The organism is Mesorhizobium sp. M0848 (genome assembly GCF_040319805.1).
GTDB lineage: Bacteria > Pseudomonadota > Alphaproteobacteria > Rhizobiales > Rhizobiaceae > Mesorhizobium.
Genome location: NZ_JAMYOM010000022.1, coordinates 55353 through 140172, shown reverse-complemented (window position 1 = coordinate 140172; position 84820 = coordinate 55353). Strand labels below are relative to the sequence as shown.

Annotated in this window: 73 protein-coding genes and 1 tRNA gene (1 of these 74 running past the window's edge); 45 read left to right on the top strand and 29 right to left on the bottom strand. The window is 63.0% G+C overall.

Annotation, left to right across the window (positions count from 1 at the left end):
* Nucleotides 1–163: 163 nt before the first annotated feature.
* The 4 genes from NKH95_RS24045 to aztA form a co-directional block, all read right to left on the bottom strand.
* Nucleotides 164–502, bottom strand: coding sequence for a protein tyrosine phosphatase family protein (locus NKH95_RS24045; protein ID WP_023810166.1), 339 nt, complete (start codon nt 500–502; stop codon nt 164–166).
* Nucleotides 503–652: 150 nt separating this feature from the next.
* Complete coding sequence (aztC, locus tag NKH95_RS24040; RefSeq protein ID WP_023810167.1) at nt 653–1594, bottom strand: zinc ABC transporter substrate-binding protein AztC; 942 nt, start codon at nt 1592–1594, stop codon at nt 653–655.
* A gap of 27 nt (nt 1595–1621) precedes the next feature.
* The gene (aztB, locus tag NKH95_RS24035; protein ID WP_031212890.1) at nt 1622–2497 is read right to left on the bottom strand and encodes a zinc ABC transporter permease AztB; all 876 of its coding nucleotides are present in this window, start codon (nt 2495–2497) and stop codon (nt 1622–1624) included.
* A complete protein-coding gene (gene aztA, locus NKH95_RS24030) occupies nt 2497–3306 on the bottom strand; it encodes a zinc ABC transporter ATP-binding protein AztA (protein ID WP_352893410.1) in 810 nt (269 codons plus the stop codon). Before aztA ends, aztB begins: the two co-directional genes overlap by 1 nt.
* A 227-nt stretch (nt 3307–3533) precedes the next feature.
* Between aztA and NKH95_RS24025 the strand changes: the two genes are divergently transcribed.
* Nucleotides 3534–3878, top strand: a complete 345-nt coding sequence (locus tag NKH95_RS24025) for a RidA family protein (protein WP_023810170.1) — start codon at nt 3534–3536, stop codon at nt 3876–3878.
* Between the two features lie 148 nt (nt 3879–4026).
* Here the strand turns inward: NKH95_RS24025 and hutC are convergent, their stop codons facing one another.
* Together hutC and NKH95_RS24015 are read right to left on the bottom strand one after the other, a co-directional pair.
* Nucleotides 4027–4767 carry a histidine utilization transcriptional repressor HutC gene (hutC, locus tag NKH95_RS24020; protein ID WP_023810171.1) on the bottom strand — a complete coding sequence of 247 codons (741 nt, stop codon included), beginning with the start codon at nt 4765–4767 and terminating at the stop codon, nt 4027–4029.
* Nucleotides 4764–6116, bottom strand: coding sequence for a formimidoylglutamate deiminase (locus NKH95_RS24015; RefSeq protein ID WP_023810172.1), 1353 nt, complete (start codon nt 6114–6116; stop codon nt 4764–4766). The genes hutC and NKH95_RS24015 overlap by 4 nt, the downstream gene beginning before the upstream one ends.
* Before the next feature lie 98 nt (nt 6117–6214).
* Here NKH95_RS24015 and hutI point away from each other — a divergent pair, with 98 nt between their 5' ends.
* The 10 genes from hutI (at nt 6215) to NKH95_RS23965 (ending at nt 26739) form a co-directional block, all read left to right on the top strand.
* Complete coding sequence (gene hutI / locus NKH95_RS24010; protein WP_023810173.1) at nt 6215–7450, top strand: imidazolonepropionase; 1236 nt, start codon at nt 6215–6217, stop codon at nt 7448–7450.
* A complete protein-coding gene (gene hutH, locus NKH95_RS24005; RefSeq protein ID WP_352442514.1) occupies nt 7447–8988 on the top strand; it encodes a histidine ammonia-lyase in 1542 nt (513 codons plus the stop codon). The genes hutI and hutH overlap by 4 nt, the downstream gene beginning before the upstream one ends.
* Nucleotides 8988–9806 carry an N-formylglutamate deformylase gene (hutG, locus tag NKH95_RS24000; RefSeq protein WP_352442515.1) on the top strand — a complete coding sequence of 273 codons (819 nt, stop codon included), beginning with the start codon at nt 8988–8990 and terminating at the stop codon, nt 9804–9806. Before hutH ends, hutG begins: the two co-directional genes overlap by 1 nt.
* Nucleotides 9807–9832: 26 nt before the next feature.
* A complete protein-coding gene (gene hutU, locus NKH95_RS23995) occupies nt 9833–11503 on the top strand; it encodes a urocanate hydratase (RefSeq protein ID WP_352442516.1) in 1671 nt (556 codons plus the stop codon).
* Nucleotides 11504–11515: 12 nt separating this feature from the next.
* Entirely contained in the window at nt 11516–12103 is a 588-nt protein-coding gene (locus tag NKH95_RS23990) for a HutD/Ves family protein (protein ID WP_352893401.1), read from the top strand.
* A gap of 267 nt (nt 12104–12370) precedes the next feature.
* A complete protein-coding gene (locus tag NKH95_RS23985) occupies nt 12371–20953 on the top strand; it encodes a glycoside hydrolase family 94 protein (protein WP_352893397.1) in 8583 nt (2860 codons plus the stop codon).
* A gap of 510 nt (nt 20954–21463) precedes the next feature.
* Nucleotides 21464–23245, top strand: coding sequence for a glucan ABC transporter ATP-binding protein/ permease (locus NKH95_RS23980; RefSeq protein WP_352893395.1), 1782 nt, complete (start codon nt 21464–21466; stop codon nt 23243–23245).
* A 181-nt stretch (nt 23246–23426) separates the two neighbouring features.
* Nucleotides 23427–24200 (top strand): heme ABC transporter permease, encoded by a 774-nt coding sequence (locus NKH95_RS23975; RefSeq protein ID WP_352798848.1) that lies wholly within the window; start codon nt 23427–23429, stop codon nt 24198–24200.
* A gap of 120 nt (nt 24201–24320) precedes the next feature.
* Nucleotides 24321–25070 (top strand): outer membrane protein, encoded by a 750-nt coding sequence (locus tag NKH95_RS23970; protein WP_352798849.1) that lies wholly within the window; start codon nt 24321–24323, stop codon nt 25068–25070.
* 37 nt (nt 25071–25107) lie between these two features.
* Entirely contained in the window at nt 25108–26739 is a 1632-nt protein-coding gene (locus NKH95_RS23965; RefSeq protein ID WP_352893393.1) for a tetratricopeptide repeat-containing sulfotransferase family protein, read from the top strand.
* 33 nt (nt 26740–26772) lie between these two features.
* On the opposite strand, the gene NKH95_RS23960 is transcribed toward NKH95_RS23965, so the two are convergent.
* A complete protein-coding gene (locus tag NKH95_RS23960; protein ID WP_352893418.1) occupies nt 26773–27831 on the bottom strand; it encodes a D-TA family PLP-dependent enzyme in 1059 nt (352 codons plus the stop codon).
* A 190-nt stretch (nt 27832–28021) separates the two neighbouring features.
* Here NKH95_RS23960 and NKH95_RS23955 point away from each other — a divergent pair, with 190 nt between their 5' ends.
* A complete protein-coding gene (locus NKH95_RS23955; protein ID WP_013532294.1) occupies nt 28022–28708 on the top strand; it encodes a D-lyxose/D-mannose family sugar isomerase in 687 nt (228 codons plus the stop codon).
* Between the two features lie 69 nt (nt 28709–28777).
* Here the strand turns inward: NKH95_RS23955 and NKH95_RS23950 are convergent, their stop codons facing one another.
* The gene (locus tag NKH95_RS23950; RefSeq protein ID WP_023810182.1) at nt 28778–29782 is read right to left on the bottom strand and encodes a L,D-transpeptidase family protein; all 1005 of its coding nucleotides are present in this window, start codon (nt 29780–29782) and stop codon (nt 28778–28780) included.
* Between the two features lie 269 nt (nt 29783–30051).
* Here NKH95_RS23950 and NKH95_RS23945 point away from each other — a divergent pair, with 269 nt between their 5' ends.
* Nucleotides 30052–30273, top strand: a complete 222-nt coding sequence (locus NKH95_RS23945; RefSeq protein ID WP_023810183.1) for a hypothetical protein — start codon at nt 30052–30054, stop codon at nt 30271–30273.
* A gap of 99 nt (nt 30274–30372) precedes the next feature.
* Here the strand turns inward: NKH95_RS23945 and NKH95_RS23940 are convergent, their stop codons facing one another.
* The 4 genes from NKH95_RS23940 to NKH95_RS23925 form a co-directional block, all read right to left on the bottom strand.
* Entirely contained in the window at nt 30373–32052 is a 1680-nt protein-coding gene (locus NKH95_RS23940) for a hypothetical protein (protein WP_023810184.1), read from the bottom strand.
* A gap of 70 nt (nt 32053–32122) precedes the next feature.
* On the bottom strand, nt 32123–32725 hold the full coding sequence (locus NKH95_RS23935; RefSeq protein ID WP_352893417.1) for a hypothetical protein: 603 nt from the start codon (nt 32723–32725) through the stop codon (nt 32123–32125).
* A 214-nt stretch (nt 32726–32939) separates the two neighbouring features.
* Nucleotides 32940–33013, bottom strand: a tRNA-Gln gene (locus NKH95_RS23930).
* A gap of 176 nt (nt 33014–33189) precedes the next feature.
* On the bottom strand, nt 33190–34122 hold the full coding sequence (locus tag NKH95_RS23925; RefSeq protein WP_023810186.1) for a lysylphosphatidylglycerol synthase domain-containing protein: 933 nt from the start codon (nt 34120–34122) through the stop codon (nt 33190–33192).
* Between the two features lie 392 nt (nt 34123–34514).
* On the opposite strand from NKH95_RS23925, the gene NKH95_RS23920 reads away from it, so the two are divergent.
* Both NKH95_RS23920 and NKH95_RS23915 read left to right on the top strand, forming a co-directional pair.
* Entirely contained in the window at nt 34515–35873 is a 1359-nt protein-coding gene (locus tag NKH95_RS23920) for a Ppx/GppA phosphatase family protein (protein WP_352442520.1), read from the top strand.
* A gap of 22 nt (nt 35874–35895) precedes the next feature.
* Nucleotides 35896–36693: an RlmE family RNA methyltransferase gene (locus NKH95_RS23915; RefSeq protein WP_352442521.1), complete on the top strand. Its 798-nt coding sequence runs from the start codon at nt 35896–35898 to the stop codon at nt 36691–36693.
* An 11-nt stretch (nt 36694–36704) separates the two neighbouring features.
* Here NKH95_RS23915 and NKH95_RS23910 read toward each other — a convergent pair whose 3' ends face one another.
* A complete protein-coding gene (locus NKH95_RS23910) occupies nt 36705–38126 on the bottom strand; it encodes an MFS transporter (RefSeq protein WP_352893388.1) in 1422 nt (473 codons plus the stop codon).
* 308 nt (nt 38127–38434) lie between these two features.
* Between NKH95_RS23910 and guaB the strand changes: the two genes are divergently transcribed.
* From guaB to NKH95_RS23895, 3 genes are read left to right on the top strand one after another with little or no spacing between them, the layout of a single operon-like run.
* Nucleotides 38435–39937, top strand: coding sequence for an IMP dehydrogenase (gene guaB / locus NKH95_RS23905; protein ID WP_023810190.1), 1503 nt, complete (start codon nt 38435–38437; stop codon nt 39935–39937).
* Nucleotides 39888–40511: a hypothetical protein gene (locus NKH95_RS23900; RefSeq protein ID WP_352442524.1), complete on the top strand. Its 624-nt coding sequence runs from the start codon at nt 39888–39890 to the stop codon at nt 40509–40511. The genes guaB and NKH95_RS23900 overlap by 50 nt, the downstream gene beginning before the upstream one ends.
* Nucleotides 40512–40548: 37 nt before the next feature.
* A complete protein-coding gene (locus NKH95_RS23895; RefSeq protein ID WP_127288888.1) occupies nt 40549–40968 on the top strand; it encodes an MAPEG family protein in 420 nt (139 codons plus the stop codon).
* A gap of 50 nt (nt 40969–41018) precedes the next feature.
* Here the strand turns inward: NKH95_RS23895 and rnd are convergent, their stop codons facing one another.
* The 3 genes from rnd to NKH95_RS23880 all read right to left on the bottom strand — a co-directional run bounded on the left by rnd (nt 41019) and on the right by NKH95_RS23880 (nt 44526).
* The gene (gene rnd / locus NKH95_RS23890; RefSeq protein WP_023810193.1) at nt 41019–42170 is read right to left on the bottom strand and encodes a ribonuclease D; all 1152 of its coding nucleotides are present in this window, start codon (nt 42168–42170) and stop codon (nt 41019–41021) included.
* 78 nt (nt 42171–42248) lie between these two features.
* Nucleotides 42249–43490, bottom strand: coding sequence for an MFS transporter (locus NKH95_RS23885; protein ID WP_352442525.1), 1242 nt, complete (start codon nt 43488–43490; stop codon nt 42249–42251).
* A gap of 133 nt (nt 43491–43623) precedes the next feature.
* The gene (locus tag NKH95_RS23880) at nt 43624–44526 is read right to left on the bottom strand and encodes a DMT family transporter (RefSeq protein WP_352893385.1); all 903 of its coding nucleotides are present in this window, start codon (nt 44524–44526) and stop codon (nt 43624–43626) included.
* Between the two features lie 106 nt (nt 44527–44632).
* On the opposite strand from NKH95_RS23880, the gene NKH95_RS23875 reads away from it, so the two are divergent.
* Entirely contained in the window at nt 44633–45499 is an 867-nt protein-coding gene (locus NKH95_RS23875; RefSeq protein ID WP_352893298.1) for a LysR family transcriptional regulator, read from the top strand.
* Nucleotides 45500–45638: 139 nt separating this feature from the next.
* Nucleotides 45639–47429 carry an aspartate--tRNA ligase gene (gene aspS, locus NKH95_RS23870; RefSeq protein WP_352893414.1) on the top strand — a complete coding sequence of 597 codons (1791 nt, stop codon included), beginning with the start codon at nt 45639–45641 and terminating at the stop codon, nt 47427–47429.
* A gap of 112 nt (nt 47430–47541) precedes the next feature.
* Here the strand turns inward: aspS and NKH95_RS23865 are convergent, their stop codons facing one another.
* On the bottom strand, nt 47542–48732 hold the full coding sequence (locus NKH95_RS23865; RefSeq protein WP_127267503.1) for an aq_1923 C-terminal domain: 1191 nt from the start codon (nt 48730–48732) through the stop codon (nt 47542–47544).
* A 328-nt stretch (nt 48733–49060) separates the two neighbouring features.
* On the opposite strand from NKH95_RS23865, the gene parC reads away from it, so the two are divergent.
* Together parC and NKH95_RS23855 are read left to right on the top strand one after the other, a co-directional pair.
* Complete coding sequence (gene parC / locus NKH95_RS23860) at nt 49061–51313, top strand: DNA topoisomerase IV subunit A (RefSeq protein WP_352774708.1); 2253 nt, start codon at nt 49061–49063, stop codon at nt 51311–51313.
* A gap of 319 nt (nt 51314–51632) precedes the next feature.
* Nucleotides 51633–52838, top strand: coding sequence for an AI-2E family transporter (locus tag NKH95_RS23855; RefSeq protein ID WP_352798858.1), 1206 nt, complete (start codon nt 51633–51635; stop codon nt 52836–52838).
* 492 nt (nt 52839–53330) lie between these two features.
* On the opposite strand, the gene NKH95_RS23850 is transcribed toward NKH95_RS23855, so the two are convergent.
* From NKH95_RS23850 to NKH95_RS23840, 3 genes are all read right to left on the bottom strand, one after another.
* The gene (locus tag NKH95_RS23850; RefSeq protein WP_352893381.1) at nt 53331–54227 is read right to left on the bottom strand and encodes a DMT family transporter; all 897 of its coding nucleotides are present in this window, start codon (nt 54225–54227) and stop codon (nt 53331–53333) included.
* A 129-nt stretch (nt 54228–54356) separates the two neighbouring features.
* Complete coding sequence (locus tag NKH95_RS23845; protein WP_023810205.1) at nt 54357–55121, bottom strand: arginyltransferase; 765 nt, start codon at nt 55119–55121, stop codon at nt 54357–54359.
* A 140-nt stretch (nt 55122–55261) separates the two neighbouring features.
* Nucleotides 55262–55732 carry an RDD family protein gene (locus NKH95_RS23840; RefSeq protein ID WP_352893379.1) on the bottom strand — a complete coding sequence of 157 codons (471 nt, stop codon included), beginning with the start codon at nt 55730–55732 and terminating at the stop codon, nt 55262–55264.
* A gap of 208 nt (nt 55733–55940) precedes the next feature.
* On the opposite strand from NKH95_RS23840, the gene sthA reads away from it, so the two are divergent.
* The gene (sthA, locus tag NKH95_RS23835; protein ID WP_352442531.1) at nt 55941–57329 is read left to right on the top strand and encodes a Si-specific NAD(P)(+) transhydrogenase; all 1389 of its coding nucleotides are present in this window, start codon (nt 55941–55943) and stop codon (nt 57327–57329) included.
* Between the two features lie 25 nt (nt 57330–57354).
* Here the strand turns inward: sthA and NKH95_RS23830 are convergent, their stop codons facing one another.
* Nucleotides 57355–58017: an alpha/beta hydrolase gene (locus NKH95_RS23830; RefSeq protein ID WP_352721243.1), complete on the bottom strand. Its 663-nt coding sequence runs from the start codon at nt 58015–58017 to the stop codon at nt 57355–57357.
* A gap of 202 nt (nt 58018–58219) precedes the next feature.
* On the opposite strand from NKH95_RS23830, the gene NKH95_RS23825 reads away from it, so the two are divergent.
* Complete coding sequence (locus NKH95_RS23825; RefSeq protein ID WP_352442533.1) at nt 58220–59434, top strand: OpgC family protein; 1215 nt, start codon at nt 58220–58222, stop codon at nt 59432–59434.
* 2 nt (nt 59435–59436) lie between these two features.
* On the opposite strand, the gene NKH95_RS23820 is transcribed toward NKH95_RS23825, so the two are convergent.
* Entirely contained in the window at nt 59437–60516 is a 1080-nt protein-coding gene (locus NKH95_RS23820) for a LacI family DNA-binding transcriptional regulator (RefSeq protein ID WP_128305702.1), read from the bottom strand.
* Between the two features lie 154 nt (nt 60517–60670).
* Between NKH95_RS23820 and NKH95_RS23815 the strand changes: the two genes are divergently transcribed.
* Complete coding sequence (locus NKH95_RS23815) at nt 60671–60814, top strand: hypothetical protein (RefSeq protein ID WP_352442534.1); 144 nt, start codon at nt 60671–60673, stop codon at nt 60812–60814.
* A gap of 252 nt (nt 60815–61066) precedes the next feature.
* Here NKH95_RS23815 and NKH95_RS23810 read toward each other — a convergent pair whose 3' ends face one another.
* Complete coding sequence (locus NKH95_RS23810) at nt 61067–61441, bottom strand: DUF423 domain-containing protein (protein ID WP_352442535.1); 375 nt, start codon at nt 61439–61441, stop codon at nt 61067–61069.
* 40 nt (nt 61442–61481) lie between these two features.
* The gene (locus NKH95_RS23805; RefSeq protein WP_352442536.1) at nt 61482–62741 is read right to left on the bottom strand and encodes a multidrug efflux MFS transporter; all 1260 of its coding nucleotides are present in this window, start codon (nt 62739–62741) and stop codon (nt 61482–61484) included.
* A gap of 171 nt (nt 62742–62912) precedes the next feature.
* Here NKH95_RS23805 and NKH95_RS23800 point away from each other — a divergent pair, with 171 nt between their 5' ends.
* On the top strand, nt 62913–63578 hold the full coding sequence (locus NKH95_RS23800) for a GntR family transcriptional regulator (protein WP_128305704.1): 666 nt from the start codon (nt 62913–62915) through the stop codon (nt 63576–63578).
* A gap of 113 nt (nt 63579–63691) precedes the next feature.
* Nucleotides 63692–63925 carry a DUF982 domain-containing protein gene (locus NKH95_RS23795; RefSeq protein ID WP_245462826.1) on the top strand — a complete coding sequence of 78 codons (234 nt, stop codon included), beginning with the start codon at nt 63692–63694 and terminating at the stop codon, nt 63923–63925.
* 66 nt (nt 63926–63991) lie between these two features.
* Here NKH95_RS23795 and NKH95_RS23790 read toward each other — a convergent pair whose 3' ends face one another.
* Together NKH95_RS23790 and NKH95_RS23785 are read right to left on the bottom strand one after the other, a co-directional pair.
* Complete coding sequence (locus tag NKH95_RS23790; RefSeq protein ID WP_013532262.1) at nt 63992–64144, bottom strand: hypothetical protein; 153 nt, start codon at nt 64142–64144, stop codon at nt 63992–63994.
* 176 nt (nt 64145–64320) lie between these two features.
* A complete protein-coding gene (locus NKH95_RS23785; protein ID WP_352442537.1) occupies nt 64321–65364 on the bottom strand; it encodes an aldo/keto reductase in 1044 nt (347 codons plus the stop codon).
* A gap of 277 nt (nt 65365–65641) precedes the next feature.
* Here NKH95_RS23785 and ppk2 point away from each other — a divergent pair, with 277 nt between their 5' ends.
* Nucleotides 65642–66562 carry a polyphosphate kinase 2 gene (gene ppk2 / locus NKH95_RS23780; RefSeq protein ID WP_352442538.1) on the top strand — a complete coding sequence of 307 codons (921 nt, stop codon included), beginning with the start codon at nt 65642–65644 and terminating at the stop codon, nt 66560–66562.
* Nucleotides 66563–66612: 50 nt separating this feature from the next.
* Here ppk2 and NKH95_RS23775 read toward each other — a convergent pair whose 3' ends face one another.
* From NKH95_RS23775 to NKH95_RS23765, 3 genes are all read right to left on the bottom strand, one after another.
* Nucleotides 66613–67260, bottom strand: a complete 648-nt coding sequence (locus NKH95_RS23775) for a dihydrofolate reductase family protein (protein ID WP_352893375.1) — start codon at nt 67258–67260, stop codon at nt 66613–66615.
* A gap of 217 nt (nt 67261–67477) precedes the next feature.
* On the bottom strand, nt 67478–68509 hold the full coding sequence (gene hemB / locus NKH95_RS23770; RefSeq protein WP_352442541.1) for a porphobilinogen synthase: 1032 nt from the start codon (nt 68507–68509) through the stop codon (nt 67478–67480).
* An 88-nt stretch (nt 68510–68597) separates the two neighbouring features.
* Nucleotides 68598–69374: a DUF8605 domain-containing protein gene (locus NKH95_RS23765; protein WP_352442542.1), complete on the bottom strand. Its 777-nt coding sequence runs from the start codon at nt 69372–69374 to the stop codon at nt 68598–68600.
* A 247-nt stretch (nt 69375–69621) separates the two neighbouring features.
* Between NKH95_RS23765 and NKH95_RS23760 the strand changes: the two genes are divergently transcribed.
* The 17 genes from NKH95_RS23760 to NKH95_RS23680 all read left to right on the top strand — a co-directional run.
* The gene (locus tag NKH95_RS23760) at nt 69622–70665 is read left to right on the top strand and encodes an enoyl-CoA hydratase/isomerase family protein (RefSeq protein WP_023810221.1); all 1044 of its coding nucleotides are present in this window, start codon (nt 69622–69624) and stop codon (nt 70663–70665) included.
* Entirely contained in the window at nt 70662–71084 is a 423-nt protein-coding gene (locus tag NKH95_RS23755; RefSeq protein ID WP_352798863.1) for a DUF6163 family protein, read from the top strand. Before NKH95_RS23760 ends, NKH95_RS23755 begins: the two co-directional genes overlap by 4 nt.
* A gap of 238 nt (nt 71085–71322) precedes the next feature.
* Complete coding sequence (gene ldtR, locus NKH95_RS23750; protein ID WP_008875359.1) at nt 71323–71838, top strand: transcriptional regulator LdtR; 516 nt, start codon at nt 71323–71325, stop codon at nt 71836–71838.
* A 176-nt stretch (nt 71839–72014) separates the two neighbouring features.
* Nucleotides 72015–72413 carry a hypothetical protein gene (locus NKH95_RS23745; protein WP_352893372.1) on the top strand — a complete coding sequence of 133 codons (399 nt, stop codon included), beginning with the start codon at nt 72015–72017 and terminating at the stop codon, nt 72411–72413.
* Between the two features lie 362 nt (nt 72414–72775).
* Nucleotides 72776–74029 carry a L,D-transpeptidase family protein gene (locus tag NKH95_RS23740; protein ID WP_023810224.1) on the top strand — a complete coding sequence of 418 codons (1254 nt, stop codon included), beginning with the start codon at nt 72776–72778 and terminating at the stop codon, nt 74027–74029.
* Between the two features lie 140 nt (nt 74030–74169).
* A complete protein-coding gene (locus NKH95_RS23735) occupies nt 74170–75816 on the top strand; it encodes a Na+/H+ antiporter (RefSeq protein ID WP_352798864.1) in 1647 nt (548 codons plus the stop codon).
* A 126-nt stretch (nt 75817–75942) separates the two neighbouring features.
* Nucleotides 75943–77256, top strand: coding sequence for a serine hydroxymethyltransferase (glyA, locus tag NKH95_RS23730; RefSeq protein ID WP_292700113.1), 1314 nt, complete (start codon nt 75943–75945; stop codon nt 77254–77256).
* Nucleotides 77257–77332: 76 nt separating this feature from the next.
* Nucleotides 77333–77983, top strand: coding sequence for a hypothetical protein (locus NKH95_RS23725; protein WP_352798865.1), 651 nt, complete (start codon nt 77333–77335; stop codon nt 77981–77983).
* A 174-nt stretch (nt 77984–78157) separates the two neighbouring features.
* Nucleotides 78158–78637 carry a transcriptional regulator NrdR gene (nrdR, locus tag NKH95_RS23720; RefSeq protein ID WP_023810227.1) on the top strand — a complete coding sequence of 160 codons (480 nt, stop codon included), beginning with the start codon at nt 78158–78160 and terminating at the stop codon, nt 78635–78637.
* 2 nt (nt 78638–78639) lie between these two features.
* The gene (gene ribD / locus NKH95_RS23715; protein ID WP_352798866.1) at nt 78640–79755 is read left to right on the top strand and encodes a bifunctional diaminohydroxyphosphoribosylaminopyrimidine deaminase/5-amino-6-(5-phosphoribosylamino)uracil reductase RibD; all 1116 of its coding nucleotides are present in this window, start codon (nt 78640–78642) and stop codon (nt 79753–79755) included.
* 12 nt (nt 79756–79767) lie between these two features.
* A complete protein-coding gene (locus NKH95_RS23710; protein WP_023810229.1) occupies nt 79768–80385 on the top strand; it encodes a riboflavin synthase in 618 nt (205 codons plus the stop codon).
* Entirely contained in the window at nt 80385–80588 is a 204-nt protein-coding gene (locus tag NKH95_RS23705; protein WP_023810230.1) for a type II toxin -antitoxin system TacA 1-like antitoxin, read from the top strand. The genes NKH95_RS23710 and NKH95_RS23705 overlap by 1 nt, the downstream gene beginning before the upstream one ends.
* Before the next feature lie 107 nt (nt 80589–80695).
* The gene (gene ribH, locus NKH95_RS23700) at nt 80696–81190 is read left to right on the top strand and encodes a 6,7-dimethyl-8-ribityllumazine synthase (protein WP_128305717.1); all 495 of its coding nucleotides are present in this window, start codon (nt 80696–80698) and stop codon (nt 81188–81190) included.
* The gene (nusB, locus tag NKH95_RS23695) at nt 81187–81687 is read left to right on the top strand and encodes a transcription antitermination factor NusB (RefSeq protein WP_352798867.1); all 501 of its coding nucleotides are present in this window, start codon (nt 81187–81189) and stop codon (nt 81685–81687) included. Before ribH ends, nusB begins: the two co-directional genes overlap by 4 nt.
* Nucleotides 81684–82901 (top strand): MFS transporter, encoded by a 1218-nt coding sequence (locus NKH95_RS23690; RefSeq protein ID WP_128305718.1) that lies wholly within the window; start codon nt 81684–81686, stop codon nt 82899–82901. The genes nusB and NKH95_RS23690 overlap by 4 nt, the downstream gene beginning before the upstream one ends.
* 176 nt (nt 82902–83077) lie before the next feature.
* On the top strand, nt 83078–83989 hold the full coding sequence (gene osmF, locus NKH95_RS23685) for a glycine betaine ABC transporter substrate-binding protein OsmF (RefSeq protein WP_128305719.1): 912 nt from the start codon (nt 83078–83080) through the stop codon (nt 83987–83989).
* Nucleotides 83990–84291: 302 nt separating this feature from the next.
* Nucleotides 84292–84820: the 5' end (the start) of an ABC transporter permease gene (locus NKH95_RS23680; RefSeq protein ID WP_352798869.1), read on the top strand. Its footprint extends 635 nt past the window's final position; only the first 529 of its 1164 coding nucleotides appear in the window; the start codon lies at nt 84292–84294; the stop codon falls past the right edge of the window.

Below are 84820 nucleotides of genomic sequence, written 5' to 3'. Positions count from 1 at the left end.
AATCCGGCCTCAAACCCGAGCCGCAAGGCACCCCACATTGGCCTGACCCTCCCTCCTTGCCCCTATAACTTAATAACGCAACGGGCCCGCAAGGGGGGAGATTGGCCGGCAGGCCAGAGGGGGGTGTGAAGGATCGCCAGCCTACGGAATGACGGAAGGCCGTTCAATCCTTCGACTGTTGGATCAGCCCATAGAGATTGGTGCAGCGGGCGCCGGAGCGGCAATAGGCGAAGACCGGGCCGTCGAGTTCGTCGAGCGCTTCGGCCTGATCCCCGACATTCTCGGCCGTAATCTGGCCGCTGATGACGGGGATGTAGCGGAAGGCAAGCCCTGCGGCTTCGACCGCTGCCTTGACGGTGTCGGCAGAAGGCTGGCCGGGCTGTTCGTCATCGGGCCGGTTGCAGATGACGCTCTTGAAGCCGGCTTCCTTGATGGCGGCGACGTCCTCAGGCTGGATCTGGCCCGAAACCGAATAGTCCTCGCTGATTTCGCGGTATTCCATGGCAGCATCCTCGCAAACTGGTCAGGCGGCAGTCTTGCCACTCCCCGACATGGGCGGCAATCCATACCGAAGGAATTCTCTGCCAAATAGACACTGCGTGCCGGAAAATCCAACCGGGCCGATGCGGCCCGGCTGGACAATCCTTCATACTCAGCTGCCGAGAATGGCGCCTTTGATCTGACGGATGTTGTTGTGCATCATGTCGATATAGGTCGCAGCCGGGCCGTCGGGCTGCGACAGCGCATCCGAATAGAGCGTGCCGCCGACCTTGATGCCGGTTTCGCTGGCGATCTGTTCGATCAGGCGCGGGTTGGTGATGTTCTCGACGAAGATCGCAGCCGCCTTGTCCTGCTTCACCTGATTGACCAGTTTGGCGACGTCTGCGGCGGATGGCTCGGAGTCGGTCGAGATGCCTTGCGGGGCGAGGAAGGTCAGGCCATACGCGTGTTCGAAATAGCCGAAGGCGTCATGCGAGGTGATGACGACGCGCTTGCTCTCCGGGATCGAGGCAATCGCAGTTTTCACTTCACCTTCGACCGCGTCGAGCTTCCTCGTGTAGGCGGCGGCATTGGTCTGGTAGCTGACGCAGCCGTCCGCATCCGCCGCGCAGAAAGCCTCGGCGATGTTCTTCACGTAGATCCTGGCGTTGGCGATCGACTGGAAGGCGTGCGGATCGGTGACCGTCTTGCCGCCGCCGGTGCCTGCACCTTCGGCCGCGTCGGCGTCGGCGAATTCAGGTTTGAAATCGATCGGCGTCACGCCCTTGGTCAAGGTAATGATAGACGCCTTGGTGGCGCTGGCATCGACCAGCCGCTGCAGGAAACCTTCGAAATGCAGGCCGTTGACCAGCACGATGTCGGCCTTGGCCATGGCCACAGCATCGGCCGGGCTCGGCTCGTAGACATGGGCGTCGCCATCCGGCCCGACAATGGTGGTGACGTCGATGCGGTCGCCGCCGACATTTTTGGCGAAATCGGCAATGACGGTGAAGCTGGCGACCACTTTCAGCGGTGCCGCCAAGGCCGACGATGCGCCAAAGGCGGTTAATGTTATAACGCTCATAGCCAAGGCGGCATGGATCGATTTCAGCATAGACGGGTCTCCTTCTAGGGGCGGGGATCAGGCCGTTCTGTGACGGTGATGGATGATGCGCGCGCGCAGAATGCCGCGCGTGCCAAACAGGATCGAGGCGAAATAGACGACGCCGGCCGACAGGATGATGGCCGGGCCGGACGGCAGTGACGCGTGATAGGACAAAAGCAGCCCGGCGACGCAGGACGCGAAGCCGATCAGCACCGCCAGCACGCACATCGGCTCGACGCGAACTGTCCAGAAGCGGGCGGCTGCGGCCGGCAGCATCATCAGCCCAACCGACAGAAGCGTGCCGAGTGCCTGGAAGCCGCCGACAAGGTTGAGCACGACAAGGCCGAGGAAGATGAAATGCACCGGACTGCCGAGCCGGCTGACCGAGCGCAGGAACAGCGGGTCGAGGCATTCGGCGACCAGCGCCCGCCAGAAGATGGCGAGGCTGACCAGCGTCACCGCGACGATGCCGCCGATCAGCGTCAGGGCCTCATCGTTGAGCGCCAGCACGGTGCCGAACAGCACGTGCATGAGATCGACGCTGGAACCGCGGATCGACACCATCAGCACGCCGATGGCGAGCGAAATCAGATAGAACGCCGCCATCGAGGCGTCCTCGCGCTGGATGGTGAAGCGCGAGACGGCGCCGGCGCCGAGCGCGACGATGACGCCGGCGATCAGGCCGCCGATGGTCATCGGCAGGATCTCCAGTCCATAGAACAGGAAGCCGGCGGCTGCACCGGGCAGGATGGCGTGCGCCATCGCGTCGCCCGACAGGCTCATGCGTCGCAGCATCAGGAAGACGCCGATAGGGCAGGCGCCGAGCGACAGCATCAGCGAACCGATCAAAGCCCGCTGCATGAAGCCGAAATCGGCGAAGGGCGCGATGACAAGACCGTAAAGCATGTCCATCAGGCAGCCCTCGGTCCGACGCCGTGTTGATGGTCATGGTGATCGTGGCCATGGTGATCGTGACCATGAGCGTCCTCGCCCGGCTCGCACCAGGGTGCATTTTCTTCCCAGGCTTCGTGGAAGCGGCGGGCGCGCAACAGGTTATCAGACTTCAGCGTTTCCCTGGTTTCGCCCCAGGCGATCGGCTGGCGGGCGAGAAGCAGCGTTTCGGGGAAATTCTGCCGCACCAGGTCCAGATCGTGCACGACAACCATGATGGTGCGTTCCTCGCCATGCCAGTGCTTGATCAGGGCAATGAGGTCGCCGACCGTCTTGGCGTCGACAGCATTGAAGGGTTCGTCGAGCAGGATGAGGTCGGCGTCCTGCAGCAGGACACGCGCAAACAGCGTGCGCTGCAACTGGCCGCCCGACAGCGTGTCGATCGGCCGCTTCTCGAAACCGCCGAGGCCAACCGCCATCAGCGCCTTGCTGACGTCTTCGCGATCTTCCCTGGTGTAGCGGCCAAGCAGGCCGCGCCGTGGCCACAGGCCGAGCGAAACCAGATCCACCACCCGTGCCGGAAAGGAGCGGTCGAGCTCCGATTGCTGCGGCAGATAGGCGGCACGTACACCGGGCGCGCGGATAACCTCGCCGGCCATCGGCTTCAGGACGCCGACAATGCCTTTCATCAGCGTCGATTTGCCGGAGCCATTGGCGCCGACCACAGCGGTCAGCGAGCCCTTGCGGATGGTGCCGTCGAGATGATGGATCGCCGGATGGCTGCCGTAGCCAAGCGTCAGGTCGCGGAATGTCAGGCAGGTATTTGTCATTCTGCGATCCGTAGGCGGCGAAATCCGGCTGCTGGCAGCGGCCGACTGGATATGTGATGTTATTACATTAGTCAACAAGCCAATCCGGCGGAATTGCGGCCGCAGGGTCAACTTGCCGTGTTTGCACATCCATATGCCATTGGCCCAAGGGGATTCGACCTGACGATCTTGCCCGAAGCCGGTCGCGACTCTAAAGAAGCGCAACCGCCACAGGAAGGAACCATCCAATGAGCATTCGTCGCATCGATGTTGGCCCGCGCATGAGCCAGATCGTCATCCATGGCAATACCGTCTATCTGGCTGGTCAGGTTGGCCAGCCAACCGGCAACGTCGCTTCGCAGACCAGGGACATCCTGGCGGCCATCGACGAACTGCTGGCCAAGGCCGGTTCCGACAAGACCAAGATACTGCAGGCGATCATCTGGCTGGCCGACATGAGCACCTTTGCCGAGATGAACGCGGAGTGGGACAAGTGGGTGCCGCAGGGCAACACGCCAGCCCGCGCCACCGGCGAAGCAAAGCTCGCCACCCCGGATTATCTGGTCGAGATTATTATTACCGCGGCGATTTGATCGGCGGCCTTCTACCTCCCCCTTGTGGGGAGGTCGGACCGAAGGTCCGGGTGGGGGTCGGCGCCGCTGCCCTCCGCTATGGCTCCGGGCGTTCGGCGTTCGAAAAGCCAAATCGTTGGCTTTTCGCCAGCCTGCGGCTGGACACGCCTCACCCCTGCGACGGCCTGAACCTTGCCACCAGCGTGTGGCTCTCGGCTGCGTAGGTAAAGCGTACATGGGTGACCGGATGTTCGGCGCTCCATGTCCGTCGCTCTACCACCAGGCATGGCGCGCCGGCTTCGATGTCGAGTGCGGCCGCTATATGCCTGTCGGCGGCGACAGCGCGAATCCGGTGCTCGGCTTCGCTCCACGGCACGCGGCCGATCAGCCATGGCCCTGGCGCTATGGCCAGGAATTCCTCATCGGCTGCTTCAGGCACGGCGGTGAGGTTGATCAGCCGCTGCTCATGCGCGAACGGCCGCTCGCCGGCGAAATGCCCGCATTCCAGCGCCAGAACCGGTCCGGCCAAGCCCAATTCCAGCGAGGCGCGGTCCCCGGCGCTGCTGCGCCTTTTGTGTCGCATCACGCGCTCGTAGCGATAGGGCAGACCGAGCGCTTCGACCTCGATGCGGATATCGTGGATTTCCAGCACCGCCGCTTGCGACTGCGGCCGGCGCACAAAGCTGCCTGAGCGGCGGCGGCGTTCGATCAGCCCGGCCTTGGCAAGCTGTGACAGCGCCTTGTTCACCGTCATGCGCGAGCAATTGTATTGCACGCTCAATTCGTGCTCGAACGGGATGCGATGGCCGGGCGCCCAGGCCCCGGACGTGATCTTCTCGCTAATGTCGGTCAGGATGCGCTGGTGCAGCGAGCCGCCACCTTCCGCTACCACTGTGTCGGCCATGCTCATGCCGAAAGCGCCGTCATCACGCTGCGAAACCGCCCGGCGATGGCCTCTCGCTTCACATGCCTGCCGCCGCTAACCTGTTTGAGCCCATGCACCCAGACGCAGTCGACCTTGCCGCCATTGGCGAAGATCCAGGCGTCGAGAATTGCGTCGCCGGTCTTGCCGGCCAGCGAGGGATTTTTGGGATCGAGCGAGACGAGATCGGCCGAGGCGCCGGCGGCGATCGCGGAAGCACCGGCGCCAAGCGCGACGCTGCCACCGTCGAGTGCGGCGTCGAACAGCGCGCGGCCAGTCGAGCCGCCGGCGACCGCCAGCACATTACGGGCGCGGCGGGCGAGGCGCTGCGAATATTCGAGCTGGCGCAACTCGTCCGGGAGGCCGATGAGCACGTTGGAATCGGAGCCGACCCCGAAGCGGCCGCCATGGTCTCTGAACAGTGGCGCTGCAAAAGTGCCGTCGCCGAGATTGGCCTCGGTGATCGGGCAAAGGCCGGCGATGGCGCCACTCCTGGCCATGGCAACGGTTTCAGCATCGGTCATGTGCGTGGCGTGGATCAGGCACCAGCGCTTGTCGACCTTGGCATGCCCAAGCAGAAATTCGACCGGCCGCGCGCCCGACCAGGCAAGGCAATCCTCGACCTCTTTCACCTGCTCGGCAATGTGGATGTGGATAGGCCCATCCGGTGCTATGGCAGTCACCTCAATCAGTTCTTCCGGTGTCGCGGCGCGCAAACTGTGCGGAGCGACGCCGACGACAGCCTGATTCAGTGCACGAACCGATTCGCGGCATTTCTCAACAAGCCGCGAGAACCGATTCACATCGTTGATGAATCGCCGCTGGCCTTCGTTTGGCACGGCACCGCCGAAAGACGAGTGCGCATAAAACACCGGCAACAGCGTCAGGCCGATGCCCGTCTCGCCGGCCGCGGCCGCAATGCGTTCGGCCATCTCGGCGAGGTTGGCATAGGGTTTTCCATCGCGGTCGTGATGCAGATAGTGAAATTCGCCGACGCGGGAAAAACCGGCCTCCAGCAACTCGACATAGAGCTGCGCTGCAACCGCCTCGACCTGATTGGGCGTCATCGACAGGGCGAAGCGGTACATCACCTCTCGCCAGCTCCAGAAACTGTCGGCGGAGGGGCCGCGAAGCTCGGCAAGGCCGGCCATGCCGCGCTGGAAGGCGTGGCTGTGCAAATTGGGCATGCCGGGCAACAGGATCGCGTGGCGTTCGTCGTCGGCTGTCGCAGCGGCACCAGGCTGAACGGCTGTAATGCGCCCCTCGGCCAGGGTGATCCGCACATTATCGCGCCAGCCATTGGGAAGGAGCGCCTGTTCCGCAAAGATCGCTGCCACTTTTCTCTCCGGTTCTCTGTCTCTCATGCGATGATGGCACTTGCAGTGCGTTTCGATATGTATATACATAATCGTCATCGATTGAAACGGAAAAGATGATGGCTGGACAGAGCAAAAGCCGGGCAGGGGATCTTCGTCTGTGGCGCAATGCGCGGCTCGCGACCATGGCCGCAGGGTCTGCCGGACTTGGCATCGTCGAACACGGCGCGGTCGCTTCGCGTGACGGCCGCATTGTCTATGCCGGCCCCGAGTCGGAGCTGCCCCCAACACTTGCCCAGGGCGTCGAGACGATCGATTGCGAGGGCCGCTGGATCACACCCGGCCTGATCGACTGCCACACCCATCTGGTCCATGCCGGCAACCGCGCCAACGAATTCGAGATGCGGCTGGCCGGCTCCACCTATGAAGAGGTCGCCCGGGCCGGCGGCGGCATTGTCTCCTCGGTCAAGTCGCTGCGCGCCGCCAGCGAAGACGAACTGGTCACTCAATCGCTGCCGCGCCTCGATGCGCTGATCGCCGAAGGCGTGACCACCGTCGAGATCAAGTCCGGCTATGGCCTCGACCTCGAAAACGAGAAGAAGTCGCTGCGTGCCGCCCGCCAACTGGGCGAGCAACGGCCGGTGACGATCCGCACGACCTTCCTCGGCGCTCACGCGCTGCCGCCGGAAGCCAAGGGCGACAAGGACGCTTTTATCGATCTGGTCGCCAATGAGATTCTTCCTTCGGTTGCCGCCGAGGGGCTGGCCGATGCCGTCGACGGTTTCTGCGAGGGCATCGCCTTTTCGCCGGAACAGATGGCGCGCGTCTTCGATGCGGCCAAAGCGGCCGGCCTGCCGGTCAAGCTCCATGCCGACCAGCTGTCCAACCTGCATGGCGCCGAACTCGCCGCCCGCTACGGCGCTCTGTCGGCCGACCATCTCGAATACACCGATGATGCAGGTGCAGCGGCGATGGCCAAGGCCGGAACCGTGGCGACGATCCTGCCCGGCGCCTACTATTTCATCCGCGAAACCAAGAAGCCGCCGATCAGCCTGTTTCGCCAGCACGGCGTCAAGATGGCTGTCGCCACCGACAACAACCCCGGCACCTCGCCGCTGACCTCGCTGCTTCTGACCATGAACATGGCCGCGACCCTGTTCGGCCTGACCGTCGATGAATGTCTTGCCGGCGTCACCCGCGAGGCGGCCCGCGCGCTTGGTTTGCTGGAAGAAACCGGCACGCTTGAGGTCGGAAAGTCCGCCGACCTGGCGATCTGGGACATCGAGCGCCCCGCCGAACTCGTCTACCGCATGGGCTTCAACCCGCTGCATGCCCGCATTTGGAGAGGACAATGACCGAACTGACCCTGAAGCCCGGCAATGCGACGCTGGCGGACTGGCGCGCCATCTATCGTGGCGCCGTGCCCAAGCTGGACAACGCCTGCCGGCCAAAGATCAAGGCGAGCGCCGAGGCCGTCGCCAGGATCGTCGCCAAGGGCGAACCGGTCTATGGCATCAACACCGGTTTCGGCAAACTGGCCAGCGTCCGCATCCCGGCCGAGGATCTCGAGACCTTGCAGCGCAACATCGTTCTGTCGCACGCCGCCGGCGTCGGCGAGCCGATGCCGGTTGCTGTCTGCAGGCTGATGATGGCGCTGAAGCTCGCCAGCCTGGCGCAGGGCGCGTCCGGCGTGAGGCCGCAAACCATCGAATTGCTGGAAGCAATGCTGGCCAACGACGTCATCCCGGTGGTGCCGGCGCAGGGTTCGGTCGGCGCCTCCGGGGACCTTGCCCCGCTGTCGCACATGACCGCGGTGATGATCGGCGTCGGCGAATGTTTTACCCCGCATGGCCGTTTCCCGGCCAAGGTCGCCTTCGTCTCACATGGACTGGAGCCGGTGACACTGGGCGCCAAGGAAGGCCTGGCGCTGCTCAACGGCACCCAGTTTTCGACCGCCTATGCGCTGGCCGCCTTGTTCGAGGCCGAAGTGCTCTATCAATCGGCGCTGGTCGCTGGTGCCCTATCGACCGACGCGGCAAAAGGTTCTGACGCCCCCTTCGATCCGCGCATCCATGTGCTGAGAAAGCATCCCGGCCAGATCGAGACGGCCGACGCCCTGCGCAATCTGATGGCCGGCAGCGCCATCCGTGAATCACATCGGGTTGGCGACGAACGCGTGCAGGATCCCTATTGCCTGCGCTGCCAGCCGCAGGTCATGGGCGCCGCACTCACCGTGCTGCGCCAGGCGGCCGACACGCTGGGCACCGAAGCCAATGGCGTCACCGACAATCCGCTGATCTTCGCCGAGGACGACACCGCGCTTTCCGGCGGCAATTTCCACGCCGAGCCGGTGGCCTTCGCCGCCGACATGATCGCGCTCGCGGTCTGCGAGATCGGTTCGCTGTCGGAACGCCGCATCGCCATGCTTGTCGATCCGGCACTTTCGGGCATGCCGGCCTTCTTGACGCCGAAGCCCGGTCTGAACTCCGGCTTCATGATCCCGCAGGTGACGGCGGCGGCTCTCGTCTCGGAAAACAAGCAGAAAGCCTATCCGGCCAGCGTCGATTCGATCCCCACATCGGCCAACCAGGAAGACCATGTTTCGATGGCCGCGCACGGTGCGCGCCGGCTGATCGGCATGGTCGAGAACGCCACCGCGGTGATCGGCATCGAACTGCTGGCCGCGGCCCAAGGCTGCGATTTCCATGCGCCGCTGGCCTCGAGCGACGCCCTGGAGGCAGTGCGCAGGCTGGTCCGGGCCGAAGTGCCGCATCTCGACAATGACCGGCATTTCCACCCTGACATGGAAAAGGCCATCGCCATGGTCCGCACTGGCGCAACCATCAAGGCCGCTGGCGCGATAGCGCTGCCGTCGATTTCGGGAGCGGTATGATGACCGCCACGCCCTGGCTCACCGTCACGCCCGGCACGACCCCGCTGCTGGTGTCGATACCACACACCGGCATTGACCTCGCCGGCCTTGAGAATCGGCTGGTCTCGCCCTGGCTCGGCCGCCGCGACTGCGATTGGTGGATCGATAATCTCTATGACTTTGCTGCCGGCCTCGGGGCGACGGTAGTGCACACCGCGATCTCGCGCACCGTCATCGACGTCAACCGCGATCCCTCCGGCGCCTCGCTTTACCCCGGCCAGGCGACGACCGGCCTTTGCCCGACCGAGACTTTCGATGGCGACCCGCTCTATCGCGAGGGCGAAGAACCGGGGCCGTCGGAGATCGACGAACGTCGCGAGAAATTCTTCGTGCCCTACCATGCCGCCTTGCAGGTCGAGATCGACCGGTTGCGTGGCTTGCACGAAAAGATCGTGCTCTATGACTGCCACTCGATCCGTTCAGTGCTGCCGCGCCTCTTCGAAGGCACGCTGCCGGTTTTCAATCTCGGCACCAATGACGGCAGGAGCGCCGATCCGACGCTGCAGGCGATGGTCGGCCAGATCATGGCCGAAACCGGTGAAACCTCTGTCATCAACGGCCGCTTCAAAGGCGGCTGGATCACACGCCATTTTGGCCAGCCGCAGCAAGGTGTGCATGCGCTGCAGATGGAACTCTCCAACCGCGGCTATATGCGCGAGCCCGATGGCAAGGGCACGCCGGACAACTGGCCGGTGCCTTACGATGCAGAGTTCGCAGCACCGATCCGCGCCACCCTGCGGAAAATCCTCGAGACCGCGACATCCTGGGCGCGCGTCTGACATCAGGTCCTTTATGGAGTGACGCCATGAACAATCCTCGCCACAACATCCGCGAAGTCCGCAGCCCGCGCGGCACCGAAATCAGCGCGCGCTCCTGGCTGACGGAAGCGCCGCTGCGCATGCTGATGAACAATCTCGACCCGGATGTTGCAGAAAATCCCAACGAGCTGGTCGTCTATGGCGGCATCGGCCGGGCGGCGCGCACCTGGAACGACTTTGACCGCATCGTCGCCTCCTTGAGGACGCTGGCCGATGACGAGACTTTGCTGGTCCAGTCCGGCAAGCCGGTCGGCGTGTTCCGCACCCATCCCGACGCCCCACGCGTGCTGATCGCCAACTCCAATCTGGTGCCGCACTGGGCGAATTGGGAAAAGTTCAACGAGCTCGATAAGAAGGGCCTGATGATGTACGGCCAGATGACGGCCGGCTCGTGGATCTACATCGGCACGCAAGGCATCGTGCAGGGCACCTACGAGACCTTCGTCGAGGCCGGCTGCCAGCACTATGGCGGCAATCTCCGGGGAAAATGGATCCTGACCGGCGGTCTCGGCGGCATGGGTGGCGCCCAGCCGCTCGCCGCCGTCATGGCCGGCGCCTGCTGCCTCGCGATCGAATGCAACCCGGACTCGATCGATTTTCGCCTGCGCACCCGTTACGTCGACGAGCGCGCCGACACGCTCGACGAGGCGCTGGAAAAGATCGAGCGCTGGACCAAGGCCGGGGAGGCGAAATCGGTCGGCCTGCTTGGCAATACGGCCGAGATCGTGCCGGAGATATTCAGGCGTGGCATTCGCCCCGATATGGTCACCGACCAGACCTCGGCGCATGATCCCATCAACGGCTACCTGCCGAAGGGCTGGACGATGGCCGAGTGGCGCGAGAAGCGCGTCAGCGACCCCAAGGAAGTCGAGAAGGCAGCCCGCGCCTCCATGCGCGAACATGTCGAGGCGATGGTGGCGTTCTGGAACGCCGGCGTGCCGACGCTCGACTATGGCAACAACATCCGCCAAGTGGCCAAGGAGGAGGGCTTCGACAACGCTTTTGCCTTCCCCGGCTTCGTGCCGGCCTATATCCGTCCGCTGTTCTGCCGTGGCATCGGGCCGTTCCGCTGGGCAGCTCTGTCGGGCGATCCGGAAGATATCTACAAGACCGATGCCAAGGTGCGCGAACTGACACCTGGCAACACCCACCTGCACAACTGGTTGGACATGGCGCGTGAGCGCATTGCCTTCCAGGGGCTGCCGGCGCGCATCTGCTGGGTCGGCCTTGGCGACCGCCACAGGCTCGGCCTCGCCTTCAACGAAATGGTGGCCAAGGGTGAGCTGAAGGCGCCTGTCGTCATCGGTCGCGATCACCTCGATTCCGGCTCGGTCGCCTCGCCGAACCGCGAAACGGAATCGATGAAGGACGGCTCGGACGCCGTGTCCGACTGGCCGCTGCTCAACGCGCTGCTCAACACAGCGTCGGGTGCCACCTGGGTGTCGCTGCACCATGGCGGCGGCGTCGGCATGGGTTTCTCGCAGCACGCCGGCATGGTCATCGTCGCCGACGGCACGCGCGAAGCGGCCAGGCGCCTGGAGCGGGTGTTGTGGAACGACCCGGCGACCGGTGTCATGCGCCACGCCGATGCCGGCTACGACATTGCCGTCGAGTGCGCCAAGGAGCACCAGCTCAACCTGCCCGGTATTCTCGGCTGATTGGCTGAACCGATGCGCATCCTGCGGGCAGCCGAATACCGGTCGATGCCGTGGAAGAACGGCGGCGGCGTGACGACGGAAATCGCCGTCTCGCCCACTGGTGCCGGGCTCGACGATTTCGACTGGCGCGTGTCGATGGCGCGTGTCGAATTGAGCGGTCCTTTCTCGCAATTTGCCGGGATCGATCGCACCCTTGCCGTGCTCGAAGGCGAGGGCATCGTCCTCGAGATCGCCGGCCACCCGCCGACATCCATAAACAGGACGACTGCCCTGTTTTCTTTCTCTGCCGACGTGCAGACCTCGGCCGCGCTGATCGGCGGACCGATCACCGATCTCAATGTCATGACCCGCCGAAGCCGGATGACGCATTCGGTCGAACGCCTGGTGATTTCGGCCCCCGTGGAAATCCGGACTGAAGCCGGCACAACGCTGATCCTGTGCTTGAACGGCGACGTCAGCGTGCCCGCCGCTGAACCGGTTCGCCTCGGGCCGCTCGACACGCTGCGGTCCGGTCCGGTCAGCACCGACCTGCTTGTCCAGCCCGCCCATGAGGCAACCCTGTTCGTGATCCGGATCTGCGCCGTCGCCGGCAACGATTAACGCTTGTTTCCAAACATGATCGCGGTACCGGCGAAATATAGCGTAAGCTGCTGGCGGCATCACGAAAAAGCCTGAATCCTCTCCGCCGATCTGGCTTGGCGGGAAGTAGGGTGCTTGTCTTTGAGTCTTGCTGAGAGATGACGCCCTGTCGCGGTGCGGAAACAAACTTTCGGCAAGTGGGGTTTATGCAACCAATTGCATTTGAACCGGTTTTAGGGCCATTGCCGTGGCGGTGACGCCGCTCAGTGCCCGCTTACGGAATTTTCAATGAATATTCAGACCAATCCTGCCCAAATCGAGAAGACAAGCGCAAGCTTCCCGGCCATTACCGAAGAGCCGATCCGTTCCAATTACCTGCCCGAAGAGCGCCTTCGGCTGCTTGGCGAAAGCCTGGCAAAAGGCGACCTCACGGACCTGTTCGGCCTGACGCCCTTTGATTTTCAGGCCCGTATCCGGGATAGCGCCAAGAAGATCCTGGAAGTCTACCGGTCGACCAATGCTGCGCAGGCGAGGGGCGAGACGATCACGCCGGCGGCACAATGGCTGCTCGACAACAATTACCTGGTCGAAGAGACCATTTTCCAGGTCAAGCGCGACCTGCCGCGCCGGTTCTATCGTCAGTTGCCGACGCTGAAACTGCCTGACAACGGCACTGTGCCGCGCGCGCTGGCGCTGGCCTGGACCTATGTGGCGCATTCGGACAGTTCCGTTTCGGCGACGATGTTCAAGTCCATCGTCCAGGGTTTCCAGTCGGTCGAGCCGCTGAAGATCGGCGAACTCTGGGCGCTGCCTTCGCTGTTGCGCTTCGTCCTGATCGAAAATCTCCGCCGGCTGGCCGTCAGGGTCAATCGCACCCGCCAGATGCGCCAGATCGCCAACGATGTGGCCGACAAGGTCCTGGCCACCGACGACAGCGCCGACCGGCAGTCGATCCTGTCCAACTTCAGCGCCCACGCGCAGGACACCACCTTCGCCACCCAGCTGCTCTATCGCTTGCGCGATGGATCGCAGAATGCCGGCAAGGCTCTGGAATGGCTGGAAGGCGAGCTCGAAAAGACCGGCTCCGATGCCGAGGAAATCATCATTTCCGAACATCACACGCTGTCCAGCGGCAATGTGACGACGGGCAACATCATCCGCGGCCTGCGCCTCATCAACGACGTCGACTGGACGGTGTGGTTCGAAGGCGTCAGCCGCATCGACACCGTGCTGCGCGAGCGCACCGATTTCGCCGCGCTCGACTTCTTCTCGCGCGATCAGTACCGGACCGCGATCGAGGAATTGGCGCGCCGCTCGAACCTTTCGGAATATCGCGTTGCCGAGAAGGCCATCGAGTTGGCCGGCCACGCTGCCAGCGATGGTGACGGCGACGTCGTTTTAACCGGGTCCGCCCACACCGATGTCGGCTTCTTTCTCGTCGGCCCACGCCGGCTGGAGCTGGAGAAGGCGATCGGCTATCGGCCCACCATCAGCCAGACAGTCAAGCGTGCCTTCCGCAAGACCGGCTGGCTCGGCATCGTCGTGCCCGTGTTTGCGCTGACGGCGCTGCTTCTCGTTCTGTCCGGCAACGCGCTTGCCAATCTTGGCCTGTCGGTGCCCTCGATCGTCCTCATGCTGGCGCTTTTTGCCGTGCCGGCCAGCGAGGGCGCGCTCGCCTTCTTCAACACGGTCGTATCGCTGTTCCTGAAACCGACGCGCCTCGTCGGCTACGATTACCGACACGGCGTGCCGCCCGAGGCGCGCACGTTGGTGGTGGTGCCGTCGCTGATCGGCTCGCGCGACGATGTCGAGGAAAACATCCGCAACATCGAGGTGCATCATCTCGCCAACACGGCCGATGAAATCCATTTCGCGCTGCTGTCGGACTGGCCAGACTCGAAGACCGAGATCGATGCGGCGGACACCGAAATCCTCGAATTCGCCCGTGCCGAGATCGCTCGTCTCAACGCCCGCTATCCCTCCGAAGGCGCGCCGCGTTTCTACATCCTGCACCGGCGCCGGCTCTTCAACGCGGCGCAAGGAGCCTGGATGGGCTGGGAGCGCAAGCGCGGCAAGCTGCACGAGCTCGATCTTCTGCTGCGCGGCGACAGCGACACCACGTTCCTGCCGCTCGACGTGCCGCTGCCGGAGAACGTCGTCCATGTGATGACGCTCGATGCCGACACGCGCACCACCCGTGACGCGGTCGCCACCCTCGTGGGCAAGCTCTGCCACCCGCTCAACCGGCCGCATTTCGATGCCAGCAAGCGCGTCGTCACCGCCGGCTACGCGATCCTGCAGCCGCGCATCACCGCGTCGCTGACATCAGGCGACGATGCGTCGTTCTTCCAGCGGGTGTTTTCGGCAAATCGCGGCCTCGACCCTTATGTCTTTGCCGTGTCCGATCTCTATCAGGACGTCTTCGGCGACGGGTCCTTCACCGGCAAGGGCCTCTATCATGTCGACGCCTTCGAGGCCGCGCTGCAGGGCCGCATCGAGGAAAACACCATCCTCAGCCACGATCTGCTGGAAGGCGCGCTCGCGCGCGCGGCGCTGGTCACCGACGTCGAACTGGTCGAGGACTATCCGACCCGATATTCGGTCGACGCCTCGCGCCACCATCGCTGGGCGCGCGGCGACTGGCAGCTGCTCGGCTTCATGCTCGATCCGCGCTCCGGCGTGCCGGCGCTGTCGCGCTGGAAGATGATCGACAATCTGCGCCGCTCGCTGACGCCGATCTTCTGGGTGATGGCGGCGATCGCCGGCTGGACGCTGCTGCCCTTCACGCAGGCCGCGCAATGGCAGGCCCTGCTGATCCTCAGCCTGTTCATGGCGCCGACATTCGACATCGTCAACGCCATCCTGCCCAAGAGCGGCGACCAGACGCCGCGCGGCCATTTCTCGGCCCTGGCGCGCGACGTCGCTTTCGGCACCGCCATGGTGGCGCTGAAAATCGTGCTGATGGCGCACAACGCCTGGATGATGGGCGATGCCATCGTGCGCACGCTCTACCGGCTGTTTGTCAGCCGCCAGAACCTTTTGGAATGGCGCACCGCCTCGCAGGCGCACAAGGCGGTCGACAACGATGTCGGTTCCTATTACGGCATGATGTATGGCGCCGTGATCATCGGCTTCGTCGGCCTTGCCATTCCGGTGCTGGCCGATTCGACCGGCGCCTTCGTGGCCTTCTTCTTCGCCCTGTTCTGGATTGGCTCGCCGGCCATCGCCAGCTGGATCAGCCGTTCGGCTGAAACCGAGGATCGGCTGCGCATATCGCAGGCCGACATCCACACGCTGCGCACGGTGGCGCGGCGCACGTGGCACTATTTCGAAAGCTTCGTGACGGCAGAACACCACCATCTGCCGCCCGATAATTTCCAGGAAAGCCCGGCGCCGGTGGTGGCGCCACGCACCTCGCCGACCAATATCGGCGTCTACCTGCTGTCCGTCGTCTCCGCCCGCGACTTCGGCTGGATCAGCCTGTCCGACGCCATCACCCGCATCGACGCCACCATGGCGACGATCGAGGGCATGCCGCGTGAGCGCGGTCACCTCTTCAACTGGTACGACACGACGACACTGAAGCCGCTCTATCCGCTTTACATCTCGGCTGTCGACAGCGGCAATCTCGCTGGCCATCTGGTGGCGGTGGCGGCGGCCTGCGCCGAATGGGCCGAAGCGCCCTCCGTCCATCTCCAGGGCGATTTCGAAGGCATTCTCGACACGGTCACCATCCTCAGCGAAAGCCTCGATGATTTGCCCGACGACCGCCGTCAGTTGCGCCCGCTGCGCCAGCGTCTCGCGGACCGTCTCGACGGCATGCGGCGCGCTGTCGACACCATCAAGGCGCAGCCCGAAATGGCGTCGATCCGCACCATCAACCTGGCTGTGCTGGCCGGCGAGATCCGCAAATTGGCCACCGCCATCCATACCGAGGCCGTGTCGCCCCAGAGCGACGTCATCGTCGACTGGGCGGCAAGGCTGGAAGCCACCTGCGAAGCGCACGTCCATGACGCGCACAGCGACGACAATGCCGTCGAGGCGCTGCGTGCCAAGCTGCTCACCTTGCGCGAGCGCACGCGCCGCTACGCCTTCGAGATGGATTTCTCCTTCCTGATGCGGCCGGAGCGCAAGCTGTTGTCGATCGGTTACCGGGTCGAGGAGCACCAGCTCGACGAAAGCTGCTACGACCTTCTGGCTTCCGAAGCGCGGCTGACCAGCCTGTTCGCCATCGCCAAGGGCGACCTGCCGACCGAGCACTGGTTCCGGCTTGGCCGGCCGATCGTCGAAATCGGTTTCCAGGGCGCCCTGATGTCCTGGTCCGGCTCGATGTTCGAATACCTGATGCCGCCGCTGGTGATGAAGGAGCCGCAGGGCTCGATCCTCAACCAGACCAGCAAGCTGATCATCAAGCGCCAGATCCAGTACGGCCGCCAGAAGAACGTGCCGTGGGGCATTTCGGAGGCCGCCTACAATGCGCGCGACCGCGAACTGACCTACCAATACACAAATTTCGGCGTTCCAGGTCTCGGGCTGAAGCGCGGCCTTGGCCAGAACACGGTGATCGCGCCTTACGCCACCATACTCGCGGCCCAGTTCAACCCGCGTGAAGCCGTGCTGAATCTCGCCCGATTGCGGGAGATCGGGGCGCTCGGCCGCCACGGTTACTACGATGCCGTCGACTTCACGCCGCAGCGCGTGCCGGAAGGCACGGATCACGTCGTCGTCCAGAACTACATGGCCCACCATTCGGGCATGTCGATCGCGGCGGTTGCCGACGCCATCTTCGAAGGTCGCATGCGCGACCGCTTTCACAGCGACCCGGTCATCGAATCGGCCGAACTCTTGCTGCAGGAGAGGGCGCCGCGCGACATCCCGACCGCGACCGTCAGGACCGAGGCCGACGAACGCTCCAAGGACGAGACCGAAGTCGACAGCCCCGACACCCGCATCGTGCTCAATCCGCTGCAGTCGCTGCGGTCGACCAACGTCATGTCGAACGGCCGCTATTCGGTGATGGTCACCGCGACCGGCTCGGGCTACAGCCGCTGGGGCGATCTCTCCGTCACACGCTGGCAACCGGATCCGACCGAGGACCGGCTCGGCTCCTACATCTTCCTGCGTGACGCAGGCTCAGGTGACTGGTGGTCGGCTACAGCCGAACCGAAGCGCGCCGCCGAGGAAAAGGCGCAGACCTTGTTCTCCGACGACAAGGCGAGCTTCGTCAAATCGGTGGGCACGTTGCGCTCCGAGGTCGAATGCATCGTCATCTCGGAAGGCAATGGCGAGGGCCGTCGGGTCACGCTCTACAATGACGGTCCGTCCGACCGTCACATCGAAGTGACCTCCTTTGCCGAACTGGTGCTCGGCCTGGAGGCGTCCGACAACGCGCATCCGGCCTTCTCGAAGATGTTCGTGGAAACCGAAATCTCTGCGAACAACGCGGCGATCTTCGCCACGCGGCGCAAGCGCGAGACCAGCGAGCCCGATATCGCCATGGTGCATTTCGTCACCGATCCGTCCGGATCGGCGCGCGATGCCGAGGCCGAGACCGACAGGCGCGCCTTCATCGGCCGTGGCCGTACCATCGTCGACGCAGCCGCTTTCGACCCGGGCGCCAGGCTGGGCGGCCATTCAGGCTTTACGCTCGATCCCGTCGCGTCGCTCCGCCGCCAGGTGCGCGTGCCGGCCAACAAGAAGATATCGCTGACCTTCTGGACCGTCGTCGGCGCTGGCCGCACCGAGCTGGTCGAAGCCATCGCCCGCCTCGACCATCCGGAGAGCTTTGCCCGCCAGGCCATGCTTGCCTGGACGCGCAGCCAGGTGCAGACCCGCCATATGGGCCTCAGCCTGACCGATGCCGCCAATGTGCAGAAGCTGGCGCGCTACCTGATCTATCCGGATCCGTTCCTGCGTCTTCCCGCTGAATCCATCGCCACGGGGCTGGGCAAGCAGTCGAGCCTGTGGCCGACAAGCATTTCCGGCGATTTCCCGATCTTCCTGGTCAGGATCGGCGATGTCGCCGATCTCGAAATCGTTGCCCAGGCGCTGCGTTTCCAGGAATATATGCGCACCCGCGGCATGATGATCGACTTCGTCGTCGTCAACGAGCAGGCGTCCTCCTATGTCCAGGACCTGCAACGGGCGGTCGAGACGCTGTGCGAAAACAGCCGCCTGCGCGGCAAGGAGCTCGGACCGCGCCAGCACATTTTCGCGGTGCGCCGCGACCTCATGGACGAGACCACCTACAAGACGCTGCTCGCTGTCGCCCGGGTGGTCCTGCACACGCGCAATGGCACCATCTTCGACCAGATCGAGCGCGCCGAGGCGGCGGCTCTGCAGGCGCGGGACGCTCTGGCAGCATTGCCGATTCCGCGTGAATTGCCGTCGCCGACACCCACGACGCATGCTCCTGCCTCGCAGGCGGTGGCAAATGTCAGCGCCGATGGCAGCGGGCTCAGCCAGTGGAACGGCTTTGGCGGTTTCGACGGCGACGGGCGGCACTATGTCGTGCGCCTGGCCGGCCGGCGCACGACGCCGCAGCCGTGGATCAACGTCGTCTCCAACGCCTCGTTCGGCTTCCATACCTCGGCCGAGGGCGCCGCCTTCACCTGGAGCCGAAACAGCCGCGACTACCAGTTGACGCCGTGGTCGAATGATCCGGTCTCGAACCGGCCGGGCGAGGGCTTCTATATCTACGATCAGGCGAGCGGCAAGGCATTCTCGCCGCTCGCCGCCATGGTGCGCGATCCCTCGATGACCTACGAGGCCTGGCATGGCCAGGGTTTCTCGACCTTCCGCTCGAAGCGCGGACCATTGTCGATGGATCTCACCCATGTCGTCGATCCGGTCGATCCGCTGAAGATCTCACGGCTGCGCATCCAGAATTCCGGCTCGGTGCCGGCGCGGCTGCGTGTCTATGCCTATGCCGAATGGGTGCTCGGCGGGCACCGGTCGCGCACGGCGGCAACCATCGTCCCGTCGCGGGATGCCGCCAGCGGCGCGCTGCTGGCACAAAACCCCTACGGGCTGGATTTCGGCGAGCGCGTTGCTTTCCTCGCGGCCGACGGTGGCGTCCATTCGGTGACAACAGACCGATCGGAGTTCCTGGGCCGGCATGGTTCCAGCGAGCTACCCCAGGCGGTGCTGAGTGGTGCGGCGCTGTCTGGCCGTGTCGAGGCTGGTGACGATCCGTGCGCGGCGATTGCCCGCGATGTCGAGATTCCGGCTGGCGGCGACGTGACGCTGCTCTGGCTGCTCGGCGACGCCGAGTCCGCCGAGGAGGCTAGCGCGCTGGTGCAAGAGCACCGGGTCAAGGATTTCGACCAGCGGCTGGCCGACAATGAGCGCGAATGGCGCGGCTTTCTCGACACCATCCAGGTCGAGACGCCTGACAAGGCGCTCGACGCCATGGTCAATCACTGGCTGCCCTATCAGAGCCTGGCCTGCCGCATCCGTGCCCGCTCCGCCTTCTATCAGGCCAGCGGTGCCTTCGGCTTCCGCGACCAGTTGCAGGATACGCTGGCGCTGCTGGCGCATGACCCGCAACTGGCGCGCGACCAAATCCTCAACGCGGCGCGGCGGCAGTTCCCCGAAGGCGACGTGCAGCACTGGTGGCTGCCGCGCACGGGTGCTGGCGTGCGTACGTTGATCTCCGACGACGTGGTCTGGCTTGCCCACGCCACGGCGCGCTATTTGCTGGTCACCGGCGATGCCACCATCCTGAAGGAGCAATTGGCCTTCATCGATGGACAGCCGCTGGGCGAGGGCGAGCACGATGCCTTCTTCACCCCGGAAATCTCGAAGAAGACAGCGTCGCTCTACGACCATTGCGCGCGTGCGCTCGATCTCGCCATCAAGCGCAGCAGCCCCGCGGGCCTGCCGCTGATCCTCGGCGGCGACTGGAACGACGGCATGAACCGCGTTGGCGAGCAGGGCAAGGGCGAGAGCGTCTGGCTCGGCTGGTTCCTGCTGAAGACGCTGGGCGACTTCGCCCCCGTCGCCAAGGCCGAGGGCGACGCCAAGCGAGCACAGGCCTGGGCAAAGCATGCCGATGTTCTGAAGCGGGCGCTTGAGAGCACCGCATGGGACGGCGAATGGTACCGGCGCGGCAGTTTCGACGACGGCACCCCTTTGGGGTCTCGCAACTCGCAGGAGTGCAAGATCGACTCGATCGCCCAGTCCTGGAGCGTGCTTTCGGGAGAGGGCGATCCGGCACGGTCGACGACCGCGATGGAGCAAGCAACGAAGCTGCTCGTCGACGACAAGCTGAAGATCGTCAAGCTGTTCACGCCGCCCTTCGCAAGGACGGAAAAGGACCCGGGTTACATCAAGAGCTATCCGCCCGGCGTGCGCGAGAATGGCGGCCAGTACACCCACGCCGCCACATGGTTCGTCATCGCGCTTGCCGAGATGGGACAGGTCGACGAGGCCTATCGCTGTTTCTCGATGCTGAACCCCGTCAACCATGCGACCGACGAGGCCACGGCCGAGCACTATCGTGTCGAGCCCTATGTCGTGGCGGCCGATATCTATGCCGGCGACGACAATGCAGGCAACGGCAAGGGCGGCCGTGGCGGTTGGACCTGGTACACCGGCTCTGCCGGCTGGCTCTACAGGGCTGCGGTCGAAGGCATTCTGGGCATCGAACGGCGTGGCAAGCGTGTCCAGTTCAAGCCGAAGCTGCCGAGCCACTGGGACGGTTACTCGGCAAATCTCAAAATGCTGGGAGCGGAACTCAGGGTTCGCGTCATCCGCGACAATAAGGCCAAGGCCGTGTCGCTGGAGGTGAATGGGGCAAAGACCAAGGTTTCGGCAGTCGAACTGAAGGACGGCGAAGTTGCCGAGGTGGTCATCCGGATCCCGGCTTAATGCAATGTTGCTCAAAAACTATGCGCTCGGGCCTGGGATCCGGGGCGCGACTTTTGCCGCCACGGCGGGATGAGAGGCCGTCCCGCCTGGCGTTGCCGCCTGCCGATTGAAGGACATGCCACCGAGGAGTGCATGAAATCAAAGGCTTGAGGCATCCGACAGGGGCGCCACGAGCAGTGAGAGTTTGGCCTTCCTTCACCTGGAAGGGCGCCCTGCAGCTTTGTTTCGCTCTATACTTCGCAAAAGGCGATTTCGGCCTTAGTCATCCGCCCGACATTGTTGCTGATTAAAATTGTGGCAGCACGTGCCAACTGCCATGATTTCGCCGCATGCCTGACATTTTACCTGTCTTCTCAAACCGTTAGGTGATCACGGCAGATTTCGGAACGTCGCCATCTTTTGTTCGCTCTAAGGGAACTGAAGGGGTACACGGCCATTGTTTTGCGACGTATCAACCGGTACGAATAAAATGATGCAGTGCACAATAAACAGCGTGGCGGAGTAACTGGGGTGACCCTTCTGCAAATCTACTGGCGAGCTCTCGGTTATCTGGCCGCGGACAGGAAACGCGTTGCGTTGATCTGTTCGGCCAACGTGGCTCTCGCCATCGTAGCGCTTCTCGAGCCAATTATGTTCGGTCGCGTCATCGGCGCCATCTCCGAGCGTGGCTCTGTCTTCACCACGCTGGTCATGTGGGCCGGTCTCGGCGCCTTCAACATCGTTGCTTTCGTCATGGTGGCGCGCGGCGCTGACCGCTTCGCCCATGCTCGGCGCAGCGAAGTGCTGTGCCAGTCCTTCGAGCGTGTGATCACCATGCCGCTCGCCTGGCACCATCAGCACGGCACCTCCAATGCGCTGCACACGATGCTGCGCGCCGTCGAAACCCTGTTCAGCCTTTGGCTCGAATTCATGCGCCAGCATCTGTCCACGGCTGTCGCCCTCGTGCTGCTGGTTCCGACCGCGATCAGCATGGACCTGCGCATGTCGCTGGTGCTGCTTGGCCTCGGGCTGCTTTATGTCGGCATCGGCCGGATGGTCATGCGCCGCACCAAGGCGGGCCAGGCTGCGGTCGAGCGTCACTACCACAAGGTGTTCGCGCATGTGACCGACTCGGTCAGCAACGTTGCGGTGCTGCAGAGCTACAATCGCCTCGGCCACGAGGCCGATACGCTGCGCCGCTACATCAAGAACCTGCTCGACGCGCAGAACCCCGTGCTCGACTGGTGGGCGCTGGCCAATGCCTTGCACCGTCTGTCATCGGCAATCTCGATGCTGATCGTGTTGTCGATCGGCTCCTATCTTGTGACTCGTGGTCAGTTGGGTGTCGGCGACGTCATTGCCTTCACCGGTTTTGCCACGATGTTGATCGCTCGCCTCGACCAGATGTCGGCTTTCGCCAACCAGATTTCCGAGGCCCGTGCCAAGCTCGAGGATTTCTACCATCTCGAGGACTCCGCGGCTGATGCCGCCGAGCCGGACGGCCTACGCGATCTTGCCAACGTTACCGGCCATGTCCGCTTCGAGAATGTCGGCTTCGAATTTGCCAATTCCGGCCAAGGCATCGACGACGTGTCCTTCGAGGTGCAGGCGGGCCAGACCGTCGCCATTGTGGGCCCGACGGGCGCCGGCAAGACCACGCTCATCAACCTGCTGCAGCGTGTCTTCTCGCCGTCCCATGGCCGTATCCTGATCGACGGCATCGACACCCGTACCGTGACCCGCAAGTCGGTGCGCCATTCGATCGCCACCGTGTTCCAGGATGCCGGGCTGCTCAACCGCTCGATCGAGGACAACATCCGTGTTGGCCGCGCCGATGCAAGCAATGACGAGATTCATGCCGCCGCCAATGCGGCTGCCGCACAGGACTTCATCCTGTCCAAGAGCAATGGCTACGACACGGTGGTTGGCGAACGTGGCGGCCAGCTGTCGGGCGGCGAACGTCAGCGCATCGCCATTGCCCGCGCCGTGTTGAAGGACGCACCGATCCTGGTGCTCGACGAGGCGACCAGCGCGCTGGACGTCGAGACCGAGGACCGCGTCAAGGAAGCGATCGACGAGTTGCGCCGCGACCGCACGACCTTCATCATCGCCCACCGCCTGACCACCGTTCGCGACGCCGATCTGGTCGTGTTCATGGACAAGGGCAGGGTGGTCGAGATGGGCGGCTTCACCGAGCTGTCGCTGCGCAATGGCCGCTTTGCCAGCCTGCTGCGCGCCGGCGGCCTGCTCAACGACGAGGAGGTTCGCCGCCTCAGCCGCACCGTGCTGCAACAGCAGGAAGCGGCCGCCTGAGCTTCTTTCTTCTACCTCCCCTTGTGGGAGGTCGGACCGCAGGTCCGGGTGGGTACGGGCGCCATTGCCGCTCCCCCACCCCGCTGTTCGCAGCGACCCTCCCCACAAGGGGGAGGGTAAGAAGACCTGCGACACCACCGCTCGATTGCCCCGAACGCCGCGGCGGTTTATGTAGAAACGCATGAGCGACACGACTTCACGCCTGACCGGCTGGATGGATCTCGCCAACCCGACGCGCTTCGTCGGGCTGGCGGACAAGGTCGTGCCATGGCTGGCCACGATCGCCACACTCATCCTCGCCGTCGGGCTCTATATGAGCTTCGCCGCGCCTGAGGATTTCCAGCAGGGCATAACCGTCCGCATCATGTACATCCACGTGCCTTTCGCCTGGCTGGCCATGATGTGCTACACGCTGATGGCGGTCTCGGCGCTGGGCACGCTTGTCTGGCGGCACCCGCTGGCAGATGTCGCGCTGAAATCCGCAGCCCCCATCGGCGCCGTCTTCACCGCGCTGGCGCTGATCACCGGTTCGATCTGGGGCAAGCCGATGTGGGGCACCTGGTGGGTCTGGGATGCCCGGCTGACCTCGGTCTTCGTGCTGTTCCTGATGTATCTCGGCATCATCGCGCTGACCCGCGCGCTCGACGATGCCAGCCGCGCCGCCTGGGCCGCCGCCATCATCACGCTGGTCGGCTTCATCAACATCCCGATCATCAAGTTCTCGGTCGACTGGTGGAACACGCTGCATCAGCCGGCCTCGGTGTTCCGCATGGGCGGTTCGACCATCGACTCCAGCCTGCTATGGCCGCTTCTGGTGATGGCGCTCGGCTTTACCGTGCTGTTCTTCGCGCTGCACCTGATGGCGATGCGCACCGAAATCCGCCGCCGCAGGGTGATTGTCATGCGCAGGGTTGCGGCACGGCAGGCCGACAAGCGCGATTTGACGATGCGCTGATCTTGCCTCGGCGCCGAATGATGAGCGCGGCGGTCGTGATATGCCTCTAAGTGTTATTAGCAGTTTCTGCTATGTTGCTGAATTGCAACAGGGGTTTCCAAAGGGCCGGACTTTGGCCTGTTGTCCTTGACGTTGTCCTCCCCTCAAGCCAAGGTTTCTTGGGTTTACGTGTTGCGAGGGGATTCTGTCGTGAAATTACGTCTTTTGGCCGGTGCGTCGGTGATTGCCTTGGGTCTCGGCTGGAGTTCCGCACACGCGGCCGATGCGGTCGTCGATGTTCCGAGGGCCGAGGACCTCTGGTATGTCACGCTGTTTGGCGGTGCCAGCTTTCCCAATCATGTGAAAACGGATTTCTACGGCTACGGTTATTCGGTTGATCTTAAGACCGGGTTCGTGATCGGCGGCGCTGTCGGTCGGCGGATCAATGATACGTTCCGTGTCGAAGGCGAACTGTCCTATGCGCGCTACAAGGCAAGTGGGTATAGCTACAGCGGCCCCTTTGACGCGGATTCCGGTCCCGCTTCCGGCAATTTGTCGGCCACTTATCTTCTCGCCAATGTCTGGGCCGATGTCGCGCATTTCGGCGATGCCAAGCTCTATGTCGGCGGCGGCATCGGCGCCGCCTACGTTACCGCAGACACGACTTTCAACGGTAACGACTATGGCTATGGGTCTGGCGGCTGGGGCTTCGCTGGCCAGGTGGGCGCCGGTGTTACTTACGCCGTAACGCAGAATGTCGACCTCGACTTCGGCTACCGGTTCAAGGCCGTGACAAGCGTGGATCTAGAAGATAATGATGGCGGCGGCATATACGAGAATGCCAAGCTGTATTCCCACAATCTCCAGCTGGGCGTTACGCTGAAGTTCTGATTGGTTCGTCGTAAGCGGCGAGAACGAGAGGGGACGGATGCCGCTCTTGCCGCGCCGGCAACCCTTCGGCCTTCCGGCAACAGGTCACGACTTGCTCCCGATCGCCGGCGAGCCGGCGGAACGGACATTGCAGCGCGGCATCGACTTGCAGCGGCGCAAGCGTTTTCGCGAGGCCGAGTTCTGCTACCAGACGGTGCTTCGCACGCAGCCCAAAAATGCCATGGCGCTGAATTTGATGGGCACTCTGGCCATCGAGGCCGAGCATCATGACGCCGCCATTGCCTATATGGAAAGGGCGGTCAAGCTCGAGCCGGACAATGCCATCTTCCGCAACAACCTCGGCAACGCCTACAATGTCACCGGCGACATCGAGCGCGCCCGCAAACATCTAAAGAAGGCGATCGCGCTTGACGGCCGGCTCATCGAAGCCCTGTGCAATCTCGGCCGGTCTTACCGTAGTCAGCTCGAGGGCGACGTCGCCGAAGGTTTCTATCGCCGGGCGCTGGCGGTCGACAGCCAATCGCTGACGGCCCTTGTTGGCATGGGCGATCTGCTTACCGATATCGGCCGGCAGGCCGAGGCGGTCGAATGTTTTGGCCGCGCGCTGGCCATCGACCCGAGCCATGTCGAGGCGCTGGCCGGAATGGCGCTGGCGCGCAAGGCGGTCAAGGACGATCCCGCGCTGCCTCTAATACGGGCTCGCCTGGAATTGCCCATGACAACCGATCGCGAGCGGGTGGTGCTGCACCATGCCGCTGGCAAGATGCTCAACGATCAGCGCGAGTATCGCCTGGCAATCCGCCATTTCGCGCAGGCCAAGGCAATTTCCGGCAATGACTTCGACATTGACCGGCACACCCAGCTTTACGACAGCTTCATCGACACTTTCGATGCCGACTTCTTCGCGGCGCGGCCGAAATTAGGAAATCCGTCGAGACGCCCGGTCTTCATCGTCGGTATGCCACGGTCGGGAACGACGCTGACCGAGCAGATATGCGCCAGTCATCGTGATATCCATGGCGCCGGCGAACTGTCGACCATTCGCTCGTTGGCCGGTGAACTCGGGTTCGACAAACTCGATCCGGCTGTCTTCACCAAGGCCATTGCGGCGCTCACTCCGGCCAAGGCGAAAGAGCTTGGCTCGAAATATCTTGACGATCTCAACAAGCGCAACAGCAAGGCGCGGCTGGTCGTCGACAAGATGCCGCATAATTTCGAAATGCTGGCCTTCATCAGCCTCATCTTGCCAAATGCCCGCATCATCCATTGCCGGCGCGACCCGATGGATAATTGCGCGTCCTGTTTCATGCATAATTTCTCCGAGGCGCACGGCTACAATGCCGATCTGACCAAGCTGGGGCAGTATTACCGGCAATATGACCGCTTGATGCGCCATTGGGCCAAGGTCGTCCCGCTTGATATCCACGAGATGCCCTACGAGGAAACGGTGGCCGATTTCGAAAACCGCGCGCGGGGATTGATCGGGTTCCTCGGGGTCGATTGGGACGATGCCTGCCTCCGTTTCCACGAAACCGAGCGCACGGTGCGGACGCCGAGCCGCTGGCAGGTGCGCCAGCCGATCTATTCGTCCTCGGTCGAGCGCTGGAAACTGTACGGCGACGCCCTCGATCCATTGAAAGCCGCGCTGGGTCCAGTTCTTCAACGCTGAGTGCATCTGGCGTTCAGTTCGGGCGCGTCGGTCTCACCCCATCCTTCCGCGCGCCGCCACCGGGAGCGTTTCCAGCACCTTGTCGCCGTCGACCAGATTGACCTCGTTGAACAGGTTTGTGACGACGCAGCAATGGTCGGGCACGACGCGCACGCGCTCGCCGATGCGCAGCCTGCCGTCGCCCGCAAGCGTGACGGTGCCGTGCTCCTCGCTCAGGCCCGTCACCCGCGCTCCCGACACGCCGAGCAACTCGCCAAAATCGGCGAGACCCAGCGTATCGCTGGACAGCGCCTTGCTCCCGGCATCGAGGATAGCGCGCGTCGCTGTGGGATGGCTGACCACCGTCGACAGCACCGTCAGCGCGCAGTCGTCGAGGCCGCCGACGCCTTTGGCGACCTGATAGCGGTCGAGATAGATGTAGGTGCCTGGACGATACTCCGTGACAACAGATGTATCGCTGGAGCGCCACATATCCGGCGTGCCGCCGCTGGAGATGCGTTCGCAGGCGAGGCCCGACGCGGCAAGTGCCTGCTTGGCCTCGGTGAGCCAGGCTTCGGCCTCCGCTGCCCGCCCGGCGGCCGGGTAGGTCATCAGTCCGCCGAAGGCGAGGCCGCCGGCTCTGTCGATCTGTCTTGCCAGCGCGACCGCTTCATCAGCCGACTGCACGCCGCAGCGGCCCATGCCGGTGTCGCATTCGACCAGCACCTGCAAGCGATGACCGGCATCGGTGAAGGTGGTTGCCAGCCCTTCGAGCGTCTCCATGCTGTCCGCTGTCACCGACAGGGTGACGCGCCCGTGCAGCCCCAGAAGCCGCTCCAGCTTGGCGCGCCCAAGGATGTTGTAGGGAAGAAAAATATCGGTCAGCCCGGCATCCGCCATCACCTCGGCCTCGCCAATCTTCTGGCAGGTGATGCCGACGGCGCCGGCCGCCACCTGCTTCTTCGCCCAGTAGGGCAATTTGTGCGTCTTGATATGCGGCCTGAGCTTCAGCCCGTTCTTGTCGGCATGCGCCTGGGCGCGGGCAATGTTGGCTTCCGCGCGCGTGGTGTCGATCAGGATGGATGGCGTATCGAGATCGTGAACGGTCGGCATCATCTTTCACCCCATGAGGAATCCGCGGGTTTTATGGCCCTGAAAATCCGTGATGTCACGCGGCCAGCGAAGCGGATTTGTGGTCCATGCGCCTAAGCGCAACGCCGGACAGGCGGCGAGATGGATCGACACCGCATCGACGTTCGGCTATGCGATTTGCCAGACAAATCGATACGAAGGGATCATGATCATGAAGCGCTCCGCCATCAACGACATCATCCGCGAAGCCGACGCTTTCATCCGCTCGTTCGGCTACATCATGCCGCCCTTCGCCTATTGGTCGCCGCAGGAGGCGAAGGCGCGTCAGGTCGACTCGTCGGCCGTATTCACCTCGCGGCTTGGCTGGGACATCACCGATTACGGGCAAGAGAAATTCAGGGAACTCGGCCTGTTCCTGTTCACCGTTCGCAACGGCCGCTACGAGGACATGAAGAAGGGCATGGGCATGCTCTATGCCGAAAAGATCATGATCTCGCGCAAGGACCAGCTGTCGCCGATGCACCGCCACAACATCAAGGCCGAGGACATCATCAACCGTGGCGGCGGCAAGCTGGTGCTGGAACTGTTCATGCATGACCGCGACGGCGGCATCGATCCCAAGGCCGAGGTCTCGGTGCCGGTCGACGGAACCATCCACAGGCTGCCTGCGGGTGGGCTCCTGAAGCTCGACCCGGGCCAGAGCGTCACGCTGCTGCCCGGCGTCTGGCATGCCTTCTGGGCCGAGGGCAAGGACGTGCTGATCGGCGAGGTCTCGACCGTCAATGACGATCTCACCGACAATGTGTTTCGCGAACCGATCGGCCGTTTTTCCAACATCGACGAAGACGTTGCCCCGATCCACCTGCTGGTGTCCGACTATGAGAAGTGGCTGGGGTAGGGGGCGCCGCCCCATGCCTTCGGTGACGCCAGCCCCACGATCGAAAGCGGGTTAGCCGGTAGCGCCTACCTACTGCGATCCTTGTTCGACCGATCCTGCCGCTTCGTCCTTGAAGACGACCTTTGTGCCTTTTTGCACTTCGGAGGCGAGGTCTTCGGCATCCCAGTTGGTCAGCCTGATGCAACCATGCGAGAAGGTCTTTCCGATCTTGCCTGGGTCCGGCGCCCCGTGAATGCCATAACTATCGATGGACAAATCGATCCAGACCGATCCCACCGGATTGTTTGGTCCGGCAGCGATCGTGAAGGGGCGCTTGGTCTTCACCCCCTTGAAGGCAAACTCTGGATCGTAGTGATAGGTTGGGTGGCGCACCACGCGTTTGACCTCTGCCTCGCCACTCGGCGCGGGCTTCTCCTGGCTCCCGATCGAGGCGGGGTACGTCGCAAGCACTTTGCCGGAAGGGTCGAGCACGCGAACCTGGCGAGCGCTCTTGTCGACCTCGACGTTCCCAATGTCTTGCGGCGGATCACCTCGGGCGACAGCTGGCACCAGCAGCTTTTGCCCCGCCTTTCTGAAGCCGATGCCGGGATTGAGCCGTTCAAGCAGCTGCTCGCTGATGTGGAAGCGCTCCGCCATCTTTTCCAAGGCATTGTGATAGGCGAGCCGGGGCAGGCGGGCCATCCTCTCCATGCGCGCCGGAATTCGCCTGGTGAACGGTCCACGCACATCCTTGCGCGTCAACTCGTAGGTCTCAAGCGCGGGGCGCGAGGATGTCGCGACCAGCTTGTCCCATGTCTCGCGGGTAAGCTTGCCGTCGGCAGGCAATCCGTTGGCCGCTTGAAACGCACTGACTGCCCGGGTGAAGTTCTCTGCTTGGCGGCCGTCGATCAGGCCTGGCGAGAAGCGTGCACGATCCAGGAGGATTTGCGCCTTCAGCACGGTCACACTGACGCCTTTCGCTTCGCTGCCGTCAAATTGGGCGTTGTTGACGGTGGCCGCGTCCAGTTTTGCCGCCGCCGTTGCATCGCATGCCATGACGAGCATGGCGGCCGCGGCAAGAACGAGCCTGATCATGGAGGTCACACTCCTGTATGAGCACCTGCTTCTATGACGTCGCACGGCCGATCTGGTTCCATTTCCCTGCATCTGAGTCCGGCTGCCGAGTGCCGATGCGCCGCAGCGAACCCGGACCAGGAGCACCCGGCGGTGGCGCGGGTGCATTGTTGATAAGGGTCCGCCATCATCAAGATGGATGGCGACTCTCGTCAGCGCCTGTGTTGGCAATGGGCCAAGGTCCCATTGAGCGCCTGTTTTCATAGGCTCAGTGACCGAGGAGAGCCAGGATGACATTTCCTGCCCAGAAGGACAGAAGACCGGCTCAACCAGCCGAGGATGAGCGCCAGGCACGGCTGGAGAAAACAGCCAGGCTCAAGCAGCTTCGGTCCTATGCTTCCTGGCTTTCGTCTGACCCAAACGCCCAGCTTCACGATGAGATAGACTGCTCCGTGCTGATCGACGAAGGCGTGGAACGACGCGGCATGGAGCCTTGGCTGATCGGCAGGTGACACGACCGGGCGGCGAGGTTTCCACCGCCAACGACGATCGGCCGACAATTTGTTTGGCGAGCCGATCGGCCGCAACAGTGGCGACAGGCTGACTTCGCGTCAGTGACAGCAGCCTTGCTGCGCGCTCGTCCTGCACAGGCAGGACGAGGTGATCGGCACATCCGCCTTGGCCATCGCCGCGGCAAGGCTTGTCTGCAATATCGGCAATTCATCAGTCTCGCCGCGCCGTTTCAGGCATTCTACCAGCCCGTGCAGTGCCCAGACATTGTTCGGATGTTGGGCGCAGCGCTGCACCGTGCCGCTCAGGCCCAGGTCGTCGCGATAGACCTGTTCTGCTTCTTGCGCGTTGCTCTGGTCGAGAAGCAGCGCCGCCAGCGCATGGCGCGGCGGGTGCATCCAGGCCCACGGTTCGGTGTAGGACAAATTGTCGTCAAGCTCGACCGCCTGCCGCAAATGGCCATAGGCCTCGTCATGCCGGCCCTGGTGGTACGCCAGCTCGCCGTCGAGCAGAGCGACACCGACAGCCAGCGAAGCCTGCGCCGGGTTGCTGAGGAAGCGCCGCTCGGGCGCAATACCTTTCAGATGCCGATGGAACTCTTCGCGCTCGCGCTCGGCCTCAGCAAATTGCCCAAGCGTCGCATGCGCGACGCCCTTGGCGTAGTGCTGCATGGCCGCCGTCAGCACATAGAGGCCGGGCTCCGCGGTTACAGGCTCGTCGATGATCTCCTGCCAGCGGCCGAAGCGCACTTGCACATGCGATTTCATCGCATGGTAGCCTTCCACCGTCTGCGTGAGCTTGGGCCGGCCCTGGATGGCGACCACCTCGCGCGTGACCAGGCTGCGCACTCTGTCGGCGGCCCACAGTGCAGGCCGGTACTGGCCCGACAACATGCAGGTAAACATCATCAGGTGCAGATCGTGGCAGCAGCCCAGCAAATAGTAGGTCGGCTCGTCCGCATAGGCCAGATAGAGGTCGTTGGCGCGCACCGCCTTTTCGCTGGCACGTTTGGCTTTCTCATACTCGCCGCACAGCACATAGATGTGCCCCGGCATGTGGTTCATATGTCCGGCATCGGGGCACATCTCGCCGAGCAGATCCGCCGAGCGCATGCCGCGCTCCGGCATGGTGGACATTTCCAGGAGATGAATGTGCAGGTGGACGATCGCCGGATGTTGTGCCGCGCCGGCTTCATCGGCAAGCCGGATCGACCGCTCGCAGACATCGAGCGCCTCGACGACATCGGAATTCGGAGCCGGCGCGCCGGTCTTGAGGTTCCACAGCCGCCGCACCGTGCGCATCATCAGCGCTTCGACCAGCAGTGCCATCACATCATGGTCGTCGGGAAAGTCGCTGTACACAAGCCGCATCGCGGCGGCATAGGCGTCACCCCACCGTTCGAATTCCTCGGGGCTCACCCGGTGCGGCTTCTGGAAGCGGGCGGCCAACGCCTCGATCAGCCGCTTCTCGATTTCGTTGGCGGCAACCGCATTGGCCCGCGCAAGCTGGACATGCTCGAAGCAGCGCTTGGCCGCGCTGCCGGCCTCGGCCTCGCCATGCTCCTTCCAGGTCAGATTGTAGAAAGGTCCGGCGGCATAGGCGATGCCCCAATGAACCATCGGACAGTCAGGATCCGTCTCCAGCGCCTTCTGAAAACACTTGATGCCTTCCTCATGGTTGAAGCCGTAGCACCAGTTGAGGCCGATATCGAACCAACGCTGGGTTTCTGCCGAGCGAGTGGAGATGGGGCGGCGGTAGGTGCCGAGGTCGAAGCGGTCCATGTCTTCCATTCAAGTTTGGGCTGTTGTTCTAGATATTGCCACCACTGCTAGCTGGTCCTTAAGCGGCGCTTCATTTTTGCCAGCCGGCTAGCTCTGGCAGGTCGTCGAGCCAACTTTTTTCCGTCATCAAGACATCGCCGGGCTGCGGGTCAGTGGCGTTTTGAATGAGCCAGTCCATCCACTTCCGATAGGCAGCCGGGTCCAACTGAGGCGGCAACACCTTGGCCTTGGCCAGCATGCGTTTGCGGAAACTCACCTGCCTGCGGAGTTTGGTCGTCGTGAATTTGATGGCCTTGCCCTGGTATTCGACCGTCCAGCGCTCATCGCCATGGCTGGTCAGCCTGTCGATGGCGAAACCGACGTCCACCGGCCTATCCCGCCACGGAAGCTCGATGGCATTCTTCCTCAGATCGAGTGCCCATCGCCTGTAGTCGGTTCCGGCACGCTGGGGCGGCAGCACCCCAGCCTGTTCGAGTATCTTCCTGCGGAAGGTCGGCTGCTTCTTGAGCTGGCCTGTCGTCAGCTCGACGGGATGCCCACGGAATTCGACATGCCATCGGATCCTCCCATTGCCGAAATACTTCACCAGCCTGTCGATGACGAACTCGTCATCGGAGAGCGTCAAGCAGCCCTCCTTGATGCTTTCGAAAATGTACTGGCTGTCAGTGAGCATGACGCGGCATTGTGCTGGAACCTTCATGAAGCTTAGCGAGTAGCACGCGCCGGCGGCAACGATCTTTTTCGCTCCGGGAATCTCGACCGGCTCAATTGCGGGCAACTGCGGGTAGCGCCCGTAAAAGCCCGGTACTGTGCGTAACTGACATAGCGATGCAGATGAAAACGATGCCAAATTGGCGTGCTAAATCATCGGTTTGCTTGTGGGATTTTGGCTGGGGAACCTGGATTCGAACCAGGACTAACGGAGTCAGAGTCCGTGGGTCTACCGTTAACCTATTCCCCAGCAGGCGCGGTCATGAACCGTGCGGGCCGAGCGGGCAAGCCGCTGTGAGCGCTGCCTTGTAGCCGCCAGCGGAAAATAGTCAAGCCTGCTCTGTGGTTCAATGGCAGGTTTCGTCAGGTGATTTCAGACACCACTCTTCAGATGCCGGCGCGCGGCCCCCAGTCCAATCCCGCGCCTCAAGGCTCCGTCCGGCTGAACTGCGAGCGTTCGAAGAACAGCACCACCCCCAGGCCCAGAATCAGCGGGATGATCAGGTAGAACAGCCGGAACACCAGCAGCGCCGCCAGCACGCCGACCGGATCCATGTCCGACAGGCCGGCGAGAAACACCACCTCGAACACGCCGAGCCCGCCCGGCGCATGCGAGATCTGTGCGATCGAGAAGGAGACGAGGAAGACGCCGAGAATGACGAAATAACCGGGATTGTGGGCTGCTGGCAGGGCAAAGAAGATGATCGCGGCGGCGGCCAGCAGTTCGATCGGGCCGATCAGCAACTGCCGGGCGACGATCGGCAGCGCCGGATAGTGGAGCTGAAAGCTGGCGATCTTCAGCGGGCGCAGATGCAGCCAGCTGCCGAAGACATAGGCGGCGACGAGCAGCAGCATCGCGATACCGGCCGCTTCCGACAGGCCATGATGAGCGATGCCGGAAAACCGGTCGAGTACCTCTGGCTCGAACACCAGAACGAGGCCAGAGGCGAGAATCGTCGATAGCACGAAGGTGATCCAGCAGATCGCCACCAGCACGCCGACATCCTGACCGGTCAGGCCTCTGGTGCCGTAGGCGCGATAGCGGATGACGGCGCCGGAAAACACCGAACCGCCAATGTTGTGCGACAGCGCATAGGTCGTGAAGGAGCACAGCGTGACGAACAGCCACGACACGCGCTTGCCGATATGCAGGAGCGCGATGTGGTCGTAGCCGGCAAGCGAGGCATAGGCGATGACCGAACACAGCGCGGCAAGGACCCAACCCCGGGTCGGAATGGCCGTGATACCGTCCCAGACGTCGTCGAGTGAAACGCCGCGCAGTTCGTGCCAGAGCAGCAGCAGCGAGAAGATCACGGCGGCGATGCCGACAACCGGCCAGAAATAGCGTCTCCAGTTCATTGCCTGCCAATTCATTGCCTGACTGCCATGCGTTGCGGGTCCGCTTCCTTTTCCGTGGCTGGTGGGAGGCCGGCTTGCCGGATTCTTCCGCTCATTTCAGAAATGCCTCATCGAAGCCGGCTATTCAACCGCGAACCCTTGTCGCAGCGGCGGCCGGCAAGATTTGTCCGTCGTGAGCGGCCGAAAGAGATGCCGGCAGGCGTAGCGCCGGCATCTGCGGCGTGCGGGTTCATTACGCGGCCGCACCGGAACGGCGGTTTGCGGCCTGCCGGCAAAATTCGGCACGCGGCTCTTGGTGATCGGGCGCGGCGCTGTTAGTCTGGCGGCAACTTAAAACACTGAAGCGCCTGCTGCGTCCATCATAGGTTCGCGCGGCGCCGGAAGGAACGACAGTGGAAGACCACGACACCGGCGCCGGCGCGCCGGAGGTGGGCGTGTCCAGCGCTTCCCAGGGGTCGGCTGGCCCGGGGAACGCAAGCTGGCAGCAACGCCGCCCGACGGAGCTCCGCTCCGCGGACGGGCAGGCGGGCGACGCACCCCACAAAGGCAAGCCCAAGAAGCGGCGCAAGCGAAGGCGCGGGCGCAAGGTTTTTGCGCGCGACGAAGCACGTCCCACGGAGAATCGATCGCCGGCGCCGGGCAAAACCGGTGTCCCGGCGGCGGAGTCCCACAGACCGGCGGAATCGGTGGCCTCGCCCGCCGCTGTAGTGCCACGGCCGGAACAGAGCGCCCGTCGGCCGCCGGTCCAGGAGCTTCCGGTGTTTGCGGCTCTTGACCTCGGCACCAACAATTGCCGGCTGCTGGTCGCCGTGCCGACGCGGCATGGCCAGTTCCGCGTCATCGACGCTTTTTCTCGCATCGTCCGGCTGGGCGAGGGGCTCACCGCCAATGGCCGGCTCGGCCAGCCGGCGATGGACCGCGCGGTCGAGGCGCTGAAAATCTGCGGCGACAAATTGCGCAACCGCAAAATCAGGAAAGCCCGGCTGATCGCCACCGAGGCCTGCCGCACGGCCGAAAACGGCGTCGAGTTCATCGACCGTGTCGAACGCGAGGCCGGCCTGAAGCTTGAGATCATCGACCGCCAGACCGAGGCGCGGCTGGCGGTGTCCGGCTGCGGCTCGCTGGTCGAGCGGGACACCCAAGGCGTCGTCCTGTTCGATATTGGCGGTGGTTCGTCGGAAATCGCGCTCATCGATCTCGCAGGCCGCCGTTCGCCAAGGCTGGCCAATCATATCGTGTCGTGGACGTCGCTGCCGGTCGGCGTCGTCTCGCTGGCTGAGCGCTTTGGCGGCCGCACGGTGACGCGCGAGATCTTCGCCGCCATGGTCGACGATGTTGCCGGCCGGCTGGCCAGCTTCGACGGTCGCGATCGGCTGAGCCATCTCAAGGCCAGCCCGAATTTCCATCTGCTGGGTACGTCAGGCACGGTGACGACGCTGGCCGGTGTCCACCTTGAACTCGAGCGCTATGATCGCCGCCGTGTCGACGGGCTGTGGATGGACCGCGACAGCGTCGACCGCATGGTCGAAAGACTGGTTGGCTGGGATTTCCAGCAGCGCTGCGCCAACCCTTGCATCGGTGCCGATCGCGCCGATCTGGTGCTGGCCGGCTGTGCTATCCTCGAAGCGATCCGCGCCGTGTGGCCGTCCGAGCGGCTGCGAGTCGCCGATCGTGGCCTGCGCGAAGGTATTTTGAGCGAGCTGATGGCCGATGATGGCGTCTGGCGCAACGATGGGCGTGGCAGAGCGTGAGCCCGAACCGAAGAAATAAGCAATGACCAAGAAACCGGAAAAACCAGGATCAGCCAGCATTCGCGTGCTGAAGACGCGGATCAAGAAGAAGAGCGGGCTGAAGGAATCGTCGCGCCGCTGGCTGCAGCGCCACATCAACGATCCCTATGTCCAGCGCTCCAAGGCTGACGGCTATCGCTCGCGCGCGGCCTACAAGCTGATCGAGATCGACGACAAGCACCATCTGCTGAAACCCGGTATGAAGGTCATCGACCTCGGCGCCGCCCCCGGCGGCTGGTGCCAGGTCGCGGCAGCGCGGACGAAATCGACGGCCGACAAGCCGCATGTCATCGGCATCGATTATCTCGAAATGGACGCCGTGCCCGGCGCCCCGGTGCTGTTGATGGATTTCCTCGATCCGCTGGCGCCGCAAAAGCTGGCCGAGGCGCTGGGTGGGGATCCGGACATCGTGCTGTCCGACATGGCGGCACCGACCACCGGCCACAAGCGGACCGACCATATTCGCACCATGCATCTGTGCGAGGTGGCAGCCGATTTTGCGCTGTCGGTGCTGAAGCCGGGCGGGCATTTCCTCGCCAAGACTTTCCAGGGCGGCGCCGAAAACGAGTTGCTCTCCATGCTCAAGAAGAACTTCCGCTCCGTGCATCACGTCAAGCCGCCGGCGTCGCGGGATGAATCGGTCGAGCTCTATTTGCTGGCCAAGGATTTTAAAGGGCGAGAGGCCGGTCCGCCGCCAGGCGGATCGGAACGTCCAGTGGACGTTCCGAAGGACTCGAGCGCCCGGAGCCATAGCGAAGGGCCGGAGGACGACGAGACGTAAAGCCAGCCGCATCAGTTGCCGGGCGGGCTCACCGTTTCCAGCGTCTTGGGCACGGTCAGCCGGCCATGGCCCGAGATGGCGTTTCCGGCATCGGGCGCCAGCCGCATGAACGACAGGGACGCGGCGGCGGAAATCGCCGCGACGACGAAGAACGCGGTGTGGAAATCCGCCAGTGTGAATGACCTGTCGTTCAGGCTCGTCGATACTTCCAGGATTCCGCCGGCCAGCGCCACGCCGAGCGCGACCGACAACTGCTGGAACACCGCTGTAATCGGCGTCGCCTTGCTGGTGTCTTCAGCCGAAACCTCGGCATAGGCGAGCGCATTGACGCCAGTGAAGAACATCGAGCGGATGAAGCCGCCGACGAGCAGCATGGCCAGCATCAAGAGATAGGGTGTGTCGGGTGTGAACAGGCCGTTGATGGCGATCGAGGCGGCGGCGACCAGCGAACCGACAACCAGAACGCGGCGGAAGCCGGCGACGCGGAAGATCAGCGCGGTGACGAATTTCATGCCGATGGCGCCGATTGCAGAGACGAAGGTGATCATGCCGGACTGGAACGGCGTCAGCCCAAAGCCGATCTGGAACATCAGCGGCAGCAGGAACGGCACAGCACCAATGCCGATGCGGAACAGCCCGCCGCCAAGCACCGAGGAGCGGAACACCTGGTTGTGGAACAATTCGAGCGCCAGCAGCGGGTTTTTGGCGTGGCGCGCATGCAGCAGATAGAGCGCGCCCGATACGAGGCCGACCGCTACGGTGAGGACACCGACGATTGGCGGCAGATAGGGCAAGCTGACCACCGACAGGCCGAACACCACGCCGGATGCCGCCAGCCCGCTCAGCACGAAGCCGATGAAATCAAGTGGTGGGGTCTGCGCGGGTTCGGTCTCCGGCAGGAAACGCGTCGCCAGCCAGATGCCGATCAGACCGATCGGCACATTGATCAGGAAAATCCAGTGCCAGGTGAAGTAGGTGGTGATGAAGCCGCCGACCGGCGGGCCCACCAGCGGTCCGACCAGCGCCGGAACGGTCAGCCAGGACATCGCCGCGACGAGTTCGCTTTTCGGTGTCGCGCGCACCAGCACCAGCCGCCCGACCGGCGTCATCATGGCGCCGCCGATGCCTTGCAGGAAGCGCGACACCACGAAAGCCGGCAGTGAACCGGAGAGGGCGCAGGCGATCGACCCGACGATGAAGACCGCGATCGCGGCGCGAAAGATATTCTTGGCGCCGAAACGGTCTGCCATCCAGCCGCTGATCGGAATGAAGATCGCCAGCGATACCAGATAGGCAGTCAGCGCCAGCTTGAGCGCGATCGGGCTGGTGTGGATGTCGACGGCGATCGCCGGCAGCGATGTCGCGATGACGGTCGAATCCATGTTTTCCATGAAAAGGGCGACCGCCAGTATAAGCGGAATGGTGCGGTTCAAGGAACGCGTCCAGACTTGAATGTTGCGTTGCCGGTTGCATGTCGGCCTTGAGGCGGGCGGTTACCATGCCTTCGCCGGCATGTCGCATTAATTTGCTGTCACTTTTGTGCGACCGGCAACCACAGGTCGCATCCCTTCGCCGAAAAGTCACCTTTCCGGGAGCGTGAAATCATCGGCTTTTCATCGGCGCCCGGACGTGGTACCAGCCAGCGCCAATCCTGAAAGGGAAGAAACGAGTCGGCGCTGTCCATTCCGGTCCAGCGCTTTTTTGTATTCCCCCACCGCGTTTTATATTCAAGGGACTGGCTATGGCAAAAATCATCGAAACGTCCACCGGCGCATTGGCGCTGACCTTTGACGACGTGCTGCTACAGCCCGGTCATTCCGAGGTCATGCCCGGCGAAACCGATGTCCGCACCCGCATCGCCGGCGACATCGACCTCAACGTGCCGATCCTCTCGGCGGCGATGGACACCGTCACCGAGGCGCGGCTCGCCATCGCCATGGCCCAAGCCGGCGGCATTGGCGTCATCCACCGTAATTTCTCGCCGGCCGAACAGGCCGAGCAGGTGCGGCAGGTCAAGAAATTCGAATCCGGCATGGTGGTCAATCCCGTCACCATCGGCCCCGACGCGACGCTCGCCGACGCGCTTGGCCTGATGCGCAGCTATTCGATCTCGGGCATTCCGGTGGTGGAGAACGGCGGCAGCGGCGGCCACAAGATCGGACGGCTGGTCGGTATCCTGACCAATCGCGACGTGCGCTTTGCGTCCGATCCGGCGCAGAAGGTCCATGAGCTGATGACCCGTGACAACCTGATCACAGTCAAGGAGAACGTCGACCAGGACGAGGCCAAGCGGCTTCTGCATCAGCACCGCATCGAAAAGCTGGTGGTCGTCGACAGGCAGGGCAATTGCGTCGGATTGATCACCGTCAAGGACATCGAGAAGTCGCAGCTCAACCCGCACGCCAGCAAGGACTCGCAGGGCCGCTTGCGTGCCGCCGCCGCCACCAGCGTTGGCGATGACGGTTTCGAACGCGCCGAGCGCCTCATCGATGCCGGCGTCGACCTTCTGGTGATCGACACCGCGCATGGCCACTCGCAGCGCGTGCTGGACGCGGTGACGCGCGCCAAGAAGCTCTCCAACTCGGTTCGCATCCTGGCCGGCAACGTCGCCACCGCCGCGGGCACGCAGGCGCTGATCGACGCCGGTGCCGACGCCGTCAAGGTCGGCATCGGTCCGGGTTCCATCTGCACCACCCGCATCGTTGCCGGCGTCGGCGTGCCGCAGCTTTCCGCCATCATGTCGGCTGTCGAGACGGCGCACAAATCCGGCGTCTCGGTGATCGCCGATGGCGGCATCAAATATTCCGGCGATCTTGCCAAGGCGCTGGCCGCCGGCGCCAGTGCCGCCATGATCGGCTCGCTGCTGGCTGGAACCGACGAAAGCCCTGGCGAGGTCTATCTGCACCAGGGCCGCTCCTTCAAGGCCTATCGCGGCATGGGCTCGGTCGGCGCCATGGCCCGTGGCTCGGCCGATCGCTACTTCCAGGCCGAGGTGCGCGACACGCTGAAACTGGTCCCGGAAGGCATCGAAGGGCAGGTTCCCTACAAAGGACCTGTGTCCGGCGTGCTGCACCAGCTTGCGGGCGGCTTGAAAGCCGCTATGGGTTATGTTGGTGGCCGTGATCTTGCCGATTTCCGCGAGCGCGCCACTTTTGTGCGCATATCCAATGCCGGACTTCGTGAAAGCCACGCCCATGACGTCACGATTACCCGCGAAAGCCCGAACTATCCCGGCGGAGCCTGACCAGTACGGGCTCGGGCGGAACCTGACGGCAACGATCCTGCGGCTATCGCGCCACGCAGGCGCGCTCTGTTTCCTGTCAGGGGTGGTTTTCATCGCCATGACGGCGCTGGAATTCTTCTATTTCCGCCAGTTGAGCGGCGGCTTGCCGTCACTCGACATGCGCATTTTAGGGTTTACGCCGGACGAAGGCATGGCCTGGCTGACGGCGCTCGGCCGGCGCGGCGGCGAGATCATTCTCGTCTGGCATTATCTGACCTTCGATCTGTTGTTCCCGGCGCTGTTGTCGGTCACGCTGGTCAGCCTCATCCTGGCCACCGGCCGGCGATTGAAGGCTTTCCGCGTGCTGCCGGCGCAGCTGCAGTCGATTTTCGCGTTGGTCCTGGTGCTTCCCTACACGCTTGCACATTACGTTCAGAACTTTGCGGTGGCGCGGCTTCTGTCCGATTTCCTGTCGGCCAACCCGGACTCGCTGTCTTTCGCCTCGGCGCTCACCGTCACCAAATTCGCGCTTTTCGCCATACCGGTGATCGTCATTGCGGCCTTCTGGCTTGCAGGCCAGAAACGCCAGGCCTGATGCCGCACGCGAAGCCCAACCGGGCAGGGGGCACTTGATGAACCAGACCACGATCTTCTGGCCCGTTCTCGCGCATGTGCTGCTGATCTACATCGTATACTGCGTCCTGGGTCGCCGCAGATACGGCGCAGTCAGGTCAGGCGAGGCGAAACCCGGTCAGTTCAAGGTGCGTTCGACCGAGCCGGCCTCCAGCGTCACCGTTGCCGCCAATCTCACCAACCAGTTCGAACTGCCGGTGCTGTTCTATGTGCTGTGCCTGACGCTGCACCTGACCAACGGCGTCAACTATCTGACCCTGGCGCTGATGTGGATTTTCGTCGCGTCGCGCTATTTCCATGCCTGGGTTCACCTGACCAGCAACAATCTGCTGCTGCGCAGCCGGTCATTCTTCGTCAGTGCGGTGATTCTTCTGCTGGGATGGATCTGGTTCGCGCTGCACCTGCTCGGCGCGGTCTGAGCAGAGCAGCTCTCCCTTCCCCATTTGCGGGAGAAGGAAAGAACGCTCGTCTACAGATCGAACACCGCTATCTTGCGTTTGTCGAACTTGATGCCGATCTCGCCGCGCACCAGCTTGAGCGCGGCCTCGCCGAACACCGCGCGGCGCCAACCCTGCAGGGCCGGTACGTCGGCCTCCTCGCCCTCGGCGGCGATACGGTCGATGTCGTCGCTGGAGGCCAGCACCTTCGAGGCGACGCCTTCCTTTTCGGCGACGATCCGCAGCAGCACCTTCAACAGTTCCGCCGCGGCGCTCGAGCCCTCGGGCGGCTGGAAACTCTTCGGCAATTTCGGCATCTGCTCCTTGGGCAAGGCAAGTGCGGTGTTGACCGCGCCGAGCAGCGCCGTTGCCGTCGACGAGCGCTCCCAGCCCTTCGGTGTCGTGCGCAGCTTGCCGAGGGCTGCCGTGTCGCGCGGCGCCTGCTGCGCCACCTCGTAGATCGCGTCGTCCTTGAGCACGCGGCCGCGCGGGACGTCGCGTTCGCGCGCCTCGCGCTCACGCCACGCCGCAACGCCCTGCACGATCGCCAATTCCTGCGGTTTGCGCAGCCGCATCTTCAGCCGCTTCCAGGCGTCCTCGGGATGCGGATCATAGGTTTCGCGTGAGGTCAGCACCTCCATCTCCTCGTTGAGCCAATGGGCGCGGTTTTCCCGCTCCAATTCGGCGCTGAGGTGCTGATAGACCTCGATGAGATGCGTGACGTCGGCCAGCGCGTAGTCGAGCTGCTTGTCGGAAAGCGGCCGGTGGCGCCAGTCGGTGAAGCGCGACGACTTGTCGAGCCGCGCGCCGGTAATGCGCTGCACGAGCTGATCGTAGGAAACACTGTCACCGAAGCCGCAGACCATCGCCGCCACTTGCGTGTCGAACACCGGATGCGGAACCAGATCGCCGAGGTGGACGATGATTTCGATGTCCTGCCGCGCGGCGTGGAAGACTTTGACCACCGCTTCATTGGCCATCAGCCTGAAGAACGGCTTCAGGTCGATATCGGGCGACAGGGGATCGATGAGTGCTGTCACGCCGGGTGCAGCCATCTGGATCAGGCACAGGATCGGCCAAAAGGTCGTTTCCCGAATGAATTCGGTGTCGACGGTGACGAAATCCGACTTTTCGAAAGCGGCGAGAACGGTCTCGAGTTCTTTCTGGGTGGTGATGACGTTCATCAAATCGCTTTTGACAGGAGTAAGGTCTTCCTAGATTTCAGCCGCCGGGGCTTTCGTCAAGCTTTGGCACCGCCATCATCAGGTTCCCGGACCATCGGAATCGTCGTTTCTCCTGGCCAGCCGCGCGAAAACCGTCGAAGTGCGCAGGAGCGCGGTGAAGCGGCCGCGCCTGCCTGCCGGCACACCGGACCGGGCCTGCATGCGGTAAAGGATGACGGCGATGAAGATCGCATAGACCACCGCGCTGAATACAAACAGGGCGCCCGGTCCGAAATATTGCATCGCGGTCGAGGCGGCGAACGGGCCGCCAATGGCGCCGAAGGAATAGAACAGCATCAGCGCCGCGTTGATCAGCACGAACTCGCCCGTGTCGGCGCGATCGTTGGAATGCGCCGCCGACAGCGAATAGAGCGGCATGGCGAAACAGCCGAAGATGAAGATGAGGATGAAGTTGAGCGCCGGATTGCTGCCGGCGATGAACACCAGCGCCAGCGCCGAAAACATCGCACAGCAGGTCGTCATCAGCAGCACCCGGCGCCGGTCCCAGCGGTCGGAGAGGTAACCCAGCGGATACTGGATGATGGCGCCGCCGAAAATGCCGACGCTGACGAAGGTGACGACATCGGCGACCGACATGCCGATCTGCTCGGCGTAGACCGGCGACAGGGTGCGAAAGGCGCTGTTGGTGACGCCGACGGCGACGCAGCCGAAGCAGCCCAGCGGCGAAATCCGCCAGACGCGCGCCAGGTCGAGCTTGACCTCTTCGGGTGGTGCCGGGTTGGAGCGGTCGCCGAGCGACACCGGCACCAGCGACAAGGTGATCATCATCGACATGATGGCGAATATGGCGAAACCGCCGGCGCCGAAGACCGGGATCAGGAACTGGGCTGATGTCACCGAACCGATGTCGACCATCCGGTAGATCGCCAGCACGCGTGCCCGATCGTGATTGCCGACGCCGGAATTCAGCCAGCTTTCGACGATGGTGAACAGCCCGGCGAAGCAGAAGCCGCCGGCAAGGCGCACCGCGCACCACATCACCGGATCGATGACCAGCACCAGAAGCAAGGTGCCCACCGAGGCGATCGCCGCCAGCGCCGAAAACGCCCTGATATGGCCAACCGCCTTCATGATGCGGGTGATGGCCAGGCAGCCGAGCAGGAAGCCGGCAAAGTAGAAGGTGCCCATCAGGCCGATGTCGGAAGCCGAAAACCCTTCCTGCGCGCCGCGCAGCGCGATCAGCGTGCTCTGCAGCCCATTGCCGCCGAGCAAAATGCCGGCGGCGAGAAGGAGCGGGATCATCGGGCGGATGGAGGACATGAAGAGGCGATCACGTGTCGGTGATCCCTTCTTGGACCATCACCCTGGCCAACGCCAGCAGCAATTCCCTGCGCCAACAGGGATGATCGCTATATTTGCCTGGATTCGTTTCCGCGTTTTGCTTGGTCAGCGCTCAAGGCTGCCGGCGACGTGACTGCCGATCGTCGGGCCACAGGCTGAGCCGCTCGGCTGCTCCCGTTGCGATGCCTATGCCTGCGAGGACTGCCACCAGCCCGACAATCAGGTTCGCGCTTACTTGTTCGCCCAGGAAGACAACACCAAAGATCGATGCCGTCACCGGATTAACCGCAACGGAGACGGCAACCAGTGTCGGCGACGCGCGCTCGAGCGCGAATGCCCAGAGGAAGAAAATGAAGGCGCCGCAAATTATGGCCAGATATGCGCTTGCGATCCACTGAGGTGCGCTGAGAGTGGCAAGTCGCGCGAAGCCTCCGCTCGAAACCATCAGGACCGATAGGCAGACCGCGCCTACGCCCATGCCAAACGCCACGAATGGGATTGGCGCGGTGCGGGATAGAAATGGTCTCGACCAGACGTTGTAAAGCGCCATGCAGAAAGCGGCCGCGACCATGAGAAGATCTCCGCGCCAGGCATCTGGGGGAGCAGTCGTCAGGCTCGTGCCGAGCGCTACGGCCACCCCTGCCATTGCGATCAGGACACCGACGATCTTGCGGATGGTCGGCGGCTCGATCCTCAGAACTGCCGCGGCAAGCATTGTGAGCAGAGGCAGTGTCGAAAGCGCAAGCGCACCTCGCGCGGCCGTCGTGTAGACAAGGGCTCCATTGAAGAGCACCGGAAACAGCCCGAAGAACAGAAGACCCAATGCACCAGTGCCGAGCCAGTCGCTCTTCGGCGGCCACCTGTCTCGTCGCCAGAGAGCTACGGCGGCCAAAACCAGAAAGCCGCCGCCGAACCGGACCGCACCGATAGCGAGAGGATCGAGCGTGCCCGCGAGATATCGCGTTGCGCCAACGGCGGTGCCCCCAAAAGCGCTGGAGAGAATCGCGGCGAGCACTCCTGTGATTTCCATGGTTCCCGACCTTGCTGGCTCGGAACCGGGGATATCGGAAGACGGGCCATAAGGAATCGAATATGCTCAATGAGTTTGATAACATTCCACTATGAGTATCCCGAATCTCGATCCGGACCTTCTGCGGGCCTTTGTCGTCGTTGCCGAGCGACTCTCGTTCACGCGAGCCGCCGAGCAGCTCAATAGAACGCAGGCGGCCGTCAGCTTGCAGGTGAAACGTCTTGAGGAGCGCATCGAGACCATCTTGTTCCGGCGCTCGACAGCCCGCGTTGAACTCACCGCCGCCGGGGAGGGCTTTCTGATCGATGCCCGCCGCATACTTGCTCTCAATGAGCAGGCGATTGCGCGTGTTTCCGGTCAGCAGGTGGCCGGACAGGTTCGCATCGGGGTCATGGAAGATTATGGCACCAAGATCCTGCCGCGCCTCCTTTCTGGCATCGCCGAGCGATTTCCGTTGGTGCAGGTCGAAATGGAGATTGGTCTCACCGCCCGGCTCCTGAAACGGCTTGGGTCGTCGTTCGACGCCGTCATCGCCATGCACCCGGAAGGCACGACCGAGGGGGATCTGATATGCCGCGAAAGGGCGATTTGGGCGGCGGCGGCGACGCGGGCCGTCGAGGAACTCGATCTGCTGCCCGTCGCTCTGTCGAGCCCCGATTGCCTGTTTCGTTCCTGGGCCATTGAGGCGCTCAACAAGGCAGGCCGGCCATGGCGGTTGGCCTATGTCAGCCCGAGCCTCTCAGCCACGGAGGCAATTGTCGAACAGGGCCTGGCGGTCACCGTGGTCAAAGGCAGCATGCTTGCGCCAGGCCTGCGAGATGTCCATCCCGGCCGGCATGTGCCGCCGCTGCCGGGGGCGGAGATACGCCTTCATCATGCCGCAACGTCGTCCGCCAGCGCTGCATTGGTCGTCGAACACCTTGCTCAGCGTCTTCGGCTATCGGCACTGGGCTCGTAGGTCGCCTGGGAAAGCGGAACCGAGATACCAACCCGGGCCACTTACCTTGACAAATCCAACCTCCCATGCGCTTTTCGCGCAAATTTTCAGGCTGAGCTGTGATGCTTCGGCCCCAGCACCCCGGACTTTACCAATGACAATGCACCGTTACCGCAGCCATACCTGTGCCCAGTTGAGGAAGAGCGACGTTGGCTCGACCGTTCGCCTGTCCGGCTGGGTGCATCGCGTGCGCGATCATGGCGGCCTGCTCTTCATCGACCTGCGCGACAATTATGGCCTGACCCAGATCGTCGCAGATCCCGATTCTCCGGCCTTCAAGGTAGCCGAGACGGTGCGCGGCGAGTGGGTCATCCGCGTCGACGGCGAGGTGAAGGCGCGCTTGCCCGAGACCACCAACGCCAATTTGCCGACCGGCGAGATCGAGATTTTCGCCCGCGAGATCGAGGTGCTGTCGGCGGCCAAGGAATTGCCGCTGCCGGTGTTCGGCGAGCCGGACTATCCCGAGGATATCAGGCTGAAATACCGCTTTCTCGACCTGCGCCGCGAGACGCTGCACAAGAACATCATTGCGCGAACGAAAATCATCGCCGAAATGCGCAAGCGCATGGGCGATGTCGGCTTCACCGAATTCTCGACGCCGATCCTCACCGCCTCGTCGCCGGAAGGCGCGCGCGACTTCCTGGTGCCGTCGCGCATCCACCCCGGCACCTTCTACGCGCTGCCGCAGGCGCCGCAGCAGTACAAGCAGCTGATCATGGTGTCGGGCTTCGACCGCTATTTCCAGATCGCGCCCTGCTTCCGCGACGAGGATCCGCGCGCCGATCGTCTGCCCGGCGAATTCTACCAGCTCGACCTCGAAATGAGCTTCGTCGAACAGGACGACGTGCTGTCGACCATGGAGCCGGTCATGCGCGGGGTCTTCGAGACCTTCGCCAACGGCAAGCCGGTGACGCAGAAATTCCAGCGCATCCCCTATGATGTCGCCATGCGCAAGTACGGTTCCGACAAGCCGGACCTGCGCAACCCGATCGAGATGCAGGCCGTTTCCGACCATTTTCGCGATTCCGGCTTCAAGGTGTTCGCCAACATCCTGGCCAACGATCCGAAGGCCGAAGTATGGGGCATTCCGGCCAAGACCGGCGGCAGCCGCGCCTTCTGCGACCGCATGAATTCCTGGGCGCAGGGCGAGGGCCAGCCGGGGCTGGGCTATATCTTCTGGCGCAAGGAGGGCGACAAGCTCGAAGGCGCCGGCCCGCTCGCCAAGAACATCGGCGAGGAGCGCACCGAGGCGATCCGCCTTCAACTCGGCCTTGCCGATGGCGACGCCGCCTTCTTCGTTGCAGGCGATCCGAAGAAATTCGTCTCCTTTGCGGGTGCCGCGCGCACGCGCGCCGGCGACGAACTGAACCTTGTCGATCGCGAGCGTTTCGAACTGTGCTGGATCGTCGACTTCCCGTTCTTCGAGTGGAACGAGGAAGAGAAGAAGATCGACTTCGCCCACAACCCGTTCTCGATGCCGCAAGGTGGCATCGATGCGCTGAATGGCGAGGACCTGCTCGGCATCAAGGCGTTCCAGTACGATATGGTCTGCAACGGGTTCGAGATCGCCAGCGGCGGTATCCGCAACCATCTGCCCGAAACCATGGTCAAGGCGTTCGAGACGGTCGGGCTGGATCGCGCCACGGTCGAGGAGCGCTTCGGCGGCCTCTATCGTGCCTTCCAGTATGGCGCGCCGCCGCATGGCGGCATGGCCGCCGGTGTCGACCGCGTCGTCATGCTGCTGCTCGGCGCCAAGAACCTGCGTGAGATCACCATGTTCCCGATGAACCAGCAGGCCTACGATCTGTTGATGAACGCACCGTCGGAAGCGAGCCCGCAGCAGCTTCGCGAGCTGGCGCTGCGCGTTGCCGTGCCCAAGAAGGACGCCTGATCGCGCTTCGGGCGATGCCTTAAAGAACCGCCCGAACCGATTCTTTCGATTCGCTGATCCCGACAAAAAAAGCCCGGCATGCCGGGCTTTTCGCATATTGAGATCGCTTCGATCAGTCTTCGTTGGCCTTGACGGTGACGCCGAGCGTCTTCGGCAGGTCGAGCGGGTTGGACATGGCGCCCGCCATGATCAGTGCGAACGGCACGGATGCCGGCGGCTCGGCCGAGATTTCGAGGCTCTTCGGATCGTCGAGGAATTTGCTGACCGCGGCCGTAACCTGCGCCGTCAGTTCCGGATTGTTGAGCTGCGCCATGCCGAACGGCACGATCGCCTTGGCCTGGTTGGCGATGTCCTTGCCGGACATGCCTTGCTGCTTGCCGACATAGTCCAGAACCTTGTTGGTCAGCGAATCGTCGTCGAAGCGGATCGAGGCGCTGTTGAACGAAAGCTGCTGCAACAGGCCGAGCATGGCCATGCCTTGCGCCGAATTGTCGGCGCCTTCAGGCTGTGCCGCCATCTTCTTCTGCATTTCCTGCAGCGACTTGATAAAATCCAGCGTGTAGCCGCCGAGATTGAAGGTCATGCCGAGCGTGCCGGCATTCTCGACCGAGATGTCGTATTTCGACAGTTCCATCTTGCCGTCCGTGGGCTGCCAGGTGCCGGCCATTTCGAGATTGCCCGCGATGTTCTGGTAGCCGAGCGCGTTGATGACTTCCTTGGACTTGGGATCGTCCACCAGCGTCAGGTCGGCGTTGAATTTCTCCGTGGTGGCGGTGAATTCCATTGCCTTGCCGTCCGCCGGCGGCGTGATTTCGATGGCAAGCCCGTCCATCGAGAAGGCGGTCTTGTCGGCGACCTTGACGGTCATGTTCGAGAGTTCGGCGGACTTGTACATCATCAGCGAGCCGAGCGGGCCGGTGGCGCCGTCGGCCGGAACTGTCATGTCATGGATGACGAAGGGGCTGAGGTCGAGGGTGACGCCGTCCTTGCTGTGTGTGAAGGCAGCCGTCGATACGGTGGCGATGTCATAGCCGCCATTTGCCTCGGTCACACCTTCGAGTTTGACGTCGCCGATGGGAAGCGCTTCCTTCTCCGCCGCCGGTTTGATGGCAACGCCCTGCAGCACCATGCTGGTGTTGTCGCCGGTCACGCCGGTCCAGGTGATGTCGACACCTTGTGCGACAAGCGCGGCCTTCAGCCGGTCGGCCACTGCCGTATCCTGTGCGAGGGCCGCATTCAGCGGCAGCGTGAGCAAGAAGGTCGAAAGGGCTAATTTCCTAAGAGTTGAGCGTTTGATTGTCATCGCAAGGTCCCTGAGAGTGTCCTGAAATTGTTTTTCAATTATTTGCGCCATCACCATTCCGTGACGAACTGGACCGGAAAAAGGCGTGTCCCGGCACAATGGTCAAAAATCGCGGTGAAAGGCAAACCTGATCCCGCCGTCTTTGCGCAAACCGGTGAATTTGTCATGAAGAGCCGATAGCCGGATACTCGTCACGCTTGGCCATAGAACCCGCATGTAACAGCCTGATGTTGGCCGACATCCCCCGCGGTGCGGTTTCATGTTGCAGAAGGGCCGGTATCTCTGTCGGGCTCTTGCCGCGAATCACCCGCTCGGCTAGTCCGAGCCCATGGGAAAAAGGCTTTTGCCGCCTGAAAATGGCGGTGGCGATCATATCGAGCCGGTCGATCTGAAGAAGGCGCTGGAAGAGCGCTATCTCGCCTATGCGCTGTCGACCATCATGCACCGGGCGCTGCCCGACGTGCGCGACGGACTGAAGCCGGTCCATCGCCGCATCATGCACGCCATGCGCCTGCTGCGGCTCAACCCCGACCAGGGCTTTGCCAAATGCGCCCGCATCGTCGGCGAGGTGATGGGCAAGTTCCACCCGCATGGCGACCAGTCGATCTATGACGCGCTGGTGCGGTTGGCGCAGGATTTTTCGATGCGCTATCCCCTGGTCGACGGGCAGGGCAATTTCGGCAACATCGACGGTGATAACGCCGCCGCCATGCGCTACACCGAAGCGCGCATGACCGATGTGGCGACCGAACTGTTGTCCGGCATCACCGAGGATGCCGTCGATTATCGGCCGACCTACAATGAAGAAGACGAGGAGCCGGTGGTTTTGCCCGGCGCCTTTCCGAATCTGCTGGCCAACGGCTCGTCCGGCATCGCGGTGGGCATGGCGACATCGATCCCGCCCCACAACGCCGCGGAGCTTTGCGATGCCGCACTTCACCTGATCGAAAACCGGGACGCGCCGGTGGCGAAGCTGATGGACTTTGTCCAGGGGCCGGATTTCCCGACCGGCGGTATCATCGTCGACAGCCGCGCCTCGATCCTCGAAGCCTACGAAACCGGCCGCGGTGGCTTTCGCGTGCGCTCGAAGTGGTTCCAGGAGGACCAGGGCAGGGGTACCTGGAGCATCGTCGTCACCGAAATTCCCTATGGCGTGCAGAAGGCGCGGCTGATCGAGAAGATCGCCGAGCTGCTGATGGCGCGCAAGCTGCCGCTGCTCGAGGACATCAGGGACGAAAGCGCCGAGGACATCCGCGTCGTGCTGGTGCCGAAGAGCCGTTCGGTCGACCCCGGCATCCTGATGGAATCGCTGTTCAAGCTCACCGAACTCGAAAGCCGCTTCCCGCTCAACATGAATGTGCTGTCGCGCGGTAAGGTGCCCAATGTGCTGTCGCTGAAGGGCGTGCTGCAGGAATGGCTCGAGCATCGCCGCGACGTTTTGGTCCGCCGCTCGAAACACCGCCTCGGTGAGATCGAACGGCGCCTGGAAATCCTTGCCGGTTACCTGATCGCCTACCTCAACATCGACGAGGTGATCAGGATCATCCGCGAGGAGGATGAGCCAAAGCAGGTCATGATGGCCCGTTGGTCGCTCACCGACACCCAGGCCGAAGCCATCCTCAACATGCGGCTGCGCGCTTTGCGCAAGCTGGAAGAATTCGAGATCCGCAAGGAATTCGACGGACTGAGCGCCGAGAAGAAGCAGATCGAGGCACTGCTTGCTTCGAACGAGAAGCAGTGGGCGACGATCAAATGGGAAGTCACCAACATCCGCGACAAGTTCGGTCCGGAGACCGAACTCGGCAAGCGCCGCACCCAGTTCGCCGACGCGCCCGAGCATGATCTGACCGACATCGCACATGCCATGATCGAGCGCGAGCCGGTCACCGTCGTCGTCTCGGAAAAGGGCTGGCTGCGGGCGATGAAGGGGCATCTGGCCGATCTCTCGACGCTGACCTTCAAGGAGGGCGACAGCCTCAAGCTCGCCTTCCATGCCCAGACCACCGACAAGGTGCTGGTCTTCACCACCGGCGGCAAATTCTACACCATCGGCGCCGACCGGCTGCCTGGCGGGCGAGGCCATGGCGAGCCGATCCGCATCATCGTCGACATGGACAATGACCAGGACATCGTCACCGCCTTCGTTCACGACCCAAAGCGCAAGCTGCTGCTGGCCTCGCACGACGCCAACGGTTTCATCGTGCCGGAGGAGGAAGTCGTCGCCAACACCCGCAAGGGCAAGCAGGTGATGAACGTCAAGGCGCCGGACGAAGCCAAGCGCTGCATCCCGGTCACCGGTGACCATCTCGCCATCGTCGGCGAGAACCGAAAGATGCTGGTGTTCGCGCTCGCCGAGATTCCGGAGATGGGCCGCGGCAAGGGCGTGCGCCTGCAGAAATACAAGGATGGCGGCCTTCTCGACCTCAAGCCGTTCACGCTGGAGACCGGCCTATCCTGGCAGGATTCGGCCGACCGCACTTTCATCCGGTCGCGTGAGGAACTGACTGAGTGGATCGGCGCTCGCGCCTCAGCCGGACGCATGGTGCCGAAGGGATTCCCGAGGACGGGGAAATTTGGGTAGCGGCAGTTTTCAGGTTTGAAAATCTCAGGCGCTAGCAATCCTTCACACCCCCCTCTGTCCTGCCGGACATCTCCCCCGCAAGGGGGGAGATCGGAAGCTTCGCCCTTTCTGCCCGCTTTTCCAATGTTGGCGATTTGCGAAAGCCGACATGACAGCCAATCTCCCTCCTTGCGGGGGAGATGTCCGGCAGGACAGAGGGGGATGCTGGCCCGCGGCGACGCCAATGGCGCGCGCAGCTCCATCACCATTTGGACTATCGTCACGATTGCTGCACTATATCAGTGCATAGACAGGAGGGGTGTTTGGGAGAGCCAGGCGTTTGAAGGAAGCAAGAATCCAGAAACCGGAACGGCAGCAGCGCCTGTTCGGCCTGTCGACGCCGCTCAGGTCCGCCGTCATCCCGCCGCTGTCGGCGGCGCGCTGGCTGCTGGTGCTGATCGTCGCCGCCGGCGTTTATTTCTTCCACGGCTTCCTGTTTCCGGTGCTGGCGGCGCTCGTCATCGCTTTCGCCAGCTGGCCGCTTTACCGCCGCCTGCTTGTCGCGGTCAGTGGCAACCGCACCATCGCCGCGACCTTAGCCATCCTCTTCATCCTCGCCTTCCTGGTGATCCCGATCGCGCTCGCCGGCACCTATGCGATCAACGAGGTCCGCGAATGGGTCGCCTGGGCGATCGAGACCAACCGTCATGGCGCGGTGACACCGCACTGGATCGCCACGCTGCCTGTCGTGGGCGAGTGGCTGAACCAGCAGTGGACGACCAATTTCGGCCATCCAGGCGGCATCGGTGAACTGATCCAGCTGGTCAGCGGCGCCAATATCGGCAGCATCTATCGCGGTGTGCTGGCGGCCGGCGGCAGCGCTTTCGGCCTGCTGTTGACGCTTTTGTTCATGATGATCGCGCTGTTCTTCGCCTATCGCGACGGCGAGCATTTTGCCGGCCAGGTCGACCGCCTCGGCGAGCGCATCCTGCCGGCCAGATGGGAGCGGATCTCGCGCGTCGTGCCGGCAACGATCTCTTCGACGGTGACCGGTATGACCGTCATCGCCATCGGCGAAGGCCTGGTGCTCGGCATTGCCTATTGGCTGGCCGGCGTGCCGTCGCCGGTAACCCTCGGCGCCCTGACCGGCGTCATGGCGCTGATCCCCGGCGGTGCACCGCTGTCCTTCACGCTGGTCTCGATCTACCTCGCCGCCAGCGGATCGCCGATGGCCGGGCTGGCGCTGTTCCTGTGGGGCGCGGTCGAGCTGTTCATCGTCGACAAGACATTGCGCCCGAAACTCGTCGGCGGGCCGATAAAACTGCCCTTCCTGCCGACCTTTTTCGGCCTGATCGGCGGCGTCAAGACCATGGGGTTTCTCGGCCTGTTCATCGGCCCGGTGCTGATGGCCCTGCTGGTCGCAATCTGGCGCGAATGGCTGCGCGAGGTCGAACTGGCCGATGACGTCGCTCCCGATGCCGTGGCCGAGATCGAAGGCGGGCCACCACAGATCGAGATTGTCGCCGAGAAAAAGGCCAGAGTCTGATCTTCAGGATCACAACACGGCTCACCTGGCATCGCGTTTGGGGAGTATCCTGCGCATGTTTTTGCGATTCGTTCGGCCAAGAATCATTGAGGGCACGCAGGCGCGCGAAGGTTTTTTTGCCGCTGCCTACGAATTGCGAGGCCAAACGGATGTTGATCAACACACGTTGGATCGGCTGGAAGATAGTCTTGCCTGGTTTCGACAGAACCTTCCGATACCGCACGTTTCAACCTTTCAAGATCGAAAGGTTTTTACCGGAAACAGACGACCCAGGGAATAAGCTGGTTCAAGCCAACAGCAACTGAACATTTGGCAAGGGCTTATGATCTCGCGGCGTTCCTTGCGCAGCATGGGCATCATGTCGAGGTCATGAAGAGTTCCCGTCTAGGATATGTCGTCTACGAGGACGAATACCAGATCGTTGCAGAGCCTTTTTCAGATACTGCAACGCGTTGAGTGCACTGAGGGTCTGGAACGACGGCTGTCCACCCTCTAAGTCGGGTAAGCGACGGCGAGTGCCGCCCGGCGCTTGCGCCCCTCCTGCAGTTGCCACAGCGAATGGGCGATCAGCGTCACGATCAGGATCCCGCCGCCGACCAGGCTGTTGCGCGTCGGCGTTTCGGCAAAGATCATCCACACCCAGACCGGCGCCAGCACCGTTTCGAGCAGGTAGAACATCGCCACTTCAGGCCCCGAAATGTATTTCGGTCCATTGGCGAGGCAGAAGAACGCTATCGGCATGATGACGGCGCCGTTGAGGATGATCCACCATGGCGCCTCCACCTGAAAGCCGGTCTTGGAGACCATGAACGCCGCCAGCCCTAAAGGCAGGACGACGCCGATCAGTGAGGTAAAGCCCATATCCTTGCCGCTGGCGCGCGAGATGGTGATGGCGCAGGCGATCAGGAAGGCCGAACACAATGCCATCAGGTCGCCGAACAGATGTCCGGTGCCGACGGAATCGCCGACGATGATGACGACGCCGACAATCATCATGGCCAATGCCGCAAGGGTCAGCGGCCGCGGCCGCTCCTTCAAGAACACCCATGAAAGCAGCGCGGCGAACATGGTTGTGAAGGCCAGGATGAACACCAGGTTGGCGGTCGAGGTGTTGTAGACGCCTGTGATGAACGCAATCGCGCCGAGCCCGTAGATCGCGGCAACGATCAGGCCCGACCAGCCAGGTATCAGCTGCGGCGCATTCTTGCTGAATGAGCGCCAGATGGTCCACATGATCAGTGCCGCGGCCAAGGTGCAGCCGGTGCGCAGCAGCAAGATTGTCCACGCCTCGCCATGGGCGAGCCGGATCAGCGGGATATCCACGGTCAGCGTCAGCCCGCCAAATGCGGTGAGCAGAAGTCCTTTGGTGTGAGTATCGTGAGACGACATGCAGCGACTTTCACAATGAATTTGGGAGAGGATGGCGGACCGGCGCAATCGCACGCTCTCCGCCAACCAGCGGAAAGACCAGCATCGTCTCGATTGAAAATGTTTAAGCCCGGACTTGGGAAAGACTAATCAGCGCGCGACCGCTTCGTTGGTGTAGCGCTCCCAGCCCTTCGGGCCGAGATGCTCCTGCGGCATGAAGCGCATCTTATAATTCATCTTGCGCGAGCCGTTGACCCAGTAGCCGAGATAGACATGGGGCAGGCCCATCGCCCTGGCGCGGGCGATGTGGTCGAGGATCATGAACGTGCCGAGCGACCGTTCCTCGAAATCAGGATTGAAGTACGAATAGACCATGGACAGGCCGTCGGCCATCTTGTCGGTGAGCGCCACCGCAATCAGCTCGCCCTGTCCCTTGCCGGTAATGAACGTATCGGGTCCGCGCCGCCGATACTCGATTACCTTGGTGTCGACATGGGTGTCCTCGACCATCATCGCATAGTCGAGCACCGTCATGTCGGACATGCCGCCACGGCGGTGGCGGGCGTCGAGATAGCTGCGGAACAGGGAATATTGTTCGGTCGAAGGCTCGGCATTGTGCATGTGGCCGACGAGGTCGGAATTGTGCTGCAGCACGCGCTTCATGTTGCGGCTGGCGACGAATTCCTGGGCGAGGATGCGTACCGAAACACAGGCGCGGCAGGTCTCGCAGGCCGGCCTGTAAGCGATATTCTGCGAGCGCCGGAAGCCGCCTTGCGTCAAGAGGTCGTTCATCTCCGCCGCCTTGTCGCCAACCAGGTGCGTGAACACCTTGCGCTCGAACTGGCCGTCGAGATAGGGGCACGGCGATGGCGCGGTCAGGAAGAACTGCGGCGACTGGGTCGGATGCTGCGTCATCGAGCCTTGGAAACACTCCTTCGAATCGCTCTACCTTTGGCGCGGACGGCGAAAAATTCAACAGGATTGTGTGGGCGTGGTCGACTCGACGCCTTCACATTTGTGCTCAATCAGTTGCGACTGCTCTTCAGAGGGCCGTTTCAGCGGTCGGTGCGGCTGACGACCGTGCCAAGCAAAAGATCGTGCAAGGTGCGCTTGCGGTCGGAAAACAGCGTCACCAGCAGGACGAGCGGCGACAGGATGACATTGCCGGCCCAGAACAGCACCGAATGGACGACCGCGGTGAGGCCGTCGATCGGCCTGCCGTCGAGCCGGTCAAGGCGGATGCCCATCATCTTCATGCCCGTGGTGGCCTGGTCGGTGCTGCCCAGCGTGTTCCAGATGTAGAGGATGGCGACGGCCGGTACCAGGATGCCGAACAGCATCCAGCCAAGCCCGAGGGTCAAAAGCCCGAGGAAGAACACCAGAATGGCAAACGGAATGGTAAGCAGCGCGACGATGACATAGTCGATTACGAAAGCCACAATGCGCTTCGTGCGCACACCGTCATAGGCCCTGACATCGTCGAGCCTGCTGGTGATGATTTCGCCGTCGAGAACGCGCGCGTCCATGTCATTTCCTCGTAACAAGGTCCGACATAGGGTGCGGACCGCTCAGCCATGAAATGGTGAAGGCCTGTGGCGGAATCAAGATCGGGCTTCTTGCGGTGCGCCGGCCTTCAAGGCGCCAAGCGCAATCTGAACCGGTTGAACTTGCGGCGCGGATAGCATTAGCTTGCTGCGGCGCAGCAAAAGCGCACATGGCAGGGGACGGGGCAATATGGACTACGACATGCTGGTCATCGGCAGCGGCCCTTCCGGTCGCCGGGCCGCGGTGCAGTCGGCCAAGCTCGGCAAGTCGGTGCTGGTGGTCGATCGCGGCCGGCGTCTGGGCGGTGTCTCGGTGCATACCGGCACCATCCCGTCGAAAACGCTGCGCGAAACTGTGCTCAACCTTTCGGGTTGGCGTGAGCGCGGCTTCTACGGGCGCGGCTACCGGGTCAAGCAGGATATCTCGGTCGGCGATCTGGTCGAGCGCCTGCACAAGACGCTCGACCATGAGGTCGAGGTGCTGCAGCACCAGTTCATGCGCAACACGGTCAAGAGCGCCCGGGCTGCGGTGAAATTCCTTGGCCCCGACAAGGTCAGCCTGACCACCGACACCGGCGATTACAGCGAGGTCGGTTTTGCCAATGCGCTGATCGCGGTCGGCACCAGGCCGCACCGGCCGCGCGACGTGCCTTTCGACAAGACCCGAATCTTCGACAGTGACGAGATGCTGGAGCTTGATCGCTTGCCGCGCACGCTGACCGTGATCGGCGCCGGCGTCATCGGGGTCGAATATGCCACGATCTTTTCCGCGCTTGACGTGCCGGTAACCTTGGTCGAGCCGCGCAACTCCATCCTCGATTTCGTCGACCGCGAGATCGTCGACGATTTCATTCACCAGATGCGCGATCGTGGCATGACCATCCGGCTGGGCAGCGCGGTGAAGGAAATCCGCTCCAAGCCTGATGCCGCCGAGGTGGAACTGGCCGATGGCCGCACTATCCGTTCCGAGGTCGTGCTCTACGCCGCCGGTCGCACCGGCAATGTCGGCAGCCTGGGCCTGGATGTGGTCGGTATCGACGCCGATTCCAGGGGCCGTATCAAGGTCGATCCGCATACGTTCCAGACCAGAGTGCCGAACATCTACGCCGCCGGCGACGTCATCGGCTTTCCGAGCCTGGCCTCGACGTCGATGGAGCAGGGCAGGGTGGCCGCCTGCCATGCCTTCGGCGTGCCTTTGCCGCCGCCACCAGAAACATTCCCCTATGGCATCTATGCGGTGCCGGAAATCTCGACGGTTGGCCAGTCCGAGGAACAGGTGCGTGAAAGCGGTGCGGCCTATGAGGTCGGCGTAGCGCGCTTTCGCGAAACCTCGCGCGGCCACATCATGGGCGTCAACACCGGTTTCCTGAAGCTGCTCTTTTCGATCGAAACGCGCCGTCTGCTCGGCGCGCACATCATCGGCGAGGGCGCCACCGAGCTCATCCACATCGGCCAGGCGGTGATCAATCTCGGCGGCACCGTCGACTTCTTCGTCAACAACACCTTCAACTATCCGACGCTTGCCGAAGCCTACAAGATCGCCGGACTGGATGCCTGGAACAGGATGGGACGAGGGTAGGCGGCTGGTCATGCTGGTGAGTCCGTCAACCTGCCTGCGCCGCCGATCCCGGCCGCCATTGCCTGACGATTGCGGCGTCGGCGCTGCCGAATTCATGACCTGACGGGACAATCCTGGCGTCGATCTCGGCGCCATGCCGGCTGAGCAATGTCACCAGAGCAGGGGCGAAAGGCGCATAGGTGAGGTCGGTGGCGCCGGCGATCATCAGCACCCGCACCTTTGACAGATCCGTCGCCGGCACGTCATCGAGCACCGGCATCGGCCGCAGCAGCGCGGCGCGCTCGACAAGGCCCGGATGCAGCAGCATCAGGCTCGAAACCAGATTGGCACCGTTCGAATAGCCGAGGAAAATTGTGCGCGAGAGGTCGAGATGGTGATGTGTGGCCGCGTCGGCGACGAAGCCCGCAAAGGCCTCGGTTTCGGTGCGGATGCTTGCCTGTTCGAAGCGCGTCGGCGTGATGCGCGCGAACCAGCGGAAACCATCCTCCTGGACAACGCGGCCGCGCACCGCGATGAGCGTGGCACGCGGTGCGATCTCTCGCGCCAGCGGCACCAACGTCGTCTCGTCGACACCCGACCCATGCAGCAGGAAGAGACATTCGCCGGTTGAATCCGCCGGGCTGTAAAGCCGGTAGCTGAAGGCGAGATCACGCCCCAGCGCACCATCTTGTGAGGTCTCTTCGATCATCGCGCATCCTCTTGATTATATGAGGTTTCGCTCAATTTGCCGGCTTCAAAACGCAATATTTTCAAGCTCCGCGAAAGTTGATTGAACCGGGCACATTACAGTCCGTTTCTCCGCCGATAACATTCCTTCGGGAGGAATCGAAGCGGTGCGCCGGGGGTCGCATTGCCCGGTATGAACAACCAGCTTTGAGGCCTTTTTGTCGATGACCACCCAGATTTCCCCGGACCGCGATGCGCGTGTCCCGGATCGCACTGAGCGCGACACGCGCATAGACGTGCTCCGAGCTCTCGCTTTGCTGACCATCTATGTCGACCATGTGCCAGGTACCGCCTTCGAGTATCTGACCTACAAGAATTTCGGCTTTTCCGATGCGGCGGAAGTCTTCGTACTGATCTCCGGCATCTCGGTCGCACTTGCCTATGGCAGGAAATTCCAACCTGGAAACCGGCTGCTGGCAACGTTGAAGATGTGGCGCCGCGCCGGTGTCCTCTATGCCGCCCACATCGTCACCACCATGGTGGTGATGGCCATCTTCTGCGCCGCGGCAGTGTTCGTCAGGCGGCCGGAGCTTCTGACGATGATCAACATCGAGCCGTTGATCAAGAATACGCCGCAGGTGCTGATCGGCATCGTGACGCTCGGCCACCAACTCGGCTACAACAACATACTGCCCGTCTATGCGGTGCTGCTCTTGCTGACGCCGGTGTTCCTGCTCATTGTCAGCTATCGGCCGGTCTTGGCACTGGCGGCATCCGGCGCTCTGTGGCTGGTCGCGGGGATTTATCAGATTGCTCCGCCCAACTATCCCGAGCCCGGCTTCTGGTTTCTCAACCCGCTGTCGTGGCAGTTCCTTTTCAACATCGGCCTGGCAGGCACGCTGCATGTGCGTCGCGGCGGCATCATCCCGGTCAATCGCTGGCTGGTTGGCGCTGCCTTGGCCTACACCGCAACCGCGCTGGTCTGGGTGCACAGCCCGCTTTGGGGGCATATCTCCTGGTTTGGCCTGCCTCCGGTGCTGACCGGCTTCGACAAGACGTTTCTGTCGCTGCCGAGGCTGCTGCATATATTGGCGGTGAGCTACCTGATCGTGGCATTCCCGGCGGTCTCGAACCTGTTTCGCACCGGGCGCGATCATCCGCTTGCCATATTGGGCAAACGATCGCTGCCGGTTTTCATTGCCGGCACGGTCCTTGCAATGGCGGCGCAGGTGCTGAAGCTGATCAATCCGGGCGGATTTGCCTATGACAGCCTGTTGATATCGGCCGGCATCGTCATGCAGTTCGCGCTTGCCTACTATCTGGAATGGCTTTCGGGCCTTGGCTGGCCCGGCAAAAGCAGGCCGGCTCACAACGCCGCACCGCGCGTCCATGCTGCATCCTTCGCGATGCCGACCATGGCGACAAGAATGGGCCGTTGAGCTTAGGCGGGCGAGGGGCCGGATGAAGCTCGCACCACGAGTTGGACCGGCAGCGATTGCCGGCTGAACGAGCCATCATTTTCAAGGATCGCCTTGACGGCAAGACGGCCCATCTCGGCGATCGGCTGGACGATCGTGGTCAGCGGCGGACTGGAAACCGCTCCTTCCGGAACACCGTCGAAGCCGACGATCGAAACGTCGCCGGGTACCGTGACGCCACGCTGCCGCAGCCAGTCCAATGCATGCAAGGCCATCCTGTCTGACATAGCCAGGATGGCGGTCGGGGTCTCGGCGCCGGCGAAAATATGATCGAGGCCGGCCCGCACGCTTTCCTCGTCATTGACGGTTTCGTAGATCGGCACACGCTCGACGTCGATGTCGACGCGGGAGAGTTCCGCGAAATAGCCACGCAGGCGGTCGCGCGTCCCGGAATAGAGGGCCTTCTCCATCTGCTCCCTTGTGGTGGGGCCGAAGCCGGAGTCCGCGACGGGCAGGGCAAGCACGGCAAAGCGGCGATGTCCGAGTTCGGTCAGGTGGCGGGCCGCCAGGCCAGCCCCGGCGATGTTGTCGACGCCGATCGCTGCAACGGCGTCGTCGTCGTCCGAATCGAGATCGAGCGCGACAAAGGGGAGTTTGCGTTCACGCGCCAGTTCGACCAGCCTTGAACCGCCATCGACGCAAAAGACGATGAAACCGTCGACCAGCGCACTCTGTATGTTCCAGGCAAGCTGTTCGTTGTTGGCTGCGGAGACCAGCGAAATCCCCGCACCGGTCGCGTCGCAAGCCTGCGAGATGCTGGCCATCATCACCCGGGCAAAGGGGTCGTCGAAGAAATAGGAGAGGGGTTCCGCGGTCGCGACGCCGATGGCATTGACCTTGCCGGCGCGCAGCAGCCGGCCCTTGGGATCGGGGCCGCCATATCCCATGGCCTCGGCTGCCGCCTTGACCCGCTCGCGGACCTCCTCGCGCACGATCTCCGGACGGGCGAACACGTTGGACGCGGTGCCGTGCGACACGCCGGCCGCCTTGGCAATGTCCGCCAGCCGGACCGGTCTTGTCTTTGCAGAGATAAGTGGCGCCATCTTCGTCTCCTAAATTCCTCCATCTAACACTTTCGTTGGATCGGTTCAAATTTTGACTTGATCGCAGCCTCGCCAAGGCGTATATTTGAATCGATCCAAGTGAGCGATGGTTCTCTGAATTGGATCGATTCAAGATGTTCAGGGGAGTTGTGCCATGCATCCCGTCAATTTCCTGTTCGAAGACATTTACCGCAACGACTGGAGCATCTCGTCGAACACCACGACGCAGAAGCGCCGCGGCAAAGCCAGCCCATGGGTTCGCGAGTTGCGGTTCCTTGTGGGGCGCAAGCGGAGCTGAGCGGGGCCGGTTTTCGCGCCTGTCGATTGGATCGATTCAACAATCTAAAGGAAGCACATCATGCATCCCGTCAGCTATCTGTTCGAAGACATCTACCGCAACTATTGGGGCATCGCGCCGGCTTCCAAAAGGCCGCAAGAGCGCTGGTTGGCCAAGCTGCGGCGACGCAATCGCGAATTGCTCATCAAGCCGAGCGTCGGCAGGACTAGCAGCCATGCTTTGACGTTTGATGCCGGCGGGCGCGCCGAGGCGTCAGGGACGCACGCGCACCAGCGCCGAGGCGGCGATCGCCAGCCAGCCGGCAATGAGTAGCGTGCCGCCGATCGGCGCCGACAGCGGGAACAGCCGCGACCCGATGAAATCGCGCGCCAGCAGATCGCCGCAGAACAGCAGAAGCCCAACCAGCAGGATCAGGCTGCCGATGCGCAGGGTCCGGTTCGCGCCAAGCAATCCGGCGACAAGGAAGACCGGCGCATGCATCAGCAGGAACGATGCGGCGGTGCCGACGAAGGCGCCGCCCAGATGCGCCGCCGCGGCCGACAGCGCCACGCCGGCCGCGCCACAGAGGCCTCCGGCCAGGACGAGGATACGGGTGCTGGTGCCGGAAAATTGCTCGGCCGTGCTCATGTCCGTGGCTCCGTGGTATCAGAGGGATATGCCTGACCCGTCAGGGCTTGCCGGGGTTGGCAAGCATGTCCTGCTCGCGGCGTGACTGTGCCAGCCAGTTATACACCGCGCCTCCAGCCATCAAGACGGATGTGCACAGAAACACCGAGCGCATGCCGAAATGACCGCCGGCAAAGCCGCCCAGCAAGGGGCCGGCGACTTGCCCGACATACTGGGCGGAAATCGACAACCCGAGCACATTCCCGCCGACGCCATCGGGAACATTGTGGCGGATCACGCTGGTGATGCAGGGCAACAGACCGCCCAGCGCCAAGCCCATCAGGAAGCGCAGGCCGATGAGTTGCCAGCTTTGTGTGACGAAGGCCTGCGGGATCAGCAGCAGCGCCGAGACGGCAAGTGCGCCGATGATGACGTTCCAGTGGCCGACGCGGTCGGCGAGCTTGCCGAGGCGCGAGGCCGACAGGATGGCGCCCAGCGCGGCCGCCGACATGACGACGCCTGATATCAGCGTGACGCGGCTCTGGTCTTCAATGAGCTGCTGCACATAGACCGTGATGATCGGCTCGATCGACATGGTGGCGAAGCTCAACAGCATGCCGGTTGCCAGCATGGCGACGACAGGCCGTTTGTCGGGAATTTGTGCCCAGCCGCCTTTAGGCTTCTCCTTCGAGGCGGCGCCCGCCGGTTTCGGCCGGGGATTCTCTTTGATCAGAAACGTGGTCGCCAGGAACGCCAGGAAGATGACGCCGCCGGAGAGGAGAAAGGTGGCGCGGATGCCGATCAGCGGCGGCAGTGCGCCGCCAACCAGCGGGCCGACCAGAGCCCCACCCGTGATACCGGCCGACAGCAGGCCCAACGCCCAGCCGGAACGCTCCTTCGGCGTCTGCATGGCGACGAGGATGGTCGATCCCGAGGAATAGCCGCCGGCAAAACCGATCAGCAGCCGCAGCAGCACCAGTTGCCAGACGGTCTGCACCATGCCGGTCAGCGACATGCATATGGCCATGCCGAAGCTGGCGCGAACCAGCATCACCTTGCGGCCGTAGCTGTCGCCGAGACGTCCCCAGAGCGGCGCCACCAGCGCCGCCGCGAAGAACGTCGCGCCATAGGCAATCCCCGACCATTGCACGATCGCCGCGTGGCCCTCGGCACCCAGCTGCTCGATATAGAGCGGCAGGAACGGCAAAAGCAGCGTCATGGCGACAAGCGTCGAGAACGAGCCGGCAAAGCACACGAACAGGTTGCGCCGCCAGTGGATGTTGTAGGTGCTGTCGGTTGCCGGGGGCGTGCTCTGCTGCATGTCATATGTCCTGTCCCAGCAACTCTTTTATCGATGGTTGCTGCGGATACCAATTTGGGATACCAAGATGGTGCACGTCATGGACGCAAGCTTGGCCGCTGTCAATGCAACCTCAAATGTGATCGTCGTCAAACGGTCCGAAGCCATAACGACCGGAAACCGGGAGCAAAAATGTCGCAGATGCAGAGCGTCGAAAAACAGCTTCGGCAGATGATCCTGGGCCTCGAGATCGGTCCCGGCGAGAAACTGACGGAGCGCTGGATCGAAAGCCGCTTCGGCGCGTCGCGAACCCCGGTCAGGGCAGCACTGCTGCGGCTTGAGACCGAGGGCCTGGTCGGCAGGGACGGACGTGGCTGGACGGTGTCGCCGATCAATCTGGCTGAACTCGAGCAGATCGCCGTCTACAGGGAGGCGGTCGAGGTTGCGGCGCTTCGCCTGACATGCAGCCTGGCGGACCGGAGCGCCGTCGATGTCATCGAGGCGATGCTCGAGTCCTGCGACAACGACACGCCGCGCGAGGAATGGCATCGCGTCGGCATGGATTTTCACATCGAACTGGCGCGTCTGTCGGGCAATGAATTCCTGTTTAGGGCGGTGCGCGATGCCATGACGCGCCTGTCGCGGGCGCGCTGGCTGGAGGTTCGCGACGAAGCGGCCCTTGCCCGCGCCTGGGCTGAACATCGCGCCATTCTGGCGGCCACGCGCCTTGGCGACGCCGATGAAGCCGCGCGCCTGCTCTCGGTCCACATCGTCGGCAGCCGCGACCGGCTGGTGACGTCGCTCGCCAACGATCGGCGCGGTCTTCGCGCCAGAGGCTTTGCCGTCGTTGCTGCTTGAGAGTGGATGAAGGGGCGCAAAGCGGCGTCTGGATGTATGCGCACTTTCGCCTCGCTTCGCAGACGCCGATGGCGTAAGGAGCGGCCATGGAAAACAACCGATTTGAAACACCTGTGACTGTGAAGTCAGTCGCGGCGGGAAGCACTCAGCTCTTGCGCACGGCGCGTGAGGCTTCCGACTACCTCCTCAACAACTGGCCCGGCAAGCGCAGCCCCAAGCATCGCGCGGCCCTGCAGGCCTGCCATGACGCACTGGCCGGCGACAAGCCGGCGATGAACGCCAGGCGCGCCTTCATCGCGGCAGCACGCGAAGTGGACGTGTTCGTCAGCGACAAGGCGCCGGCCTGACACAAGGCGACATCCGGGGCGGCAATCCGAATTGAGGCGCGGCCCGCATCTGCGGGCCGTTTGCCGTCACTTTGCCGTTTCGGTTTCGGCTTCAGTCTCGTCTTCGGGCTTCGAACGTTCCCTCGCTGCAACCTTGGCTGCCAGCTTCTCGGCCTTCTTGGCCGCCTTCTGGCGGTCGCGTTCCTTGCGTTCCTGATCGTAATTTGGTGGTCGCGCCATATCGGCTCCTTTTCACTGCCTCGCGGCTCTGGTCCTGCCTAGGAGCATTAGCCGTCAAACACAACAGCTGAAGCGATAGTGCGTCGATGATGGCCAGGCTTGCAAGATGCGCGTTGCAATGAAGGGGCCAGGCTCATCATTGCGGCGGCCGATACCTATCGCCGTCGATTTGCCGATCAGATGCCGCTTCGGTCAATCACCAGATCGGCGGCGCCAAACCGGTCCTTTGCCGTCAATTGCTGGTGCCAGTAGGGATAGAGCAAGGGCGGCCGGCTGACCGCGTCGAGGCGCTCGCGCTCCTCGCCGGAAAGCACCAGGCTTGCCGCCGCGATGTTGTCCCGGAACTGCGTTTCCGTCCTGCCGCCGATCACCAGCGAACTGACGGCCGCCCGGCCAAGCAGCCAGGCCAGCGCCACCTGCGCTGCCGACACGCCGCGCTGCGTGCCGATCTCGACCAGCACATCGACGATCCGCCACAGCCGGTCCTCGTCGCGGATCGGTGGTTCCGACCAGCCTGCGAGTTGGCGGGCAGTGGGGCTGTCGCGGCGGTATTTGCCGGACAGCAATCCGCCGGCAAGCGGGCTCCAGACCAGAACGCCCAACCCCTGGTCGACGGAAATCGGCAGCAGTTCGTACTCCGCCTCGCGCGCTTCCAGCGTGTAGTGGATCTGCTGCGTGACGAAGCGCGGCTGATGATGGCTGTCGCTGACGCCGAGCGCCTTCATCACCTGCCAGCCGGAATAGTTGGAGCAGCCGACATAGCGGATCTTGCCCTGGGCAACCAGCGTATCGAGCGCGGCGATGGTTTCCTCCAGCGGTGTCACGCCATCCCATTCGTGCAGGAAATAGATGTCGATGACGTCGGTCCTGAGCCGCTTCAGGCTCTTCTCGCATTCGCGGATCAGGTGATGGCGCGACAGGCCTTCATCGTTGGGACCTTTGCCGATCCGCATCCGTGCCTTGGAGGCGATCAGCACGTCGCCCTTGCGCTTGCCGCCGAGCGCTTCGCCGATGATTTCTTCCGACATGCCGTTCGAATAGACATTGGCGGTGTCGATGACATTGATGCCGGCGTCGATGCAGAGATCGATCATCCGGCGCGCCTCGTCGAGGTCGGTCTTGCCGACAGCCGAAAATGCACCGGCGCCGCCGAAAGTCATGGTGCCCATGGTCAGCGTCGATACTTTCAGGCCGGAACGGCCGAGAGTGCGGTATTCCATGTCGGTCCTCGCGATTGCATTGAGAAGGGGTTGGGAAGGGCGCCCGAATGTGGCTGCTATTTGTAGGACAATTTGCGCGGTATGTCTCCATGCCAGGGCGGCGGATCGATCATGCCTCGCAGGTTTTTCCAGTGATGGCGATCAGGTCAGGCTGCAATAAAACCGTCATTGCGGGCCTATATTGAAGTCGGCTCAGGCGTTGCCGTTCCGGGCTGTAAGCCGGGAGTTTGGGGCGCCGGACGTGGATCGACAGAGCTTGCAAGTGGAGCAGCCGATAATGACCGAGCTAAAACAGAATTCTGCGGCCAGGGATTGGCTTGAAGCCGAACTCGCCGACACGCTCGACGAAGACTATGAGCTCGAAATGTCGGAGCCGGCGCTGTCGATGGAGATCGCCAAGATCTACAAGAATTCGCATCCGCCTTCGATCGATCGCATGCAATATTTTCGCGACCTGATCAGCCTGCAGTCCGAATTGATCAAGCTGCAGTCCTGGGTCGTCTATCACAAGAAGAAGCTGGTGGTGATCTTCGAGGGACGCGACTCGGCCGGCAAGGGCGGTGTCATCAAGCGTATCACCCAGCGGCTCAACCCTCGCATCTGCCGTGTCGTGGCACTGCCGGCACCGACCGAGCGCGAAAAGTCGCAATGGTATTTCCAGCGCTATGTCCCGCATTTGCCGGCCGGCGGCGAGATCGTGCTGTTCGACCGCTCATGGTACAACCGCTCGGGCGTCGAGCGGGTGATGGGCTTTGCCCAGCCCGATCAGGTCGAAGAATTCTTTCACGACGTGCCGGAGTTCGAGCGCATGCTGGTCCGCTCGGGCATTACCGTGGTCAAATACTGGTTCTCGATCACCGACGAGGAACAGCAGATGCGCTTCCTGATGCGCATCCATGATCCGATGAAGCAGTGGAAACTGTCGCCGATGGACCTGCAGTCGCGCGTGCGCTGGGAGCAATACACCAAGGCCAAGGAAGAGACCTTCGCCCGCACCAACATCCCGGAAGCGCCCTGGTTCATCGTCGAGGGCAACGACAAGAAGCGCGCGCGGCTGAACTGCATCGACCATCTGCTCAAGCAATTGCCCTACGAGGAGGTGCCGCACGAGGAGATCACGCTGCCGGAGCGCGTCTTCAACCCCGAATACGAACGCCAAGTGCTGCCGCGCGAGCTTTACGTGCCGGAGAAGTATTGAGATAGACGAAGCTGCAATCTCCCCCTCGAGGGGGGAGATTGGCTCTCCACCTACGCCCGCTTGATGATGACGTGCGTGGCGAGCGGCGTCGCCACCTGCTCGTTGCAGACATAACCGAGCTTGAGCATGTCGAGGCCGGTAAAAAGGTTCTCGCCCGTGCCCAGCAGCACCGGCGCGATCGCCAGATGCATCTCGTCGATCAGTTTTTCCTGCAGATATTGCCGGATGGTGGCGACGCCGCCGCCGACCCGCACGTCCTTGCCGCCAGCGGCAGCCTTAGCCTGTTCAAAAGCTGAATGGATACCGTCAGTGACGAAGTGGAAAGTGGTGCCGCCCTCCATCGTGATCGGTTCCCGCTTGTGATGGGTGAGCACGAAAACCGGCACATGATAGGGCGGGTTGTCGCCCCACCAGCCCTTCCAGCTGTCGTCAGGCCACTCGCCGCGGATCGGTCCGAACATGTTTCGGCCGAGGATCCAGGCGCCGACATTTTCGAAGCTGCGCGCCGCGAACGCCTCGTTGACGTCGGTGGTGCCGCCATCTTGTCCGAGCACCATCTCTCGGAAGGTGCGGGTGTCGACAAACCACTTGTGCAAGGATTCCCCACCGACGCCGAGAGGATTTTGCAGATCCTGATCGGGACCGGCGCCATAGCCGTCGAGCGACAGGGTGAAAGCGTTGACGCGAAGTTTGGACATGCGAGCCTCCTCGATAACCAGTTGTATTTTGCAAGCAGTTGTTTTGTATCAAACTGATTGTGAATTGCAAGCGGTATTTCAAGCGCGAACGAAGCCCAGGCTAGGGGTCAAGCGACCCCCGCTATGGATTCCCCGGCCAGGAGCCGGAAATTGGTAGGGATGTAGAAGCGGATTCGCCGACATTGGTTGCCGCGACCGGTCATCGCCGGAAGAGAAATCACCCCTTCAGCAGTTCCGCCACTTCGGGCGCGAAATAGGTCAAGATGCCGTCGCAGCCGGCGCGCTTGAAGGCGAGCAGCGATTCCAGCATTGCCTTCTCGCCGTCGATCCAGCCATTGGCGCCTGCCGCCTTGATCATCGAATATTCGCCCGACACCTGGTAGGCGAAGGTCGGCATCTGGAACTCGTCTTTCAGCCGTCGGATGATGTCGAGATAGGGCAGGCCGGGCTTGACCATCAGCATGTCGGCGCCCTCGGCAATGTCCTGTTCGGCCTCGCGCACTGCTTCGTCGGAATTGGCGTGGTCGATATAGTAGGTCTTCTTGTCGCCCTTGAGCAGGCCGGCGGTGCCCACAGCCTCGCGATAGGGGCCGTAGAAGGCCGACGCGAATTTGGTCGCGTAGGACATGATCGCGACGTCCTGAAAACCGTTGGCGTCGAGCGCGTCACGGATGGCGCCGATGCGGCCGTCCATCATGTCGGACGGCGCGATGATGTCGGCGCCGGCGGCCGCCTGGATGACGGCAGCGGCGGTCACCTGTTCCACTGTCTCATCGTTGACGATGATGCCGTCGCGCAGGATGCCGTCATGGCCGTGGCTGGTGAACGGGTCGAGCGCGGCGTCGGTGATGATGCCGATCTCCGGCACCGCGTCCTTGATCGCGCGGGTGGCGCGGTTGATGACATTGTCGGGGTCGAGGATGTGCGAGCCGGTCTGGTCGCGCAGCGAGATGTCGACATTGGGGAAGGTGGCGAGCGCGGGAATGCCGAGCTTTGCCGCGCGTTCGGCCTCCTTGACGGCGAGATCGATCGACAGGCGGAAGACGCCGGGCATGGCGGCGATCGGCTCGCGGACACCCTTGCCCTCGACGACGAAGATCGGCCAGATCAGGTCGTCGACCGTGAGCCGGTTCTCCTGCACGAGGCGGCGCGACCAGTCGGCCTTGCGCATGCGGCGCAGACGGCGGCTGCCGGTGATCTCGTCGACGCCGCGCGCGCCGGCGGGCTTTGCGGGGGTGAATTTGTTCATCGCCAATACTCTCGTTCGGGCAGCCTTTTACCACGAGCTCCCGCCGCTGACCAATGCGGCACGATTGTGCCAGCGACGCGGTCGAGGTCTATTCGGGTTGCCCATTGCCTGACAGAATCTGTGCTGCGCCCCTGATGGCGACACGGAAAGCCTCGTCGAAGCCGACACCGCGCACCTGCCAGATGTAGGTCTTGCCGGCCATGGCCAGCCGCCAGTCGGCGATCCAGCCCAGTTCCTTGTCGCTCCAGACAAGGTTGCCGGAAAGCGCCTGGTCGGCACCGGCCTTTTTCGCGATGCTGTCGAGCTTGGTCATCTCGGCGTTGCGAAGTGTCTGATCGTCCAGCCCGGCCTGCGACAGCAGTGCTGCCGTGGGAAAAGCCACCTGCATGGCCAGTGGCGCGGCGGCATTGCTGAAGGATTCGCGCATCAGCATGCCGCGCTCGTCATTGGCATCGAGCGCGGCATGCCTTGGGCCGCGTTCGGTCACCAAAAACACCGCCAGCCGTGGCCGCTCGGTCAGCCACGGCCTGCTGTCGAGCGAAGCCAGCACCGGGTCGATGTCAGCCGGCTTGTACTGGCAATAAAGATTATGAGGCCGATCGTACGTGCCCTGATCGTCATGGTTGGGAATGCCTTCCATGCGGTCGCGGTAGCGAAAGCCAGCGACGAAGCTGCCGGCCTTATCACGCAATACCGTCATTTCAGGTTTCGCCGGCAGGCGCTGATCACCGGAAATCCGCACCAGAACCGCGTCGAGACAGCGCTTGAAGCCGGACTGGCGGTTCTTCTCGTACTTGCCGTTGACGATGGTCTGCGAACTGTAGAGGTCTTCCAAAGTCCCCGCCATGACAGGGTGAACAGCCAAGCAGATGCTCAGCCCAATTGCCACCGGCGCAAAGCGTGAAAATCGAGTCATAACCAATCGTCCCGTTCGAAGACCCGCCAGAGCTGCGCTGCAATGAACTCTATCCAGTTTTTCAGTATTGCAGCTCGATTTTTAGTACCGGCTCCTGGTCCGGGCCAGAGCTTGCACCGGTGTGCTCGCCATTGACGCACCCATGCGCCACGCTTTAGCACTTCAGTCCCGGCGGCCGGGGGAGGGATTCTTCACGATGGATTTTGGCGGAGGCGACGAGATCCGCTTCGAACATCTGGGCCGGGCCGGCGTCGTCACCTTGACGCGGCCGCAGGCGCTCAATGCCTTGACGCACCGCATGATCGGGGCGCTCGACGCTGCCCTTTCCGCCTGGGAGACCGACCAGGGCGTCGATGTCGTCGTCGTCAGGGCCGAGGGCAGGGCCTTTTCGGCCGGCGGCGATATCCTGCATGTCTATGAGACAGGCCGGGCGGGAAAACCGCCGGTCGAGTTCTTCGCCGACGAATATCGACTCAACGCCCGCATCAACAGTTATAGGAAACCTTATGTGGCCCTGATCGACGGCATCGTCATGGGCGGTGGTGTCGGAATCTCCTTCCATGGCTCGCACCGGGTGATGACCGAGAATGCCCAATTTGCCATGCCGGAGGTCGGCATCGGCTTTTTTCCGGATGTTGGCGCCAGCCACCTGCTGCCTGATCTCGGCGGCTCCTTCGGCATGTATCTGGCGCTGACCGGCAATCGCATCCGCTATGGCGATGCGCTGTGGTCGGGGCTGGCCACCCATACCATCAAGGCCGAGGACCAGGCTGGCTTCCTCGACCGCCTGGCGCTGACCGGCGATCCGGAATCGGTGCTGCGCGGCTTCTTCGTGCAGGCAAGGCGAGAAACCGACAGGCCGACGCTGGAGGCGATTGTCCGCCATTTTTCGCAACCGTCCCTGAACCGCGTCATCGACAGCCTCGAGCGTGCGGCCGCCGCCGACGAGTTCGCGGCAAAGACACTGGCGACGATCCGCACCCGCTCGCCGACCAGCCTGCGCGTCGCCTGGCGGCAGATCAGCGCCGGACTGACGCTGTCCATGGAAACCTGCATGAAAATGGAGTTCCGCATCCTCAACCGGATGCTCGCCGGCCATGATTTCTACGAAGGTATCCGCGCCGCCATCATCGACAAGGGCTCGAAGCCGCAATGGCGGCCGGCAAGCCTCGCTGCGGTTAGCGAAGCGGATGTCGATGCCTATTTCGCTCCGCTCGGCGAACGGGAACTCTTGATATGAGCGAGGTGACCTCGAGGCGCGTCGTGCTGCAGCCCTCCGGGGTGGAGGTGATCTTCGCCTGGTTCCAACGCGTCATATCGGGCTACTGCCTGCTGTTCGGCATTCTCTACTGGATCAGGTTGATCGGCTTTTATCCGGGTACGCTGTGGCGGTTCGACCTGATGCCCGTGCACTGGCAGGTCGCGGCGGTGGTGCTCGCCGTGTTCTTCCCCTTTGCCGCTGCCGGCCTGTGGATGCTGGCGTCCTGGGGCCCGGTGATCTGGTTCATTTGCGCGGTGACCGAGACGGTCATGTATGCCGGCTTTCCCGAGCTATTCGGCCATCGCTTGCTGATTGTCGTCTCGCATGCGGCGGTGGCGGTGCTCTACATTGTCTTCCGCGTCGTCATCTACCTGCATAAGCGCCCGGTCCGCCACTAAGCCCTTGAGCACATTGGCGGCCCCGCTGTCGCCTCGAATGAGCCCCGCAATCGTTGCCGAAATCTTTAGGTTAATTATCCTTGCTCGGGTGACCGTTCGTTAAGCCTCTTGCGAAACCTCTTACCGGTAAGCTCTTGTTAGCCCTAGCGTTTAAGTCGAATTTTATGAGTATTCGATAGTGTCGCGATCAAGGTGAAAAACAAAAAATCACCAGGGCGACAAACGAGAGGCAAAGACAATGATCAATTCGCGTCCGGCGGCGAAGACCGCCAACGTATCCGACGATCGCCGCGAGGCTATCCGTTCCCTGTACATGGAATCGCTGCAGCTTGTTGAGCGGCTGCACCGCCGCCTGCTTGATGTGATCAAGGACGAATTCGACCGCAACGGCCGTTCCGACATCAATGCCATCCAGGCGCTGCTGCTGTTCAATATCGGCAATTCCGAGCTGACCGCCGGCGAGCTGCGCTCGCGTGGCTACTATCTCGGCTCCAACGTCTCCTATAATCTGAAGAAGCTGGTCGATCTCGGCTTCATCAACCACCAGCGCTCGCGCATCGACCGCCGTTCGGTCCGTGTCTCGCTGACGCCGAAGGGCAACGAGGTGGCGGAGGTCGTTGCCGGCCTCTACGAGCGTCATGTCGGCTCGATCGAACAGGTCGGCGGCATCAACACCGACGAGTTCAAGCAGATGAACCGCGCTTTGCAGCGGCTCGACCGCTTCTGGAACGACACCATCGCCTACCGGATGTAAGGCGTCGCATCGGATCCGGCCCGCGCCACAGAAGCGCGGCCGAAATATCGACCTTCAGTCAGGGCCGGTGCCGAGAGGCATCGGCCTTTTCTTTTCCTGATCCCAAAGCCCAAATATCCGGCCAGGTTTGCTTTCGCTGCAGCAGTGCCTAATGTCACGGCCTGGAGGGGCGCGTTATGGGTGAGGGAAAACGCACGAAGATTTGCTCGGTTGCCGCAGTGCTTTTGTTGGTCTCGCAAACGGCTTTTGCCGAGGAATGGTGGAAGGATTCTTTCGCTGGGGAAGGCAGCGAGCCCTGTGACAACAATGACTCGATAGTGACGTTTACCGACAAAGCAATGGATATGTGGGAGGTCCGCTGCACGTTGGACAAGGTTCAGAAGATCAACCGCCTGGATGTCGTCATCCTGGATATGACGTGTACGGACGGCGAGAGCACAGACAAGAGGCGGGAGCTGCTGCTCAAACTCGAGGACAACAAAGTCCTGCGCTACCCCCAGCATGAGGTGTTGCAACGATGTTCGGAATTGAAGGCGAAGCCAGGTCCGGGCCCAAAGGTTGAAACCTCACACTGAGGGATCGTGAGGATAGGCAGCGCGTCTCGTGGAGCGGCCGAACCGCCGTCTGCTTGACGCGATCAAGGATGCCGATCGATACCGAAAAAGCACGGGCCTTTCATTTCGCTGCGGCGCCCGATGCAAATCGCGGGCCAAGGCCACGTTGCCGCCATATTCCAATGGAACCGAGAGTGGCAGTGATGCTGGTGTGAAGACCATGCGTTCACCCGCAATCCGTATCGCGCCTGGGCGCTGTCACACCAAGGTGATACGGAGCATGGTTGGCTAATTGTTAAGATTGCCAATTTTACAGTGCGGGCGAGATCGCCCGGTGATCAACGCAGCAAGTGATCGAACTGCTACAAATGTCTGGAACGTCCATGAGAACCAGCCGTCGTTTTTTCCTCTCCGGAGCCTCCGCGCTCGCAGCAGCGGTGGTCGCCGGCGGCGCCAATGCGCAGGATGTGATCGGTGATATCCTGAAATCCTCGGCGCGCGGCAATTGGGACGACCAGTTCGACGCCCGCGCCAGCGAGGGCGGCAAGGTGGCCTCGACGCTGCCGATCTTCAGCCCGCAGACCGTCGCCTTCACGGAACAGGCGGTCGGGCAATACCAGAACATTGTCGGGCAGGGTGGCTGGGTCGAAGTTCCCGCAACCAAGAAGCTGCAGCTTGGCGTCGACGACCCGGATGTGGTGCCGTTGCGCAAGCGGCTGATGGTTTCCGGCGACCTATCGCAGAGCGCCGGCATTTCGACGGCTTTCGATTCCTATGTCGACTCGGCGGTCAAGCGCTTCCAGCTGCGCCACGGCCTGCCTGCCGATGGTGCGCTCGGCAAATACACCTATGCGGCGATGAACGTTTCGGCGCAGATACGGCTCGGCCAGTTGCAGACCAATCTGCAGCGGCTGCGCGAGAAGGCCGGCACGCTGGGCAGCCGTTACGTGCTGGTCGACATTCCGGCAGCGCAGGTCGAAGCGGTCGAGAACGACCGTGTCGTGCTTCGCCACACCGCGATCGTCGGCAAGATCGACCGGCAGACGCCGATCGTCAATTCCAAGATCAACGAGATCATCGTCAATCCATACTGGAACGCGCCCGTCTCGATCGTGCGCAAGGACATCATTCCGCTGATGCGGAAAAATCCCGATTATCTCAAGAACAGCCACATCCGCCTGTTCGCGCCCGATGGCAGCGAAGTCGATCCGATGAATGTGGACTGGTCGACCGACGACGCCGCCAAGTACCGTTTCCGCCAGGATCCCGGCTCGGAAAACGCCATGGCGTCGGTGAAGATCAATTTCCCGAGCCCTGACGGCGTCTACATGCACGACACGCCGCAGCAGAGCCTGTTCGGCAAGATGCTGCGTTTCGATTCCTCGGGCTGCGTGCGCGTGCAGAATGTGCGCGACCTCGTCACCTGGATCCTGCGCGACACGCCCGGCTGGGATCGCCAGCATTTCGAGGCGGCGATCAAGACCGGTGAAAACACGCCGATCCAGGTCACCAATCCGGTGCCGGTTCACTTCCTCTATCTCTCGGCCTGGTCGACCGGTCCGGGCGTGGTGCAGTTCCGCGACGACGTCTACGCGCTTGATGGCAACAACGAACTGCAGATCACGTCTGCGCTGTAAGCATTTGATTCTTATCTAAAAAGGCCGCCTCTCAAGGCGGCCTTTTTATTGATTGGGTGCCGCGGCGTTTTTTACGGGACGGGCGGCTGGACGGATCGGCCGGCTTTGCGCATGGTCGGCGGAAAGCCTGGAACCGGATCATGGAAGTCGCCGTCTTCATACTGGTCGTGCTCGTCTTTGTGGCGCTTTCCGGCGCTCTGGTTCGCCTGGTGCGGGTACCGTTGCCGGTGCTGCAGATTGCGATCGGTGCCGCGCTCGCCTGGCCGGTGCGCGGCATCCATGTCGATGTCAATCCGGAACTGTTTCTGCTGGTGTTCATTCCGCCGCTGCTGTTCGGCGATGCCTATGGCGCGCCGAAGCGTGAATTGATGGCGCTGCGCGGACCGATCCTCGATCTTGCCATAGGGCTCGTCTTCTTCACCATCGTCGGCTTCGGCTACGCCTTGCACTGGCTGGTGCCGAGCATCCCGCTGGTCGTCGCTTTCGCGCTCGCCGCGGTGCTGTCGCCGACCGACGCGGTGGCCGTGTCCTCGATCGTCGACAGAAATGTCGTCCCTGCGCGGCTGATGCACATTCTGGAAGGCGAGTCGCTGCTCAACGATGCGTCGGGGCTGGTCATGTTCCGCTTTGCCGTCGCGGCGGTGCTGACCGGTAGCTTTTCCCTTGCCGCGGCTTCGCTCAGTTTTCTCTATGCCGTGGCGATCGGCATCCTGATCGGCGTGGCGGCGCTGTTCGTTGCCGCCAAGCTGCTGCAACTGCTCAACCGGATCGGCGGCGTGCCGGCCGAGGCGCAGGTGCTGGTGATGGTTCTGCTGCCCTTCATAGCCTATCTCGGCGCCGAGCATGTCGGAGCTTCCGGCATCCTGGCGGCGGTCACCGCCGGCCTGCTCACCGGCGGCTCCGGCGTGTTTCGCTTCCTCGGTGTCTCGGCGCGCATGCAGACGATGTCGCTGTGGACGACGCTTTCCTTCGTTTTCAACGGCGCTCTCTTCATCGTGCTCGGCCTGCAGCTTCCCGACATCATCCGCCATGTGCCGCCGGAACTCATGAGCCTGCACCCGATCATCCAGCCGATCGCGACCGTCATCGCGCTGACGCTGTGCCTGATCGCGTTGCGCTTCCTGTGGATCTGGGTGGGCGATATCGCGGCCGGCATCGCCGCGCGTCTGGGCAAGCGCAAGGTGGAGCCGTTCGGGTTGCGCGTGCGGCTTGCCGGTTCGGTGGCCGGCGTGCGCGGCGCGATCACGCTGGCCGGCATATTGTCGCTGCCGCTCGCCATGCCGGACGGCTCGCCGTTTCCGGCGCGCGACCTGGTCATCTTCCTCGCCGCCGGCGTCATCATCTGTTCGCTGGTCTTCGCCAGCCTCGCTCTGCCGACGATCGCCAGGGGGCTGGTCGAACCGGGCGAGGATGCCGGCGCAGCCGAGGAGCGCCTCGCGCGTGTCGGCGCCGCCAAGGCGGCAATCGCACGCATCGAGAGCATCGCTGGAGTTGGTGACGATGAGGGAGGCGAGGTGCCCGGCGCCAGGCTTGCCGCCGCCGACAGCATCGTCGCCGGCTACCGGCGCCGCATCGCCGCCTCGGACGAAGCCGATGAGGCCCGCGCCGAGGCCCGCGAATCCGGAAGGCTGGAGCTGGAACTGCGGCTCGCCGGCATCGAGGCCGAGCGCGCAGCCGTGCGCGCCATGTTTCGGAGCGGCGAGATCAACGACCATACGTCGCAAGCGTTGTTTACCGAGATCACGCTCACCGAGGCCCTGCTGAAAGGCCGCAAGGCGAGGAAATAGCCTCTTGTTGCCTCGCTGGCGCAAACCGGCCAGCAAATTTCGCGCCGCAAACGTGGCGGGGCGAAAACAACTGTGTTAATGGCCCGGCGAACCTTCGCAGCCCCCGAACCCCGAGGATTTCAGGCCATGGCAACAGCAGCGGCAGTGTCGAACAAATTCGAATCCTTCTTCGAAACCACGCTAGAAGATGCCGATCCGGAGATTTTTGGCGCCATCCGCAACGAACTCGGCCGCCAGCGCCACGAGATCGAGCTGATCGCCTCGGAAAACATTGTTTCCCGCGCCGTGCTTGAGGCGCAGGGCTCGATCATGACCAACAAATATGCCGAGGGCTATCCCGGCAAGCGCTATTATGGCGGCTGCCAGTTCGTCGATGTGGCCGAGGAACTGGCCATCGAGCGCGCCAAGAAGCTGTTCGGCTGCAACTTCGCCAACGTCCAGCCGAACTCCGGCAGCCAGATGAACCAGGCGGTGTTCCTGGCGCTCTTGCAGCCGGGCGACACGTTCATGGGCCTCGACCTCAATTCCGGCGGCCATCTGACCCATGGTTCGCCGGTCAACATGAGCGGCAAATGGTTCAAGGTCGTCTCCTATGGCGTGCGCCAGGACGACCATCTGCTCGACATGGACGCCATCGAGAAGACGGCGCATGAGACCAAGCCGAAGCTGATCCTGGCCGGCGGCACCGCCTATTCGCGCGTCTGGGACTGGAAGCGGTTTCGCGAGATCGCCGACGCGGTCGGCGCCTATCTGATGGTCGACATGGCGCACATCGCCGGCCTCGTCGCCGGCGGCGTGCACCCGTCGCCGCTGCCGCATGCCCATGTCGTGACCACCACGACGCATAAATCGCTGCGCGGCCCGCGCGGCGGCATGATCCTGTGCAATGACGAGGACATCGCCAAGAAGATGAATTCGGCGGTGTTCCCCGGCTTGCAGGGCGGCCCGCTGATGCATGTCATCGCTGCCAAGGCGGTGGCCTTCGGCGAAGCGCTGAAGCCAAGCTTCAAGGTCTATGCCGAGAGCGTTGCCGCCAACGCCAAGGCGTTGGCCTCCAGCCTCAAGGAGACCGGTCTCGACATCGTCTCCGGCGGCACCGACAACCATCTCATGCTGGTCGACCTCAGGCCCAAGAACGCCACCGGCAAGCGCGCCGAGGCGGCGCTGGGCCGCGCCAACATCACCTGCAACAAGAACGGCATCCCGTTCGACCCGGAAAAGCCTTTCGTCACCTCGGGCGTGCGTCTCGGCACCCCGGCCGGCACCACGCGCGGCTTCGGCCAGGCCGAATTCCGCGAGATCGGCAAGCTGATCGCCGAAGTGCTGGATGGTCTCAAGGTCGCCAATTCCGATGAGGGCAATGCCGCTGTCGAAGCTGCGGTCAAGGCCAAGGTCGTGGCGCTGACCGATCGTTTCCCGCTCTATCCCTATCTGGGCTGACGCGATAGGAAGTCTTACCGCCTGCTGCAACCACAAGCGTCGTTGCAGCAGGCCGGGGCGGCCGGCAGGAGCCTTGATGATGCGACCATTTCGTTTCGCCGACCTTGGCGCCGTTGGCGCTCTGGCTGCTTTGATCGCCGTGCCTTTCCCCGGCATCGCCTTGGCGCAAACCGCCCCTGCTCAAGCCGCGCCCGCGCAACCCGCACCTCAGGCCGAGCCGGCGGCGGCGGCCCAGGCGGCACCCAAGCTCGAAACTTTCGGCAGATGGTCGACCCTGGTCGACGAGGTCGACACCGGTGAGGATCTGCGCAAGACCTGCGCTGCCTCGACCGCCTTTATCGGCGCGGGCGGCGTGCCCGGTACCTTGACGCTCGTCATCACGAACGGCGATGCACTGCCGCCGGATGCCTACCCGTCCGTAACGATCGCCGTCGACAACAAGGATCTGCCGGCCGGCAAGTCCGTCGCCGCCACCTTCGACGACGACAAGGGCCGTGTCGCCGCAAAACTCCATTCCGATGGCGCCGTCAACGGCCGGCTCAGCTGGACCGTGGACAATCAGGCCAAGACCAGCCTGGCGCTCCTGCGCGCCATGCGGCGGGCATCGGTGCTTGACGTCTTCTTCGGCGACGCGCCGGTCGGAAGCATATCCATGGACGGCTTCACCAAGGCCTATCGCAGTCTCGGCACATCATGCGGATTTCCGACCGCCGACGTCGCTCCCTGAAGACATCGGTACGCTGTGCGGCTGCCTGGCGAGGCTGGCAATCCTGCTTGCGCCTCGCTATCTCTGTGCGACGAGGGGCTCTGAAGGGCGAGGGGCTGTTGGCGACACTTTGCCATCGCTGCAAAAACCTCTAAGCCTTTCGCTTCACCAGATTCGCCAACCAAAGGCTTCTCCATGCGCTGTCCCTATTGCCAGTCGGAAGATACGCAGGTGAAGGATTCGCGCCCCGCCGAGGATGGCGCGGCGATCCGCAGGCGGCGCGTCTGCCCCGATTGCGGCGGTCGCTTCACCACCTTCGAGCGCGTGCAGTTGCGCGACCTCGTCGTGGTCAAGAAATCGGGCCGCAAAGTACCCTTCGACCGCGACAAGCTGCTGCGTTCGGTGGAGATCGCCGTGCGCAAACGCAATGTCGATCCCGAGCGCATCGACCGCGCGGTGACCGGTATCGTGCGCCAGCTCGAAAGTTCCGGCGAGACTGAGGTTGCTTCGGGAGAAGTCGGCCGGCTGGTCATGGAAGCGCTGAAATCGCTCGACGATGTCGCCTATGTGCGTTTCGCCTCGGTCTACCGCAATTTTCGCGAGGCCAAGGATTTCCACGAACTGCTGGGCGAGCTCAAGGGCGACGAAATCAAGGGTGAAGAGGAAGCCAGCTGAGCATGACTGCAAGCGAACAGGCCGCCCTTGATCGCCGCTTCATGGCGGCGGCACTCAGACTGTCGCGAAAAAATGCCGGGCGCACCGGGACCAACCCCTCCGTCGGCACGCTGATCGTACGCGATGACGGCAATGGCCCGATGATCGTCGGCACCGGCGTCACCGCTGTCGGCGGCCGCCCGCATGCCGAGACCGAGGCCTTGGCCGAGGCCGGCGACCTCGCGCGCGGCGCCACCGCTTACGTCACGCTGGAGCCTTGCGCCCATCACGGCCGCACGCCGCCTTGCGCCAATGCGCTGGTCAATGCCGGTGTCGCACGCGTCGTCGGTGCGGCCAGCGATCCCGATTCGCGCGTATCCGGCAAGGGCTACGCGATCCTGCGTGCCGCCGGTGTCGAGGTGGTCGAGAAGGTGTTGGCCGAGCAAGCCGCCGAGCAGATGGCCGGCTATTTGATCCGATCATTGAGAAAACGCCCAGAAGTGATTCTCAAGCTTGCGCTTTCCAGCGACGGCAAGATCGGCAGGGAAGGCGGTGGGCAGGTGTCGATCACCGGAGATATCGCGCGCCGCGAAGTGTATCTGATGCGGGCCGAGGCGGATGGCATACTGGTTGGTATCGGGACGGCCCTTGAGGATGATCCGGCCCTGACGGTGCGTTTGCCGGGGCTGGAGAACCGTTCGCCTGCCCGCATCGTGCTCGACCGCCAGATCCGGTTGCCGGAGGCCTCGAAGCTGGTTTCGGGCGTCGACCGGGTGCCGCTCTATGTCGCCGCTTGCCTGGAGGCCGATCCGCTGCGGCGGGCAGCACTCGAACGCGCAGGCGTGCGCTTCATCGGCACTGAAACACATGAGGGCGGCATCGCTCTGCCGGAACTGCTCGAGGATCTGGCCGCGCTCGGCATGGGCAGCGTGCTGGTCGAGGGCGGCGCCAAGGTGGCGAGCGCCTTCCTGGCCGATGGGTTGGTCGACCGCGTTGTGCTGTTCCAGGGGCCGGAAGCGATCGGCGACGACGGCATTGCATCGCCGATCGACGCCGACCATATCCCGGCAGGATTTCGCAAACTGCGCGACATGCGTTTCGGCGAAGACAGCTACGCCGAGTGGATAAGAGACCTCTAGGGATCAACACCAATGTTTACCGGAATTGTCACCGATGTCGGCACTGTCGCTTCCGTCGAGCCGCTCAGGGAAGGGGTGGGGCTGCGCATCGACACCGCCTATGATCCGCAGACCATCGCCATCGGCGCCTCGATCTCCTGCGGCGGTGTTTGCCTGACAGTCACTGCCTTGCCCGACAGCGGCTCGAACGCGCGCTGGTTCGAGGTCGAGGCTTGGGAAGAGGCGCTGAGGCTGACGACGGCCTCGGGCTGGAAATCCGGCACCAAGGTCAATCTGGAGCGGGCGCTGAAGATCGGCGACGAACTCGGCGGCCACATCGTTTCGGGCCATGTCGACGGCATGGCCGAAATCGTCGAGCGCAAGGATGAGGGCGACGCCGTGCGCTTCACGCTGGAGGCGCCGCGCGACCTGGCGAAGTTCATCGCGCCCAAGGGCTCCGTCGCGCTCGACGGCACCTCGCTCACCGTCAACAAGGTCGAAGGCACGCGCTTCGACGTGCTTTTGATCCACCATTCGCTGACCGTGACCACCTGGGGCGAGCGCAAGGTCGGCGACCGCGTCAACCTCGAGATCGACACCATGGCCCGCTATGCGGCGCGGCTGGTGGAGGCGACGAAAGAGGGGCTTTGATGACCAAGGACAGGGTGAATTCCACGCAGGAAGACAAGTTGATGCGTGAGGTGCAGGCCGATGTGAACACCGAAGAGCACTCGCAACTCGATCTGTCCGTCAACGACAGCAGAGTCTTCGTTGAAGCCTTGATCAATCCTCGATCGGTGAACGATCGTCTGCGCGATACCGTGCGTGGCTACCGTCACAATACAGGCGTGTGAGCACTGGAAACCAATAAGTTCTGCGGACCTTCGGCAACGTGGACAATCTTCCGCTTGCGATGAACCCGGCTTCGGCCTAAGTCACCGGCAACTCCCCGGAGACTTTTATGGCTGGTACATCCCAACACGGCAAAGCCTTCATTCGTCCGAAGGCGAAGGCGCATCTGCTCATTGTCGAAGCGCGCTTTCACGACGACCTTGCCGACGCGCTGCTCGATGGCGCGACAAGCGCGCTCGATGAAGCGGGCGCGACTTATGATGTCGTCACCGTTCCAGGTTCGCTCGAGATCCCCGCGGTGATTACCTTCGCGTTGGACGGCGCGACGGAAGGCGGCACGAGTTATGACGGCTTTGTCGCGCTCGGCACCGTCGTCCGCGGCGACACCTATCATTTCGACATTGTCGCCAATGAATCCAGCCGCGCGCTCATGGATTTGAGCGTGCAGGACTCGGTCTGCATAGGCAATGGCATCCTCACCACCGAGAACGACGCACAGGCGTGGACGCGGGCCAAGCGCTCGGAGGGTGACAAGGGTGGTTTCGCGGCGCGTGCGGCGCTGACCATGATCGCCCTCAAAGAACAATTGGGAGCGCGATCGTGAGCGAACCCGCTTCGCCCGGCCAGCCTGCGGTGCGCCACGCCAACAAGCGCGGTGCTGCCCGTCTGGCCGCCGTACAGGCGCTCTACCAGATGGATGTGGCCGGTAGCGGCGTCTTCGAGATCACCGCCGAATACGAGGCGTTTCGCCTTGGCAAGGAAGTCGACGGTGCGCTCTACCGCGAGGCCGATGCGCAATGGTTTCGCGCTATTCTGGCGGGTGTCGTCGAGAACCAGAAGACCATCGATCCGATCATCCGCCAGGCGCTGACCGAGGACTGGCCATTGTCGCGGCTCGATTCGACGCTGCGTGCCATTCTGCGTGCCGGCGTCTACGAGTTGACGAAGCGCGAGGATGTCCCCGTCGCGGTCATCGTCTCCGAATATGTCGACATCGCCAAGGCCTTCTACGAGGAGGACGAGCCGAAGCTGGTCAATGCCGTGCTCGACCGTGTGTCACGCCGGGTGCGTGGCGAAGGGCGCGGCAAGGACGCATCATGACGGCCATCGCCTTCGAGGCTGGTCAGGAGGCGCGCCGCACCGCTTTGATCCTCGCCGCCTCGCAGGCGATCATCGGCTCGGCGGCCCCCATCGCCATCTCCGTGGGGGCGCTGGCCGGGCAATATCTGCTTGGTCCCGACAAATCATTGGCGACAGCGCCGATCACCGGCTTCAACATCGGCGTGGCGCTCGGCGCGCTGCCTGCGGCGGCTATCATCCGTAGTATGGGCCAGCGCGGCGGTTTCATGACCGGCACGATCGTCACGGCGCTCGGTGGCCTGATCGCCACGCTAGCGCTTTTTCAAGGCAGCTTCTGGCTGTTTGCCTTTGGCTTGCTCACGATCGGTGTCGGCGGCGCCTTCGTCCAGCAGTTCCGCTTCGCCGCCGCCGACAACGCACCGCCTGAATTCAAGGCGCGCGCCATCTCCTTCGTGCTGGCCGGCGGCATCGTCACCGCCATCCTCGGACCGCAGATCGTCATCTTCACCCGCGAATTGCTTGCGCCGGTCATGTTTGCCGGTTCGTTCGTCTCCATCCTGCCGCTGGCAGCGGTCGGCGCCATCATCCTGTCGTTCCTGCGGCTGCCGACGAAAGCATCCGGCAAGGTGGAGATCGCCGACAGCGACGCCAGGCCGCTGGCTGAAATCGTCACGCAGCCGCGTTTCGTCGCCGCGCTTTTCTGCGCGGTTGGCAGCTATGCGCTGATGAGCTTCGTCATGACGGGCGCACCGCTGGCCATGGTCGGTTGCGGCCTGTCGGAGAACGACGCGACGCTCGGCATCTCCTGGCACGTCATGGCGATGTTCGCGCCAAGCTTCTTCACCGGCTCGCTGATCCATCGCTTTGGCGCCGAACGCATTGTGGCCACCGGCCTGATCCTGCTCATCGGCTGCGCCATTGTCGCTCTGTCGGGCCTGGCGCTGTGGCAGTTCTGGACGTCGCTGATCCTGCTAGGCCTTGGCTGGAACTTCGGCTTCATTGGCGCGACCGCGATGGTGGCCGCCACCTACCGGCCGTCGGAAAAGGGCAAGGTGCAAGGCTTCCACGACTTCGTCCTGTTCGGCTCCGTCGCCTGCGCCTCGCTGATGTCGGGCATGGTCTACAATGCCTGGGGCTGGGAGATGCTGAACTGGATAGTCTTTCCGGTCACCGTCCTGTGCTTCGTGGCGCTCGGCGCGCTCAAGCTGACGAGCTTGCGCAAAGCCGAAGCCTGATCCATCCGCCGTTTCACCTGACACGGCGCTGTCAGCACGATGTCGGTCGAATTTACCGCTCCGTAACAAAAATATTGCGTCTGTACCTATTGTTATGAAACCGTGTGCCCCGACTGGCCGTTGAAGCCATGCTCATATGCGGCACCGCGTTTCGGTTCATAGCAAGGGGTTTCACAATGTTTTCAGTCAAGTTTCTGGCCGGCGCGGCATTGGCGCTCGGCATTACGGTGGCTACCGCCAATGCCCAGGTGGTTGTCTCTTCCAAGATCGACACAGAGGGCGGCGTGCTCGGCAACATCATCCAGCTCGTGCTCAACGCCAACAACATCAAGACATCGGACCGTATCCAGCTCGGTGGCACGCCGGTGGTGCGCAAGGCGATCACCGCCGGCGAGATCGACATCTATCCCGAATATACCGGCAACGCCGCTTTCTTCTTCGAAAAGGCCGACGACCCGGTCTGGAAAGACGCCGCCAAGGCCTATGAAACGGCCAAGAAGCTCGACTACGACGCCAACAAGATCGTCTGGCTGTCGCCGTCGCCCGCAAACAACACCTGGGCGATCGCGCTGCGCAAGGAAGTCGCCGAGACCAACAAACTTGCCACGCTCACCGACTTCGGCAAATATGTCGCGGGCGGCGGTCAGGTGGTGCTGGCGGCTTCCGCCGAGTTCGTCAATTCGGCGGCTGCACTTCCGGCTTTCCAGACCACCTATGGCTTCACGCTGAAGCCGGACCAACTGATCACCCTTTCGGGCGGCGACACGGCGGCAACCATCGCAGCGGCCGCCAACCAGACCAACGGCGCCAATGCAGCCATGGTCTACGGCACCGATGGCGGCATCGCACCGTCCGGCCTCGTCGTGCTCGACGACGACAAGGGCGTGCAGCCGGTCTACCAGCCGGCGCCGATCATCCGCGAAGCGGTGCTGAAGGAACATCCCGAGATCGAGACGCTGCTGAAGCCGGTCTTCGCCAAGCTCGACCTCGTCACGCTGCAGGAGCTGAACGGTCGCGTGCAGGTCGGCGGCGAGCCGGTCAAGGGCGTCGCCGAGGACTTTTTGAAGAAGAACGGGTTTTTGAAGTAGTCAGTGACACCGGTGCAAGGCACCCCCCTCTGGAAGCTGCTGATCTCCCCCCTTGCGGGGGAGATGTCCGGCAGGACAGAGGGGGGTGCTGTCCCGCCGACCTCCCAACCCGTCAAAGGTGCGTGCCTCGACAGGGTTGCTTCTGAACAAGCCGACACCCGAAAGTTGGCGATCCTTCACACCCCCCTCTGGCCTGCCGGCCATCTCCCCCGCAAGGGGGGAGATCGGATATCGCGTCGGTTTTCGCCAATCCCCAAAGAAAGCTGCGCGATGTGGCAAATTGCCCCTCATGAGGGGCAACCATGACTCCCCGCTTCGACAAGCTCGGCGTGGTCATCGCCGCGATATCAGCCTACGCGGCTTTTGCCGCGCCCTTTGCCACGTTCCGTGCCAACCGCATCGTCCCCGGCCAGGCGCGCTCGATTCTCGAGGCGCTGCCGGTGACGACCGGGACGTTGCTGCTCGCCATCATCGTTGTCGCCGCGCTCATCGCGCTGTTCAAGACACCGCTTGCGCTGCGCCTTGCCGCCAGCGTGATGGCGCTTGCCGCGCTCGCGCTGCTGATCGGTGTCGCCGGAACATTTCTCACGCCGGCGGGCAACACCTTCGCCAGAGTTTCGCCAGCCTCCGGTTTCTGGATTCTGATCTTTGCCTTCATGCTTTTGCTCGCCGACGTGCTGACAAGGCTGAACCTGTCGCCATTGGCGCGGGTTGGCGTGCTTGTGGTCGCGGCTTTGGCGATCGGGCTGCTGTTGATTTCGGGAAGCTGGGACAATCTGTCGATCCAGAAGGAATATTTCAACCGCGCCGACAGTTTCTGGGCGGAGGGCT

Bases quoted from the DNA above. Each gene is read 5' to 3' on its own strand.
- NKH95_RS23850 (WP_352893381.1), bottom strand. From the start codon at position 54,227: ATGTCGTCTCACGATACTCACACCAAAGGACTTCTGCTCACCGCATTT.
- hutH (WP_352442514.1), top strand. From the start codon at position 7,447: ATGACCGAACTGACCCTGAAGCCCGGCAATGCGACGCTGGCGGACTGG.
- NKH95_RS23740 (WP_023810224.1), top strand. From the start codon at position 72,776: ATGAGAACCAGCCGTCGTTTTTTCCTCTCCGGAGCCTCCGCGCTCGCA.
- NKH95_RS23985 (WP_352893397.1), top strand. From the start codon at position 12,371: ATGAATATTCAGACCAATCCTGCCCAAATCGAGAAGACAAGCGCAAGC.
- NKH95_RS23945 (WP_023810183.1), top strand. From the start codon at position 30,052: ATGACATTTCCTGCCCAGAAGGACAGAAGACCGGCTCAACCAGCCGAG.
- ribH (WP_128305717.1), top strand. From the start codon at position 80,696: ATGGCTGGTACATCCCAACACGGCAAAGCCTTCATTCGTCCGAAGGCG.
- NKH95_RS23925 (WP_023810186.1), bottom strand. From the start codon at position 34,122: ATGAACTGGAGACGCTATTTCTGGCCGGTTGTCGGCATCGCCGCCGTG.
- NKH95_RS23760 (WP_023810221.1), top strand. From the start codon at position 69,622: ATGGATTTTGGCGGAGGCGACGAGATCCGCTTCGAACATCTGGGCCGG.
- hutU (WP_352442516.1), top strand. From the start codon at position 9,833: ATGAACAATCCTCGCCACAACATCCGCGAAGTCCGCAGCCCGCGCGGC.
- NKH95_RS24045 (WP_023810166.1), bottom strand. From the start codon at position 502: ATGGAATACCGCGAAATCAGCGAGGACTATTCGGTTTCGGGCCAGATC.
- NKH95_RS23790 (WP_013532262.1), bottom strand. From the start codon at position 64,144: ATGGCGCGACCACCAAATTACGATCAGGAACGCAAGGAACGCGACCGC.
- NKH95_RS23875 (WP_352893298.1), top strand. From the start codon at position 44,633: ATGAGTATCCCGAATCTCGATCCGGACCTTCTGCGGGCCTTTGTCGTC.
- NKH95_RS23815 (WP_352442534.1), top strand. From the start codon at position 60,671: ATGCATCCCGTCAATTTCCTGTTCGAAGACATTTACCGCAACGACTGG.
- guaB (WP_023810190.1), top strand. From the start codon at position 38,435: ATGGCAAAAATCATCGAAACGTCCACCGGCGCATTGGCGCTGACCTTT.
- NKH95_RS23775 (WP_352893375.1), bottom strand. From the start codon at position 67,260: ATGTCCAAACTTCGCGTCAACGCTTTCACCCTGTCGCTCGACGGCTAT.
- ldtR (WP_008875359.1), top strand. From the start codon at position 71,323: ATGATCAATTCGCGTCCGGCGGCGAAGACCGCCAACGTATCCGACGAT.
- ribD (WP_352798866.1), top strand. From the start codon at position 78,640: ATGACTGCAAGCGAACAGGCCGCCCTTGATCGCCGCTTCATGGCGGCG.
- hutC (WP_023810171.1), bottom strand. From the start codon at position 4,767: ATGAGCATGGCCGACACAGTGGTAGCGGAAGGTGGCGGCTCGCTGCAC.
- NKH95_RS23885 (WP_352442525.1), bottom strand. From the start codon at position 43,490: ATGTCCTCCATCCGCCCGATGATCCCGCTCCTTCTCGCCGCCGGCATT.
- glyA (WP_292700113.1), top strand. From the start codon at position 75,943: ATGGCAACAGCAGCGGCAGTGTCGAACAAATTCGAATCCTTCTTCGAA.
- NKH95_RS23990 (WP_352893401.1), top strand. From the start codon at position 11,516: ATGCGCATCCTGCGGGCAGCCGAATACCGGTCGATGCCGTGGAAGAAC.
- NKH95_RS23820 (WP_128305702.1), bottom strand. From the start codon at position 60,516: ATGGCGCCACTTATCTCTGCAAAGACAAGACCGGTCCGGCTGGCGGAC.
- rnd (WP_023810193.1), bottom strand. From the start codon at position 42,170: ATGAACGTCATCACCACCCAGAAAGAACTCGAGACCGTTCTCGCCGCT.
- NKH95_RS23975 (WP_352798848.1), top strand. From the start codon at position 23,427: ATGAGCGACACGACTTCACGCCTGACCGGCTGGATGGATCTCGCCAAC.
- ppk2 (WP_352442538.1), top strand. From the start codon at position 65,642: ATGACCGAGCTAAAACAGAATTCTGCGGCCAGGGATTGGCTTGAAGCC.
- NKH95_RS23745 (WP_352893372.1), top strand. From the start codon at position 72,015: ATGGGTGAGGGAAAACGCACGAAGATTTGCTCGGTTGCCGCAGTGCTT.
- NKH95_RS23800 (WP_128305704.1), top strand. From the start codon at position 62,913: ATGTCGCAGATGCAGAGCGTCGAAAAACAGCTTCGGCAGATGATCCTG.
- NKH95_RS23735 (WP_352798864.1), top strand. From the start codon at position 74,170: ATGGAAGTCGCCGTCTTCATACTGGTCGTGCTCGTCTTTGTGGCGCTT.
- NKH95_RS23755 (WP_352798863.1), top strand. From the start codon at position 70,662: ATGAGCGAGGTGACCTCGAGGCGCGTCGTGCTGCAGCCCTCCGGGGTG.
- aztB (WP_031212890.1), bottom strand. From the start codon at position 2,497: ATGGACATGCTTTACGGTCTTGTCATCGCGCCCTTCGCCGATTTCGGC.
- nrdR (WP_023810227.1), top strand. From the start codon at position 78,158: ATGCGCTGTCCCTATTGCCAGTCGGAAGATACGCAGGTGAAGGATTCG.
- NKH95_RS23895 (WP_127288888.1), top strand. From the start codon at position 40,549: ATGAACCAGACCACGATCTTCTGGCCCGTTCTCGCGCATGTGCTGCTG.
- NKH95_RS23725 (WP_352798865.1), top strand. From the start codon at position 77,333: ATGATGCGACCATTTCGTTTCGCCGACCTTGGCGCCGTTGGCGCTCTG.
- NKH95_RS23950 (WP_023810182.1), bottom strand. From the start codon at position 29,782: ATGATCAGGCTCGTTCTTGCCGCGGCCGCCATGCTCGTCATGGCATGC.
- NKH95_RS23960 (WP_352893418.1), bottom strand. From the start codon at position 27,831: ATGCCGACCGTTCACGATCTCGATACGCCATCCATCCTGATCGACACC.
- NKH95_RS23810 (WP_352442535.1), bottom strand. From the start codon at position 61,441: ATGAGCACGGCCGAGCAATTTTCCGGCACCAGCACCCGTATCCTCGTC.
- NKH95_RS23965 (WP_352893393.1), top strand. From the start codon at position 25,108: ATGCCGCTCTTGCCGCGCCGGCAACCCTTCGGCCTTCCGGCAACAGGT.
- NKH95_RS23705 (WP_023810230.1), top strand. From the start codon at position 80,385: ATGACCAAGGACAGGGTGAATTCCACGCAGGAAGACAAGTTGATGCGT.
- NKH95_RS23710 (WP_023810229.1), top strand. From the start codon at position 79,768: ATGTTTACCGGAATTGTCACCGATGTCGGCACTGTCGCTTCCGTCGAG.
- NKH95_RS23865 (WP_127267503.1), bottom strand. From the start codon at position 48,732: ATGACAATCAAACGCTCAACTCTTAGGAAATTAGCCCTTTCGACCTTC.
- hutI (WP_023810173.1), top strand. From the start codon at position 6,215: ATGGCTGGACAGAGCAAAAGCCGGGCAGGGGATCTTCGTCTGTGGCGC.
- parC (WP_352774708.1), top strand. From the start codon at position 49,061: ATGGGAAAAAGGCTTTTGCCGCCTGAAAATGGCGGTGGCGATCATATC.
- NKH95_RS23825 (WP_352442533.1), top strand. From the start codon at position 58,220: ATGACCACCCAGATTTCCCCGGACCGCGATGCGCGTGTCCCGGATCGC.
- hemB (WP_352442541.1), bottom strand. From the start codon at position 68,509: ATGAACAAATTCACCCCCGCAAAGCCCGCCGGCGCGCGCGGCGTCGAC.
- NKH95_RS23900 (WP_352442524.1), top strand. From the start codon at position 39,888: ATGACGTCACGATTACCCGCGAAAGCCCGAACTATCCCGGCGGAGCCT.
- NKH95_RS23935 (WP_352893417.1), bottom strand. From the start codon at position 32,725: ATGCTCACTGACAGCCAGTACATTTTCGAAAGCATCAAGGAGGGCTGC.
- NKH95_RS23805 (WP_352442536.1), bottom strand. From the start codon at position 62,741: ATGCAGCAGAGCACGCCCCCGGCAACCGACAGCACCTACAACATCCAC.
- NKH95_RS23940 (WP_023810184.1), bottom strand. From the start codon at position 32,052: ATGGACCGCTTCGACCTCGGCACCTACCGCCGCCCCATCTCCACTCGC.
- osmF (WP_128305719.1), top strand. From the start codon at position 83,078: ATGTTTTCAGTCAAGTTTCTGGCCGGCGCGGCATTGGCGCTCGGCATT.
- aztA (WP_352893410.1), bottom strand. From the start codon at position 3,306: ATGACAAATACCTGCCTGACATTCCGCGACCTGACGCTTGGCTACGGC.
- NKH95_RS23915 (WP_352442521.1), top strand. From the start codon at position 35,896: ATGACCAAGAAACCGGAAAAACCAGGATCAGCCAGCATTCGCGTGCTG.
- NKH95_RS23845 (WP_023810205.1), bottom strand. From the start codon at position 55,121: ATGACGCAGCATCCGACCCAGTCGCCGCAGTTCTTCCTGACCGCGCCA.
- NKH95_RS23785 (WP_352442537.1), bottom strand. From the start codon at position 65,364: ATGGAATACCGCACTCTCGGCCGTTCCGGCCTGAAAGTATCGACGCTG.
- NKH95_RS23830 (WP_352721243.1), bottom strand. From the start codon at position 58,017: ATGATCGAAGAGACCTCACAAGATGGTGCGCTGGGGCGTGATCTCGCC.
- NKH95_RS23840 (WP_352893379.1), bottom strand. From the start codon at position 55,732: ATGGACGCGCGCGTTCTCGACGGCGAAATCATCACCAGCAGGCTCGAC.
- NKH95_RS24025 (WP_023810170.1), top strand. From the start codon at position 3,534: ATGAGCATTCGTCGCATCGATGTTGGCCCGCGCATGAGCCAGATCGTC.
- aztC (WP_023810167.1), bottom strand. From the start codon at position 1,594: ATGCTGAAATCGATCCATGCCGCCTTGGCTATGAGCGTTATAACATTA.
- NKH95_RS23690 (WP_128305718.1), top strand. From the start codon at position 81,684: ATGACGGCCATCGCCTTCGAGGCTGGTCAGGAGGCGCGCCGCACCGCT.
- aspS (WP_352893414.1), top strand. From the start codon at position 45,639: ATGCACCGTTACCGCAGCCATACCTGTGCCCAGTTGAGGAAGAGCGAC.
- hutG (WP_352442515.1), top strand. From the start codon at position 8,988: ATGACCGCCACGCCCTGGCTCACCGTCACGCCCGGCACGACCCCGCTG.
- sthA (WP_352442531.1), top strand. From the start codon at position 55,941: ATGGACTACGACATGCTGGTCATCGGCAGCGGCCCTTCCGGTCGCCGG.
- NKH95_RS23955 (WP_013532294.1), top strand. From the start codon at position 28,022: ATGAAGCGCTCCGCCATCAACGACATCATCCGCGAAGCCGACGCTTTC.